This window comes from Burkholderia sp. BCC1988 (assembly GCF_905339895.1).
Taxonomy (GTDB): domain Bacteria; phylum Pseudomonadota; class Gammaproteobacteria; order Burkholderiales; family Burkholderiaceae; genus Burkholderia.
Window position 1 is genome coordinate 1 of sequence record NZ_CAJPHA010000027.1, and the last position, 92,228, is coordinate 92,228.

Annotated in this window: 84 protein-coding genes and 1 pseudogene; 36 read left to right on the forward strand and 49 right to left on the reverse strand. The window is 66.8% G+C overall.

The annotated features are described in order from the left end of the window. The 5 genes from U4012_RS30350 to U4012_RS30370 form a co-directional block, all read right to left on the reverse strand. On the reverse strand, positions 1-1,013 hold a 1,013-nt coding region (locus U4012_RS30350), incomplete at its 3' end, for a methyl-accepting chemotaxis protein (protein ID WP_321803173.1). Between the two features lie 122 nt (positions 1,014-1,135). Further along, the gene (locus tag U4012_RS30355) at positions 1,136-2,269 is read right to left on the reverse strand and encodes a hybrid sensor histidine kinase/response regulator (protein WP_044847544.1); all 1,134 of its coding nucleotides are present in this window, start codon (positions 2,267-2,269) and stop codon (positions 1,136-1,138) included. A 505-nt stretch (positions 2,270-2,774) separates the two neighbouring features. Beyond that, positions 2,775-4,358: a Na+/H+ antiporter gene (locus tag U4012_RS30360; RefSeq protein WP_321803075.1), complete on the reverse strand. Its 1,584-nt coding sequence runs from the start codon at positions 4,356-4,358 to the stop codon at positions 2,775-2,777. A gap of 245 nt (positions 4,359-4,603) precedes the next feature. Next, positions 4,604-6,037, reverse strand: a complete 1,434-nt coding sequence (locus U4012_RS30365) for an aldehyde dehydrogenase family protein (RefSeq protein ID WP_044847546.1) — start codon at positions 6,035-6,037, stop codon at positions 4,604-4,606. 28 nt (positions 6,038-6,065) lie between these two features. Further along, positions 6,066-7,706, reverse strand: a complete 1,641-nt coding sequence (locus U4012_RS30370; protein ID WP_044847547.1) for an acetolactate synthase large subunit — start codon at positions 7,704-7,706, stop codon at positions 6,066-6,068. A gap of 395 nt (positions 7,707-8,101) precedes the next feature. Here U4012_RS30370 and U4012_RS30375 point away from each other — a divergent pair, with 395 nt between their 5' ends. Together U4012_RS30375 and U4012_RS30380 are read left to right on the forward strand one after the other, a co-directional pair. Continuing rightward, positions 8,102-8,419 (forward strand): type II toxin-antitoxin system RelE/ParE family toxin, encoded by a 318-nt coding sequence (locus tag U4012_RS30375; protein WP_121858857.1) that lies wholly within the window; start codon positions 8,102-8,104, stop codon positions 8,417-8,419. A gap of 3 nt (positions 8,420-8,422) precedes the next feature. Next, positions 8,423-8,722 carry an addiction module antidote protein gene (locus U4012_RS30380; RefSeq protein WP_006750245.1) on the forward strand — a complete coding sequence of 100 codons (300 nt, stop codon included), beginning with the start codon at positions 8,423-8,425 and terminating at the stop codon, positions 8,720-8,722. Between the two features lie 48 nt (positions 8,723-8,770). On the opposite strand, the gene U4012_RS30385 is transcribed toward U4012_RS30380, so the two are convergent. From U4012_RS30385 to andAc, 5 genes are all read right to left on the reverse strand, one after another. Beyond that, positions 8,771-10,057 (reverse strand): DUF445 domain-containing protein, encoded by a 1,287-nt coding sequence (locus U4012_RS30385; protein ID WP_321803077.1) that lies wholly within the window; start codon positions 10,055-10,057, stop codon positions 8,771-8,773. 164 nt (positions 10,058-10,221) lie between these two features. After that, positions 10,222-11,442, reverse strand: a complete 1,221-nt coding sequence (andAa, locus tag U4012_RS30390; RefSeq protein WP_321803079.1) for an anthranilate 1,2-dioxygenase system ferredoxin--NAD(+) reductase — start codon at positions 11,440-11,442, stop codon at positions 10,222-10,224. Then, positions 11,432-11,758, reverse strand: a complete 327-nt coding sequence (gene andAb / locus U4012_RS30395) for an anthranilate 1,2-dioxygenase ferredoxin subunit AndAb (protein WP_044847551.1) — start codon at positions 11,756-11,758, stop codon at positions 11,432-11,434. The genes andAa and andAb overlap by 11 nt, the downstream gene beginning before the upstream one ends. A 25-nt stretch (positions 11,759-11,783) precedes the next feature. Then, a complete protein-coding gene (gene andAd / locus U4012_RS30400) occupies positions 11,784-12,269 on the reverse strand; it encodes an anthranilate 1,2-dioxygenase small subunit AndAd (RefSeq protein WP_044847552.1) in 486 nt (161 codons plus the stop codon). A 17-nt stretch (positions 12,270-12,286) separates the two neighbouring features. Beyond that, on the reverse strand, positions 12,287-13,558 hold the full coding sequence (gene andAc / locus U4012_RS30405) for an anthranilate 1,2-dioxygenase large subunit AndAc (RefSeq protein WP_044847583.1): 1,272 nt from the start codon (positions 13,556-13,558) through the stop codon (positions 12,287-12,289). 210 nt (positions 13,559-13,768) lie between these two features. Here andAc and andR point away from each other — a divergent pair, with 210 nt between their 5' ends. Then, on the forward strand, positions 13,769-14,725 hold the full coding sequence (andR, locus tag U4012_RS30410) for an anthranilate 1,2-dioxygenase regulatory protein AndR (protein ID WP_321803082.1): 957 nt from the start codon (positions 13,769-13,771) through the stop codon (positions 14,723-14,725). A 263-nt stretch (positions 14,726-14,988) separates the two neighbouring features. Here andR and U4012_RS30415 read toward each other — a convergent pair whose 3' ends face one another. After that, positions 14,989-15,879: a LysR family transcriptional regulator gene (locus U4012_RS30415; protein ID WP_044847554.1), complete on the reverse strand. Its 891-nt coding sequence runs from the start codon at positions 15,877-15,879 to the stop codon at positions 14,989-14,991. Positions 15,880-15,970: 91 nt separating this feature from the next. Here U4012_RS30415 and U4012_RS30420 point away from each other — a divergent pair, with 91 nt between their 5' ends. Genes U4012_RS30420 through catC form a run of 3 tightly spaced genes read left to right on the forward strand, consistent with a single transcriptional unit; the run spans position 15,971 to position 18,377 of the window. Then, positions 15,971-17,104 (forward strand): muconate/chloromuconate family cycloisomerase, encoded by a 1,134-nt coding sequence (locus U4012_RS30420; protein WP_044847555.1) that lies wholly within the window; start codon positions 15,971-15,973, stop codon positions 17,102-17,104. A gap of 36 nt (positions 17,105-17,140) precedes the next feature. After that, a complete protein-coding gene (gene catA / locus U4012_RS30425; protein ID WP_321803084.1) occupies positions 17,141-18,043 on the forward strand; it encodes a catechol 1,2-dioxygenase in 903 nt (300 codons plus the stop codon). Positions 18,044-18,086: 43 nt separating this feature from the next. Next, positions 18,087-18,377 (forward strand): muconolactone Delta-isomerase, encoded by a 291-nt coding sequence (gene catC / locus U4012_RS30430; protein ID WP_044847557.1) that lies wholly within the window; start codon positions 18,087-18,089, stop codon positions 18,375-18,377. Positions 18,378-18,521: 144 nt separating this feature from the next. On the opposite strand, the gene U4012_RS30435 is transcribed toward catC, so the two are convergent. Then, positions 18,522-19,307: an NAD(P)H-dependent oxidoreductase gene (locus U4012_RS30435; RefSeq protein WP_321803086.1), complete on the reverse strand. Its 786-nt coding sequence runs from the start codon at positions 19,305-19,307 to the stop codon at positions 18,522-18,524. Positions 19,308-19,393: 86 nt separating this feature from the next. Between U4012_RS30435 and U4012_RS30440 the strand changes: the two genes are divergently transcribed. Both U4012_RS30440 and U4012_RS30445 read left to right on the forward strand, forming a co-directional pair. Next, positions 19,394-20,287, forward strand: a complete 894-nt coding sequence (locus U4012_RS30440; protein WP_321803088.1) for a LysR family transcriptional regulator — start codon at positions 19,394-19,396, stop codon at positions 20,285-20,287. A 305-nt stretch (positions 20,288-20,592) separates the two neighbouring features. After that, on the forward strand, positions 20,593-21,003 hold the full coding sequence (locus U4012_RS30445) for a DUF2471 family protein (RefSeq protein WP_044847560.1): 411 nt from the start codon (positions 20,593-20,595) through the stop codon (positions 21,001-21,003). A 24-nt stretch (positions 21,004-21,027) separates the two neighbouring features. On the opposite strand, the gene U4012_RS30450 is transcribed toward U4012_RS30445, so the two are convergent. Continuing rightward, a complete protein-coding gene (locus tag U4012_RS30450; protein WP_124520324.1) occupies positions 21,028-23,061 on the reverse strand; it encodes an NADPH-dependent 2,4-dienoyl-CoA reductase in 2,034 nt (677 codons plus the stop codon). A gap of 76 nt (positions 23,062-23,137) precedes the next feature. Between U4012_RS30450 and U4012_RS30455 the strand changes: the two genes are divergently transcribed. After that, complete coding sequence (locus U4012_RS30455) at positions 23,138-24,220, forward strand: AraC family transcriptional regulator (RefSeq protein ID WP_321803092.1); 1,083 nt, start codon at positions 23,138-23,140, stop codon at positions 24,218-24,220. 223 nt (positions 24,221-24,443) lie between these two features. Here U4012_RS30455 and U4012_RS30460 read toward each other — a convergent pair whose 3' ends face one another. The 3 genes from U4012_RS30460 to U4012_RS30470 form a co-directional block, all read right to left on the reverse strand. Continuing rightward, positions 24,444-24,893, reverse strand: coding sequence for an aconitase X swivel domain-containing protein (locus tag U4012_RS30460; RefSeq protein ID WP_321803094.1), 450 nt, complete (start codon positions 24,891-24,893; stop codon positions 24,444-24,446). Further along, entirely contained in the window at positions 24,886-26,133 is a 1,248-nt protein-coding gene (locus tag U4012_RS30465) for an aconitase X (RefSeq protein ID WP_044847565.1), read from the reverse strand. Before U4012_RS30465 ends, U4012_RS30460 begins: the two co-directional genes overlap by 8 nt. A 64-nt stretch (positions 26,134-26,197) precedes the next feature. Beyond that, positions 26,198-26,626 (reverse strand): MarR family winged helix-turn-helix transcriptional regulator, encoded by a 429-nt coding sequence (locus U4012_RS30470; protein WP_124488779.1) that lies wholly within the window; start codon positions 26,624-26,626, stop codon positions 26,198-26,200. 112 nt (positions 26,627-26,738) lie between these two features. On the opposite strand from U4012_RS30470, the gene U4012_RS30475 reads away from it, so the two are divergent. From U4012_RS30475 to U4012_RS30495, 5 genes are all read left to right on the forward strand, one after another. Then, entirely contained in the window at positions 26,739-27,659 is a 921-nt protein-coding gene (locus U4012_RS30475) for a LysR family transcriptional regulator (RefSeq protein ID WP_044847567.1), read from the forward strand. A gap of 107 nt (positions 27,660-27,766) precedes the next feature. Beyond that, positions 27,767-28,198: a MarR family winged helix-turn-helix transcriptional regulator gene (locus U4012_RS30480; RefSeq protein WP_321803098.1), complete on the forward strand. Its 432-nt coding sequence runs from the start codon at positions 27,767-27,769 to the stop codon at positions 28,196-28,198. Positions 28,199-28,259: 61 nt separating this feature from the next. Beyond that, positions 28,260-29,348 carry an HlyD family secretion protein gene (locus U4012_RS30485; RefSeq protein WP_124520327.1) on the forward strand — a complete coding sequence of 363 codons (1,089 nt, stop codon included), beginning with the start codon at positions 28,260-28,262 and terminating at the stop codon, positions 29,346-29,348. Positions 29,349-29,361: 13 nt separating this feature from the next. Beyond that, the gene (locus U4012_RS30490) at positions 29,362-30,936 is read left to right on the forward strand and encodes a DHA2 family efflux MFS transporter permease subunit (RefSeq protein WP_044847570.1); all 1,575 of its coding nucleotides are present in this window, start codon (positions 29,362-29,364) and stop codon (positions 30,934-30,936) included. A gap of 16 nt (positions 30,937-30,952) precedes the next feature. Further along, complete coding sequence (locus tag U4012_RS30495) at positions 30,953-32,389, forward strand: efflux transporter outer membrane subunit (protein ID WP_321803103.1); 1,437 nt, start codon at positions 30,953-30,955, stop codon at positions 32,387-32,389. A 142-nt stretch (positions 32,390-32,531) separates the two neighbouring features. Here U4012_RS30495 and U4012_RS30500 read toward each other — a convergent pair whose 3' ends face one another. From U4012_RS30500 to glmS, 4 genes are all read right to left on the reverse strand, one after another. Then, a complete protein-coding gene (locus tag U4012_RS30500) occupies positions 32,532-32,942 on the reverse strand; it encodes a TIGR02594 family protein (protein WP_044847572.1) in 411 nt (136 codons plus the stop codon). Positions 32,943-33,271: 329 nt separating this feature from the next. Continuing rightward, positions 33,272-33,496, reverse strand: coding sequence for a hypothetical protein (locus tag U4012_RS30505; RefSeq protein ID WP_044847573.1), 225 nt, complete (start codon positions 33,494-33,496; stop codon positions 33,272-33,274). A gap of 280 nt (positions 33,497-33,776) precedes the next feature. Continuing rightward, the gene (locus tag U4012_RS30510; RefSeq protein ID WP_321803106.1) at positions 33,777-33,980 is read right to left on the reverse strand and encodes a cold-shock protein; all 204 of its coding nucleotides are present in this window, start codon (positions 33,978-33,980) and stop codon (positions 33,777-33,779) included. A 544-nt stretch (positions 33,981-34,524) separates the two neighbouring features. Continuing rightward, complete coding sequence (gene glmS, locus U4012_RS30515; protein WP_044847574.1) at positions 34,525-36,342, reverse strand: glutamine--fructose-6-phosphate transaminase (isomerizing); 1,818 nt, start codon at positions 36,340-36,342, stop codon at positions 34,525-34,527. 1,272 nt (positions 36,343-37,614) lie between these two features. Here glmS and wecB point away from each other — a divergent pair. Beyond that, a complete protein-coding gene (gene wecB, locus U4012_RS30520) occupies positions 37,615-38,832 on the forward strand; it encodes a non-hydrolyzing UDP-N-acetylglucosamine 2-epimerase (protein ID WP_044847575.1) in 1,218 nt (405 codons plus the stop codon). A gap of 144 nt (positions 38,833-38,976) precedes the next feature. Here wecB and U4012_RS30525 read toward each other — a convergent pair whose 3' ends face one another. From U4012_RS30525 to U4012_RS30545, 5 genes are all read right to left on the reverse strand, one after another. After that, entirely contained in the window at positions 38,977-39,765 is a 789-nt protein-coding gene (locus U4012_RS30525) for a hypothetical protein (RefSeq protein ID WP_321803174.1), read from the reverse strand. A gap of 102 nt (positions 39,766-39,867) precedes the next feature. Further along, positions 39,868-41,730 carry a methyl-accepting chemotaxis protein gene (locus U4012_RS30530; protein WP_321803110.1) on the reverse strand — a complete coding sequence of 621 codons (1,863 nt, stop codon included), beginning with the start codon at positions 41,728-41,730 and terminating at the stop codon, positions 39,868-39,870. Between the two features lie 147 nt (positions 41,731-41,877). Next, complete coding sequence (locus U4012_RS30535; protein ID WP_321803112.1) at positions 41,878-42,555, reverse strand: flagellar motor protein MotB; 678 nt, start codon at positions 42,553-42,555, stop codon at positions 41,878-41,880. An 18-nt stretch (positions 42,556-42,573) separates the two neighbouring features. Continuing rightward, on the reverse strand, positions 42,574-43,338 hold the full coding sequence (locus U4012_RS30540) for a flagellar motor protein (RefSeq protein WP_044847579.1): 765 nt from the start codon (positions 43,336-43,338) through the stop codon (positions 42,574-42,576). Positions 43,339-43,360: 22 nt separating this feature from the next. After that, positions 43,361-44,596: a cyclic nucleotide-binding domain-containing protein gene (locus tag U4012_RS30545; RefSeq protein ID WP_321803114.1), complete on the reverse strand. Its 1,236-nt coding sequence runs from the start codon at positions 44,594-44,596 to the stop codon at positions 43,361-43,363. 767 nt (positions 44,597-45,363) lie between these two features. Here U4012_RS30545 and U4012_RS30550 point away from each other — a divergent pair. Continuing rightward, positions 45,364-46,266 (forward strand): hypothetical protein, encoded by a 903-nt coding sequence (locus U4012_RS30550; RefSeq protein WP_321803116.1) that lies wholly within the window; start codon positions 45,364-45,366, stop codon positions 46,264-46,266. 41 nt (positions 46,267-46,307) lie between these two features. Here the strand turns inward: U4012_RS30550 and U4012_RS30555 are convergent, their stop codons facing one another. Then, a complete protein-coding gene (locus tag U4012_RS30555; RefSeq protein ID WP_321803118.1) occupies positions 46,308-48,002 on the reverse strand; it encodes an NfrA family protein in 1,695 nt (564 codons plus the stop codon). Next, on the reverse strand, positions 47,999-49,957 hold the full coding sequence (locus U4012_RS30560; RefSeq protein ID WP_321803120.1) for a glycosyl transferase family protein: 1,959 nt from the start codon (positions 49,955-49,957) through the stop codon (positions 47,999-48,001). Before U4012_RS30560 ends, U4012_RS30555 begins: the two co-directional genes overlap by 4 nt. Before the next feature lie 956 nt (positions 49,958-50,913). Here U4012_RS30560 and U4012_RS30565 point away from each other — a divergent pair. From U4012_RS30565 to U4012_RS30575, 3 genes are all read left to right on the forward strand, one after another. Further along, positions 50,914-51,219 (forward strand): hypothetical protein, encoded by a 306-nt coding sequence (locus tag U4012_RS30565; protein WP_321803122.1) that lies wholly within the window; start codon positions 50,914-50,916, stop codon positions 51,217-51,219. 12 nt (positions 51,220-51,231) lie between these two features. Continuing rightward, entirely contained in the window at positions 51,232-52,875 is a 1,644-nt protein-coding gene (locus U4012_RS30570) for a DUF2334 domain-containing protein (protein ID WP_044849235.1), read from the forward strand. Positions 52,876-52,980: 105 nt separating this feature from the next. Beyond that, the gene (locus U4012_RS30575) at positions 52,981-53,949 is read left to right on the forward strand and encodes a hypothetical protein (protein ID WP_321803125.1); all 969 of its coding nucleotides are present in this window, start codon (positions 52,981-52,983) and stop codon (positions 53,947-53,949) included. 204 nt (positions 53,950-54,153) lie between these two features. On the opposite strand, the gene U4012_RS30580 is transcribed toward U4012_RS30575, so the two are convergent. Then, complete coding sequence (locus U4012_RS30580; protein ID WP_044848071.1) at positions 54,154-54,816, reverse strand: glutathione S-transferase family protein; 663 nt, start codon at positions 54,814-54,816, stop codon at positions 54,154-54,156. A 333-nt stretch (positions 54,817-55,149) separates the two neighbouring features. Here U4012_RS30580 and U4012_RS30585 point away from each other — a divergent pair, with 333 nt between their 5' ends. Beyond that, positions 55,150-56,508, forward strand: a complete 1,359-nt coding sequence (locus U4012_RS30585; RefSeq protein WP_321803128.1) for a polyhydroxyalkanoate depolymerase — start codon at positions 55,150-55,152, stop codon at positions 56,506-56,508. A gap of 123 nt (positions 56,509-56,631) precedes the next feature. On the opposite strand, the gene U4012_RS30590 is transcribed toward U4012_RS30585, so the two are convergent. The 7 genes from U4012_RS30590 to U4012_RS30620 form a co-directional block, all read right to left on the reverse strand. Further along, positions 56,632-57,099 carry a hypothetical protein gene (locus U4012_RS30590; RefSeq protein WP_321803130.1) on the reverse strand — a complete coding sequence of 156 codons (468 nt, stop codon included), beginning with the start codon at positions 57,097-57,099 and terminating at the stop codon, positions 56,632-56,634. A gap of 68 nt (positions 57,100-57,167) precedes the next feature. Then, positions 57,168-57,305, reverse strand: a complete 138-nt coding sequence (locus tag U4012_RS30595) for an HHHH-motif protein (protein ID WP_185500349.1) — start codon at positions 57,303-57,305, stop codon at positions 57,168-57,170. A gap of 294 nt (positions 57,306-57,599) precedes the next feature. Then, the gene (locus U4012_RS30600; protein WP_124488795.1) at positions 57,600-58,034 is read right to left on the reverse strand and encodes a cupin domain-containing protein; all 435 of its coding nucleotides are present in this window, start codon (positions 58,032-58,034) and stop codon (positions 57,600-57,602) included. A 70-nt stretch (positions 58,035-58,104) separates the two neighbouring features. Beyond that, positions 58,105-58,872, reverse strand: coding sequence for an ABC transporter ATP-binding protein (locus U4012_RS30605; protein ID WP_044848075.1), 768 nt, complete (start codon positions 58,870-58,872; stop codon positions 58,105-58,107). A gap of 24 nt (positions 58,873-58,896) precedes the next feature. Next, entirely contained in the window at positions 58,897-59,610 is a 714-nt protein-coding gene (locus U4012_RS30610) for an ABC transporter permease (RefSeq protein WP_044848076.1), read from the reverse strand. Next, the gene (locus U4012_RS30615) at positions 59,607-60,296 is read right to left on the reverse strand and encodes an ABC transporter permease (RefSeq protein WP_044848077.1); all 690 of its coding nucleotides are present in this window, start codon (positions 60,294-60,296) and stop codon (positions 59,607-59,609) included. The genes U4012_RS30610 and U4012_RS30615 overlap by 4 nt, the downstream gene beginning before the upstream one ends. A gap of 155 nt (positions 60,297-60,451) precedes the next feature. Then, positions 60,452-61,225 carry an ABC transporter substrate-binding protein gene (locus U4012_RS30620; RefSeq protein ID WP_044848078.1) on the reverse strand — a complete coding sequence of 258 codons (774 nt, stop codon included), beginning with the start codon at positions 61,223-61,225 and terminating at the stop codon, positions 60,452-60,454. Positions 61,226-61,718: 493 nt separating this feature from the next. Between U4012_RS30620 and hutC the strand changes: the two genes are divergently transcribed. After that, positions 61,719-62,414, forward strand: a complete 696-nt coding sequence (hutC, locus tag U4012_RS30625) for a histidine utilization repressor (RefSeq protein ID WP_044848079.1) — start codon at positions 61,719-61,721, stop codon at positions 62,412-62,414. A gap of 16 nt (positions 62,415-62,430) precedes the next feature. On the opposite strand, the pseudogene U4012_RS30630 reads toward hutC, so the two are convergent. Next, positions 62,431-63,665 (reverse strand): annotated as a pseudogene (locus U4012_RS30630) (glycosyltransferase). A gap of 95 nt (positions 63,666-63,760) precedes the next feature. On the opposite strand from U4012_RS30630, the gene U4012_RS30635 reads away from it, so the two are divergent. From U4012_RS30635 to U4012_RS30645, 3 genes are all read left to right on the forward strand, one after another. After that, positions 63,761-64,381: a TetR/AcrR family transcriptional regulator gene (locus tag U4012_RS30635; protein ID WP_321803136.1), complete on the forward strand. Its 621-nt coding sequence runs from the start codon at positions 63,761-63,763 to the stop codon at positions 64,379-64,381. A gap of 35 nt (positions 64,382-64,416) precedes the next feature. After that, the gene (locus tag U4012_RS30640; protein ID WP_321803138.1) at positions 64,417-64,578 is read left to right on the forward strand and encodes a hypothetical protein; all 162 of its coding nucleotides are present in this window, start codon (positions 64,417-64,419) and stop codon (positions 64,576-64,578) included. Between the two features lie 180 nt (positions 64,579-64,758). Further along, positions 64,759-65,112 (forward strand): hypothetical protein, encoded by a 354-nt coding sequence (locus U4012_RS30645; protein WP_044848115.1) that lies wholly within the window; start codon positions 64,759-64,761, stop codon positions 65,110-65,112. Between the two features lie 51 nt (positions 65,113-65,163). Here U4012_RS30645 and U4012_RS30650 read toward each other — a convergent pair whose 3' ends face one another. From U4012_RS30650 to U4012_RS30665, 4 genes are all read right to left on the reverse strand, one after another. Then, on the reverse strand, positions 65,164-66,021 hold the full coding sequence (locus U4012_RS30650) for an alpha/beta hydrolase (protein WP_321803140.1): 858 nt from the start codon (positions 66,019-66,021) through the stop codon (positions 65,164-65,166). 123 nt (positions 66,022-66,144) lie between these two features. After that, positions 66,145-67,062 (reverse strand): LysR family transcriptional regulator, encoded by a 918-nt coding sequence (locus tag U4012_RS30655; RefSeq protein ID WP_044848082.1) that lies wholly within the window; start codon positions 67,060-67,062, stop codon positions 66,145-66,147. 250 nt (positions 67,063-67,312) lie between these two features. Then, a complete protein-coding gene (locus U4012_RS30660; protein WP_044848083.1) occupies positions 67,313-67,558 on the reverse strand; it encodes a DUF3717 domain-containing protein in 246 nt (81 codons plus the stop codon). A gap of 362 nt (positions 67,559-67,920) precedes the next feature. Then, on the reverse strand, positions 67,921-69,456 hold the full coding sequence (locus U4012_RS30665; protein ID WP_321803144.1) for an amino acid permease: 1,536 nt from the start codon (positions 69,454-69,456) through the stop codon (positions 67,921-67,923). Positions 69,457-69,975: 519 nt separating this feature from the next. Between U4012_RS30665 and U4012_RS30670 the strand changes: the two genes are divergently transcribed. From U4012_RS30670 to U4012_RS30685, 4 genes are all read left to right on the forward strand, one after another. Continuing rightward, complete coding sequence (locus U4012_RS30670; protein ID WP_409362709.1) at positions 69,976-71,508, forward strand: diguanylate cyclase; 1,533 nt, start codon at positions 69,976-69,978, stop codon at positions 71,506-71,508. A gap of 144 nt (positions 71,509-71,652) precedes the next feature. Continuing rightward, the gene (locus U4012_RS30675) at positions 71,653-72,723 is read left to right on the forward strand and encodes an FUSC family protein (RefSeq protein ID WP_044848085.1); all 1,071 of its coding nucleotides are present in this window, start codon (positions 71,653-71,655) and stop codon (positions 72,721-72,723) included. Between the two features lie 339 nt (positions 72,724-73,062). Beyond that, complete coding sequence (gene argG / locus U4012_RS30680) at positions 73,063-74,397, forward strand: argininosuccinate synthase (protein ID WP_044848086.1); 1,335 nt, start codon at positions 73,063-73,065, stop codon at positions 74,395-74,397. Between the two features lie 195 nt (positions 74,398-74,592). Beyond that, complete coding sequence (locus U4012_RS30685) at positions 74,593-75,090, forward strand: shikimate kinase (RefSeq protein ID WP_321803147.1); 498 nt, start codon at positions 74,593-74,595, stop codon at positions 75,088-75,090. A gap of 127 nt (positions 75,091-75,217) precedes the next feature. Here U4012_RS30685 and U4012_RS30690 read toward each other — a convergent pair whose 3' ends face one another. Then, on the reverse strand, positions 75,218-76,528 hold the full coding sequence (locus U4012_RS30690) for an MFS transporter (protein WP_321803149.1): 1,311 nt from the start codon (positions 76,526-76,528) through the stop codon (positions 75,218-75,220). Between the two features lie 202 nt (positions 76,529-76,730). After that, the gene (locus U4012_RS30695) at positions 76,731-77,813 is read right to left on the reverse strand and encodes a tartrate dehydrogenase (RefSeq protein WP_321803151.1); all 1,083 of its coding nucleotides are present in this window, start codon (positions 77,811-77,813) and stop codon (positions 76,731-76,733) included. 108 nt (positions 77,814-77,921) lie between these two features. Here U4012_RS30695 and U4012_RS30700 point away from each other — a divergent pair, with 108 nt between their 5' ends. The 3 genes from U4012_RS30700 (at position 77,922) to U4012_RS30710 (ending at position 80,774) form a co-directional block, all read left to right on the forward strand. Beyond that, complete coding sequence (locus tag U4012_RS30700) at positions 77,922-78,830, forward strand: LysR substrate-binding domain-containing protein (protein WP_321803153.1); 909 nt, start codon at positions 77,922-77,924, stop codon at positions 78,828-78,830. Between the two features lie 163 nt (positions 78,831-78,993). After that, positions 78,994-79,506 carry a helix-turn-helix transcriptional regulator gene (locus U4012_RS30705; RefSeq protein WP_321803155.1) on the forward strand — a complete coding sequence of 171 codons (513 nt, stop codon included), beginning with the start codon at positions 78,994-78,996 and terminating at the stop codon, positions 79,504-79,506. Next, complete coding sequence (locus U4012_RS30710; RefSeq protein ID WP_321803157.1) at positions 79,503-80,774, forward strand: HipA domain-containing protein; 1,272 nt, start codon at positions 79,503-79,505, stop codon at positions 80,772-80,774. The genes U4012_RS30705 and U4012_RS30710 overlap by 4 nt, the downstream gene beginning before the upstream one ends. A 30-nt stretch (positions 80,775-80,804) precedes the next feature. Here U4012_RS30710 and U4012_RS30715 read toward each other — a convergent pair whose 3' ends face one another. From U4012_RS30715 to U4012_RS30725, 3 genes are all read right to left on the reverse strand, one after another. Next, entirely contained in the window at positions 80,805-81,806 is a 1,002-nt protein-coding gene (locus U4012_RS30715; protein ID WP_321803159.1) for a LysR family transcriptional regulator, read from the reverse strand. A gap of 99 nt (positions 81,807-81,905) precedes the next feature. Then, positions 81,906-82,325, reverse strand: a complete 420-nt coding sequence (locus U4012_RS30720; protein WP_321803160.1) for an ATP--cob(I)alamin adenosyltransferase — start codon at positions 82,323-82,325, stop codon at positions 81,906-81,908. A gap of 140 nt (positions 82,326-82,465) precedes the next feature. Further along, a complete protein-coding gene (locus tag U4012_RS30725) occupies positions 82,466-83,266 on the reverse strand; it encodes an AraC family transcriptional regulator (protein ID WP_124528898.1) in 801 nt (266 codons plus the stop codon). A 171-nt stretch (positions 83,267-83,437) separates the two neighbouring features. On the opposite strand from U4012_RS30725, the gene U4012_RS30730 reads away from it, so the two are divergent. The 3 genes from U4012_RS30730 (at position 83,438) to U4012_RS30740 (ending at position 86,259) form a co-directional block, all read left to right on the forward strand. Further along, positions 83,438-84,064, forward strand: a complete 627-nt coding sequence (locus U4012_RS30730; RefSeq protein WP_044848096.1) for a LysE family translocator — start codon at positions 83,438-83,440, stop codon at positions 84,062-84,064. A gap of 12 nt (positions 84,065-84,076) precedes the next feature. Further along, entirely contained in the window at positions 84,077-84,838 is a 762-nt protein-coding gene (locus tag U4012_RS30735; RefSeq protein WP_321803162.1) for a class I SAM-dependent methyltransferase, read from the forward strand. 197 nt (positions 84,839-85,035) lie between these two features. Further along, entirely contained in the window at positions 85,036-86,259 is a 1,224-nt protein-coding gene (locus U4012_RS30740; RefSeq protein WP_321803163.1) for an RtcB family protein, read from the forward strand. Between the two features lie 110 nt (positions 86,260-86,369). On the opposite strand, the gene U4012_RS30745 is transcribed toward U4012_RS30740, so the two are convergent. Beyond that, a complete protein-coding gene (locus U4012_RS30745; RefSeq protein WP_044848099.1) occupies positions 86,370-87,038 on the reverse strand; it encodes an O-methyltransferase in 669 nt (222 codons plus the stop codon). Positions 87,039-87,171: 133 nt separating this feature from the next. Here U4012_RS30745 and U4012_RS30750 point away from each other — a divergent pair, with 133 nt between their 5' ends. After that, positions 87,172-88,467, forward strand: coding sequence for an O-acetylhomoserine aminocarboxypropyltransferase/cysteine synthase family protein (locus U4012_RS30750; protein WP_044848100.1), 1,296 nt, complete (start codon positions 87,172-87,174; stop codon positions 88,465-88,467). Between the two features lie 461 nt (positions 88,468-88,928). Here the strand turns inward: U4012_RS30750 and U4012_RS30755 are convergent, their stop codons facing one another. Beyond that, complete coding sequence (locus U4012_RS30755; protein WP_321803166.1) at positions 88,929-89,357, reverse strand: VOC family protein; 429 nt, start codon at positions 89,355-89,357, stop codon at positions 88,929-88,931. Between the two features lie 472 nt (positions 89,358-89,829). Here U4012_RS30755 and U4012_RS30760 point away from each other — a divergent pair, with 472 nt between their 5' ends. Continuing rightward, a complete protein-coding gene (locus tag U4012_RS30760) occupies positions 89,830-90,120 on the forward strand; it encodes a DUF4148 domain-containing protein (protein ID WP_321803168.1) in 291 nt (96 codons plus the stop codon). Positions 90,121-90,284: 164 nt separating this feature from the next. On the opposite strand, the gene U4012_RS30765 is transcribed toward U4012_RS30760, so the two are convergent. Together U4012_RS30765 and pnuC are read right to left on the reverse strand one after the other, a co-directional pair. Further along, a complete protein-coding gene (locus U4012_RS30765) occupies positions 90,285-91,493 on the reverse strand; it encodes a phosphotransferase enzyme family protein (protein WP_321803169.1) in 1,209 nt (402 codons plus the stop codon). Positions 91,494-91,517: 24 nt separating this feature from the next. Next, positions 91,518-92,129 (reverse strand): nicotinamide riboside transporter PnuC, encoded by a 612-nt coding sequence (gene pnuC, locus U4012_RS30770; protein WP_321803171.1) that lies wholly within the window; start codon positions 92,127-92,129, stop codon positions 91,518-91,520. Positions 92,130-92,228: the final 99 nt, after the last annotated feature.

Genomic DNA, 92,228 nt, shown 5'->3' on the forward strand with positions numbered 1-92,228 from the left:
GCCACCTCGTTCATCGTGCGCAGCAGGTCGCGCGACGTCGCGAAAATTTCGCGCGACGTCGCGCCGATCTCGGTCGTCGTCGCCGCGGTTTCGTTCGCGGTCGCCTGCTGCTCGCGCGACGTCGCCGCGATTTCGGCGACCGACGTCGTCACCTGCAGCGACGACTGCTGCGCGCGCGCGACCAGTTCGGTCAGCTCGTCGGCCATCCGGTTGAAGCCCGTCTCGAGCGTGCCGAATTCATCGCGGCGGCGCAGGTCGAGGCGGCGCGTCAGGTTGCCGGTACGCATCACGTCGTGCACCTCGACGAGCCGCGTCATCGGCACGGTGACGGAACGGTACAGCCCGTAGCCCAGCCCCAGCGCGGACAGCAGCACGATCGCCAGCGCGGTCGCGAGCACGACCTCGGTGTCCTGCACGGATTCGCGGATCAGCTTCGCGGACTGGTCGGCGAACTTGCGGTTCTCCTGCACCAGGATATTCGCGTTGCGCACGACCTCGGCCCATGAAGGCTGCACCTTCGCATAGGCGGCGACGGCCTCTTCGCGCGACACGCGGCTCTTCTGCACCGCGTCGTTCAGCAGCGGCAGGTAGCGGTCGAAGGCGCCTCGAAACGTCGCGAAGCGCTGGCGGTCGTCATCGCGGAACGTCGTGTTCTGGTAGTCGACCGACAACGACTCGACCTCCTTGAGCGCCTCGCCGATCTTCGCGAAATCGCGCTGCACGAGTTCGGGATCGGTGTCGACGAACGTCGCTTGCTGCAGCGCCGTGAACGATTCGTTGACCGCGCCGCGCAGCGACGCCGCGAGATAGACGCCGGGCAGCGAATCGCGTTCGATGCTGACGGCTTCGCTGTTGATCGCGCGCAGGCGCTCGTAGGACACGCCGGCCATCACCAGCATCAGCACGAACAGCACGCCGAAGCTGATCAGGATACGGTTGCCGAGCGTCAGCCGGGCGGCGCCGCTCGTCGTGTGCAGGCTTTCATTGGTCGCGCGGGGCGTCACGGTGGCCATGTTCGTTATGGGCTTTCTAGAATCAGCGTTGAAAAATCCGCGCCCGCCTGCGCGCCGGACGGCGCGCCGCGAGCGCATCGGGGTCTGCGGGCAACGCGGCACCGGCGGGCCGCGCCGCGAAATCATCGCTCCGCTTGTGCCGGCAGCCGAAGCGCGACCATGAAGCCGCGCGCCGTATTGCGCATCAGGATCTGGCCGCGATGCCGCGCGGCCGTCGCGCGGACGAACGCAAGCCCGAGGCCGAAGCCGCCGCGCGCCGCGCCATGCGCGGATTCGAGCCGCACGAACGACTCGGTCGCGGCCGTGCGCTGCTCGGGCGCGATGCCGGAGCCGGCGTCCTCGACGCCGATCAGCCAGGCACCGTCGTCGTCGCTCAGCGTGCAATGCACGTCCGTACCGGCCGGGCCGTACTTCAGCGCGTTGTCGATCAGGTTCGCGACCGCGCGCGTGAGCATCATGCGGTCGCCCATCGTCACGCACTCGGTGCCGGGCACGTGGGCAACGACCCGGCTGCCGAATCCGGCCGCCTTCTCCCACAGCTGGTCGACCGCGTCGAGCACGATCTCGTTGAGGCTCAGGACCTCGTGCGCGCGGCGTTCCGACTGCGCGCGGGTCAGGTGGATGAAGCCGTCGGCGAGCGCGAGCGCGCGCCGGGCGTGGCCGGCAATGCGCTCCATGATCGCCGGCATGTCGCCGTGCTCGGTCCGGTAGACCTCGAGCAGCGCGAGAATCGAGGTCTGCGGTGAGCGCATGTCGTGCGACAGGAAATCCAGCGCTTCGTCGCGCTGCCGCGACATCAGGTACGAATTCGAGTGATAGCGGATGCGCGCGGTCAGCTCCATCGCGTCCGGGAGCTTCACGAGATAGTCGTTCGCGCCGGCGATGAATGCCTCGCGCTTGACGATCGGCTCTTCCTTCGCCGACAGCACGATGATCGGCACGCGTGCGGTGTCGGCGTTCGCGCGCCACGCGCGAACGAGGTCGAGGCCGTCGATGTCCGGCATCACGAGATCCTGCAGGATGACCGTCGGCTTCACGTCGCGCGCGACCGCCATCGCCCGGTGTGCGTCGGTGCACACATGCAGGTCGATATCGTGCTCGCTGCGCAGCGCGCGACGGATCACCTCGCCGACGAACGGCTGATCGTCGACGAGCAGAACCGATAGCCCCGATTCGAGACAATCCGGCGCATTTTCACCGCTGGATTCTTTCATAAATACCGTTTCAAACGCCAAATCTCCAATTGATTCTTTCATAGGAGTTGTTTATCCGACTTGGACGCCATCTTAAAACATGGCGGCAGAGAAATCCGCCTGTGTTGCCGATCTGGCCTGTCGGCATTGCCTCGCGGGGATCCGAACGCCGAATTCACCCCGACGACGGTCGCATTACCTCCGCGCGCTTTCTCTCAATAAAGATAACCGGCTGATTCTAAATGAAATTAGAACACAGCATCTATCTCCTTCCGGTTTAGTTTTGCCAAATATGGTGAGAGAGCGGAATTCAGATAAATCAGATCATTTCCTGGCGCGAAAGACGACAACGTTTGCGAAGCCGCCGCCATGAGGTTTGCATGCGCTGCAAGGCCGCCCGTCGAACGTATCGGGACTGGATTTCGATGCGACGGAATGGGGAAGGTGGAGAGGAGAAAAGCACGCGCCGCAACCGGATCGGCCGCGACGCGGCACGCATCGAACGCCGCCGGCCGGCGCCGGTGGCGCAGCAAGGCGGCCGTGCGCTCACGCCCGGCCGCGCGGCCGGTTACCCGCGCGCGTGCTGCGCGGACACTTCCTGCAGGTCGAGATCGCGCTCGACCATGTGCAGCATCTCGTCGTGAATGCGGCCCGAACGATGCAGGCGCAGCAGCTCCGCGCGCCCGGCCTTGATCGCGGCCAGCACGACGTCGTAGTGCGCGACGCGGACCTCCGCCGGATATTCGGGCTCGTTCTTCGCCCGCTCGGTCAGCTCCGCACGATACGTGTATTGCTCCAGCAGGCGCGGATGAATCACGTTGCCGCTGTCGTCGCGCACCAGCGGCTGGATCGCCGCGAGCTGCGCTGCCTCGATATGCGCCCACGTCTGCGGCTCGGTCAGGTGATGCGCGGCGCGCTCTTCGCGTTGCGGCAGGCGCAGCAGCCGGATCAGCGGGCCGATGGTCGTGCCCTGCAGCAGCACGGTGACGAGGATCACCGCGAACGACGCGACCAGGATCACGTCGCGGCCCGGCAGCGCCTCCGGCAACGACAGCGCGATCGCCAGCGTCACGACCCCGCGCATGCCGGCCCAGCTCATGATCGTCGCGGCCTTCCAGTCGGGCGCGCCGCCGCGCCGCACGATCCCGCGCACCGGCCACTTCAGCGCCTCGACGGCATAGATCCACACGAAGCGCGATACGATCACGGCAGCCAGCACCGCGAGCACGGCCGGCATCATCGTGGCGAGCACCTGCTCGAAGCCGCCGAGCCGGTGGATCGCGCCGCGCAGCGACAGCCCGATCAGCACGAACACCAGCGCTTCGAGCAGGAACACGATGACCTGCCAGAACGCGGAGCCGCGCGTGCGCACGGCCGCCGAGAACACCTCGTGCTGATGCCAGCCGACGATCATGCCGGTCGTGACCGTCGCGATCACGCCCGACACCTCGGCCATCTCGCCCGCGATGTATGCGATCCAGCCGGCGATCACCGCGACGGTGACCACCAGGTAGTCGTCGTCGAGCAGCTTCAGGAACCACACGACGAGCTTGCCGACCAGGAAGCCGACCACGACGCCGCCGAGCCCGAGTTCCGCGAAACGCACGACCGCGTGTTCGAGGCTGAACGCGCCCGTCAGCGCGGCGGCGACCGCGAAGCGGAACAGCACCAGGCCCGCCGCGTCGTTCAGCAGGCTCTCCCCTTCGAGCAGCACCATCAGACGGCGCGGCAGCGCGACGCGTTCGAGCACCGCCTTCGCGGCCACCGCATCGGGCGGCGACACGATCGCGCCGAGCGCAAAGCACGCGGCCCACGGCAGCGACGGCACGACCCAGTGCACGGCGAAGCCGACCGCGAACGTCGTGAACACCACGGCGCCGATCGCGAGCAGCAGGATGCCGCCCACATTGCGCTTGAACTCTTCCCACACGGTGAAATACGCGCCGTCCATCAGCAGCGGCGGCAGGAACACGAGCAGCACGAGCTCCGGATCGAGGTTGATCGGCGGCAGGCCGGGAATGAACGCGATGCCGATGCCGCCGATCAGCAGCGCGGCCGCTGGCGGCAACCGCAACCGCTTGGCGATGTATTCGAGCGCAACGATCGCGAGGAATGACAACAGAACCAGCTTGAATGCCGAGACGGGGGACATGAATCGACCTCGTGAGGAATGAATGCGCACGCCAGCCGGTGTCGCACCCCGGCTGGCCATTTCGCGCGATTACATCACGATGCGATGCGTGCAGTCGAGCGCGTTCGGCCGGCGCGGCACGCGCTGCCGCGACGATGGCGCACGGCTGACATCGCCGCGATCCGTCGGTGTGCGCCGAAACGAAAACGGCACGCGGGCCGGCGCGATGCGCCCGCCCGCGTGCCGTCATGCGGCGCCCGTCGCGGCTAGCGGCGCCGCACGACCATCAGGCGCGGCTCGGTCATGTCCTCGATCGCGTAGCGGATTCCTTCGCGGCCGAGCCCCGAATCCTTCACGCCGCCATACGGCATGTTGTCGACGCGGAACGACGGCACGTCGTTGATCACGACGCCGCCCACCTCCAGCTCGTCCCATGCGCGCTGCGCATGCGCGAGCGAATCGGTGAACACGCCCGCCTGCAGGCCGAAGTCGCTGTCGTTGACGCGCGCGAGCGCATCGTCGAAGCGCTCGAACTTCTCGAGGATCGCGACCGGACCGAATGCCTCCTTGCGGTAGAGGTCCTGTTCGCGGCCGACGTTTTCCAGCAGCGTCGCCTCGAACATCGCGCCGTCGACCTTGCCGCCCGCGACGATCTTCGCGCCCGCCGCGACGGCCGCATCCATCCAGCCCGACAGGCGGCGCGATTCGGATTCCGAGATCATCGGGCCGACGAACGTCGACGGATCCTTAGGATCGCCCATCTTCAGCGAACGCGTCTTCGCGACCAGCTTGTCGCGCAGCGCGTCGTACAGGTCCGCATGCACGAGGATCCGCTGCACACCGATACAGCTCTGGCCCGACTGGTAATACGCGCCGAACGCGAGACGCTCGACCACGTAGTCGAGCTGGTCGCGCTGGTCCGCGTCGACGATCGCCGCCGCGTTGCCGCCGAGCTCCAGCACGACTTTCTTCTTGCCGGCCTTCTCCTTCAGCGCCCAGCCGACGGCGGGCGAGCCCGTAAACGACAGCAGCCTGAAGCGCTCGTCGGTCGTGAACAGGTCCGCGCCGTCGCGATGCGCGGGCAACACCGAGAATGCGCCCTTCGGCAGGTCGGTTTCGGCGAGCACCTCGCCGATGATCAGCGCGCCGATCGGCGTGCGGCTCGCGGGTTTCAGCACGAACGGACAGCCAGCGGCCAGCGCCGGTGCGACCTTGTGCGCGGCGAGGTTCAGCGGGAAGTTGAACGGCGAGATGAACGAGCACGGGCCGATCGGCACACGCCGCGTATAGCCGGTGTAGCCTTGCGCGCGGGCCGAGATCTCGAGGTTGATCACTTCGCCGTCGATGCGCACCGACTCCTCGGACGCGACGCGGAACGTATCGATCAGCCGCGTCACTTCGCCCTTCGAATCGTTGATCGGCTTGCCGGCCTCGATGCACAACGCCTCGGCCAGCTCGTCGAAGCGCTCGCGAAAACGCGCGACACAGTGGTCGAGCACCGCCTGCCGCCTGTAGGCCGGCAACTCGCGCATCGGCTTCGCGGCGTCGACCGCCGCGCCGATGGCCGCATCGATCGCCTTCGCGTCGGCCAGCGCGACGCGTGTCGCGACCTTGCCGCTGAACTTGTCGGTGACTTCGAGATCGGTGTTCGCGTAGACGGCCTCGTTGGCCAGATAGTACGGATAGGTATCCTTCAGCATGGAACGCTCCTTCCGGTGAACGGCGGATTCAGAGTTGCGCCGACAGGCGCTTGATTTCGCGGTTGAGCACGCGCTCGTTGTCCGAATAGTCGATCGGCACGTCGATCACGTGCACGCCCGGCGTCGCGAAGCAGTCGCGCAGCAGCGGCCCGAGATCGTCGGCCGCTTCGACGCGATGCCCGTGCGCGCCGTAGCTCTGCGCATACGACACGAAATCGGGGTTCTTCAGCGTCATCGCGAAATCGGGGAAGTTCATGTTTTCCTGCTTCCAGCGGATCATCCCGAACGCATCGTCGCGCAGGATCATCACGACGATGTCGAGCTTCAGCCGCACGGCCGTTTCGAGTTCCTGCGAATTCATCATGAAGCCGCCGTCGCCGCAGACGGCGATCACCTTGCGCTGCGGATGCACGATCTTCGTCGCGATCGCCGACGGCAGGCCGGCGCCCATCGACGCGAGCGCGTTGTCGAGCAGCAGCGAGTTCGGTTCGTGCGCGCGCCAGTAGCGCGCGAACCAGATCTTGTACATCCCGTTGTCGAGACAGACGATCCCGTCGACCGGCAGCGCGTTGTACAGGTCGTTCACGATCCGCACCGGGTACATCGGGAAGCGCGGATCGTGCTGGCCCTTCTCGAGGTGCGCGTCGAAATGCGCCTTGATCATCTTGAAGCGCTCGAAATCCCAGTGCGATTGCGGCGTCACCGCTTCCTTCATCTGCCACACCGCGTTCGCGATGTCGCCGACCACTTCGATCTGCGGGAAGTAGACGGGATCGACCTGCGCGCCGAGGAAGTTCACGTGGATCACGGTCTTGTCGTCCGTGCGCATGAAGAACGGCGGCTTCTCGATCACGTCGTGGCCGACGTTGATGATGCAGTCCGCATGCTCGATCGCGCGATGCACGAAGTCGCCGTCGGACAGCGTCGCGTTGCCGAGCCACAGCGGATGCGTTTCGTCGATCACGCCCTTGCCCATCTGCGTCGTGAAGAACGGGATGCCCGTCTTGTCGACGAATTCGAGCAGCATCTTGCAGGTCGTCTTGCGATTGCCGCCCGCGCCGATCATCAGCAGCGGGTGACGCGCGGCCTGGATCGCGTCGACCGCGTGCGCGACCGCCTTCTCCTCCGCCACCGGCCGCCGGCTGTAGCTGCGCGGAATCGGCTTGCCGTCGCCCTCCTCGTGCGCGATGTCTTCCGGCAGTTCGAGGTGCGCGGCGCCCGGACGCTCCTCCTCCGCGCGGCGGAACGCCTCGCGCACCGCCGACGGAATGTTGCCGATCGACACGATCTGCCGCGTGAACTTCGTGAGCGGCTGCATCATGTCGACGACGTCGACGATCTGGAAGTGGCCCTGCTTGCTGGACTTGATCGGCTTCTGCCCGGTGATCATCAGCATCGGCATGCCGCCGAGCTGCGCATACGCGGCGGCCGTCACGAAGTTGGTCGCGCCCGGCCCGAGCGTCGCGAGACACACGCCGGTGCGGCCCGTCAGGCGGCCGTAGGTGGCGGCCATGAACCCGGCCGCCTGCTCGTGCCGGGTCAGCACGAGCTTGATCTTCGAGCGCCGCAGCGATTCGAGCAGATCGAGGTTTTCCTCGCCGGGAATGCCGAACACGTATTCGACGCCTTCGGCTTCCAGCGCCTTCACGAACAGATCCGATGCTTTCATGGGGGACTCTCGGTTGATGCCGCCTGCCCGGCTTACGGGCGCGCGACGTTCAGAACGCGCGCCGGCCTACGGCACGCGGACGCTTTACCTACTGGACACAAACCACGGCACTGCCCGCCGTGCGGAGCAACGTGTGCAACGCACGACGGCGCCTCCCTGGGCGGGAGGACAAACGGATTCACCCGCGCGCGGCAAGCACGCGCGGGCGGCAAGGACGTTTTTGATTGTAGACGGATTCGCGGAATTCCGACTTCGGCCGAATGGCCGGGTCCGGCCGCGCGAAAGGGTCGGCCTGATGGCCAATTCGACCTCAAGCGGCGCGCGCGGCCCTATCGTTGGGGGCAAGCCAATTTCATTCATCGAACCTGTGAACCATGGTTGACATACCGAGATCCATGCCCTACAGTGCCCCTACGTTCAGTATCCGGACCACCGATGTCTTCGACGCGTGGTTTGCCGGCCTGCAGGATCGCGTCGCCAGGCGGCGCATCCAGGCCCGCATCGACCGCCTGTCGATGGGCAATCCGGGCGACTGGAAATCCGCCGGCTCGCCCGTCGTCGAAATGCGTATCGACCACGGCCCCGGTTATCGCGTCTACTACGTCAGGCGCGGAACGATATGGGTGATCCTGCTCTGCGGCGGCGACAAGTCGACGCAACAGGCGGACATCCGCGCCGCCCATGCGATGCTCGAGCGGCTCGATCTGGAGTAACCGATGGACAAGATCAAGACCCGGCCGTGGGATTCGGCCGAACACCTGAAGACCGACGACGACATGGCCGACTACTTCGAGGCCTGCCTGCAGGAAGCCGGCGACGACCCGGCCTTCATCGCGCATGCGCTCGGCGTGATCGCCCGCGCGCGCGGCATGTCGCAGGTCGCGCGCGACGCGGGCCTGTCGCGCGAAGGGCTGTACAAGGCGCTGTCGCACGACGGCAATCCGAGCTTCGGCACGATCCTGAAGGTGATCAAGGCGCTCGGCCTGCAACTGCACGGCGCGAAAGCGCACGCGTGATGCGGCGGCACACGATGCCGCGCCACATGCTCGACGCTCGGGGCCGCATCAATGCAGCCACCCCGCCGCCCAGCGCGGCACCAGCGACACCAGATACAGCCCGAGCCCGATCAGCCCGCCGACCAGCGTACCGTTGATGCGGATGTACTGCAGGTCCTTACCGATGTTCAGCTCGATCTGCCGCGACATCTCGCGCGCATCCCAGTTGCGCACCGTGTCGCGGATGTGACGCATCAGGAAATCCGCGAAATCCGGCGCCATCTCGTGCACGGCCTTCTCGATGTGCTCGTTCAGCGACGCGCGCAGCGCCGGGCTCTCCGCGAGCCGCGCGCCGAGCCAGCCGCCGAGCGTCGCGGCCTGCCGGTGCAGCGTCGAATCGGGCCGTGCGAGATCGGCCTTCAGCCATGCGCGCAACTGGTCCCACAGATCGCGCACGTAGTCGTTGAACGCGTCACCGTCGCGGATGTAGCGCTTGATCTCGTCGCCCTTCGCGATGAACGCCGGGTCGTGCTTCAGCCGCTCGGTCAGCCGCACGACCGTGCGGTCGAAGCGCTGCCGCAGCTCGTGTTCGGGATCGGCCGCCACGCCCTCGAGCACGCGGCTCACCGCGCTCGCCAGCATGCGCGCGCCGTTCTCGCCGAACCACTGCGTCGGCATGATCTTCTCGATCTTCGGGTATTGCGTCTTCAGCCATTCGACGATGAAACCCGCGATCACCTCGCGGTTCTCCTCCTTGTCGAGCACGTCGACCACCTGTTCGATCGCGTCGTCGAGCAGCGCCTGGTGGCGGCCGTCCTTCGTCAGTGTGTCGAGGATCGCGCCGGCCGATTGCGACAGGTCGATCCGGTCGATCACCGCACGGAACGCGTCGTGGACGAACGACTGGATCCGCGCGTCGTCGGTCATGTCGAGCGCGAAGCTCATCAGCTTCGTCACGTAGCCGCCGAGCGCGTCGGTGTTCGCGGGCTCGCCGAGCCATGCGCCGAGCTTCTGCGCGGGATCGTGCTGGCGGATCTGCGCGGCGAGCGCGTCGGGGCCGAGGAATTTCTCGCGCACGAACACCGCGAGGTTGTCGGCGATCTTGTCCTTGTTCTTCGGGATGATTTCGGTGTGGCGCGACACGAACGGGATCGGCACGCGGCGGAACAGCGCGACGACCGCGAACCAGTCGGCGAGCGCGCCGACCATCGCAGCCTCGGCCACCGCCTTGAAGCCGTCGACCCACGGGCCGCGCGGCAGCAGGATCGTCGTGACGAATACCGCGACGGCGGCCAGCAGCAGCCATAGCGCGCGGCACTTGCTGCGTTTCAGTTCGAGGGCTTTGTCTGTCGTCATGGGCGACCGGTGCAACGGCAATGCCGCTAATATGCACCGATCGCCGGCCCGCGACAAACCCGTGCGCATCGCGCGCGCCGGGAATGTTGTCCCGAACGGGTTTCCTGCTGCGTTCAAGCGATCCGACGCGAACACGGCCGCCCCGGCCACGTTCGCGCGTTGCCTCAGAGAAACGTCTTCAGGTTCACCGCCGGATCGGCTAGCTTCGTCGGATCGGGCACCGCGCCCGCCGCAATCAACCGACGCGACGCGCCGATGTCGCGCCCCAGGTTCGCCGCGGCCACCGCGACGATCTTCCCGTCGTCGCCCAGCCCGAACACCGTGAACGGCCCGCTCGCGGGATCGCCGCGCACGACGGTCGTCCGTTCGCTGCCGAACAGCCCGAGCATCTGCAGGTTGCAGTCGTACTGATCGGACCACAGCCACGGCAGCTCGGCATAGGTTTCGTCCGCGCCGAGCAGGTTCGCGGCCGCGACGGCCGGCTGGTTTTCCGCGACCTGCCACGACTCGATCCGTACGTGACGACCGAGCAGCGGATTGAAGTGCATCGTCACCTCGCCGGCGGCGAAGATCGCGCGATCGGCCGTCCGGCATCCCGCATCGACACGGATCCCGTTGTCGACCTCGAGGCCGGCCGCCTGCGCGAGTTCGACATTGGGCACGACGCCGATCCCGACTACCACGATATCGGCCGGCACGTCGCCGCGATCGGTCTCGACGATCGCGGCGCCGCCCGGGGCGCGGCGAATCGCGCGCGGCAGCGTCGCCATCTGGAAAAGCACGCCGCGCGCGTCATGCAGTTGCCGCGCATACGCGCCGACGACTTCCGGCAACGCACGCTGCAGCAGGCGCGCAGCCGGGTCGATCACCGTCACGTCGCAACCGAGCTGGCGCGCCGCGGCCGCCACTTCGAGGCCGATGAAGCCGCCGCCGAGCACCGCCACGCGACGCCCCGGCGCGAGCTGCGCACGCAACGCACGCGCGTCGGCCACGGTGCGCACGTAATGCGGGACGACGCCTTCGTCGACCGGCCCGCCGAACGCACGCACGCGCGAACCGGTCGCGAGCACGAGCCGCGTGTACGGCACCGTCGCGTCGTCGTCGAGCCGTACACGCTGCGCGGCGCGGTCGATCGCGTCGACGCGCGAGCCGAGCCGCAACTCGATGCGCTGCGCGTCGTACCACGCGGCGTCGCGGATGAACGCGCGCTGCTCGCCGCCGTCCGTCAGCAGCGCGTCCTTCGACAGCGCGGGCCGATCGTACGGCAGCTCGCGCTCCGCGCCGATCATCACGATGCGTGCGTCGGCGTCGCGCGCGCGCAGCGCCTCGGCCGTGCGCCGCGCGGCGTGGCCGGCGCCGACGATCACGAACGGGTCAGCCGACATTGACTTCCACCTGCCCGTCGACGATCCGGATCGGATAGGTCCGCACCGGCTCGGTGATCGGCGCGCATTTCGGCGCACCCGTGCGAATGTCGATCAGCCCCTGGTGCAGCGGGCATTCGACGCAGCCGTCTTCCACATAGCCTTCGGACAAGCGCGCGTGACCATGCGAACAGAGGTCATGCATCGCGAACAGTTCGTCGCCGATCCGGAACACCGCGATCGGCTTCTGGCCGGCGACGCGCGCCGCCGGTTCGTCTTCGGAGAATTCGTCGAATGTGCCCAGCGGGTGCCATTCGGCGAGCGTTGCTTCGGTCATGTCGTTTCCTTGGCTGTCGGATCGGTCAGATCGGGGTGGCGAGCAGCGTCTGCACGCGCGACGTGTCGTAGATCACGCGCTTGGTCTTGTAGCGCAGCCCGTCGGGCGTGCGCACGACCGTGTCGTAGTACTTGCCGGCCTGGTACACGTTCGATTCGCCGTTGCTGCGCGTCTGCACGACCACGTAGTTGCTCTCGGTGTCGATCTCGCCGTCGCGTTCGGCGACGATCGTGAGGCCCGACGTCATGTGCCTGTACGTGTGCTCTTCGAAGATGTTCGCGTGCCGCAGCGACACCACGCGGTCGCGCAGCATCCGCTGGTTCGTGCAGTGGACGATCCCGACCGGCAGCCCGAGATCGGCGTTCTCCTTCGGCACGATCTCGTACGTGCAGTCCTCGGTGAACATCTCCGGCCAGCGTTCGAGCCGGTCGTTGTCGAGGTGGCCGATGTAGCGGTTCTGGAGCATGTAAATCTCGAACCACGTCTTCATGTCTTCCGTCAGGTTTTCCATCGTTCCGCGCTCCCGCTTCAATAGCCCATCAGCTTCTGATAACCGACCCAGAACTTGCGGATCAGGCTTTCGGTGATCACCGTGTCCTGCTGGTCCGGATTGCCGCGCGACATCTCGATCACCGACGTCGCATCGGCGTCGCGCACCGTGCCGCGCTGCACGAGTTCGGTCGCCTCCGTGTCCTCCATCGAGATGTAGCCGGCCGGCCCGACGAGGTTCGCCTGCTTGATGCGCAGCGCGCGCAGCTCGGGCGTGTCGTCCGCGTAGCCGAAGAAGTGGAAGATCAGCTCGAAGTTGTCCGGCCCCTTCGGCAGGATCTGGCGCGCGACCAGCGTGTTGTGGATCTGCTGGATCACGAGCTGCGGGAAGATCGGCTGGATGTGGTTCGTGCAGTCCTCGTCGTATTCCGACACGAGATCGAGGATCGACTCGTCTTCGAGATGGAAACCCTCGTCGAACGAGCGGATGTTCTGCTGCTTGTATGCGGCCGACGTATCGTCGCCCGTCTTCGTCACCGTGATGATGCTGTGCAGCCCGTGGTTCGCATCGGGAATCGAGCGCGCCTTCATCCCGACGCGGAAGATGTTGAAGGTCGTATGGAACAGATGCAGCATGCTCGCGTGATACGGATCCTTCACGTTCTCCATGTACAGCTTCCAGTTCGACTTCGAATACTGGCGCGTGCAGCCGAGATACTCGATCGGCTTGTGGAAGATCCGGTCGATCCACGGACGCATCTGCTCGCCCAGGTATTCGGGCAGCGGCGCCACGTCATCGCTGAAGGTCGCGAACACGAGCCCGCGATAGCTGTCGACGCGCAGCTTGCGCAGCCCGTGCTGCTTCGGGTCGAAGTCGGCAGGCATCCCGGTCATCCCCTTCTGGCCCCGCCGGAACGGCACGCCGAGCAGGTTGCCCTGGTTGTCGAAGCTCCACTGGTGGTAGACGCACGTGTGCGAGCTCGCGTTGCCGCGCGACTTGCGGCAGACCTGCGCGCCGCGGTGCGCGCAGCGGTTCACCCACGCGGACAGCGTGCCGTCCTCGGTGCGCGTGACGACGACCGGCGTATCGCCGACGAACGTGCTCTTGAAGTCGCCGGCGTTCGGGATTTCCGCTTCCAGCGCGACGAAATTCCAGGTCGGCCCGCGGAAGATGCGTTCCTGCTCGCGATCGTAGACCGCGCGCGAGCTGAACACCTTGTACGGCACGCGTGAGCCGTCTTCGTGCGGAAAGCGCACATCGGACGCGTCGTCACGCGTGGCGAATACGACGGGCGATTCTGTCTGCTCCATGTCGGACTCCTTGTGGTTCCGGTTCGTTGATTCCATGGAGCCGATTTTTGAAAAGCTAATATTCGGCGTCTATCCGGAAAGTGCGATTGCGGCGGCGCAATATCCACTTTCGGCGGATTTCTGCGCTAGCATGGCGACACACGCGACCCGGCGCACGATCGCGACCCATTCGTCGGATCGAAGCGCGCGTCCACACCAAGGCCGATGCCCATGTCCCCAACGTCGTTCGAGCCGCTTGCGCTGCGCGCGCACCGGCTGTTCGAATCCCGCGATCTCGACGAGACCCGCGAGCGGATCTCGCGCGTGATGCAGCCGCACGCGCTGCTGCCGAGCGGGCGCGTGCAAGGCGCATCGCATATGGATTTCGTCCGGCTCGGCGGGCTCGGGATCGGCACCATCGCGTTCGGCGATGCGATGCGCGTGCAGGTCGACGCCGTCGACGGCTATTACCTGCTGATGTTCTGCCTGTCCGGGCAGGCGGAAGTCCAAGCGATGGGCCGCCGGCTCGGCGTCGACGGGCAGACGGGCGTGCTGTGCGCGCCCGGCGAGCGCTTCGACGCGGTGCTCTCCGCCGACTGCGAGCAGTTCGTGCTGCGCATCGATGCCGCGACCGTTGGCTCGCTGACCGGCGATCCGCGCGCGATGCTCGACCCCGTGCTGCACATCAGCGATGCCGCGCTCGCCGCATGGCGCCAGCAGCTGATGCTCGTCGCCCGCTCGCCCGAACTGCTCGAACGCGCGAATGCCAACCCGCGCGTCGCGTCGCAGCTCGAACACCTGCTGATCGATCTGCTGATCGAAGGCCACCCGCCGTCGGTACCGAGCGCGCGCCTCGATCCCGCGCCGGGCTTCGTGCGGCGCGCGCAGGAGTTCGTGAACGCGCACTACGCGCAGCCGCTGCAGCTCGCCGATATCGTCCAGGCCGCCAACGTGCCGGAGCGGACGCTGCGCGACGCCTTCCTGCAGTTCCGCGGGATGAGCCCGATGCAATACCTGCGCGCGACGCGGCTCGAGCATGCGCGGGAGTTGCTGCGCGGATCGGCGTCCGAGCGACGGATCGCCGATATCGCACTCGATTGCGGATTCACGCACCTCGGGCGGTTCGCGATCGCGTACCGGGAGAAGTTCGGCGAATCGCCGTCGGAGACGCTCGACGGGAAGCGGTAGGCGGGTGCGGGGCTTGTCGGGGTCGGTTGCCTTGCTGCTTGCGCCTTACCGCCTTGCCGCCTCGCCGCCTCGCCGCCTCGCCGCCTCGCCGCCTCGCCGCCTTGCCGCCTTGCCGCCTTCCCGCCTGCCGGCCTTCCGACCTGATCGCCTCGCTGCGCGCCTGCATCTACGGCAAATGACATCGCATCGCGATGCGCTCTCCGAATTCGGCGTAGCGTGGCGAAATTGACCGTTAGTTGCAATCGATACGGAAACGACCGGCCCTACGCCGCCGGCGCGATCATCGCCCGCGCGATCGCGCAGAACGCGGTCGTCGCGGCGCTTTCGCCGTGCAGCCGGCGGCTCATGATGATCGGCGACGTCGCCGTGGGTTCCGGCAGCCGCCGGTAGACGACGCCCTTCACGCGCACGCCTTCCACGCTTTCCGGCACCAGCGACACGCCCACCTGCGCGGCGACGAGGCCAAGCGCCGTCTGCAGTTCGCGCACCTCGTGCACGGCCGCGGGCACGAGCGCGCCGTCGCGCAGCGCGGACAACTGCTGGTCCGCGAAGCTCGGCCGCGGCGTGCTCGGATAGACGATCAGCGTCTCGTTCGCGATGTCCGCGAGCGTCAGCGGCCGGTCCGGATCGGCGAGCGGATGCCCGACCGGCAGCGCCGCGATCAGCTTTTCCTCAATCAGCGCCTCGCGCACGAGCTGGTCGTCGTCGAAGCGCAGGCGGCCGAACCCGACGTCGATCCGCCCGCCTTTCAGCGCGCCGAGTTGCTCGAGCGTGAACATTTCGATCAACGACAGCTCGACGTCCGGCTGCGCCTCGCGAAACGCGCGGATCACGTCCGGCAGCGCGCCATAGAGCGTCGACGGCACGAAGCCGATCACGATCCGCTCCGACAATTGCGCGAGCCGCCGCGTCAGCGGGCCGAGCTCGTCGGCCTGTTCGACGACCCGCGTCGCCTGCGCATAGAACACGCGGCCCGCGTCGGTCAGTTTCAGCGGCCGCGCGCCGCGCTCGAACAGCGGCAGCCCGACCTCGTCCTCGATCGCCTGGAGCTGGCGGCTCAGCGGCGGCTGCGTCATGTGCAGCCGCTCCGCGGCCCGCGTGATGTTCATTTCCTCCGCGACGGCGATGAAGTAGCGGAGCTGGCGCAATTCCATTTCATGCCTCAAAGGTATGGAAGTAGTCGGAAAGAGTGTTGGACGACGCCGGGCGGGAATTCCTACCATGTGCACCAACAGGAGGAATCGCATGATAGCAACTGCCGCCACCATCGAACGCATCGACACGCTGCTCGTCGACGTGCCGACGATTCGACCCCACAAACTGTCGGTCGCCACGATGAATTGCCAGACCCTCGTGCTGGTTCGCGTTCGATGCACGGACGGTATCGAAGGCGTCGGCGAGGCGACCACGATCGGCGGGCTCGCGTATGGCGAGGAGAGCCCCGAGAGCATCAAGGTCAACATCGACACCTACTTCGCGCCGCTGCTGCAAGGCATGGACGCGACGCGTCCGGGCGCTGCGATGGCGCGTGCGCGCAAGCTGTTCCAGGGCAACCGGTTCGCGAAGTGCGCGCTCGAAACCGCGCTGTTCGATGCGCAGGCGCGCCGCCTCGGCGTGCCGCTGTCCGAGTTGTTCGGCGGCCGCACGACCGACGCGGTCGACGTCGCGTGGACGCTCGCGAGCGGCGACACGCAGCGCGACATCGCGGAAGCCGAGGCGATGCTCGACGCACGCCGCCATCGCGCATTCAAGCTGAAGATCGGCTCGAACGCGGTCGACGACGACGTCGCGCACGTGATCGCGATCAAGCGCGCGCTCGGCGAGCGCGGCGACGTGCGCGTCGACGTGAACCAGGCCTGGACCGAAACCGACGCGATCCGCGCCGGCGCGCGACTCGCGGACGCCGGCGTGAGCCTCGTCGAGCAGCCGATCGCCGCAACCAATCGCGCGGGGCTGAAACGCCTCACGCAGCTCGCGCACATTCCGATCATGGCCGACGAGGCGCTGCACGGTCCCGTCGATGCGTTCGCGCTCGCGCAGGACCGCGCGGCCGACGTGTTCGCGGTGAAGATCGCGCAGTCGGGCGGCCTGCTCGGCGCGGCGAGCGTCGCATCGATCGCGTCGGCGGCCGGCATCGACCTGTACGGCGGCACGATGCTCGAAGGCGCGGCCGGCACGATGGCGTCCGCGCAGCTGTTCAGCACGTTCGGCTCGCTGAAGTGGGGCACCGAGCTGTTCGGCCCGCTGCTGCTCACCGAGGAAATCCTCGTCGAGCCGCTGCGCTACCAGGATTTCAAGCTGCACCTGCCGGCCGCGCCCGGCCTCGGCATCACCTTCGACTGGGCCCGCATCGAACGGATGCGACGCGACGCCCGCTGATCCCGCACGACACGACAACCGAAACCGGAGACACAGATGAACAAGCAAGCCATCGACGCCCTGCTGAAGACCTTCGACGACGCCGCGGAAAAGCCCGGCAATCCGCGCGTGCGCGCGATCGTCAACCGGATCGTGAAGGACCTCTGCTACACGATCGAGGATTTCGACGTGCAGCCGAGCGAGTTCTGGACCGCGCTCAACTACCTGAACGAAGCCGGCCGTGAATTCGGGCTGATCGCCGCGGGCCTCGGCCTCGAGCGCTTCCTCGACGTGCGGATGGACGAGGCCGAGGAGAAGGCCGGCTTCCACGGCGGCACGCCGCGCACGATCGAAGGGCCGCTGTATGTCGCGGGCGCACCGGAATCGGTCGGCCATGCGCGTCTCGACGACGGCACCGATCCGGGCCAGACGCTGATCATGCGCGGCCAGGTGCTCGGTCAGGACGGCACGCCGATCGCGAATGCGCTCGTCGAGGTATGGCACGCGAACCATCTGGGCAACTACTCGTACTTCGATCAGTCGCAGCCGGCGTTCAACCTGCGCCGCTCGATCCGCACCGATGCCGAGGGCCGCTACAGCTTCCGCAGCGTGCTGCCGGTCGGCTACAGCGTGCCGCCGGGCAGCAAGACCGAGCAACTGCTCGACCAGCTCGGCCGCCACGGCCATCGTCCGGCGCACATCCACTTCTTCGTTTCCGCGGACGGATATCGTAAGCTGACGACGCAGATCAACATCGAAGGCGATCCGCATATCTGGGACGACTTCGCATTCGCGACCCGCGAAGGGCTGATCCCGAAGATCAGGCAGGCCGAGGGCACGGAAGGCAAGCCGTATGGCGTCGACGGGCAGTTCGCGCTGATCGACTTCGATTTCTCGCTGCTCAAGGACAAGCAGGACGTGCCGGCGAGCGAAGTCGAACGGGTGCGGGCGCAGGCCTGAGCGGCCGTCCCGTTCGGCGAATCGACAACGCAAGGAGCGCAGGATGCTGTTTCATGTGGAAATGACCGTCCGCCTGCCGGCGGACATGGATCCGGTCAAGGCGGCCACGCTGAAGGCCGAAGAGAAGGCGATGTGCCAGCGGCTGATGAACGAAGGCGTCTGGCGGCATCTGTGGCGGATCGCGGGGAAGTATGCGAACGTCAGTATTTTCGACGTCGAGAGCGTGCAGCAGCTGCACGACCTGTTGAGTCAGCTGCCGTTGTTTCCGTATATGGAGATGGAAGTGCGGGCGCTGTGCCGGCATCCTTCTTCGGTGCGGGAGGATGATCGGTAAGCAGTGAATGTGAAGCGCGGCGTTATCGAACGGCCGCGCGAAGCACGCCCCGGGCGGCCGGCGATTTTCTCGCCGGCCGCCCGTGACGTTTTGCACAGCCGCCGGGTTCAGGTGGCGCCCCGCGTCACGACGATGCAGTGACGATCACCGCTCGCTCGCCAGATGCGCCGCGAACCCGACCGTCCCCGGCGCGATTTCCGCCTTCAGCGTCAGCGCCGGAATGTCGTAGTCGCCCGCGTTCTGTCGCCGGAACGGAATCGGCTGCGCACTCCACAGTTCGTCGAGACGCTTGCCGAGCGCCGCACGCGTTTCGTCGAAGCGCCCGTCGTCCATCCGGTGCGTCTGGTAAATCACGAACGGCGGCAGCACGTCGAACCCCGGGTAATACAGAATCCCGTGCTGGATCGGGAACAGCACGTCGTCGATCGGCCCGTTGATGCCGCGCGCGCTGTAATGCGACTCCCAGCCGCCCGTCGTGACGATCACCATCGCCCGTTTGCCGGCCAGCGAACCTTCGCCGTAACGGTCGCCCCAGTGCAGGTCGGAATGCTCGCCGACGCCGTACGCGAAGCCGTACGCATACACGCGCTCGACCCAGCCCTTCATGATCGCCGGCATCGAGAACCACCACAGCGGAAACTGCAGGATCACCGCGTCGGCCCACTTCAGCTTGTCCTGCTCGCGCGCGATGTCGTCGCGCTGCGTGCCCGTCTCGAACGCGCGCTTCGAATCGCGTGCGGGATCGAAGCGCGCATCGGGCGCACGGTCGGTCACGTCATCCGCGTCGAACACGGCCTTCCAGTTCATCGCATACAGATCGGTCACCTGCACGGCATGGCCTGCCGCTTCGAGATGCTCGACCGCGAAATCCCGCAACGCACCGTTCAGCGAGCGCGGTTCGGGATGGGCGTAGACGATCAGCACGTTCATGTTCACTGCTCCGTTGATGGAATGACTGCAGGATGCTGCCGCCATCGGTATATTGGAAATGAATTCCCGATATTCCAGGTATAGCCGTGAACAATCTCAGACGACTGGATCTGAACCTGCTGGTCACGCTCGACGTGCTGCTCGCCGAGCACAACGTCACGCGGGCGGCCGAGAAACTGAACATGTCGCAGCCGTCGGTCAGCGTGCAGCTGCAGAAACTGCGCGACCTGTTCGGCGATCCGCTGTTGCTGCCGGGGCCGCGCGGGATGCGGCCGACCGCGCGCGCGGAAACGCTGCGCGAGCCGCTGCGAGATGCGCTCGAAGCAGTCGAACGCGCGGTGCTGACGGCCACGCCGTTCGATCCGGCAACCGCGACGAACACGTGGCGCGTGGCCGCAACCGACTACGGCGAATCGACGATCGTGCTACCCGCGCTGAACACGCTGCGCTCGGCCGCGCCCGCGACGCGCCTCGCCGTCGTCGAACTCGTGCCGCCGCGCATCGAGCAGGACGCCGAGCGAAACGGTATCGACCTGGCCTTCCATACGACCGAAGGTTCGCCGGAAGGGATGCGTCGCCTGCCGCTGTTCGTCGAGCGTTACGTGCTGGTCGGCCGCGCCGGTCATCCGAAACTGAAGCGCCGCCCGACGCTCGCGCAGTTCGGCGCGCTGGAACACGTGATCGTGTCGCCCGACGGCGGCGGCTTCTTCGGCGTGACCGACGAAGCGCTCGCCAAAGCCGGCGCCACGCGGCGCGTGGTGCTGTCGGTGCCGCATTTCCTGTTCGTGATGACGGCCGTCGCCGGCACGGACCTCGTCGCGATGCTGCCCGAGCGGCTGGTGCGCAATACGCCCGCATTGCGCGTCGTGGAGGCGCCGGTCGAGGTGCCCGGCTACGAGATGTCGATGCTGTGGCACGAACGCGTGCATCGCGATCCGGCGCATCGATGGCTGCGGGAGACGATTGCCGCGTCGGTGTAGCTCGCCAGACGGGCGGTCGGCGCAGTGAGGCCACCGCGAGGTTCCGAGACACGACGTGCGCAGCGCGATGCAGCGAAGAGCACGGAGCAGAAGCGGGCTTCTTACTAATGCGGCTTCATGCGTCGGCCGCCTTCGCCGACCGCCCTCGCCGCTCGCCCGAATCCGCCCGCCCGAAGCCGGTCGCCGCACGAACACAATCATTCAGCACTTGAAACCGCCTCGAACACTGTATATATTTACAGTGCTTTTGTACCATTTGACCCGAATTCCGTCACCCATGACGGACGGACTTTTGTGAGGCGACCATGTTCCAGTCATCCGCATTCGATCCCGAGCAACCCGGCTTCAACCCCGTCCACTTCGAGCGTGCCGCGCGGCAAGCGGTCGTCGATCTTCAGCGTGTCGTCGGCGGCCCCGCACAGCGGGCGCTCGGCTTGCGGCGCCGCAGCCATCCGGCCGCCGTCCGCACGATGAGCTGGCAGGCACTGCTGAATGTCGAGGAGCTGGCGTTCTCGAACACCGGCTTCCTGAACCGTAACGATCCGATGGTCGTCGACGCCTTCATCCGGCTGCGCGACAGCCGGATGGTCGCCGCGGACGTCGAGGAAGCCGTCGACTGGAAGCGCGACGACGACGATCTGCCCGCCGTCTATCTGATCGTCAAGGCGATGCTGGAAGCGGAAGAGCGCGAGACACAACGCGTCGAGATGGAGTGACGGCGGCGCCTCGCGGCCGTACCGTCACAGCCGCGCCGCGAGCCGCGCGCCCTGATCGATCGCACGCTTCGCATCGAGCTCGGCCGCCAGTTCCGCGCCGCCGATCAGATGCACGGAGCGTCCGGCCGCCTGCAGCGGCGCGAACAGCGCGCGCTGCGGCTCCTGCCCCGTGCACAACACGATCGTGTCGGCTTCGATCAGTTCGTGATCGGTGCGCTGCTCGCCGTACGACACGTGCAGCCCGCGCGCATCGATCAGTTCGTAGTTCACGCCGCCGATCATCTTCACCTGCTTCATCTTCAGCGTCGCGCGGTGAATCCAGCCGGTCGTCTTGCCGAGCCCCTTGCCGAGCGGCGCGGCCTTGCGCTGCAGCAGCGTCACTTCGCGAGCGGGCGCCGCGACCTGCGCGCGCGTCACGCCGCCGCGCGTCGCGGCCGGATCGGTCACGCCCCACTCCGCTTTCCACTCTTCCAGATCGAGCGTCGGCGACTCGCCGTCCTGCACCAGATATTCGGCGACATCGAAGCCGATGCCGCCCGCGCCGACCACCGCGACACGCCGGCCGACGGGCTGCCTGCCGGCGAGCACGTCGATATAGCTGAGCACGTTCGGCCCGTCCTGGCCGGGAATCTTCGGGTCGCGCGGCGCCACGCCGGTCGCGAGCACGATCTCGTCGTAGCCGCCCGCGATCAGTTCGCTCGCATCGACGCGGCGGTTCAGGTGCAGGTTCACGCCGGTCAGCTCGACCTGCCGGCCGAAATAACGCAGCGCTTCGTCGAACTCCTCCTTGCCCGGAATCCGCTTCGCCATGTTGAACTGGCCGCCGATCTCCGGCGCCGCGTCGAACAGGTCGACGTGGTGGCCGCGCTGCGCGAGCACGGTCGAGCATGCAAGCCCGGCCGGCCCGGCGCCCACCACCGCGATGCGCTTCGGCTGCTGCACGCGCGTATAGATCAGCTCGGTCTCGTGGCAGGCGCGCGGGTTCAGCAGGCACGACGCGATCTTGTTCCTGAACGCGTGGTCGAGACACGCCTGGTTGCAGCCGATGCAGGTATTGATCTCGTCGGCGCGGCCCTGCGCGGCCTTGACGACGAACTCGGCATCCGCGAGCAGCGGGCGCGCCATCGACACCATGTCCGCGCACCCGTCCGCGAGAATCTGCTCGGCCACTTCCGGCCGGTTGATCCGGTTGGTCGTCACGAGCGGAATGCCGACCTCGCCCTTCATCTTCTTCGTCACCCACGCGAACGCGCCGCGCGGCACCGACGTCGCGATCGTCGGCACGCGTGCCTCGTGCCAGCCGATCCCGGTGTTGATGATGGTCGCGCCCGCGCGCTCGACGGCCTTCGCGAGCTGCACGGTCTCGCTCCAGTCGCTGCCGTCGGGAATCAGGTCGAGCATCGACAGCCGGTAGATCAGGATGAAGTCGCGCCCGACCGCTTCGCGCGTGCGCTCGATGATCTCGATCGGCAGGCGGATCCGGTTCTCGTACGAACCGCCCCACTGGTCGGTGCGCTTGTTCGTATGCATCGAGATGAACTGGTTGATCAGGTAGCCCTCGGAGCCCATGATCTCGACGCCGTCGTAACCGGCCTCGCGCGCGAGCTGCGCGCAGCGGACGAATGCTCGAATCTGCCGCTCCACGCCGCTTGCGCTGAGTTCGCGCGGCGCGAACGGCGAAATCGGCGACTTGATCTTCGACGGCGCGACCGCGAACGGGTGGTAGCCGTAGCGGCCGGTATGCAGGATCTGCAGCGCGATCTTGCCGTCGTCCGCATGCACGGCGTCGGTGATCACGCGATGGCGCCGCGCGCCGGCCGACGTCATCAGCGTGCCGCCGAACGGCTTGGTCCAGCCGGCCACGTTCGGCGCGAAGCCGCCGGTCACGATCAGGCCGACGCCGCCGCGCGCGCGTTCGGCGAAATAGTCGGCGAGCCGCGGCAGCGTCTTGCGGCTGTCCTCGAGGCCCGTATGCATCGACCCCATCAGCACGCGATTCTTCAGCGTGGTGAAGCCGAGGTCGAGCGGCGCGAGCAGATGGGGAAACGAAGTCGTCATGATGATCCTGCCGGTAAGCGATGCGTGTCATCGTAGGCCGCGCGCCGCCTTGAACGTGAGGGGGCAAACAGCCATAATGCTTGTCATTTCCGGCCAAATCGACATGACCTCCCCGTCTCGCAAGGATCACCTCGGGCTACGCCGGCCGACGATTCCGGTCGCCTATACGCGCCTGCTGCTGCAGGCGCTGGCCGCACGCGGCGTCGACCTGGCCGCGGTGCGCGCGGGCACCGGGCTGCGCGATGCAGTGTTGGCCGAACCGGACGCGCGCGTCGCGCCGTCGCAATGGGGCCGGCTCGTGCTCAACGCGATCGAGATCGGCGGCGATCCGGGCATCGGGCTCGCGTTCGGGCTGCTGCTGAAGCCGACCGTGCACGGCTTCCTCGGCTATGCGACGTTGACCGCGCGGGACATCCGGGAAGCGCTGGTCGTCACGCAGCGCTACTTCCGGATGCGCAACCGCCAATATCGGCTGACCTACGCGGAGGACGCGCACGGCGCGACGCTCGAACTGCACGGCGTGCAGGCGAGCCCCGTGCTGCAGCATCACGTGATGTTCGAGTTCGTGCTGACGGGGCTCGCGCAGAACATCTCGCAGTGGTCCGGACGCGTGTCGCCGCCGATCGTGCTGCGCTTCACGTGGCCCGAGCCCGGTTATTTCGCGCGTTATCGCGACCAGTTGCCGCCGGTCGAATTCGGCTGCGCGGCGAACGCGCTGTGGATCGCGCACGACGTGCTCGACTGGCCGCTGCCGCTCGCCGACGAAGTCGCGCACCGGCAGGCGCTGGTGCAGGTCGAGCGCGAGTATGCGCAGGTACGCCAGGAGGAAGGCGATCTCGTCGAGCGCGTGCGCGCGGAACTGGCGCGAACGGCCGGCGACTATTCGAGCCCGGAGGCGCTCGCCGACGCGCTGCTGGTATCGACGCGCACGTTGCGGCGCCGGCTCGAGGACGCCGGGTCGAGCTATCGGCAACTGCTCGACGAAGCGCGGTTTCGCGATGCGAAGCAATTGCTCTGCGCGTCGGACCTCGACCTGAAGACGATCGCCGAGCGGCTGCAGTTCACCGACCCGGCGAATTTCACGCGCGCATTCCGGCGCTGGGCCGGGCAGACGCCGAGTGCGTATCGGGAAGCGGCCGGCGACCCGGCGAGCGAGTAAGCCGGAAAGCGCGCGCCGGCGCCGGGCAGACGCAACGTCCCGGTCGCGGGGTTGGCACGCGCGCATGCACCGGCACCCGAAGGTCACCGCGCACGCGTATCGTCCAAGTCAATGGAACGGCGCTCGACGCATCGGTTGCGGTCGCAAAAGCAAGCACGCGCTCACGCTCCGTCGCCCGTATCGCCCCGCATCGCCGACGTGAAACGGAACTAGGCGCTGCCCGTCAACCGTCGACGAAGATCCACGCACCGCCGTCGCCCTCACCCGCCTCGATCCGCACCTCGCCGTTCGCGGCGACGATCGCGTCGTACACGTCGTCCGTCACGCACACCACCGGCACCGCGATCGCATACAGCTCGGCGGCGACGATCGCGCCGATCGAGATGATCAGGTCGCGCTCCTTCAGCACGATCCCGACCGGCCCCGTGCCGTTGCGCACCGCTTCCGCGAGCACGCTGCTGCTCGAACTCGAGCCTTTCGCGTGCGGCATCACCATGATCCGGCCGGCGAGGCTCGCGCCCGCCTGCGGATGCCCGCGATCGACGATCCGCCCCGCCCCCGAGTCGTAGCCGCCCCAGAAGCTGAGCGGCTTGTCGAGCACGATCGTCTTCGCGCATGCGCTGCCCGGCACGAGCGTGTCGCCCGTCAGTTTCCCGCTCGTTGCATCAGTCATCGAATCGCACCTTTCCTTCGAACGCGGAACGCACGCATTCGCGCATGCTGCCGTACGCCACCGTGACGCCGATGTTCGCGGGCGCATACGACGCCCACTTCCCCGAGTTGGTCATCACCAGACCCGACAGCTGTTTCATGACCGGCGTGATGTACGTGCAGGTATCGACGACGATCTGGATGCCGCGCGCGTCGAACTTGCCGGCGAGCCCGAGCTCGCCCAGCTCCCACAGGATGAAGCGGCTCGTGTTCACGTAGAAATCGCACTTCGGCCGGCCGTCGAACTGATCGAGCAGCGCGTCGAGCGTGCGGAACTCGGCCAGCGAGAAGTGCGGCGTGCCGAGCGCGACCGCGACGAGCGCATCGCCGGCCGCGCCGTGGTTCAGCGTGCGGCGGATCTCGTCGAGATCGGCCATCGCGACATCGACCGTGCGCTGCGCCGCCCGCCCGTGCAACGCGGCGTCGAGCGTCGGCGCCTCGGGCGTGACGCCCACCGCATGGAACAGCGCAACCGCCCCGCTGGATGCGGCAGCCGCGCCGAGCGCCTTGAGTTCGTCTTCGGTGGTGTCCGCGGGCAGCCCGACGATCGCCGGCACGGTCGCGCCGGCGATCCGGCCGATCAGAAGCCCAAGCGCCGCGAAATAGATGTCGCGCGAGGGCCGCTTGCCGAAGTCCGGCGCGTTGAACACGATCCGCGCCGCGCGATTCGCTTCGACGTGCAGCCCCGCATACGGCGCGCGCCCGGTGATCGCGGCGGCCAGGTCGAGAAAGTCGCCGTAGCGGCTGGTGCGCGCACCGAGCACCGAATTGGCGAACACGATCGCATTGGATTCCGCCCACGCGATCTGCTCGCCCAGGCGCGGACGATTCTTCAGCTGATACGGCGCACACGTGAAGCTCGATTCGCAGCCGAGCTGCAGATGCGCATCCATCAGGCGCTGCGCGTCGCGCTGGATCGCGCGGTCGCCGTGATACAGCTCGGGATGGATCAGGTCGAGCGACCCGACGTTCAAAGTGGTCGGCACCGCGACCCGCGCGCCGGTGTCGACGAAATACTCGACGAAGTCGAGGCTGGTCCGGCCGTGGTAAAGACAGCCGTCGATATGCGCGGACGTGATGTCGATCAGGTGCGGCGCCGACATGACCTCGGCCGTGCGCGCGACGATCCGCATCGCGCGCGCGACGCCGTCGCCGAATGCGCCGCGCAACATCGCGTCGTCGCGTTCGCTCAACTGCAACATGGGGGCTCCTCGTGTCTCGTCCGGTGGATCCGGATCGCTTTTGTCATACTACCGCGCGTCGCGCCTAGCGCTGTGCCGTCAGGCTGAACAACTCGTCGCGCAACGCCTGGGCGCGGCCCTGGCCGAATTGCGTCTCGAACTCGTCCTGCGCGGCTTGCCACGCGACCTTCGCCTGCGCGTAGGTGCGCTCGCCGAGCTTCGTCAGGCTGAGCGCATGCGCGCGGGCGTCGTGCTCGGCCGCGGCCGCGGCGACGAAGCCGTCGCGCTGCAGCGGCTTCAGCGCACGCAACAGCGTCGTGCGGTCCATCACCAGCCGATCGGCGAGTTCGCTCATCAACAGGCCGGGCCGGCGCGACAGGTTCGCCATGATCGAGAACTGCGCGGCCGTGACGCCGACCGGGGCCAGATGCCGCTCGTAGAGTTGCGTGACGAAGCGCGCCGCCTGACGCAGCGCGAGGCAATTGCAGGCCTGGGCCATCTGGATGTCGTTCATGACCGGCAATTTAAATGTGCATATGCATAAAGTCAATGTACACTCGGCCGTAACAAGGGCCGGCGCCGGCCGCGCGCATCCGGCGCCGCGCCATCGCTTCGAGGAGACGGACATGGACTACATCGACAAGCTGCGGATCTTCCGGTCGGTGGTCGAAATGCGCAGCTTCACGCGCGCGGCCGACATGCACGGCCTCGCGCGGCCGGTCGTGTCGCGGGCGGTCGCGGATCTGGAAGCGCGCTTCGGCAGCCGCCTGCTGCACCGGACCACGCGCCAGGTCTCGCTGACCGAAACCGCCGAGCGCATCTACGAGCGATGCGCGGCGGTGCTCGACGAGCTCGACTCGCTGGAAGCGCAGGCGCAGTCGTACACGCGCGAGCCCGAGGGACTGCTGCGGCTCGTCGCGCACACGACGGCCGCGCTGAACCGGCTCGTGCCGCTGATCGCCGGTTTCAAGGCCGCGCATCCGAAGGTGCGGCTCGACGTCACGCTGACCGAGCGCCCGGTCGACCTCGTCGGCGAAGGCTATGACATCGGCATCGTCGTGCCGTACATGCTGACGAGCGAGACGACCGTCGTGCGGCTGATCGAACGCATTCCGGTGGTGATCGTCGCGACGCCCGCCTACCTGCGCGCGCATCCGCGTCCCGAAACGCCGGCCGAGCTCGCCGGCCACATGTTCGTGCCGATGTCGCCGTCGCTGCGCCGGCCCGCGCTGTCGTTCCGCGTCGACGGCGACACGCTGACCGTGCCGTTGAGCTTCGACGTCTCGTCGAACAGCCCCGTCTTCAACCGCGAAATGGTGATGCACGACTTCGGCATCGGCGTGGTGCCGAGAGCGCTCGTCGAAGCCGAACTCGCGTCGGGCGCGCTCGTGCAGTTGCTCGAAGGCGCCGATCTCGTCGACGCGTTCGTGGAAATCAAGCTCGCCTACGCGAACCGCGCGCTGCTGCCCGCGAAGGTCAAGGCGTTCATCGACTACACGGCCGCGTACTACGACCGCGAAGGCTCGATTGTTCCGGCCGCGGCCTGATCCGGCGCGCAAACGCACCTTTCCACCGCCGATTGGTACAGCCACGGCACCAATCTGATCCTGTCTCGCCGCTCGCTTCGCATCGCGTGGGCACCTAATATGTGCACATGCACAAGTCCACGCTTATCGATGACGATTGTTTCGCGGTCCGGCAAGCCGCCCGGCGAATCTCGCAGTTCTACGAGCGCTACCTGTCGCGGGCGGGCGTCACGCCGTCGCAGTACAGCATTCTCGCGCTGCTGCGGGAGCGTCCGGGCCTGACGATGGCGACGCTGTCGGCCGTGCTGGTGATCGAGCGCACCGCGCTGTTGCGCGCGCTGAAGCCGCTGGTCGGCGCGGCGCTGGTCACGGGCCGGCTCGAGCCGCGTTGCCGGCGCCAGACGTTCGTGCTGACCGCGCACGGCGAAACGAAGATCGCCGACGCGCATGTGCACTGGCTCGCCGCGCAGGAAGCGTTCGAGCAGCGGTTCGGACCGGCGCAGGCGGCCCGCCTCAGAGACGAATTGTTCCGGATCACGCACAACCTGCCGGAACGCTAACTTCCCCGATCGGCGACGCGTCGTCGGTCGTTTCAATAAGTGCATATACATAGGTGAATCGATGGAAACGACCCAAGCCGCTGCCTCCCGCGAGGCAGCCACAACCGACCGGCCGGCAAAGCAGCGCCGCGTGCCGTGGATGCGGATCGCGGTGGCCGCCGTCGTCGTCGCGGTCGCGGCCGCGGCGCTCGACTGGCTGTTCGTGCTGCGTTTCCAGGAGAGCACCGACGATGCGTATGTCGGCGGCGACGTGACGGTGCTCGCACCGAAGGTGAACGGTTTCGTCGACAAGATCCTCGTGACCGACAACCAGCGCGTGAAGGCCGGCGACGTGCTCGTGCAGCTCGATGCGCGCGACTACGATGCGAAGCTCGCGCAGGCGAGCGCGGAAGTCGACAGCGCGCGCTCCGCGGTGGCCGAACTCGAAGCGAAGCAGCAACTTCAATACGCGGTGATCGGCCAGCATGCGGCGGACCGGAATGCGTCGTCGGCCGAGCTCACGCGCGCGTCGTCCGATCGCGTGCGCTACCGCGAGCTCGTGAAATCCGATGCGGTATCGAACCAGATCGTCGAGCGCGCGGACGCCGATTACTCGAAGGCGGATGCGGCCGTCGCACGCAGCGACGCCGCGCTGCTCGCGTCGAAGCGGCAGCTCGACGTGCTCGGCGCGCAGCTCGCCGATGCGCGGGCCCGCGTGAACACGGCGCTCGCCGCGCAACGCGTCGCGGCGCTGAACGTCGAGTACACGACGATCCGCTCGCCGGTCGACGGTTACGTCGGCAACCGCACGGGCCGCGTCGGGATGCTCGCGAACGTCGGCGTGCCGCTGCTGACGGTCGTGCCCGCGGCCGGGCTGTGGATCGACGCGAACTTCAAGGAAGACCAGCTGCGCAAGATGCACTCAGGCGATCGCGTCGACGTCACGCTCGATGCGTCGAGCACGCGCCTCCACGGCCGCGTCGACAGCCTGGCGCCCGCGACCGGCGCGACCTTCAGCGTGCTGCCGCCCGAGAACGCGACCGGCAACTTCACGAAGATCGTCCAGCGCGTGCCGGTGCGCGTGCATCTCGATCCGCAGCCGGGCATCGAGCACGTGCTGCGCCCCGGTCTCTCCGCGGTCGTGACCGTGCATACCGACCACGCGAACTGAACGGGAGCCTGCGATGACCACCGCGATTTCCGGCGACCCCGCGTCGCAACCGACCAGGCAGCGCGTCTTCGCGTTCGCGCTGATGTGCGTCGGCTTCTTCATGGCGACGCTCGACATCCAGATCGTCGCGTCGTCGCTGCGCGACATCGGCGGCGGGCTCTCCGCGAGCCAGGACGAGCTGTCGTGGGTGCAGACGGCCTACCTGATCGCCGAGATCATCGTGATCCCGATGTCGGGCTGGCTGTCGAAGGTGATGTCGACGCGCTGGCTGTTCACCGCGTCGGCGGTCGGCTTCACGATCACGAGCATGCTGTGCGGGCTCGCGTGGGACATCAACTCGATGATCCTGTTCCGCGGGATGCAGGGTGCGCTCGGCGCCGCGATGATCCCGACCGTGTTCACGACCGCGTTCGTGCTGTTCCCGGGCAAGCAGCGGCTGATCGCGTCGACGACGATCGGCGCGCTCGCATCGCTCGCGCCGGCGATCGGGCCGGTGATCGGCGGCTGGATCACCGATCAATGGTCGTGGCACTGGCTGTTCTACCTGAACCTCGTGCCGGGCATCGCGGTGGCCGCGCTCGTGCCGCGCTACGTGCACATCGACGCACCGGACCTGAGCCTCGTCAAGCGCGGCGACTATCTCGGCATCGTGCTGATGTCGGGCTTCCTCGGCTGCCTCGAATACGTGCTCGAGGAAGGCCCGCGCAAGAACTGGTTCGGCGATCACGTGATCGTGTTCTGCGCGTGGATCTCCGCCATCTGCGGCTTCCTGTTCATCGTGCACGCCCTGACCGCGGAAGACCCGATCGTCGACCTGCGCGCGCTCGCCGTGCGCAACTTCGGGATCGGCAGCCTGCTGTCGTTCGTGACCGGTATCGGGATCTTCGTCACCGTGTTCCTGACGCCGCTGTTTCTCGCGCAGGTGCGGGCGTTCAGTTCGCTGCAGATCGGCATCGCGCTGCTGTCGGTCGGCGCGTTCCAGCTGCTCGCGCTCTGCGCGTATGCATTCGCCGCGCGCTACTTCAGCATGCGCGCGCTGCTCGTGTTCGGGCTGATCTGCTTCGGCCTCGGCTGCTACCTGTACACGCCGATCACGCACGACTGGGGCTGGCGGGAACTGCTGCTGCCGCAGGCGCTGCGCGGCATCGGCCAGCAGTTCAGCGTGCCGCCGATCGTGACGATGGCGTTGGGCTCGCTGCCGCAGTCGCGACTGAAATCGGCGAGCGGCCTGTTCAACCTGATGCGCAACCTCGGCGGTGCGATCGGCATCGCGGTGAGCGCGACGATGCTCAACGACCGGCTGAACTTCCACTACCTGCGCCTGAACGAGCATGTGAGCGCCGGCGAGCCGCAAGTCGCGTCGCTGCTCGACCGCCAGGCCGCGTACTGGACCTCGGTGGCCGGCAACACGCTGGATACCGCGCAGGCCGGCCTCGCGAACCTGCACCGCCTGATCTATCGGGAAGCGCTGACGCTCACCTACGCGGATGCGTACTACGCGCTGTCGCTGTGCTTCGTGGTCGCGCTGGTCGCCGTCGCGTTTTCCCGTCCCATCACCCTGAACGCGCCGCCGCCGGACGCGCACTGAAGCCAAGGTCGTCATCATGAAAAAGCTACTCGTCGCGCTGGCCGTCAGCGCCTTCGCCGCAGGGTGTGCGGTGCAGCCCGCGCAGCATCCCGCGCTGCACGATTCCGTCCAGTCGCTTGCGCCGGCCGCGTGGGACACCGACGTGCCGCGCGCCGACATCGACGCCGCCGCGTGGTGGGCGCGGTTCAACGACCCCGTGCTCGACCGGCTGATCGCGACCGTGCTCGACGGCAACCTCGATCTGCAGGCCGCCGCCGAACGCGTGAAGCAGGCGCAGGCGCTGACCGTGCAGAAGCGCGCGGTGCTGCTGCCGGAACTCGACGCGACCGCGCATGCGTCCGACGCGCGCCAGAACACTCCGCCGCCGCTCGGCTACGTGCGGCAGGCCGGTGCGGGGCTCGCGCTGAGCTGGTCGCCGGACGTGTTCGGCGGCGAACGGCTCGACCTGCTGGCCGCGCAGGCCGAGCTGGTCGGGCAAAAGCATGCGGAAGACGCGATGCGGCTCGCGCTCGCGGCCGATGCGGCATCCGCCTATGTCGACCTGCGCTGGGCGCAGCAGGAACTGAAGATCCTGCAGGACAACGCGGCAATCCGCCGGCATGCGCTCGAACTCACGCGCAAGCGGCAGGCGTTCGGGCTGTCGACGGAACTCGACGTCACGCGCGCGCAGAACCAGCTCGATGCGCTGGAGGCGCGGATTCCGCCGACGCAGGCGCAGATCGCGCATCAGCTCAACCTGATCGCCGTGTATTCGGGCCGCACGCCCGAATCGGTCGACCGGCTCGTGCTCGCGCAGGCCGGCGCGATTCCGGCGCCGCCGGCCGGGTCGCCCGCCACGCTGCCGTCGCAGGCGCTGCTGCGCCGGCCCGACGTGCTGACCGCTTACGCACAGGTCGAGCGGCGCGCGGCACAGGTCGGTGTCGCGAAGGCCGAGCGGTATCCGAAGTTCTCGCTGAACCTGACGGACGGGATTCTGGCCGCGTCGTATCTCGGCTTGCCGACGCTGACCGACAACCTGTTCAGCGCGGCGCTGAGCGCGACGAGCCCGATCTTCAACGCGGGACGGATTACCGCCGATATCTCGCAGAGCGAAAGCCGGATGCGCGAGTCTGAACTCGGGTTGCGGCAGACGATGCTGCAGGCGTTGCGCGAGGTCGAGGATGCGCGCGCGAACCTCGTCAGCAGCGATGAAGCGACGCAGCGGCTCGGCAGCGCGCTCGCGGCTTCGGACAAGGCGCTCGGGCTGGCGAACCAGCTCTACAAGGGCGGCGCGACGGATTTTCTGGACGTGCTGTCGGCGCAGGAGGTGTATCTGCGGGATTCGGACGCGCTCAACCAGCTCAGGCGCGAGCATGCGCTGGCGGCGGTCGCGTTGTATCGCTCGCTCGGGGGCGGGTGGAGCAGGAATGATGCGGCCGGTGGGCCCGAGGTGGAAGCCGTGGCGAAGAACTAGGCGCGATCACGATACGGCGCCGGCCTCGACACGTGCCGGGGCCCCGCTCTTCAGCCGCACGATCCCGGGCATTCGACCGACAACGCGATCAAGCAAGCCGCCAACCGCGCGATTGCGAATTCGCGTATGCCGGAGGACGAGGTCATCCCGCATCGGGCCAACGGTAACCGATCACTTCGTTCAGCGGGTACGCAAGCTCGCGTACCTCTTCAAGCTGATTGCCGCCGAACAGATGAACGTGCTCGTCGTCATGGCTCAAGTAGAACCCGACATGCCCTTTCCAGCTCGCGGGATCGTCGCGCGTCAGGATCGCGATGCAGCCGTAGACCGGGCTGTCCAGCGGGCGGCCCCATTCGAGCCACGAACGCGCGAGCGCCGACCCGGTGCCGCGAATGCCCGCGTGCGTCATGCACCAGTTGACGAACGAAGAGCACCAGGAAATCTTGTCGTCGTAGCCGACCAGATTCGTCCGGTTGTTGTACTCGACGATGCGCGGGTTCACGCTGCCGGGCGGATGGCGGCGGATGCCGAGTTCGGCCAGGGCGACGGCCATCCACGGCGGATCGGCGGCGTCCGGGTTGCGCTCAGGATTTGCTCGGGTCACGTCGTTCTCGGGCGAGTGTGATGTGCGTGCAATCTTCGCACGGATGCGGAGGTCGGCACCACCGTTCGGTCAGGCCAGGCCTCTCAAGTACGCCACCCGCTTCGACGCCGGGATGGCGTCATGCGCCGCCGGCGTCGAAAGGAAAATCCGGTAACCCGAATCGAGCGCGCGGCTCCAGTCGGGAGGTACAGAATTGATCGCACGCGAGGTTCGGGCGCGCATTGTTGCGCGCCCGGGCGACTCACATGCGTCGGGTATCCGGTCCCACGGCGCTGCCTTTAACCGCGCGTATCGACCCAGTTGCGTGCCCAGCGTTCCGAGTGCCGCAATGCCTGCGCTTCACTCGCGAAGTAATCGAGCGAATAGAACCGGTAGCGGCCTTCGACAGACGCGCTATCGATGCGCTCGAGCAGCAGGTTGGCTGAAAAACTGCCATCGGGCAAACGATGCGCCGAGGGCCGGACGGCATAGCCGTTGTATTGATGATTTTGTGTGTTTTGCATTTTTAATTTTAATAATGTTCGACTGCGCGCGTGCCGTGCGAAATGTGCACGGATGCGCCGATCCAACGCCATTGCGAGCTGAACCCGAAGCAGTCGGAAAGCGAAAATACGGCGCTGCGGCCGGAGGGGGAGCGAAGTGCAGCGAGGTGTATGGCGCCTGGTCGGCGGCTCAATGAGCAGACGCAGCCGGGAACGAGCGCGCCAACTTTACGAGACCAAGCTCCGTGCGGATGTCGCTGCGGCCCGGCGCCCATCGTGGGATGGCCGGGCCCTTCAGACTTTACAGCGGCTTGACGTTGGCCGCTTGCAGACCCTTCGGGCCTTGCTTCGTCTCGAAGCTCACTTTCTGGTTTTCAGCCAGCGTCTTGAAGCCGTCGGCACGAATTTCCGAGAAATGAGCGAACAGGTCGTCGCCGCCGTTGTCCGGCGTGATGAAGCCAAAGCCTTTGCTGTCGTTGAACCACTTGACGATACCGGTATCCATGAAGATTCCTTGAGAAAAAATGAAGATTTGCCCTGCTGGAGAGCGCGTGAAGCATCAAGGAGGGAGAGGACAACGAATACCGCTGAGGAGAGCGAGCAATTGATGAACAGCAATCGGACTTCTTGGACTTCGACGCACACACTAACCGCCGGGCAGATGCGCGTCAACGGCTAACTTGTAACTGTTTTACCTCGCGACCCGCTGTTCGGGCGAAGCGATGCGGCCCTGACTGACGGCGCGCGTGGCCTGGCCGGGCGCGCGTTGCACATGATCTCCGCACGAACGGGCCGATCGGCAACGATTTTCCCGCCTTCCGGTTTCCGTTCGATCCGCCCGTATCGTGTCGACAGCCTCCTCCGATTTCCTGCGCCCACGACGTCGTCGTGCTCGCCGGAAATCCGCTCGACGATATCGGCCTCGTCGCGGGAGAAGGCGAACGTGTCGCGTACGTGCTGCAGCGGGGCAAGATCGTGAAGGCCCGGGCGGCGGCCTTGCGCTGACCGTCCGCGCGGGCCGGCCGGCAATCGTCGGCCGGCCCCGCCCGTCACTCGACCGTCACCGATTTCGCCAGGTTCCTCGGCTTGTCGATATCCGCGCCGCGCAGGCACGCGGCGTGATACGCGAGCAGTTGCAGCGGCACGACGTGCAGGATCGGCGACAGCAGCCCGTAGTAATCCGGCATCCTCATCACCGACACGCCTTCGCTGTCGTCGATCCGCGTATCGGCATCGGCGAACACGTACAGCTGACCGCCCCGCGCCCGCACTTCCTGCATGTTCGACTTGAGCTTCTCGAGCAGCGCGTCGTTCGGCGCGATCGTCGCGACCGGCATCGCGTGCGTCACCAGCGCGAGCGGGCCGTGCTTCAGCTCGCCGGCCGGATACGCTTCCGCATGGATATACGAAATCTCCTTCAGCTTCAGCGCCCCTTCGAGCGCGATCGGGTAATGCAGCCCGCGCCCGAGAAACAGCGCATTCTCGTGCCGCGAGAATTCCGCGGCCCAGCGCTCGATCTGCGGCTCCAGCGCGAGCACGTCGTCGAGCGCGCCCGGCAGCCGCCGCAGCTGCGTCGCATAGCGCGCGAGCTGCGCATCGTCGACGTAGCCGCGCAACCGGCCGAGCGTCACCGCGAGAATGAACAACGCGACGAGCTGGGTGGTAAACGCCTTGGTCGACGCGACGCCGATTTCCGGGCCGGCGCGCGTCAGGAACCGCAGGCTCGTCTGCCGCATCATCGCGCTGGTCGGCACGTTGCAGATCGCGAGCGTATCGATATGCCCGAGCGCCTGCGCATACTTGAGCGCGGCGAGCGTGTCGGCGGTCTCGCCGGATTGCGACACGCTGACCACGAGCGTATTCGGCAACGCGAGCGCGTCGCTGTAACGGTATTCGCTCGCGATCTCGACCTGCGCGGGCAGGCGCGCGATCGTCTCGAGCCAGCGGCGCGCGGTCAGGCCGGAATAGTGACTCGTGCCGCACGCGAGGATCAGCACGTTGTCGATCTGCTCGAACGCGCGCGCGGCATCCGGGCCGAACGCCGCCGGATCGAACAGCCCCGCATCGGGGATGGTCGCGGCCACGGCCCGTGGCTGCTCGAAGATCTCCTTCTGCATGAAATGCCGGTACGGCCCGAGCTCGACCGCGCCTTGCGTCGACGAGACGGTCTGGATCGGACGATCGACCGGCGTGCCGCCGCGTTCGAGAATGCGCACGCCGCCCGGCGTCAACTCGACGATGTCGCCTTCCTCGAGAAAGATGAAGCGGTCGGTGATGCCGGCGAGCGCGAGCGCGTCGGACGCGAGGAAACATTCGTCGTCCTTCAGGCCGACGACGAGCGGCGAGCCGACCCGCGCGCCGATCAGCCGCTGCGGCTCGTGCTTGCTGAACACCGCGATCGCGTATGCGCCGTGCAGCTGCGACGTCGCATCGCGCACGGCGGCGAGCAGGTCGCCGTGATACTTGCTGTGGATCAGGTGCGCGACGACCTCGGTGTCGGTCTGGCCGTCGAACTGGTAATGCTCGTCGGACAGTTGCCTGCGCAACGTCTCGTGATTCTCGATGATGCCGTTGTGCACGAGCGCGATTTCGTCGCGCGAGAAGATCGGATGCGCGTTGCAGGTGGCGGGCGCGCCGTGCGTTGCCCACCGGGTGTGCGCGATGCCGGTGCTGCCGGACAGCCCGGCGCTGCGCACGTGCGCGTCGAGATCGGCGACGCGCGACACACTGCGTTCGCGGCGCGCCTGGCCGTCGACGACGGTCGCCACGCCGCATGAATCGTAGCCGCGATACTCGAGGCGGCGCAAACCTTCGATCAGAACCGGAACGATGTTCCGTTGCGCGACCGCGCCGACGATGCCACACATGACACGTCTCCTTCCCCTGTTTCCGTTGATCGACCGTGCGCTGCTGTATCAACGCGATCCGGTCACCGTTGTCTTCGCCATCGTGAACCCGCATGGGCGGGAGCGAGCGGGTCGGCATCGGCGTAATGGCCGGCACACTCCATCGCGTCGGCAACCGGCCGTGATGCGTGGTCAAGCGCGGCCTGCACGCCGCCCGCCCGGCACGTGTCGTCGCGCCTGGCGGGTTCGTCGTATCGGTATCCCCGCCCTTCCGTCGTCGCTCGAACTCGGACGGGCACGCCTGTCCTCCTGAAACAAGCAAGCGGTGAGCCATGGATCGCCCTGCCCCGTGATGCAATGGCCTGCGGGTACCCGATCGACGGGCTCGCGGCACGGATCGCGTGTTTTTGATTCACCGGTGAATCAGGGTTCACCTCCCCCCTAGCGGGATCTTCCGCCTTCAGTGAACCGAAACGTCGCGCGCCACCCTTTCTCGAAGTCGACCGCTGCAGGCTGTCGTTGCAGGGCTCTTGTCCGGCAACGCCCCGTGCGCGGCGCGGCACACATCGACCAACCGCCTTGCGGATATGGCCGGCCGGCTCCGGACGGTCGTTACAGATACGCAACGTTTCGCATCGTCTGGTGCGGACGATGCACGCGCCGCGATGCGTGAGGGCCATCCTTCGCACGGAGGCAATTCGTGGCAGCCGACGACGTTCCCCACGTTGCCCGGACAAAACTCGCATGTCGAAACGCTCCGAGGCGCGTGACACGGCGCACGCGGTTCGATCGGCAGCCAGCGCGTGACGCAAGTCGCCATCCGTCGCATGACGTGACCGGCTCGATCGCGCGAACGGTCGGATTTTCACCCCCATCGCGGCAGGGCGCCGCAATCGCGCTCGTAGCAATTGTGAAACGTTCCCTGGCATTCCACCGGTGCGGCGCGAAGCGGGGCCGGCCACAGGGCCACTGGTTTGAATATTGCTCTATCGGAAGGAGGAACGGGTACGGGCGCGCAGCGACGTGGAAACGTACGCGGCCTGACCGACAGACATGGCGATCGACACAGCGAGAAATGCTCATGACGTGATTGACGAGGTGCAACGGGACGGCCGTAGTTCGACGATTGCGTGGCGCAGACCACGCGGACAAAAACGGCGCGCTCGCCCCGCAATACCGCTGCATGTCGCGCGACTGGCGCCGATACATGCGGAGACGGGACGGGTGGCCTGCAACCATGCCTGGCGCCAGGCGCCGGATCTTCCGGCGCGAAGATGCTCAACGAGGACATCGATGAAAAAGATCTTGCTTGTGTTCGGGACTCGACCGGAAGCCATCAAGATGGCGCCGCTCGTGCGCGCGCTGAAGGCGCGCAAGGATGTCGATGCCCGCGTATGCGTGACCGCCCAGCATCGGGAAATGCTGGATCAGGTGCTCACGTTGTTCGACATCAAGCCCGACTACGATCTCAATCTGATGCGTCAGAGCCAGACGCTGACCGACGTGACGACCGGCATTCTTCAGGCGATCGGGACCGTCTTCGACGACTTGCGTCCGGACGTCGTGCTGGTGCACGGCGACACGACGACGACGCTGGCCGTCAGTATCGCGGCGTTCTACCGCTATCTGCCGGTCGGGCACGTGGAAGCGGGCCTGCGCAGCGGCGACATCTGGTCGCCGTGGCCGGAGGAATTGAATCGCCGCGTGACCGATGCGGTGTCGTCATGGCACTTCGCGCCGACCGGCCAGGCGCGCGACAACCTGTTCAGCGAAGGCGTGCCGGTGGGTGCGGTCGTGATGACGGGCAACACCGTGATCGATGCGCTGCACGACGTCAAGCGCATGCTCGACCACGATAGCGCGCTTAACGACAAGGTCGCCGCACACTTTCCGTTTCTCGAAGCGTCGCGCCGCGTCGTGCTGATCACCGGCCATCGCCGCGAGAGTTTCGGCGAACCGTTCCGGCATTTCTGCGAGGCGCTCTGCACGCTCGCGAAGCGCTATCCCGATGCGCAGTTCGTCTATCCGCTGCACTTGAATCCGAACGTGCGCGAGCCGGCGCGCGCGCTGCTCGGCAGCGTACCGAACATCTACCTGATCGAACCCCAGGAATATCTTTCGTTCGTATTCCTGATGTCACGCTCGCACTTCATCATCACCGATTCGGGCGGCATCCAGGAGGAAGGGCCGGCACTCGGCAAGCCGGTGCTCGTCACGCGCGAGACGACCGAGCGGCCCGAAGCGATCCACGCCGGTACCGCGCGGCTCGTCGGCACGGACCAGGAGCGGATCGTCTGGGAGGCGTCGCGGCTATTCGACAGCGACAGCGCGTATGAGGAAATGGCGCGCGCGAGCAATCCGTACGGTGACGGCCATGCGAGCGAGCGGATCGTTCATGCGCTGATGCACGCGCCCGGGGCGACCGCCAAGGCGACGAGCTTTTCGATGGGCGCCGCGGAGATGCCGTTCAACCCGCTCACCCTGGGGTTGCAGGCGTTGCGCTCGCGTTGAAGTCGCTCGCCGGACGGCATGCCGACGGTCGGCGACGCGCGACGTTGCCGACCGTCAATCGTCGCACGCGAACCTCCGTCCAGCGCCGTCGAATCGCGCCGTGCGATCGACGGCTGCGACCCGTCTCTGCCGCCCGCTATCCCGCTATCGGACCACGGCATCGGCCATCGATTGCGCCTGCGCGACCAGCCGCGGATAAATCCGCTGGGTCCCCACCTGCCTGGCGAAACACGCCTGCCGCGCGTTCTCGGGCACGCGCGCCGCGCCGCACGCCGCGACCGGGCGCAGCGTCACGCCCCGCCACAGGATATAAACGCGTTGGCCCTGCCGGACCGACACGGCCAGCGTGTTCGGCCCGTCCGGCACGCCGTCCTGGCTTTCGCCCAGCAGCCACGCCTTCACCACGCCGTCGGCCGGCTGCCGCTTGACGGGCAACTCGGCGAAGCGAAACGCGGCGGCGTCGTCGCTGAATACGTGCGTGTAAAGCGTTTCGTTGCCGAACATCGCGGCGACGTCGTCGGTCGGCTTGATGCCGGCGTCCGCCGTGCTCGCCCAGGCCTTCAGCAGCGGAACGGTCGTCACGACGAGATGCGTCTTGCCGTCGTCCGACTTGAAGGACAACCCGTCCGGCCCCGGCGGCATCCCGTCGACGGGGCCGACGCTCTGCACCGTGCCCTCGGCCTGCGCGACGAACCCTCGCGCCCTGACCGTGCCAATTAGTTTGGCGAGCCGCGCGTTCACGTCGGCCGTGTACTGCCGGTCGAGGCCCGCCCGATCCTCCATCCGGGCCGCCGCCACGGCCGCCGCGGCCTGCTTCCGATAGGCAAGATACGCATCCGCCGGCGATGCGATCACCTTCGCCCCGACCGCGGCGAACACCGCCGCGACCACCACCGCCCCCACCCCGATCTTCAGTCTTGAAATGCGCTTCATTTTTATGACGTCACCGATTCCCGCGCCGACAGCGAAAACGGCTACCGTATCCCCACGGCAGCCGTCCCCCAGAAACGCGTTCATTCTAACGTCGCGCGGACGCTATTCATCTACCTTGAACGCCGATACCAGGCGCGTCAGATCCGCCGCCTGCTGCTTCAGGCTCTCCGCGGCCGCCGCGCTCTCCTCGACCAGCGCCGCGTTCTGCTGCGTCATCTGATCGAGCGACTGCACCGCGTCGCCGATCTGGTCGATGCCCGCGCTCTGCTCCAGGCTCGCCTCGGCGATCTCGCTCATCATCGCGCTGACGCCCTGCACCTGCGACACGACATCGCGCATCACCTTGCCGGCCTCGCCGACGAGCCGCGACCCGGTGCTCACCGTCCCCGCACTGTGCTCGATCAGCGCCTTGATCTCCTTCGCCGCCTGCGCGCTGCGCTGCGCGAGGTTCCGCACTTCCGCCGCAACGACCGCGAACCCGCGCCCCTGCTCGCCGGCGCGGGCGGCCTCGACCGCCGCATTCAGCGCGAGGATGTTGGTCTGGAACGAGATGCCGTCGATCATCACGATGATCTCGGCGATCCGCCGCGACGCATCGCTGATCTGCTCCATCGTCGTCACGACTTCGCCGACGACCTGCCCGCCGCGCGTCGCCGTGTCGGCGGCGCCGGTGATCAGCTGCGCGGCCGTCGTCGCGGTTTCGGTGTTGTTGCGCACGACCGCCGTGATCTCCTCCATCGACGAAGCCGTCCGCTCGAGGTTGCCCGACTGCCCTTCGGTGCGTTCGCTGAGGTCGGCATTGCCCGACGCGATCTGCGCGGACCCGGTCGCAATCGACGCGGACGCCGCGCGGATCCGGTGGACGAGCGTCGACAACGACGATACGAAACGGTTGAACGCGTCCGACAGCTGGCCGATCTCGTCCTGGCTTTCGACCGTCATCCGGCGCGTCAGGTCGCCCTGGCCGCTCGCGATGTCCGACAGCAGCGTCGCCGCGCGGCGGATCGGCGCGGCGATCGCACGCCCGACCAGCCAGATCACGACCAGCGCGACGCCGAGGCCCGCGATCGCGGCGACGAGCGCGGCACTGCGAATCGCACGCGTGGCCGGCCCGAGCAGTTCGGCTTGCGGCACTTCGACGACTACGTACGCATTCAGCTCCGGAACGAACGACGTCGCGATGAAGCGCGCGCCGCCGTCGCCGTCGTAGCTCAACGTCGCATACGGCTTGCCGGCCAGCAGCGTCGACGATGCATCGCCAGGCAGGCCCGGTTCGTCCTTCAGGAAGTGCTTGCCGTCGATCAGCGACGCATCGCGATGCATCATGATCGCGCCGTCCGGCCGCACGAGGTACGCAAACCCGGTGTCGCCGATCCGGTATGCGGCGATTCCCTTCGCGAGCGCGTCGACGGACAGGCTCATGCCGGTCGCGCCGATCGGCGCGCCGTCGAGTTCCACCCGGCTGTTGATGAACATCATGTAGCCGCCGGCCGTGACCTCGCGGTCCATGTTCACCTCGTAGGCCTTGCCCGACGCGATGAAATCCGTCAGCCACCGATCCTTGTCGGTGACCTTCCGCTGCAGGCCGGCTTCGTTGTAGTAGTTGCCGCTCTTCACCGACACCCACTGCACGGACGCCGCCTTCTGCTCGTCCTTCACGTTCTTCGCGAGCTGAATCCAGCTGCGCGTGCCGGCATCGGGCTCGCCGTCGGCCTCCCATTGCAGTAGGAACGCATCGCGCGCAAGGAGGCGCGACGCGGCAATCGGCCCGGCCATCTGCCGCTGCACGTCGGCGCGGATGCCGCTCACGGCCGTCGGCAGCTCCTCGCGGACGACGCGATCGCGCACGGCGTTGCCGATCAGACGGACGCTCAACCCGCTCGAAATCGCGACGAACACGAGCAGGCAACTCGTCATGCTGAGAATCAGCTTGTTCTGAATGGACAGCTTGCGCCAGAAATGCATGGGGAACCCTCGATAACCGCTCGGTCTGAGCCAGCCTGGGTTATCGGCAGGCACGCGCGGAATCGCATCGCCGGGTTCACATGTTCGTCATCCGAGATCCGATATGTCGTCGACGGGCGGCAGGCGTGCCCGTCGAGGTTCGCGCGCTCAATACGCGACGAAGATCGTCACCCGCCTGTTGCGCGCCCGCGCGGCCGCATCGTCGCCCGCGACGAGCGGCTGCGTATCGGCCCGCCCGATCGCGGCGAGCCGGTGCGGCGCGACGCCGCGATCGGCCAGATAGCGCACGACGCTGCCCGCCCGCGCGGACGACAGCTCCCAGTTCGACTCGTATTTCGCGTTCGCGATCGGCACGCTGTCGGTATGCCCTTCGACGAGGATGTCGCCGCTCGCATGCGCGCTCAGCGCCTGCGCGATCTGGCTCAGCACCGGTGTCGCGTCCGGCAGCAAGCGCGCATCGCCGACGTTGAACAGGATCTTCGCGTCGATGCCGATCTCGATGCCGTGCGGCGCGCGCACGAGCGAGATGCGGCCGGCCGTCTTCAGCGCGTCGAGCGATGCGAGCCACGCGGGCATGCGCCCGGTCGCTGCGTCGGGCGCGCTTGCCGTCCCGCCGTCATGCCGAGCTAGCGTCTGATAACGCGCATCGAGCGCGTTGTATTTCGCGAGCTGCAGCACGTACAGCGCGAGAAACAGCACCATCAGCGTCGTGACGAGATCCGCGTAGGAAATCAGCCAGCGCCCGGACTGCGTGCCTTCGGCCTCATCGTCGTCGCGCCCGGCCGTGGCCGAGCCCGCACGCGCGCCGTCAGTTCGAGCGGTCATGTCGAAGCTCCCGGTGCGTCATGCGAGCGACTCCGCCGCGCGGCCGCGCACGTCGCCGGTCAGCCGCGTTTCGATCGTGTGAGGCGACTCCTTGCGCGAGATCGCGAGCAAGCCGTCGAGATACAGCTTGCGGAACCGCAGCTCGCTGTCGATCTGCGCGCGCAGCTTGCCGTAGAGCGGCAGAAACACGAGGTTCGCGAACGCGAGGCCGTAGAGCGTCGCGATGAACGCGACCGCGATGCCCGGCCCGAGCTGCGCCGGTTCGAGAATATGGCTCGTCACCTGCACCAGCCCGAGCACCGAGCCGAGAATGCCGAACGTCGGCGCATAGCCGCCGGCCTGGTGCCAGACGCGCGCGGCCGCGAGGCGGCTGCGCTCGTAGGCGTCGAGCTCGCGCTGCAGCGCGTCCTCGAGCACCGCGGTCGACACGCCGTTCGCGAGCAGTTCGAGCCCGCGCCGCGCGAACGGATGGATGCCGCTCACGTCCATCGATTCGAAGGCGAGCAGCCCGTCGAGCTTCGCGCGATCGCCCCACTCCAGCAGGTCGGTCAGGTGCTTGCGGTCGACTTCCTGCGCGCGCACGAACGCGAGCCGCAGCTGCTTCACCGCATCAAAGAAGCGCGCCCACGTATTCTGGATCATCACCGCGCCGAGCGTGCCGCCGAGCACGATCACGAGCGCTTCGAACTGGAACAGCATTGAAAAATGTCCGCCTTCCAGCGCGAAGCCGAACACGATCGCCACGCCGCCGAGCAGCACGCCGGCCAGGGTCAACAGGTCCATGAATGTCTCCGTCGGGTGGGCGTCACGCGGCGGATGAAGCCGGCGGCGCGGAGGCCGCCGGCGCCTTGGCCGCGCGCACGGCATCGAGCACGCGCCGCTCGATCTCCTCGATCTCGATCGGGTCGAGCTTGAGCTCGCGGCGCATCACCCACGACACCTCGTTGCGCCGCGCTTCCGTCATCACCGAGAACAGCTTGTCGGCCACCGCGCGATCGTCGAGGCTCGCGATCAGCTTCGCGAGATCGTACGTATCGAATGCGCTGATCACGTCGAACAGCGTGCGCTGGTCGACCCCCACGAGATCCTCGAGCGCGCGCACGTCGCCGCCGGCGCGCGGGCTGCGCCGCGAGAAATACGCGACGCCTTTCTGCCCGACGTAACCGAGCACCTTCGACTTGCGGAACGCGAACACCTCGTCGGCGATCTCGCCGTGCGACAGCTTGTTGAGCAGCAGCTTCCGGTCGACGCCGATCAGCGCTTCGAGATCGGCGAGCTCGATCAGCTCCAGCTCGCTGTTGATCGACACGTCGAGATCGTGATCGGCAACCTGCTGCGCGCGATCGACCACGCGCGCCGCATCGAACGTGACGGTCTGGCGCGCATCCGACGACGCCGGGTAATCGGCCGCGCCGCCGGCGTGGTCGCCCTGCGCGGCTTCGATCGTGACGAGATTGAGCTTCTCCATGCGGCGCAGCATCGCAAGCACGTGCGGGCGCGAATGGCCGGCAATCGCGCGGCACCGGCGGATCACCTCCGCGAGCGGCACCGACACCTCCGCATGTGCCTGCATCGGCCGCCGCGACCACGCGTCGTCGGAGCCGCGCGCGTCGGCGCCCGCCATCAGCGACAGCACGTGCGCATACGACAGCACGCCCGGCATGAAGTCGGCATGCGTATAGGTCGCGAGCTGGTCGTCCTTGCGCTTCACGCGCCGGATCATCGTGCGCACGATGTGGCGAAGCAGCGCCGACACGTGCTCGATTTCCTCGTCGATCGTCGCGGCCGGCACGACCGTGAGCTGGCAGAACGACAGTGCCTTCGCGGTATGCGCGCGCGGCTCGGCGGCGAGCAGCGCCGATTCGCCGAAGAACTCGCCGCGCCCGAGCGTCGCGACGACGACGCGCTTGTCGTCGCAGCGCGTCGACAGCTCGACCTTGCCGTCGGCGATCAGAAAGATGACGGGCTCGCCGGCGAAGCCCTCCGAGTAGATGATCTCGCCGGGCGCGGCCGTACGCGTCCACGATTGCTGACGATTCATGTTGGTTCCCCTGCAGCGCTGGTTGTTGCGGACTGCGCGTCGCATGTCACATGCATGCGATCGGCAGTCATCCCCGTGCCCGTTTAACGTCATCGGCACCGGCATCCTTTAGCGAAATCCTGCGCGTTACCGACGAAAATCAACGTGAAACGTTTGCGGATTGCGGGCATCGTCAGCAGATTCTTCGATGCGTGCGCTTGCGTGCGGCACCGGCCGTGAGCGGATCACCGCCTGGCCATCGCGAACGATGCGGCTGATCGTGAGCACGGCAGTGTTGACGATGGCAAGTCGATGTCGATATCGAAGCCGAAGTCGAAGCCGATGTCGATGTCGAAGCCGATGTCGAAGTCGAAGTCGAAGTCGATGCCGACGCCGAAGCCGAAGCCGAAGCCAAAGCGGAAGTCGAAGCCGATGTCGAAGCCGACCGCGAAGCCGAAGCCGAAGCCGAAGCCGAAGCCGAATCGCAGCGCGTATACCCGAATGCGCCACCACGCCCGGTCGTCAGGAGATTCCCCGTTCCGCCGGCCGTCCCGATGCCCGCTTGCAAACGTTTCGGGATGCTGCGTTTTTGATCACCAGCCAGCCGCGCAGCAATTTCCATTCCGCGGCATCCGCCCCCTTATTGCTCATATCGTCCGATAATTACCTTTTATTTTCGTCTAAAATCGCGCTTCTTCTTACCTTAGGACGGAACCGAAGTTTTGATTAAACTGACGAAAACCATCTCACGCACGGCCATTGCCGCATGCGTTGCTTATGCCGGGCTGATGCCCTTGTCCCAAACCGCCAACGCCCAGGTCGAACCGCTGAAGAATCCGGTCTACGGCGTCACGCTCGATGACCTGACGAAACTGGATGCGATCATCGCGTCGCTGCAGAACCTGCCGTACCGACCGACGGTGCGCGTCGTGTTCGATCCGGGCACGTCGGCCGCCGACTACTACGCACCGCTGCTGCGCCTGCACTCGGTCGCATACGTGATGGGCGAAGTCTACGATTCGTACTATTTCCCGACGGATATCACGACGTACAAGGCGCGCACGCAGGAACTGGTGTCGCAGCTGAAGAACACGGTCGACGTGTGGGAAATCGCCAACGAAATCAACGGCGAATGGCTGCGCAACGATCCGAGCGGCACGAACACCGTGGTCAATTCGGAAGAGCAGCAGATCGGCCAGATGGTCGCCGCGGCCAACACGATCGTCAAATCGAACGGCGGCAAGACCGCGATCACGCTGTACTACAACGACGACAGCAAGGGCAACAACTGCTGGGAGAAGCCGCAGGATTACTGGAAGACGTGGCCGACCGCGTTCCTGCCGGCGACGGTTCGCCAGCAGGCCGACTACGCGCTGTTCAGCTACTACCCGTACCAGGATTGCCCGGGGCTGAATCCGTCGTGGAAAAACGACTTCGCGGCGCTGGAAAGCATCTTCCCGAACGCGAAGGTCGGCTTCGGCGAAATCGGCACGTCGGATATCGCGGCGCCGGCGTCGGTGCAGCAGAACCTGATCAAGACCTACTACCCGATGGTCAACAGCATGACCGATCCGCGTTTCATCGGCGGATTCTTCTGGTGGAACTACGCCGAGCAGATGGTCCCGTATTCGACTAGCTCCTACTTCCAGCTGCTGCGTCAAACGATCATCACGCTCAAGTCGCCCAGCTGATCGGCCTCACCATCGAGTCGCCTGATCGTCAGCGCAGTTGCTCAGAACCACAATGTCGCGCGTACCACGAGACCACGTGCGCGTGCCGCTGACGTCAACCCGAACCGGTATTGCACCGTCACGTCGAGATAGCTCGCCGGCGCGGTATACCTGCCTTCGCGAAACCAGTACCTGAACTGGACCCCTGGCCCCGCACCGATTGCCGTCTTGTCAGGCTGACGGTTGTCGTGATCGCCCGCCACCGCGGCGTGCGGGTAGACGGTCAGCCGGTCGCTGATCATCGGCAAGCGCCACGTGTGCCCGTAACGCAACTCCGAATAGATGATGTAACGCCCGGCATTGATGAAGTACGCACCTTCTACATAGGCCTGCCAGCTGCGCCAGCTCGGTTCGGTGACCCGCAGGTCGGTGCCCGCCTCCGACGAGTAACCCAGGCGCATCAGCCAGTCCGTCATCGACAGGCTGCCGATATGGAACAACCGCTCGGCGGTCACCATCACGTTCTGATCGGGTATCGGCTTGTAGCGCACGCCCACCGACCCCTGCACGGTCGGCATGCCGGTCACGTTGCCCGTGCCGTCGTAGGCCGTGCCGTATCCACGCACGAAGAACTGGAGAATGCGGCCGTTCCGATAGCCGATCTTCGGCGGCTGCCAATACGCCTCGATACCCGGCTGGAGCACGCTGATCGTGCCTTGCGGGCCGAATGCGGCCGACTGGTATGGCGCGCTCAGCACGAAACCCCAGGTGCGCTCGAGTTGTTCGACCTCGCGCCGATAGCCGAACTTGCGCTGCGCGTCGAACGCATGTTCGTTTTCGTCGGCGTCGAGACTCTGCTCGAACATCTGGACGGACTGCTCGTTCAAGCCGATCCGCTTGGCCGCATAGCCGGCGTCCGCGTAGTTCATCGCGTTGCCGGCGCCACCGGCGAAACCTTCCTGAAATGCGTCGAGCGCCTCGCGATCCTTGTGCTCGCGCAGGAGATCATAGGCGTGCTGCAAGGTCCGTTGCGCGGTATCGTCCACCGGCACCTCGGGCGGCTGGTCGGCTTGCCGCGCCTGTGCCGCGATCGACGCAGCCATGTTCCGCTCGGCATCGGTCGACGCGTTGCCGGCCGCCAGCTCGGCCACGCGCAGCGCGCTGTCGTGGTCGCCCGCCTGCAAGCTCATCTGCGCGATACGCAACTGAATCACGGCCGATTTTTCATCGGCCAGCGGCGCCAGCGCGACGCCGGCCTCGTGCGGACGCTTCGCCGCGAGCGCACTGTCCGACCACGCGAGGCGCAAGTTGCGCTGCTGCTCCTTGCTCCAGTTTCCAGTCGCGACGGCCGCCGCGAAATCGCTGCACGCGACGTCGTAGCGCATCTGCCGCTGCGCCAGATAGCCATGCTGCGCCAGTACCGCCGCGCTTTTCGGAAAACGAACGCTCAGCGATTCCAGCAGCGCGTCCGCTTCGTCGACTTTCCCTTCGCGCCGGTACACATCCACGAGCAACAGCCCGAGTTGTTCGCTTCCCGGCTGAATCCTGAGGGCGCGCAACGCATACGCTTCCGCGCGGGGCAGGTCGCCTGCGTTGATTGCCTTGTAGGCGCCATCGGCGAGCCGATAGGCTTTGGGGTTGAGCTGCTGGGCGGCGGATGCCGGCGCCTGCCAGGCGAGCGACAGGGCAATGGCCAGCGCGCTCAAGCGTGCGCAGCGCTTGAGGCCGGCCGCGATCGGACGTGTCGAGCGCTTCATGCCTGTTCTCCCGACGGCTTTTTCACCGGCACTGCCTGCTGCGTCGCGCCGTCGCCGTCGCGCAGCCGCGCGATTTCGACGAAGCGCGAGTGCCGGCCGAGTTCGGCGGCGATCTCCGCATCGCAGGCAATGAAATACGCAACGTTCGTTCGGGCGCCGCGCCGCACGACGTCCTGTTCGTCGTGCGTGAGCGGCCGCCCGACCGCGACGTTCAGCGTTCCGTCGGCGGCGGTCGAAAACGGGACGACACGATACGCGTACTGCAGCTCGAATGCCAGCGAGTCCGCGAAGTGGCCCACCGCCACGTTGCCGAGGCTTACCCGCGGCAGATCGGCCTGCTCGGCGATCGCATCCGCCAGCGATTCGGTGGACAACGCACTGGCTTCGAGCAACAGTTCGCCCAGCCGCTTGCCGCATGTCAGTTGCCGCTCGAGGCCGTCCTCCAGTTGCGCCGGGGAAACCACGCCCCAGCCGACCAGGATCTCGCCGATCTTGTGACGCACTTTCCCGAGTTCTTCGTTGGACAGGTATGTGTGACTGGTCTTGTCCCATGCGATCGGCTTGCCGCTCACCAGGTGGCCGACATAGATGCGCCACGCGCGACTCACCGCGCAGAAATTGATCAGGTTGTTGACGAACATCCTCGGGATCGAGAGCAGCCCCTGGAGCGGGCCGTTCAGCTTGCTGACGAAGTAGAAGCGCTGTCCGGCACGGGCGAACAGCATGAGGGTGTTGACCCACAGCAGCGGCGTGACCCAGGCACCGGCCGTCACGAGGTGAGCGCTGGCGGGAATGACGTGACCGGCATTCTGAAGAACGGAAAGCAACACGAAGTTGAGCAGCACGCCATAGGCAATTACCGAAAACAGCGACGTCACGATGCCCTTTCGATCGTGGAAGAACATGTAGCGGGTGAGGAAGTCGCCCTTCCAGCCGAGTTGCTCCCAGCCTTGAAACGCGATGCCGAGAATCCAGCGCGCGCGCTGCCGGTAGGCGGTGCGGAATGTCTTGGGAAAATACTCGCGCGTGGCCAGCAGGTTTCGACCGGCGGCACCGTCCTTGGCGCGCTCGCCGCCGGCATCGCGCACGATGTCCGAAAGCGGCGTGCGGGCGAAGGTTTCCTTCATGCCGAGGTCTCTCAAGCGAAAGCTGAAGTCATAGTCCTCGGTCAGCGAACTCGTGTTGAACGGGCAACCGTTGCGCTCCTTCATCGCCGCTTCGATCGAACGCCGGCTGTAGCACGATGCAACACCCGCGCCCGGCACGACCCCGGTCAAGCGTGCCCGCACCGGCACGTCCTTCTGGTGCGTTTCGCTGAAATCGTCGAGATAGCAGCCGGCGACGAACTCGTTCCATTTCCGGGGCAATGACAGCACCGGAAGCTGGACCAGATCGCTCTCCGCCACCGCATGGTTGAGGTACTTGAGTTCGACCGGGTGAATGACATCTTCGCAGTCGTGCATGACGACGCCCGCGAACTGAATATGATGGACCGCTTCGTAACGCAGGATCGCTTCGAGAATCCAGTTGAGGCAGTCCGCCTTGCAGGTCGGCCCGTCGTTCATGACCGTGGCTCGCGTCACCCTGCCCGGATACCGGCGGACCATCCGTTCGACTTCCGCCGTGGTTTCTGCGTCGTTGTGATAGGTGCCGACGAAGATGACATACCGCTCGTACTCGATGGTCGCCAGCGTGTTTTCGATCATCTTGGCGATCACGTCGTACTCTTTCCACGCCGGCACCATGAGTGCCAGATGGCGCTCTTCCTGCGCGCGCAGCATGCCGATGTCGACGGTCTGCGATTTCTCGCGACGCAGGATGCGCCCGATTTCGAATGACCAGTAACAGCCATCCAGCGTCAGGTCATCCAGCGTGCTGACCAGGATGACGAGGGCGGTCACAATAGCGACAAGGTTGAGTGCATATAAATACGCACTCCATATCATATTATCCATTACCTTTCCGCGATTTTCGTCCGTCTGTATTTCTTCCTTCGTACGAACGGAAGACGAAACCGCCCCGTCCCCGTCGACCCCGTCACGTCCACTCCTGCGGCTAACGCCGCATCCGTTCTCGTCGTTCTCAAAAGACTCGAGGCTGCCTGGAGCGCTATTGATACGACCACGCAACATCACCAAAAATGCAACGTGTTCAGTGGATGACTTTTGACAGCCGGTTTCCCCGCTTGCTTGCGTTCGTCCCTGCGTGCGCCGGCGCTTGCAGCGGCCCCCGATCCAGCGCTACGCAGTGCGCCCCATACACCGTCTCTTTTCGATACACAGCGCTTCAAGCAAGTCGTGCGCCATCGTCCACCACTCTTGCGCCTTCCGGGTACCGGGCGTGTGCCGCGCACGATCGGCGAATCGAAACCAAGCCAAATGTTTCAGTGCTGAAACATGCGGACCGGCGTTCCGAATATGAGACGTTTGGCAGGTTCTCACCCCGCGCCCCCGATCATCGCGACCGGAGCGCGTCACGCGATTCCATCGATCCTGGACGGACGGATCGACGATGAAACCGAAAATCCGGTGCTCCGGTCGCCGTTGGACGGATGCGCCGCCGGCTCGGTTGCCGCGTTGCCGTGGGCGGAACGAAGCACGTAACCGGTTTCACCTGGATCGCTCAAACAGACGTTACGCGTTCGTCGGACCCAATTTCCGAAACCAGTCGCGTTGCATGCGTGAAACGTTTATCGAGACAATTTCGGACCGTCTCGACGCGCCGATTTTGGCGTCCCGGCCCGGTGTCCATTTGCGGCGGATGGTACAGAACTAGCTTGAAAGCCAACTGTCCGGTTTCGTTTCATTAACCGGGGTATTAAACGAAAAAAATAACGACATAACACCCGATTCTAAATCGGCAATGGGGCGTGCTCGTTTCGTTAACGAGAATCCAATTTGCATATCAAAGGATGAAAATCATGCCCTCGCATCGCAATCGATTTTTTCGAATCGGGTTGAGCACCGTTGGGCTACTCCTTGCATTGAGTCCCGCGCTCGTCATCACCAGCGCGGTTCAGCATGCGAGTGCGCAGCAGACGAACCAGTCGTCCGGCGGCAAGATCAAGGCCCCGCCATTGCCAAACGGTTCTGCCCAAGTCAACGTGAAACCCGGCATGTCCGATGAGGATTGGGACAAGGCATACAAGGAGACGGGGCGCCCGAAGTTCAGCAGAAATTCCGTCAAGAAGCACGGCGGCAACGTCGAACGCGACTAGGGAGATACGGCCATGAAAAAGATCTTGATCGTCATAGCTCTCCTTGCCGGACTCGCGCAAATGACATTGCCGGGCACGGCGCACGCGCAGACCACGACCGCACATACGCTCGTGTTATACGACAACCCGGCCAACGACCCGTTTTCGAAGCTCGGCCTGATGTACAGCATCATGTTGAGGAACCTGCTCGGCCACTTCAATACGACCGTCGACCTGGTACCGATACAGAACTACACGTCCGGCATGATCGGGAGCCACGACGCCACGTTCTATATCGGCGACTATTACAACAACCCGATTCCGACGGCGTTCATGAGCGACGTGATGACCGCCACGAAAACCGTGGTCTGGTTCAAGTACAACCTGTGGCAGCTCGCGTGGAACACGGCCTATACGTTCAACCAGACCTTCGGGTTCAGCTTCCTGGGCCTTGCCGGGATGAACGCGACGCCATCGTCCAGCAATCCGAATCCCGGCTTCTACGACACCGTCACGTACAAGAACCTGGCGATGGTCAAGTACTACGCGTTCGACGCGTCGACCGGCGCCATCAACGCAGACCCGGATGTCGGCCTGACCCAGGTTCTCGATGCCACCAAGGCGCAAGTGCTCGTCACCATCAAGAACAGCAAGAGCGGCGCAACGACGCCCTACGTCATGCGCTCCGGCAAGTTCTGGTACTTCGCGGACATGCCGTTCTCCTACATCGGCCCGACGGATCGCTACCTGGTGATATGCGACATCCTGCACGACATCCTGCAGACCAATGCACCGGTGAATCATCGTGCGCTGGTCCGCCTCGAGGATCTGGACGCATTCACGACGACGAGCTCGATGAGGCAGCTGTCGGACTATCTGTACTCGAAGAAGATCAAGTTCACGATGGCGACCATTCCGTTGTATACCGACCCGAACGGGTATTACAACGGCGGCGTGCCGGAGACGATTCACCTCGCGCAGGCAACGGGCCTCAAGAGCGGGTTGAACTACGCGCTCCTGCGCGGCGGCTCGATCGTGATGCACGGCTATACGCACCAGTATGACTCGACGCCGAATCTTCAGAATGCGGTGAGCGGCAGCGACTTCGAGTTCTGGTACGCAGTCCAGAATCGTCCGGTCGACGAGGACTCGGTGCAATGGGCGAAAGGCAGAATGGCCGACGGCCTGCTCGAGTTCACGCTCAACGGCTACAAGATCGTCGGCTGGGCTGCGCCGCAGTACCAGATGTCGCCGATGGCATCAACGGCCACGGCGCAGACGTTCCCGACCACGTTCCAGCGGGCCGTCTACTACACGTCGACCAATCCGCAGATCGGGACGGGCGCGCCCAACCAGGACTTTTCGGCCGGGCAATTCTTCCCGTACATCATCAACTCCGATTACTACGGGCAACGAATCATTCCGGAGAACCTGGGCAGCCTTCAATACAACATCTGCAGTAAAGACCCGTTCTCGTGCATCACGTACACGTGGCAGCAAATCGTCACCAACGCGCAATACGGTCTGGCGGTGCGGGACGGCTTCGCGTCGTTCTTCTTCCATCCGTACTGGCTCGAGCCCGATCTCGGACTGCCCGCCTTCCAGGACTTCCAGAGTATCGTGACGGGCATCACGAATCTCGGCTACACATGGGCGGACGGCACGACGGCCAAGTGACGCGAGCCGGTGGAAGCCTCGTGCGACCCGCAGCAGCAAGGCGGGTCGCACGTTTGCATGTGATCGGCTACGATGTCGCGCAGGAATGCTTCCGGGGAGGCCGCGATGCTCACGTACGCCATCCCGGCCTTGCGCGGGATTCGACTGCGTCTGGGCCGGTTCCGACACGCAGGCCGGCGACGCCGGCACGCGCGCGCGCCGGGTTCGTCCCGCGCGGCGATGCTCGCGGCCGTCGGTGCATCGCTCGCCGTGGCCGCGTGTAGCTGGACGCCGCATGACGTGCATGCCGACGGAATCGTCTGGCAGGTGGACAACGCGACGACGAATCCCGTCGGGAACTGGCAACAGCTCGGCGTGCACGATCTGTTGATCCAGTGGAGCGTCGTCGACGATACCGCGTACGTGCCCGACGCCGGCATCCGTCCCGCGGCACACCTTCCCGACTGGGGGCGCATCGGCCGCGAACCCTGGGCCAGAAACGTCATCCTGGGCCTCGCCGGTTACCAGGATGAAAAGCGAGCACGCACCCATCTGTCGACACTCGCGGACCAGTCCCTGGCGGTAGCGCGCACGCACGTTCCGCTGAATGTCACCGGCTACTACTTCCCGGTCGAAATCGACCCGACCTGGCAGGACGCGCCGAAGCTTGCCGATATCCTGAAGCGACTGCCGCGCCCGCTGTGGGTGAGCGTCTACGACCAGACCAATATCGGCGGGAAGGCGCTGGCGGACTGGCTCGTGTCGTGGCTGCCGTCGGACGTCGGGGTGTTCTTCCAGGACGGCTGCGGCGTCTATGCGCGCGAACCCTACGTCGCGCGCGCCTATGTCGACGAGCTGACCTCGCGCCTCGGAAAGCAACGTGTGCGGGTAATCGCGGAGGCCTTCCGGCCCGCCGAGCACGGGGGATTCCGGTCGGCCAGCGCCGACGAATTGAGCAGGCAGCTGACAACCTACCGGGGCTATCAAGTCTATCTGTTCGATGGCCCGCACTATGTGTCGGACAACCTCACACGCGAACTCCTCACGCGTCCGGCCAAGCCACCCGCGGCCGAGCCGGCCAAAACGAGTCCCTGATCCTGCTGCGCCGTGCTGCAATGCGGGGAGCGAGCCTCAGAGTGCCCGGCAACAGGTAAGCAACGCCCCGCCGAAACGGCGGGGCGCGATGCCCGACAGATGCTGCGCGGGCAATGCACGAGCAGGACACGCGCGGCCGCATCGACGATTCGTTTCGATGCACGTGCCGGTCATCCGGTTGAACGCGCGAAGGTGCGTTGCAGGTCAGAACTCCATGTCGAGTTCGTCGATGTCTTCGTGCTCCGCCTTCGCGGCATCGATCCACTCCGCCACGAACGGATGCGCGAGCATGCGCATGCAGTACTCGGCGATATCGGGTTCGAGTTTCACGTCGTACGTCAGGAATCGCGTGACGACCGGCGCGTACATCGCATCGGCGATGCCGATCTGCTCGCCGAACAGCCAGGGGCCGCCATACGCGGCCAGACACGCGCGCCAGATCGTCACGATGCGCTCGATGTCGTGCTGCGCACGCGACCAGATCCGGAAGCCGGGAAAATGCGCACGCAGGTTCATCGGCAGCGCGGAGCGCAGCGCACTGAAACCGGAATGCATCTCGCCGCAGATCGACCGGCAATGCGCGCGCGCATGCCGGTCGTCGGGCAGCAGCCGCGCCTGCGGCCGGATTTCGTTCAGGTATTCGGCGATCGCGAGCGTGTCCCATACCGTGCTGCCGTCGTGCGTCAGGCACGGCACGAGAATCGACGGCGACAGCAGCAGCAGTTCCGCGCGCGATGCCGCATCGATCGGCACGCTGATCGTCTCGAACGCGAGGCCGCTCAGCTTCGCGAGCAGCCAGCCGCGCATCGACCACGACGAGTAATTGCGGCTGCTGATGGTCAACGTCGTCTGTCCGGTAACGTCCATGTCGCTCCCCTGCTGATTGCCGTTCGTACCCCTGCACCGAAAGCACGCACCGCGCCGTGCGAAGCGCACCACGCCTGTGCGAAGCATTCGCCGAAGTGGCGCAGCGCGCTGCCCGGGGCAGCGACACCTCGAGTACGCCGAGCCTCGTTGGCAACGGCGGCGCATCGCATTCGGTCGTCGGGCCCCACGCGCCGCATGCATCGCCGCATGAGGCGCCGCGCGCGTCGCCACGCGTATCGCCGCATTCGCAAACCCCGTGCAACGCGCGTGCCAGCCGCACGCTGGCATACGGCTTGCCTCGCTCGACGTAACGCGACGCAACGAACGACGGCCATGAACCTGCTTGCCTATCCTTTCTACCAATGGTCTGCCGAATGCCTGCGTCCGGCGCGCGCATGGGCGGCCGCCACGCGCGCGACGATGTCGCTGTGGCCGCCCGCCACGTCGACCCCGACGGGCCGCATGGTCGACGCGCTGTGCGAACTGCTCGAATGCTGCGCGTTCTCGCACCGGCGTCCGGCGTTCGGCATCGCGTCGACCGTCGTCGACGGCGAAGTGGTGCCGATCGTCGAGGAAGCCGCGGCGGCCACGCCGTTCGGCACGCTGCTGCATTTCCGCAAGGCGCGGCCGGTGGCGCGCCAGCCGCGCGTGCTGATCGTCGCGCCGATGTCCGGGCATTTCGCGACGCTGCTGCGCGGCACGGTCAGCACGATGCTGGCCGATCACGACGTGTACATCACCGACTGGCACAACCCGCGCGACATCCCGCTCGCGGCGGGCCGCTTCGGCTTCGACGAATACGTCGGGCACGTGATCGATTTCATTCGCCAGATCGGCCCGGATGCGCACGTGCTCGCGATCTGCCAGCCGACCGTCGCCGCGCTTTCGGCGGTCGCGCTGATGGCCGCCGCCGGCGATCCCGCCCAACCCGCGAGCCTGACGTTGATGGCGGGGCCGATCGACTGCCGCGTGAATCCGACGAAGGTCAACGCGCTCGCCACGAGCCGGCCGATCGAATGGTTCGCGCGCAACCTGATCAGCGTGGTGCCGGCCGGCTTCGTCGGGGCGCAGCGCTGCGTGTATCCGGGCTTCGTGCAGGTCGGCGCGTTCATGTCGATGAATCCCGACCGCCATGCGGCGTCGTTTGCCGACCTGTACTACGAGCGCGCGAAAGGCGACCCCGCGAAGGCCGACACGCTGCGCCACTTCTACGACGAATACTTCGCGACGGCCGACCTCACCGCGGAGTTCTACCTGGAGACGGTCGAGAAGGTATTCCAGCAATACGCGCTCGCGCGCGGCGAGCTGACGGTCGGCGACCGGCTGGTGGAACCGGCCGCGATCCACCGCACCGCGCTGTTGACGATCGAGGGGGAGAAGGACGACATCTGCGCCGTGGGCCAGACGGTGGCCGCGCAGGAGCTGTGTTCGGGATTGCCGCCGTACCTGAAAACGCACCACGTGCAGACGGGCGCGGGCCATTATGGCGTGTTCAACGGCGGTCGCTGGGAAACGCAGATCTATCCGATCGTGCGCGCGACGATCCACGACAACGAGCCGTACGATCGCACCGCCGCCACGGACGGCAGCGCGAGCGGCGCGCACTACGTGACGCTGCGGGCGTTGCTCGACGCGCGCGCGGCCGGTCGCGACGCGACGGCGGCCGCGGCGCCATCCGATCACGTGCACTGAGCTCGCGCGGGATGGCAACGCTCGGTGCGGCACACCGGCGTTGCGCTCGAATCGCCCCGCCCTCACGGCGGGGCGCGGTGCCGGGCAGTGCGCGAGCGGCAACGCTCGCGCGTTCCGCCGGTGTTACGAACAGGCCTTGCCGTGCGACGCGTGGTAGCCCTTCGCCTTCGCATCGGCTTCCGACATGTAGCTGCCGTGCTTCGTCTTGCCGTAGTACTTGTCGGTCGAGCAATGGTAGACCTTCGTGCTGTCGTGGGCCCACACCTTGCCCGCGCCGCCGCCGGGCGCCGCCGCGGCGGTCGTCGCGGGCGCGCTCTTCGCCGGGGCGGCGCCGGATGCGGCGGAAGCGACAGCCGCGCTCGCGGGGGCCGCGGCCGGTGCGCTCGCCGCGGCTGCCGACGACGCGCCATACCACGTCTTCACGCCCTTGTGGCCGGCGCATGCGCCCTTCTTCGACGCGCCCGAGTAGAACGAGCCGTCCTTGCACAGCCCGGTCGTACCGGCCGGCGCGCTGGCCGGAACCTGTGCGAACGCACCGATCGACACACCCATGCCCGCGACGAGCGCGGCGATCAACATCGTCTTTTTCATAATCCTCTCCTGATTTGCCTGAACGGGAAAAGCGTCCCGACGCTTTGCCGGGAATAACGCGTCGCGGGTCAACGGACCCAGCGGCACACGCGGTGATGGTGGTGATCGAAATGGCACACGCGGTGCGAATGGGCTTCGGCCAGCGCCGGCACGAGGGTGGCACAGGCGACGGCCGTCACGGTCAGGATCTTCGCGATGCGGGTCATGGACATTCTCCTGGGTAGGCCAGCCGGTGGTCCGGCTGTTACGTCCTTAACGCCGGTCGCCGACGCGCCGTGCACCGCACCTGCATCGAATTGACGATCTTTGACACGATGTAACGAAACATCACGCGAAGCTGACAAATTGCCGCCTGTTTTTTCGATTTCCTTACGCGGCAAATGCTTCGGATATCGAATGACCCGGTCAGAACCCGAAGCCCGGACAGGATCCATAAAAAAACCGCCCGAAGGCGGTCTTTCTTGGTCACGCGGATGCCTCGCATCCGATGCGACGGAGGGCTACGCGCCCGCGTCGCCCCACGGCGTCGGCGCCGGCACCGCGCATGGCCCTTCGACGTCGATCGACTTGAAATCGGCCGGCCCGACGATCTCCAGGTACTCCATGTCGGGCGAGTAGTCGAACAGGTAGTGCACGATTCCCGGCGCCTGATGCACGCAGTCGCCGGCGCTCACCAGCGTCTCGCGGTCGCCGTACATGAAGCGCGCCCAGCCCTTCAGCATCATCACGATGTGGAACTCGGCCTCGTGACGGTGCCAGCCGGTGCCCGCCGCCGGTGCATGATTCGCCCTGACGAGTTGCGCGACGACCTTGCCGTTCGTCGCGGCGGCGATGCCGAGATCGCGATACAGGAAGAAGTCGCGCAGGCCTTCGCCTTGATATGCGGTGTCCTGCGGCTTCACGTGGGAAAACGCGGTAGGGGTCGGCGTGCTCATCGCGGCGCTCCTCGATCGAAAGAGTCGTCCGAAACAAGCATTTAGCGTTCCAGGCTGCGCCGGCCCCCGCTTACTTGAGCCGCCCCGACAGGAACTGCCCGAGCCGCTCGCTCTTCGGGTTCACGAGAATCTCCCGCGGATCGCCCTCTTCCTCGATCTTCCCCTGGTGCAGGAAGATCACGTGGTTCGACACGTTGCGCGCGAAACCCATCTCGTGCGTGACGACGACCATCGTGCGGCCTTCCTCGGCGAGCTTCTGCATCACTTTCAGCACTTCGCCCACCAGTTCCGGATCGAGCGCCGACGTCGGCTCGTCGAACAGCATCACCTCGGGCTCCATCGCGAGCGCACGCGCGATCGCGACACGCTGCTGCTGGCCGCCCGACAGGTGCGACGGATACATGCCTTCGACGCGCGGCGCGAGCCCGACCTTCTCCAGATACTTGCGTGCCCGCGCAACGGCCTCTTCCTTGCCGATCCCCAGCACGGCCATCGGTGCCTCGATCACGTTCTCGAGCACCGTCATGTGCGACCACAGATTGAAGTGCTGGAACACCATCGACAGCTTCGTGCGCATCCGCTGCAGCTGCTTCTGGTCGGCCACGCGCAGCGCGCCGTTACGGTCGCGCGCGGTCTGGATCGGCTCGCTGCCGATCGTGATCTGCCCCGAGCACGGCTGCTCGAGGAAGTTGATGCAGCGCAGGAACGTGCTCTTGCCGGAGCCGCTCGAGCCGATGATGCTGATCACGTCGCCGGCCTTCGCCTTCATCGATACGCCCTTCAACACCTCGTTGTCGCCGAACTTCTTGTGCAGGTTGTCAACGGTGAGCTTGTACATGCTTGGTCCTTCCTTGCGAATGCATTAGTGGCTGCGCGGCGAGAGGTACGCGAGCCAGCGCGTCTCGAGCTTGCGGAACGCCCAGATGAGCGTGAACACGACGATGGCGTACAGCACGGCGGCGATGCCGTAGGCCTGGAACGACATGTACGTCGCGGAGTTGACGTCGCGCGTGACCTTCAGGATGTCGGGCACGGTCGCGGTGAACGCGAGGGTCGTCGCGTGCAGCATCAGGATCACTTCGTTGCTGTAGCTCGGCAGCGAGCGGCGCAGCGCGGACGGCAGGATGATGCGCGTATAGAGCTTGAAGCGCGACATCCCGTAGGCCATCCCGGCCTCGATCTCGCCGGCCGACGTGGCCTTGATCGCACCCGCGAAGATCTCGGTCGCATACGCGCATTCGTTCAGCACGAACGCGAGCAGCGTGCAGTTCATCGCGTTGCGGAAGAACGTGTCGAGCAGCACGTGGTTGTGCACGACCTGCAGGCTGTAGATGCCGGTGTAGCACATCAGCAGCTGTACGTAGAGCGGCGTGCCGCGGAACACGTACGTATAGAGCCACACGGGGCCCGAGATCCAGCGGTTCGACGACGCGCGCGCGATCGCGAGCGGCACGGCCAGCGCGAAGCCGAACGCGATCGACACGACCAGCAGCCACAGCGTGATCGCGAGGCCGCTGAAGCGGTAACCGTCGGTATAGAGATAGCTTTGCCAGTACTGGCTGACGAGTTCGATCACAGTGCAAGCCTCCGGACGCCGACGGAATAACGCTTCTCCAGGTGGTGCAGCACGACGTTCGACACCGTCGTGATCGCGAGGTAGATCGCGCCGGCCGCGAGCGTGAAGAAGAAGAAATCGAGCGTGCTCTTGCCGGCGTCCTGCGACGCCTTCACGACATCGGCGAGGCCGATGATCGACACCAGCGCGGTGGCCTTCACGAGCACCTGCCAGTTGTTGCCGATGCCCGGCAGCGCGAAGCGCATCATCTGCGGGAACAGGATGCGGTGGAACACGCGCCAGCCGCTCATCCCGTATGCGAAGCCCGCTTCGAGCTGGCCGCGCGGTACCGCGAGGAATGCGCCGCGGAACGTCTCGGTGAAGTACGCGCCGTAGATGAAGCCGAGCGTCACGACGCCGGCCACGAACGGGTCGATGTCGATCTGGTCCCAGCCGAGCAGGTCGGTCGCATCGTTCAGCAGGATCTGGATCCCGTAGAACAGCAGCAGCATCAGCACGAGATCGGGTACCGCGCGGATCAGCGTCGTGTAGAACGTGCCGACCGACTTGAGCACGCGGTTGGTCGAGAGTTTCGCTGCCGCGCCCGCGAGGCCCAGTATCAGCGACGCGGCAAGCGACAGCACCGCGAGCTTCACGGTCTCGACCGTGCCGGCCCACAACAGCGGGCCAAATCCTTGGAAGATCATATAAGGGATCCAGAACGATGTGGCTGGATTGTCAATAGCCATTAACCGCGCATCAAACGAGTTCTGCGCACTACCTGATGCCGTCTGCTCATCAAGCCAGAGGCATCACGCGAAGCGGGCGGCGCGCGCCACGGCCGGTGCGCGCCGCGAAGGCGTCAGCCGCCGTACACGTCGAATGCGAAGTACTTCTTCTCGAGCTTCTTGTAGGTGCCGTCCTTGATCATGTCGGCGATCGCATGGTCGATCTTCGCCTTCAGGTCGGCGTCGTCCTTGCGCAGGCCGATGCCGGCGCCGTTGCCGAGCGTCTTCGGATCGTCGATGTCCTTGCCGGCGAATTCGAAGCTCGCGCCGCGCGGTGTCTTCAGGAAGCCGATATCGGCCTGCACCGCATCCTGCAGCGCGGCGTCGAGGCGGCCGGACATCAGGTCCTGGTACACGCCGTCCTGGTTCTGGTAAGGCACGACCTGCACGCCCTTCGGCGCCCAGTAGGCCTTCGCGTAGGTTTCCTGGATCGTGCCCTGCTCGACGCCGACCGACTTGCCCTTCAGCGATTCGGCCGTCGGCTGCAGGTTCGCGCCCTTCTTCGCGACGAGGCGCGTCGGCGTGTTGAACAGCTTGTCGGAGAACGCGATCTGCTCGGCACGCGCCGGCGTCATCGACATCGACGACAGCACGCCGTCGAACTTCTTCGCCTTCAGCGCCGGGATCATCCCGTCGAAGTCGTTCTCGATCCACACGCACTTCGCCTTCAGGCGCGCGCAGATCTCGTTGCCGAGATCGACGTCGAAGCCGACGACCTTGCCGCTTGCATCCTTCGATTCGAACGGCGGATAGCTGGCGTCGACGCCGAACCGGATCGTCGACCAATCCTTGGCGTGGGCACCGACCGCGAGGCAGGCAAGGGCAATACTGAGCGCGAGTTTCTTCATGGCGTTCCTGTCATAGGCGAACTGGGCACGGGTCCCGTCGGGCGTCGCCGCCGCGAACCCTTCCAACCGGGAGGTCATCCGTCAGACGACTCTCCAAGTTGTACATACAACTTTGCCTTTTTCAGGTCACTGCCAGCAATCCGTGTTTATCTCTAATTGTCGGCGGATTGTTTACTTGAGCGAATTTTCCTTATATTTCAATTCGCTACACCTTACATGAAGCTGAACCCCTGGTTTCGGTGCGGATTCGGCACATCGTCGCCGCGCATGCATTTGTCTATACTTTTCGTTTGCCGTGCTCGCCGGCGCGGCGCCCGCGGTCCGTACGGCCCCGCGGGCCCTTGGCCGGCGCGCCGGATGCGGGCCGGAATAACCCGAATCCCGGGCTCACAGTCGGGCCCGCGCGGCGTCGAACCCGGTACACTCCGCCCGGACACCGCACGAAGGCCCGCGCGCGACGGCACGCGGCCGCCGTCTCTCGAACAGCAATGCAATGACCACACCGATCTATCAGGAAATCAAGGACTTCATCCTCGCGCGCATTCATGCGGGCGAGTGGGCGGAAGGCGACCAGGTGCCGTCGGAAAACGAGCTCGCGCGCGAATTCAATGTCGCGCGGATGACGGTCAACCGCGCGCTGCGCGAACTGACGGCCGAGCAGGTGCTCACGCGCACGCGCGGCTCGGGCACGTATGTCGCGTCGCCGAAATACGAATCGACGCTGGTGGCGATCCGCAGCATCTCGGACGAAGTCGCCGCGCGCGGCCATGGGTATCGCGCGCAGGTGCTGGAGGTCGGCGCGGCCATCGCCGACGCGAAGCTCGCCGACGAGCTGCGGCTCGACGCCGGCAGCCCGATCTTCCACTCACGCGTGCTGCACTTCGAAAACGACACGCCGGTGCAGCTCGAGGAACGCTGGGTCAATCCGGCCTGCGCGCCCGAATACGCACTGCAGGATTTCACGACGACGACGCCGAACCAGTACCTCACGCGCGTCGCGCCGCTGCAGCGGGTCGAATACCGGATCGAGGCCGCGATGCCCGATGCGCAAACGCGCCGCCACCTGACGATGGACGAGCGCGAACCCTGCCTGCTGCTGCATCGGCGCACGTGGTCGCAGGGGATGGTCGCGTCGGTAGCCAACCTGTGGCACCCGGGCAGCCGCTACCGATTCACCGGGCATTTCTGACGCGGCGCCGGCGCGTTCACCGCATGCCGGGCCGCCCCCAGCGCTCGATCGCGGCGACCGCACCCCGTCCTCCCGTGCGATCCGCGCACCGAGTCCGGCGGCGCGCGCCTGCGTGTCGGCACGCGCCGCGAACGCGATCGCGCGTGCGAGCGCGGCGGCGTCCACGCGCCGGCCCGCCACCGGCGCATCGGCCACACCGAGCCGATGCAGCCGGTTCGCCCAGAAGAACTGATCGCCCGCGAACGGCACGACGACCGACGGAATGCCCGCCCGCGCGGCCGAATGCGTGGTACCCGATCCGCCGTGGTGGATCGCCATCGATACATGCGGAAACAACCGGTCGTGCGGCGTCTCGCCGATCACGCACACGTGCGCCGGCAGCATCGACGCATCGATGCCGCTCCAGCCCGGATGGAACAGCGCGCGCCGGCCGTCGAGCGCCTGCAGCAGCGCGCCGACCATCGCGGCGCGATCGAACCCGGCCATGCTGCCGAAGCCGATGTACACGGGCGGATCGCCCGCGCCGAGAAAGGTCGCCAGCGCGGGCGGCGGCGTCCACGCCGGCGCGTCGGCGTGCCACTGACCGCAGGCCTGCACGTGTGACGGCCAGTCGGCCGGATCGGACAGCAGCACGGGCGACACGCCGTACAGCATCGGATGATCGGTCCAGACGTGCCGGCGCGCCGGCAGGCCGCACACGCTGGCGCGCGCTGCATTGGTCGCGTTCCTGAACGCGTGCCACAGCAGCGCGTTCACGAGCCGGTGGCTCGCGCGATTCAGCCAGCGCGGCACCTTGCCGGGCGGCAGGAACGGCGACGCGAATGCCGCGGTCGGCGTGATCGGAATCATCCCCGTGCCGATCGCCGGCACGCCGCGATACTCGGCGACCGACAGCCCGACGAACGACGCCAGCCCCGACACCAGGATCGCATCGCAACCGGCCGACACGGCCGCGACTTCGCGCATCCATGCCGCCGTGTTCGCATTCGCGATCGCCGCGAGCGCCTTCGACGTGTCGTTGAAGCCGCCGCGCCCGCGCACCGCGTCCGACAACGCGCCATCCGGCGCGATCGCCGCACGGATATCGCCGGACAACGGCGCGCACGGCACCCCGAGCGCGGCGGCCGAACCGAGCGTCGCGGCGTCGGCCAGCAACCGGACCTCGTGGCCCGCATCCAGCAGCGCATGGCCGAGCGCCGCGAGCGGACGCGTGTCGCCTTCGGTGCCGTAAGTGACGATGACGAGCTTCATGCGTGGACTCCCCCTGTACGATGCAGGCGAGTGGATTCATAAAAATGCACGTCGTATACTAATGCAATTCGTGCACTTTCATTCGATACCGAACCATGCCGACGACGACCGACGCTCCGGGCCGCCGCGCACGCAAGCGCATCCAGATGCTCGCGCATCTCGCCGACACCGGCGCCCGCCTGTTCGATGTGCATGGCTACGATGCCGTGACGATGGAGCAGATCGCCGCGCAGGCCGATGTCGCGAAACGAACGCTGTACAACCACTTTCCGACGAAGGAAGCCGTGCTCGCGCACTGGCTCGAAGGCGAACTCGCGCGCGACCTCGCGCACCTGCAGCGCGACGTCGCACGGCGGAAGACCTTCGCGTCGCGGATCGCCTGCGTGCTCGACGCGTCGGCCGCGTGGTGCGAGCAGCACCCGGTGTACCTGCTCGCCTACCTGCGGCATCGGTTCCTGAGCATCGGCGTGACGGAAGCGGAAAGCGGGAAGGACGACGGCAGCGACATCGCGCTCGTGTGGCAGCAGCTGATCGCGGCCGGACAGCAGGCGGGCGAACTGAGCCCGGCGCTGGCGGCCGACCAGCTCGCCACGTGGTTCCATCATCTGTATCTCGCGGCGATGCTGCGCTGGCTGACCGTGCCGGGGTTATCGCTGAAGCGGGAATTCCGGTCGGTCGCGAAGCTGTTCGTCGAAGGCGCGCAAGCGAAAGGCTGAGCGGCCGCCCAAGCGACGCTCGGGCAGGAAGGTGCGTGCGCATCGAACGTGCACGGCGCTCACGCAATTCACGCGCACGCCGGGCGCGCTGCGCGCTGGCCTGCGATCTGGAACACCATCCGGAATCGCTGCTGCCCGGCAACGCGGGCGACACGCAACCGGCCGACGCGTCGCGCTCCGCGAGCGAAGACCGCTGAACGCTTCGCGCGATGCGCCGGGATTTTTACAACGCATGCACGCACGGGATGCCAAATCTTCCGCGCAGCAGTATGCTGGTGTCGTACGGCCCCGCACGATGCCTCGGGCAATCCCTTAGTCCGCACGTCGTCGCGCCGCCGTCGCGACCGCAATCATGCGTTTGCAAGGAGGGCTTCGTGATGGCTACCATGCATCAGCACTTCCACCTCGAACTACGGCACGCCACGGCGCCGACGTATTTCATCAGCTACCTGTTTCCCGCCTTGCTGTTCGTCTACGAACTGCTGCGCGTCGGCCAATGGATCCGCGATCACGGGATGCAATTCGCCGCGTTCAAGCAGATGGGTTACGAGTACCTGCTGATGCTGCTGTTCGTCGGGCTGCAGATCGTCGTCGAGGCGATCTTCCTGCTCGGCGCCGCGATGCGCCGCGACAATCGCGACTTCGAACACCGGTTGCCGAACGTGGTCCTCGGCATCGGCTGCTCGATCGCGATTCTCGCGCTCGATCTCGCGATCCAGCTGTCGTTCTGAGCGCCGGCGGGCTCGGCCCGCCGGTCGCATCGCGCGCCTGCGCCCGGCCGTTCAGGCGAGCGCGCCGCGCAGGAACGTCGCCACGGCCGCGAGTACGTCGCCGCTCCGCTCGCGATGCGGCATGTGTCCGCATCCGTCGAGCAGCAGGAACGACGACGGCCCGGCGACGCGCGCGGCGATCCGCTTCGGATGCACGTCCGACCCGAATTCGTCCTGCTCGCCGTGAATCGCGAGCGTCGCGCAGCGCACGCGCGGCAGCGCGTCGTCGAGACTCCAGTCGCGAAACGCCGGCGACAGCCACGTGCCGACCCACGCACGCAGCACCCATTCGGCCTTGTCGCCGTGATAGCGCACGAGCCGCTCGAGCTGGCCGGGCGCGTCGAACTGCTGCCCCGCCTCGCGAATGCCGTCGAGCGTGCGATCCTCGACGAACGCCTGCGCGGCGACCGTCACGAGCGCGCGGCAACGCGCGGGATACGCGGCAGCGCAGCCGACCGCCATGCCGCCGCCGACGCTGTGCCCGAACGCCACGAACGCATCGATGCCGAACCGCTCGAGCAGCGCGCGGAAGCCCTGATCGGCCTCGTCGCGCACGAACGTCGTGCCGAGCTGTCCCGGATGGCGGCCGGACCGGCCGAAGCCCAGCCGGTCGTATGCAATCACGTCGCGTTGCGTGGCGCGCGCGAGTTGCGCGGGGAAGTCGCGCCAAAGTTCGACACAGCCGAGCGAATCGTGCAGCAGCACGATCGGCGCGGCCGGCATAGGTGCGGCCGGCATAGGTGCGGCCTGCATAGGCGCGGCCGGCCCGGTCGCGGCCGTCGCCTGCGCAGGCACACCGCGCCAGCGCTTCGCGAAGAGACGCCCTTGCGGCGTCTCGACCCAGGTCTCCTCGGTCACGATTTCAGTCATGTGCATGTCATCGTCTGCATGAAGGCTGCATGAAGGCGGCCGCACGCGGGCGGACCGCAGAATGCCGACGATGGTGGCCCGCCGACGCGCGCGGCGTCAAGCAAGCCCCCACCGCCCGCGCGCTCATTCGGGCTGCGGCGGCAGATACTCCATCTGCGACTCGTCGTACAGCCGGTAGATCAGCGCCTGCATCGCGCGGATGTCCTCCGATTCGTCGAGCATCCGCATGCTCATGATGATCGGCGACACGAGTTTCGGATCGTCGAGCGGCTTGTAGCTGATGTCGTCGCGCTTCAGCCCGTACACGCTGTGCGGCACGACCGACACGCCCTCGCCCATCGCGACGAGCCCGAGCGCGATCTGCAGTTCGCGCGTCTCGTAGATCTTGCGCGGCTGCAGCGCGCGATCATGGAATGCCGCGAGCACCTGGTCCGCATAGCTCGGCCGCGGCGCCTTCGGGAAGATGATCAGCGTGTCGTTCACGAGATCGTGCAGCGACAGCACGGGTTTCGCGCCGTCGAGCACGTGACCGACCGGCAGCGCGACGATCATCCGCTCCTCGCGCAGCACGACGCGCCGCACGCTCGGGTCCTCGTGACGGATGCGCCCGAAGCCCACGTCGATGCGCCCTTCCTTCAGCGCCTTGATCTGGTCCATCGTCGACATCTCGTGCAGGCTCAGCTCGACGGCCGGATACTCGCTGCGAAAGCGCCGGATGATCTTCGGCAGCATCCCGTACAGCGTCGAGCCGACGAACCCGACCGACATGCTGCGCTCGATCTTGCCGACCCGCTTCGTCATCGATTCGAGCTCGGTCGTCTGCGCGAGCAGCTGCACCGCGTGCGAATAGAAGAACCGCCCCGCGTCGGTCAGCTTCAGCGGCCGCGCGTTGCGCTCGAACAGCGGCACGCCGAGCGCGTCCTCGAGCTGCTGGATCTGCCGGCTGAGCGGCGGCTGCGCGATGTGCAGGCGCTCGGCCGCGCGCGTGAAATTCCGCTCCTCGGCAACCGCGACGAAGTAGCGGAGGTGTCTCAACTCCATGTTCGAACCCTCCCGGACAGGCCACGGACGTTCATTCGGCCCCGCGCACACACGTGCCGCGCCGGTCGTCCCGTGAGCGCCTGCTCCCGATGCCATGACGATACCTCAGCCCGCGCCGATACCGGCGCGAGCCGCGCCGCGCCCGCCCTCGCGGGCGGCGCACCGCGCAAAGCCGCAAAGCAAAACGGGAAGCCGTCAGGCTTCCCGTTGCTTCATCGACGCCGCGTCGCGGCAGCGTCCCGACTGCGCGTCATGCCTCGGTCGCGTACAGCGCATCGCGCTGCGCGTCGCTCAGCGAGTCGAGCGGCACGTCCGGCAGCCGATAGCAGATCATCGTGCCGTACAGCTCGGCCAGGCAGTTGCTGCCGGCGTCGAGCGCGTAGCCGTCCTCGCCGTCCGGCGCCGGCGGATACACTTCGCGCCACGCATTGATCGCGGCTTCGATTCGCACGATGGAAACGGGTCCGGCCTTCCGCTCGGCGGGTGATGCGCTCATGGATTCCTCTGGATTGCGCGCTCCGCGGGCCGGGCCGGCCGCGGCGGAACGATGGAAACGCCGGGCGCCGCCGGCCGCCGCAACAGGCGCGCGCCGGATGCCCGATCCGCGCCGCGCTCGTCGCGCCGGCCGGGCCGTGGCCCGGTAGGGTCGGGAAATATAACCGGCTTTGGCCCCGTGCAGCGCAAAGCCGACAAAAAAAGCGGGTTCGGCGGCGGCTGGAACGGTATCGGGAACGACGCACGCGTCGGCTACCGACGTCGGCGGCACACCGCGTCGCCCCGGACGCCCCAACGAAAAACGGGAAGCCCGCGGGCTTCCCGTTTTCATCGCGTACCACGCGGCCGGTGGCCGCACCGGCATCAGCCGACGGTTTCGCGGTTCTCCACGCGCTGCAGCTGCGCGCTGCGGTTCGCGGCCGCCCACGGCGCGATCTCCATGTCCTCGTAGCGCACGAAGCGGCTCTTGTTCAGGAGCCGGTAGCCGAGCCACACGACGAGGAACAGCGGAATGCCGACGTAGGTCGCGGCCACGCCCGCCCAGTCGATCCGGTTCGCGAGAAACGCCTGGTAGTCCTGGCCGAGCGCGATCACGAGACACAGCACGAACGCGAACAGCGGGCCGAACGGAAACCACTTCGACTGGTACGGCAGCTGGTCGACCGCGTAGCCCTGCGTCACGTAGCCCTTGCGGAACCGGTAGTGGCTGATCGCGATGCCGAGCCACGCGATGAAACCCGTCATCCCCGACGTGTTCAGCAGCCACAGGTACACCGTCTTGTCGCCGTACAGCGACGTGAAGAAGCACAGCGCGCCGACGGCGGTCGTCGCGTACAGCGCGTTGCGCGGCACGCCGCCCGGCGACAGCTTCGCGAACAGCCTCGGCGCACGGCCTTCCGTCGCGAGGTTGTAGAGCATCCGGGTCGACGCGTACATGCCCGAGTTGCCGGCCGACAGCACGGCCGTCAGGATCACCGCGTTCATCACGCCGGCCGCGAACGCGAGGCCCGCGTGGCGGAACACGAGCGTAAACGGGCTCACGCCGATGTCGGTCACGTCGCTCTTCAGCAGGTTCGGGTCGGTATACGGAATCAGCACGCCGATCACGAAGATCGCCAGCACGTAGAACAGCAGGATCCGCCAGAACACCTGGCGCACCGCGCGCGGGATCGTCGTGCGCGGATTCTCCGATTCGCCGGCCGCGACGCCGATCAGCTCGGTGCCCTGGAACGAGAAGCCCGCGATCATCGCGACGCCCATCAGCGCCGGCAGGCCGCCCGCGAACGGCGCATCGCCGATCGTCAGGTTGCCCCAGCCGTTGCCCGGCGCGCCCTTCAGAATGCCGAAGATCATCAGCAGGCCGACGCCGATGAACGCGACCACGGTGACGACCTTGATCAGCGCGAACCAGTATTCGGCCTCCCCGAAGCCGCGCACGGTCAGCGCGTTGAGCAGGAACATCACGCCGAGGAACGCGGCGCTCCACCAGACGCCCGGCACGTCCGGGAACCAGTAGTGCATCACGAGCTGCGCGGCGACCAGCTCGACCGCGATCGTCACGGCCCAGTTGTACCAGTAGTTCCAGCCGAGCGCGAAGCCGAAGCCTTCGTCGACGTATTTCGCGCCGTAGGTCGCGAACGAGCCCGACACCGGCATGAACGCGGCCATTTCGCCGAGGCTCGTCATCAGGAAGTAGACCATCAGGCCGATCAGCATGTACGCGACCATCGCGCCGCCGGGGCCGGCCTGCGAGATCGACGCGCCGGACGCGACGAACAGGCCCGTGCCGATCGAGCCGCCGATGGCGATCATCGTCAGATGGCGCGCCTTCAGCGCGCGATGAAGCTTGGGTGGGTTCGCGGACGAACCGGGTTGGTCGGAATTCGGAATTGCGGACATAAACGAGACGAACGTTGAGCGGGCCGGCATCCGGGGCCGGCGCATGCGGGGTCGGAGCGCGTCGCGCCGCCTGCTGCGATGCACTTCGATGCGGCCCCGATACGCATTGCGCGCCGGGCGCCAGCGGCGAAGCGCGGATTCTACCTGATTCGCCGTCGGGACCGCTCGGATCCGGACGCCCCGGCGCCGCATGCCGACGCGGGGTGAGCCGCGACGGTGCACCTCCCCGCCCGATACGCAATCGCGCCGGCGCAATAGCCCGATCCTGTATTAAAACGACAAAATCGATCGATATGCCCTAATAATCAGACAAAATACCGGCTACCCATAATCGCGATTCAAATCGAAACGAACGCCCGGATCACGGTAATGATGCGTAATCGTTCCGAATCGGATTGGCGCATGCATGTTTTGCATCGAGCGGCGAATTTCGGGAATTCGCGAGATAATGCCGACTAATGCGAATTAATCAGAGCGCGGAATCGTCGACGACGCACATATCCGCCGCCTGCCCCGAGGATGATGCCACCCACGCCGCTCGCTACGCTGCGCCGTCATACCGCGACGGCCGTGGCACGCATACTGTCGCCCCGCGGCGTGCTCGTCGCCGGCGTCGTGCTGCTGCTGTTCAGCTGGGGACTCTCGACGTCGCTTTTAATCGAGGCACGCCACGACGCGTATGACCATGCGGTCGAAAATGCGCGCAACCTGATGCTGCTGATCGAGCGCGATATTTCCCGCAATATCGAACTGTATGATCTTTCGCTGCAAAACGTCGTCGACGGGCTCGCCGATCCGGAACTGACGGCATTGCCGCCGCGCCAGCGTCACCGGCTGCTGTTCGACCGCGCCGCGACCGGCGCGTATCTCGGCGCCATTTTCGTGATGGATCCGCACGGCAATATCGTGATCGATTCGGCCGCATCGCCGCCGCGACAAGGCAATTTCGCCGACCGCGAGTATTTCACCGTGCATCGCGACCGGCTCGTGCAGGGCCTCTATATCAGCCGGCCCTATGCGTCCCGGCTGCGCGGCGGCGCGCTGACGATCGCGCTCAGCCGCCGGATCACGCTGGCCGACGGCCGCTTCGGCGGAATCGTCGTCGGCACGCTCAACATCGGCTACTTCCGCGCGCTGCTCGACGGGCTCGCGGTCGGCCAGCACGGCAGCGCGGCGATCGTCGAGGACAACGGCGCGCTCGTCTCGCGCCTGCCGTACGATCCGCGCGTGGTCGGCCTCGACCTCCACCACTCCCCGCTCTTCATCAAGGCGCAGCGCAGCAGCGAAGGCGTGCTGACGGGCGTGGGCGCGATCGACGACGTGCGGCGCATCTACGTCTACAAGCATCTCGCGCATCTGCCGCTGATCGTCGACGTCGCGCCCGCCGAGATCGACATCTACGCGCCGTGGCGCCATCGCGCGATCTGGACCGCCGTGCTGATGGGCCTGTTTACCGTGTTCATCCTGGGAGGCTCGCTCGCGCTGTCGCGCGAACTCGAGCGCCGGCAGGTCACCAAGTTGAATCTGTACCGGCTCGCGCATACCGATTCGCTGACCGGGCTCGACAACCGCGGCACGTTCGATGCCGTGCTCGCGAAGGAGGCGCAGCGCGCGTCGCGCAGCGGCCGGCCGCTGTCGGTGCTGTTCGTCGACGTCGATCATTTCAAGGCGTTCAACGACTACTACGGCCACCTCGCCGGCGACGACGTGCTGCGCCGCGTCGCGCAATCCGCGTCGCGCTGCCTGCGCCGCGACAGCGACCACGTCGCGCGCTACGGCGGCGAGGAATTCGTCGTCACGCTGCCCGATACCGACGCGCAGGGCGCGGCGACCGTCGCCGAAGCGATCCGCCGTGCGATCGCCGGGCTCGACATCGCGCACGTCCGCAGCCCGTACGGGCACGTCACGGCGAGCATCGGCGCGGCGACCAGCGCCGGCGGGCGCGTCAACGCCGCGACGCTGCTGCGGCAGGCCGACGCGGCGCTGTACCACGCGAAGTCCGGCGGCCGCAATCGCGTGTCGAACGCCGAGGCGAATACGGCCGACGCGTGACGCGGCGGCCGGCGGCACCCGCGCCGCGCTGCCGTGGACAGCCCGCGCGCGTTCGGCTAGCGTTACGTCAGCCGCACGTGCGGCGCCGGCCCGCCCGCGCCGCACGCGCATTCCGGCCATCCCGCCGGCCACCCCCGCTCCGTCATGACCGCCCAGCTCCCTGCCCGATTCCCGCCGCTCCTGCGCCACGCGCTCCGTCCCCTGCTGGACCCGTACCGCCGCTACCGGCACGCGAAGCTGATCCATGCGGCGCGCGTCGCGCTCGCGATCCTCGTGTCGATCGCCTTGTCCACCGGGCTGCGCGTGCCGCACGGCGAATGGTCGACGATCACCGTGCTGATCGTCGTCGGCGGGCTGCAGCACCACGGCAACATCCGCAAGAAGGCGGCCGAGCGCGCGCTCGGCACGTCGATCGGCGCGCTCGCGGGGCTCGGGCTGATCCTGCTCTACTCCGTCCTGCACGCGCCGCTCGCGATCTACCTGCTGATGGCGATCGCGTGCGGGCTCTGCGCGTATCACGCGATCGGCAAGGCCGGCTACATCGCGCTGCTGTCGGCGATCACGATGGTGATCGTGGCCGGCCACGGCGACAACGAGATCGTCGACGGCCTGTGGCGTGCGGTGAACGTGCTGACCGGCATCGCGATCGCGCTGGCGTTCTCGTTCGCGCTGCCGCTCTATGCGACCTACTCGTGGCGCTACAAGCTCGCCGACGCGCTGCGCGCGTGCGCGGCCGTGCATGCGCGGCTCGCGGGCGACCGCCACGTGAGCGACGACGCGCACCTGAAGGAAATGGCCGCGCTGAGCGCGCTGCTGGTGCAGCTGCGCTCGCTGATGCCGTCGGTGTCGAAGGAATGCGACATCCCGGTCACGCAGCTCGAGGCGATCCAGCGCGGCCTGCGCCTGTGCATCGGCTACCTGGAGATCCTGTCGAGCACGGTGCCGGCCCGCGACGACCTCGCCGCGCGCGAATACATGCGCATCGAGATGAAGGCGATGAACCGGCGCATCCGCGACACGCTCGTCGGCGCGAGCCGCGCGCTCAAGTTCGGCACGCCGAGCCGGCTCGCACCGCGCCGCCGGCCGGCCGAGCCGCCGCACGACGCCCCGCCGGCGCAGTTGTCGGGCTACGTGTCGATCACCGCCAAGCTGGCCGGCGAAGTGGATCAGTTGCGCGAGAAACTGCTCGATACCGCGCAGGCGTGGAATATCTGAACCTGGAGCTTTGACGATTCGCCGACGGGCGCCTCAGAACATCTTTCATTAGCCTTTCATAAAGGTGGCCCGGCATCCTGAGCGCGGATGCCGCACCGGCCGACCGATCTGGCCCCGCCGATCGGGCGCGCACGCCGGCGCGCCTTCGCCAGTTTCGACCGCCGTCCGAGGCCGTTTCGCGCCGGATTCTCCGGCCGGTTAACCGCCCGTCAGGCCCGTCGCGACAGGCCCGAAGACGTATTGGCGCGAAAATCAGGTCTTGCCCCAACTTCCCGGACAGCCGATACTCGCATATTCCGCGAAATACGATCCCACCGGCTTCAATCCACGGTAATTCCTATGAGCACGATTCTCGAAAGCCTCCCGACCGGCCAGAAGGTCGGTATCGCCTTCTCCGGCGGCCTGGACACCAGCGCCGCGCTGCACTGGATGAAACTGAAGGGCGCCGTCCCGTACGCATACACGGCGAACCTCGGCCAGCCCGACGAAGACGATTACGACGCGATCCCGAAACGCGCGATCGAATACGGCGCAGCCGGCGCCCGCCTGATCGACTGCCGCGCGCAGCTCGTCGCCGAAGGCATCGCCGCGCTGCAAAGCGGCGCGTTCCACATCACGACCGCGGGCGTCACGTACTTCAACACGACGCCGATCGGCCGCGCCGTGACGGGCACGATGCTCGTCGCCGCGATGAAGGAAGACGGCGTCAACATCTGGGGCGACGGCAGCACGTACAAGGGCAACGACATCGAGCGTTTCTACCGCTACGGCCTGCTCGTGAACCCGGACCTGAAGATCTACAAGCCGTGGCTCGACCAGACGTTCATCGACGAACTCGGCGGCCGCGCCGAAATGTCCGAATTCATGAACCAGGCCGGCTTCGCATACAAGATGTCGGCCGAGAAGGCGTATTCGACCGACTCGAACCTGCTCGGCGCGACGCACGAAGCGAAGGACCTCGAAAGCCTCGAAAGCGGCATCAAGATCGTGAACCCGATCATGGGCGTCGCGTTCTGGCGCGACGACGTGAAGATCGCCGCCGAGGAAGTGACGGTGCGCTTCGAAGCCGGCCAGCCGGTCGCGCTGAACGGCGTCGAGTTCAAGGACCAGGTCGAGCTGCTGCTGGAAGCGAACCGCATCGGCGGCCGCCACGGCCTCGGCATGAGCGACCAGATCGAGAACCGCATCATCGAGGCGAAGAGCCGCGGCATCTACGAAGCCCCGGGCCTCGCGCTGCTGTACATCGCATACGAGCGTCTCGTCACCGGCATCCACAACGAAGACACGATCGAGCAGTACCGCGAGAACGGCCGCCGTCTCGGCCGCCTGCTGTACCAGGGCCGCTGGTTCGACCCGCAAGCGATCATGCTGCGCGAAACGGCGCAGCGCTGGGTCGCGCGCGCGATCACCGGCGAAGTGAAGATCGAACTGCGCCGCGGCAACGACTACTCGATCCTGAGCACGAAGTCGCCGAACCTCACGTATCAGCCGGAACGCCTGTCGATGGAGAAGGTGGCGTCGACGTTCTCGCCGCGCGACCGGATCGGCCAGCTGACGATGCGCAACCTCGACATCACCGATACGCGCGACAAGCTGCGCGTGTATTCGCAAGTCGGCCTGCTGACGCCGGGTGAAGCGTCGGCGCTGCCGCAGATCAAGGGCGACGACAAGTAAGTCGCTTCGTTCGACGCCGGGGCGCGTAGCCGATACGCGCTCCGGCCGGGCAGGCCGCATGTGCATCGATGCATGCGCGGCCTGCTGCTTCTTTCTCTTCCTGCTCTACTCGCGCCACCGCGTCACGCGCAAACGGCGCTGCAAGGCTACGGCAATCGTGGCAAGCTGCCAGTCGTCCGATTTCCGGCCCGGCTCATGACTTCCCTCACCGTCATCCACCTGAACGGCCCGATCAACAGCGGCAAGACGACGATCGGTCGCGCACTCGCGCAGCGACTGCCCAATGCGCGCTTCATCGACGGCGACGATCACGACGCGCCCGACGACGCCCCGTTCGACGTGCAGTGGGCGATCGCGCTGGCGCGCCTCGTCAAAGAGATCGCGCAGGCACGCGAACGTCATCTGGTGATCGCCTATCCGATCGGCGACGCGGAATTCGACCGGCTGCGCGCAGCCTGCGACGCACGCGACGCGCGCCTGTTCGTCGTGACACTCGCGCCACCGGAAGCGATCGCGGCGTCGGATCGCGGCACGCGCGCGCTGACGGACTGGGAGCGGCAACGTATCGCCGAGATGTATCGAGAAGGGTATGCGGCGCGCGCGTTCAGCGATTGCTTCGTCGACACGTCGAAAGCGTCGGCCGATGCGTGTGCGCAGAAGATCGCACGAAGCGCGCAGTCGCCGAACGTGTAGCGGGGAAACCGGCGCGCGCGACGGGCGGAAGTCGCGTCACACCGCGTAGTGGGCAAAGGCCTCGCTCACGCGAGCGCCGGCACCCTCCACACAGTCGCCACGTCCGGCAACACGCGCTGCCTGCCATTCAATGATGATGCCGCACCCCCGCCACGACCTGCTCGCGCGCGCCCTTGCGGCTCAGCATCAGCGTGACGACCGCCGACACCGCGAGCGTGCCCGCCACCACGTACAGCCCGGCCGCGTAGCCGCCCGTCACGTTCTTCAGCCAGCCGATCGCGAACGGCCCGACGAAGCCGCCGAGGTTGCCGATCGAGTTGATCATCGCGATCCCCGCGGCCGCGCCGGCGCCTGACAGGAACGCGCTCGGCATCGCCCACAGCGGCGCCTTCGCGGCGCTGATCCCGATGTTGACGACGACCAGCGCGAGCACGGTCAGGAGCGCGGTGCTCGCCTGCCCCGCGAACACGAAGCCGATGCACGCGAGCACGCACGGAATCACGACATGCCACGTGCGTTCGCCGGTGCGATCCGAATGCCGTGCCCAGCCGATCATCGCGACGACCGCGGCGATGCTCGGGATGCCGGTCAGCAGGCCCGTCTGCCACGCGGTGAAGCCGAACTGCCTGACCATCAGAGGCGCCCAGAGGCCGAGCGTATAGAGCCCCGCCGACGTGCCGAAGTAGATCAGCGCGAGCGCCAGCACGCGCGGGTCGCGCAGCGCCTGCCACGCGCCGGCCGTGTGCCCGGCATGCGCGTGCCGCGCGTCGGCCTCGGACTTCAGCTTCGCGACCAGCCAGTCGCGCTCGTCCGGCCGCAGCCACGCGGCCTTCGACGGCGCATCGGTCAGGCACTTCAGCACGACGAAGCCGAGCAGCACTGCGGGCAGCGCCTCGACGATGTACAGCATCTGCCAGTCGGCGAGCCCGAACATCGGCGGCATCTGCATGATCGCGCCCGACAGCGGCGAGCCGATCGCGGTCGAGATCGGCGCGGCCGCCATGAACCACGCGGCCGCCACCGCGCGCTGCTTCGCGGGAAACCACAGGCTCAGGTACAGGATGATGCCGGGGAAGAAGCCGGCTTCCGCGATGCCGAGCAGGAAGCGCAGCACGTAGAAGCTCGTCGGCCCGGCTGCGAACGCGGACACCGCCGACACGATGCCCCACGTGATCATCACGCGCGCGATCCAGATGCGTGCGCCGACGCGATGGAGAATCAGGTTGCTCGGCACTTCGAACAGAAAGTAGCCGATGAAGAACAGGCCGCCGCCGAGTCCGAACGCGGTCGGCGACAGGCCGATCGCCTTGTTCATCGTCATCGCCGCGAAGCCGACGTTGACGCGATCGAGAAAGCTGACGAAGTAAAGCAGCATCACGAACGGAATGATGCGCCACATCAGTTTCCGCGCGACGCGGGTTTCCAGATCCGCTTGCATGTGTCTCCTCCTTCGAGGTCGAGCCGCGCGCTGTCCGCGCGGGCTCGGTGGGTACCGCCGGCATTACGACGAAGCGTGCGCGCCGGCACCCGGCTCGCGTCGAATGCGCGAGTCGCGGGCAAAAAAATCCGGGGGGCGGCGAATGGAAGGCGACCGGCTGCGCTTGCGGCCGTCGCCGTTCTCGTCGCCGTTCTCGTTACTGTCAGGCGGCGACCGCCGCGTGCGCGACGCGCTCGCAGACGGCGGCCGTCACCTGCGCGGTCGTCGCGCTGCCGCCGAGGTCGCGCGTATGCAGCGACGGATCGGCCGTCACGGCCTCGATCGCCTGCATCACGCGCGCGGCCGCTGCCGTCTCGCCGAGATGCTCGAGCAGCATCACGGCCGACCAGAACGTGCCGACCGGATTCGCGAGGCCCCGGCCCATGATGTCGAACGCGGAGCCGTGGATCGGCTCGAACATCGACGGATAGCGGCGCTCGGGATCGATGTTGCCGGTCGGCGCGATGCCGAGGCTGCCCGCCAGCGCGGCCGCGAGATCGCTGAGGATGTCCGCGTGCAGGTTGGTCGCGACGATCGTGTCGAGCGACGCCGGGCGGTTCACCATGCGCGCGGTCGCGGCGTCGACGAGTTCCTTGTCCCACGTGACGTCGGGGAATTCCTGCGCGACCTGCTTCGCGATCTCATCCCACATCACCATCGCGTGACGCTGCGCGTTGCTCTTCGTGATGACGGTCAGCAGCTTGCGCGGACGCGACTGCGCGAGCCGGAATGCGAAGCGCATGATGCGTTCGACGCCGGCACGCGTGAGGATCGACACGTCGGTCGCCGCCTCGATCGGATGCCCCTGGTGCACGCGGCCGCCGACGCCCGCGTATTCGCCCTCCGAGTTCTCGCGCACGATCACCCAGTTCAGGTCGGCCGGCCCGCAGCGCTTCAGCGGCGCGTCGATGCCGGGCAGGATGCGCGTCGGCCGCACGTTCGCGTACTGGTCGAAGCCCTGGCAGATCTTCAGGCGCAGGCCCCACAGCGTCACGTGGTCGGGCACGTCGGGGTCGCCCGCCGAGCCGAACAGGATCGCGTCCTTGCCGCGCAGCGCGTCGAGACCGTCGGCCGGCATCATCGCGCCGTGCAGGCGGTAGTAATCGGCGCCCCAGTCGAAATCCTCGAACTCGAACGCAAAGCGGTCGCTGCCGCGGGCCAGCGCTTCCAGCACCTGCTTGGCCGCCGGCACCACTTCCTTGCCGATGCCGTCGCCGGGAATGGTCGCGATACGGTAGGTCTTCATGCTGACATCCTCGATTGATCGTGAGCGTGAACGCACTTTACCGAACCGGAAGTGCGGAAACCGGGGCTATACTCAAAGCATCTTTAACTTCAATTCACGAATCACGTCATGGCGGATACCGTCCAGCCGGCCGATCTCGGCTTCTTCTCGACGCTGGCCGCGGCGGGCAGCCTGAGCGCGGCCGCGCGCGAGCTCGGGCTGACCGCGGCGGCCGTCAGCAAGCGGCTCACGCAGATGGAGCGGCGCGCGGGCGTGACGCTCGTCAACCGCACGACGCGGCGCATGATGCTGACGCCCGAGGGCGACGTGTATCTCGACTACGCGCGCCGGATCCTCGATCAGATGGACGAACTGGGCGAACTGCTCGGCAGCGCGCGGCAGCGGCCGAAGGGGCTGCTGCGCGTGAACGCGACGCTCGGTTTCGGGCGCAGCCACGTCGGCCCGGCGATCTCGCGCTTCGTCGCGCGTTTTCCGGAGGTGTCGGTGCAGTTGCAACTGTCGGTGATGCCGCCGCCGCTCACCGACGACGCGTTCGACGTGTGCATCCGCTTCGGCGAGCCGCCCGATACGCGCGTCGTCGCGCGACGGCTCGCGCCGAACCGCCGGCTGCTGTGCGCGGCGCCCGCGTATCTCGCGCGGCACGGCACGCCGGGCACGCCGCACGAACTGACGCGGCACAACTGCATCGGCATCCGGCAAGGCGACGAAGGCTACGGGATCTGGCGGCTGGCGAGCGGACGCGGCGCGGCGCGCAACACGGAAGCCGTGCGGATCAACGGCAACCTGACGACGAACGACGGCGAGATCGCGGTGAAATGGGCGCTCGACGGGCACGGCATCCTGATGCGCGCCGAGTGGGATATCCGCGACTTTCTGGCCGACGGGCGCCTCGTCGTCGTGCTGCCCGACTACGAAACGCCGAGCGCGGATATCTACGCGGTGTATGCGCAGCGGCATCAGATGTCCGCGCGGATACGGGCGTTCGTGGATTTTCTGGCGGGGGAGCTGGGTGGGTGACGGGAGGCGGGCGGATGCCAATATTTCGGCTATTTTTCATAAAAAACGCCAAAATATTTACACTTTCACCCATGAGACACTATCGGGATGCCGCTTACCTCAAGCCAAAGTGCTATTATTTTGGCGTTATTCCACAAAAAGCGCTGAAATATTAGCTCCGACCATGGCCAAGAAGACTGCCCCGCTCTTGCCGGCATCCAGTCGGCTGCTCGTCGACTTCGGCGAGCGGCTGAAGTTGGCGCGTCTGCGCCGAAAGCTGACGGCCAAGCAGGTCGCGGAACGCGCGGGCATGTCGCCGATGACGCTTCGCTCACTCGAGGCGGGCAGTTCGGGGGTAACGATGGGGGCCTATCTTTCCGTCATGCAGACGCTCGGGCTCCAGGGTGATCTGGAAAAGCTAGCCGCCGCGGACCCGCTCGGCCGCCAGCTTCAGGACGCCCGACTCGCCACGCCGCGGCGCTCGAAGCAAGTGGCTTCGACACCGGTCGCGGCAGCGCTGCACACGTCCGGCAAGCGCGCTAGCGCGAGCGTTTCTCCCACCGCCCAAGCCGACGGAACAGCGACGACGGCATTCGGTCGCGCAGTGCCTGACGAGAATCGCGGCACGACCGCCGCGGATCTGACCGCATTGCTGAAACCCGTGGGCAAGCGACACGGAGGGGCGACCAGGAAATGACGACCATCTCCGTCTATGCAGACTGGGACGGCCTGCCCGCTCCCCGAAAACTCGGTCTTCTGCACAGTCGACAGACACGTGCCAGCGAACGGTTCGAATTCCAGTACGACGCGGTTGCGCTGGATGCACCCGAGTTCGCCGGCGTGCAACTCGACCCCGGGATCGGCCTCTTCGAAGGACCGCAATATCCGGTGCCGCCGCGGCACGCGTTCGGCGCGTTCGCCGATTCGAGCCCCGATCGATGGGGCCGCATGCTGATGGATCGCCGGCTGGAGCGTGACGTTCGCGCAGGTCTCCGGCCGAAGGGCACGCGACTCCATGAGTCGGACTACCTGCTCGGCGTCCACGACCTCTATCGAGTCGGCGCATTGCGCTACAAGCTCGACGACACCGGAGAATTTCTCGATGACCGCATCGATCTCGCCGCGCCGCCGTTTGCGGAGATTCGCGAACTGGAGCAAGCCAGTCGGGCACTGGAGGAAGACGTCGACAATATCGCCCCGGACGGTCGCGACTGGCTATCGATGCTCATCGCACCCGGCGGCTCGCTCGGTGGCGCCAGACCAAAAGCCAGCGTGGCCGACGACCGCGGGCACCTGTATATCGCCAAGTTCCCGAGCGCACGGGACGACTACGACGTTGGCGGCTGGGAAATGGTCGTCAATGCACTGGCGGTCGGCTGCGGCCTGAACGTCGCCCACGCCGAAGCGCGAAAATTCGCCAGCGATTACCACTGCTTCCTGGTGCGACGCTTTGATCGGACCGCTAATGGACGTCGGCTGCATTTTGCCTCGGCCATGACGATGACCGGCCATGTCGACGGCGACGACGCATCGACCGGTGTCAGCTACCTGGAACTGGCGGAAGTTCTCATGCGACATGGCGCGCAACCGAACGCCGACCTGCGCGAACTGTGGGCCCGGATCGTCTTCAACCTTCTCGTCTCGAATACCGACGACCATCTTCGCAATCACGGGTTCATGCTCGAACCGGCTGCGGGCTGGCGACTCTCCGCGGCCTACGATATGAATCCCGTCGCCGTAGCCGATGGTCTGAAGCTCAACATCACGGAAGCGGATAACGCGCTGAACCTCGAACTCGCTCGCGAGGTATGTGAATATTTCCGGCTGAGCCTGAAGGATGCCGACGAGATCATCGATGATTTCCGCGGCGTCGTCGGCCAATGGCGCACGCTCGCGACACGACTCGCGCTTTCTGCCCGGGAACAGGAGCGCATGGCCGACGCGTTTCGCCTCGCAAGCACCTGAGCTCCCGTTCATTCGTTCGACGCCCCGCCGTCACGCCGCGGCCGCCAGCCTCCCGTCTGGCTCGCACGCGGCGATCGCCGGCGCCGCCATCTGCCGCAGCGCTGCCCCAGGCACGCTCACACCGGCCCGGTCCTGCGCGGCATCCTCGAAACGCTCCGCGACCCAGTCGACGAACGCGCGCACGCCCGGCGACACGTGCCGGCGCTTCGCATAGACGGCCGACACCGAAACCGCGCCCGGCCGCCACCGCGGCAGCACTTCCTGCAAATGTCCCGCGTCGATCAGCGGCTGCGCGACGACACGCGGCGGCTGGATCAACCCGAGGCCATGCACGCCGCAAGCCAGGTACGCCTGCTCGTCGTCGACGCTGACGATGCCGTCGAGCCGGATCTTGCGCACCGCGCCATCGATCGCGAATTCGAGTTCGGCCGTGCGCTGGGCCGACGCGAACGCGCCGCTGACCGCGCGATGCCCGGCAAGCGCATCGAGCGAACGCGGCACGCCGCAGCGCTCGAGATACGCGGGGCTCGCGCAGGTCACGCGCTCGAGTGCGCCGAGCGGGCGCGCAACCAGCGACGAATCGGGCAGCGCGCCCAGCCGGATGCTGCAGTCGACCGCATCGCCGATCAGGTCGGCCGCGCGTCCGGAAACGCCCAGCATCAGCACGAGTTCCGGATGGCGCGCATGGAACGCGCCAAGCGCCGGCAGCACGATCGCGTCCGCCACCGCTCCCGGCAACTCGACGCGCAGCGGCCCGCTCGGATGCCGCGCCGCGTTGCGCAGGCTCGCTTCGAGTTCGTCGACGTCCGCGGTGATGCGCTGGCACCGCCGGTAATACGCGTCGCCTTCCGGCGTCGCCCGCAGCGCGCGCGTCGTGCGCACCAGCAACGGCATGCCGAGCGCCGCCTCGAGTTCCTGCACGGTGCGCGTCGCGGTCGCGCGCGAAATGCCGAGCGAGTGCGCCGCGCGCGTAAAGCTGTTCATCTCGACGATGCGCGTGAAGATGCGCATCGCGCGAATCGGATTGTCCACCGGAAACTCCCGCGGAATACGGCATCACGCCTCGCGCGCGAACGCGACGCGGCGCATGCCTGTCAGTGAGCGAGCCGCGCCGCCGGCGCGGCGACCGGTTCAGTCGCGCGTGGCAGCGGCCGCGCGGGCCGGCTCGGCCAGCAGCTGCCGTGCCAGCGCGAGCGCCTCGTCACGATTCGCCGCCGCGTTCAACGGATAACCCCAGACCTTCTCGAACGCGGCCGAGAACGCATCGAGCGCCGCGCGCCGCTGCGCGTCGGGCTCGACCGCGATCATCGCGGGAATCCATTCGCGCGATTGCGCGCGATTCGCCTTGCTCCATTTCGCGAGCTGCTTGCGCATCTCGTGATCCTGCGCATCGCGATCGTCGCCGGACGGTGCATCGTCGGTCAGGAACACGAAACGTTCGCGGCGCGCGAGCAACGCGTCGAGCTCGGCCAGCAAGTGCGCGGGATCGCTCGACGGCGAACGCGCGTAACGCAACCACACCAACGGAAATTCAGTCGTGACGATCTGCATGTCGGCCTCCAAATGAGAATGATTCTCATGTTAGAGATCGACGCCCGTCCCGTCATTTCTCGTGCCGGCCAACCGCTTGTTCGATCCGGCCAAGCACGCGCGTGTGACGACCTGGCACGGCACGGCTCAGCACGGCACGGTCAGCGCTGCCGGTCGGTCAGGTATTGGGTCGGCGACTTGCCGGTCGCCTTGCGGAACATCGTCACGAAGCTGCTCGCGCTCTCGTAGCCGAGGTCGATCGCGATCTGGTGCACGCGGCGGCCCGCCGTCAGCATCCGCAGCGACAGCGCGACGTGCAGCCGCCGGCGCCAGTCGCCGAGGCTCATGCCGAGTTCCTTCGCGGCGAGCCGCGTGAGGCTGCGCTCGCTGACGCCGGCGCGGCGCGCGAGTTCGGGCAGCGGCGACTTGTCGGCCGGGTCGTCGAGCAGGTGATCGATCAGCCTGCGCAGCCGGCGGTCGGCCGGCATCGGCAGATACAGGTCCTCGACCGGCGCCGCGACGAGTTCGTCGAGCAGCGTCGCCATCAGCCGCCCCTGCGGACCGTCGACGTCGTACAGGCTCGGGAAGCTCGCGGCCTTCAGCAGCAGTTCGCGCAACAGCGGCGACATGCCCAGCGTGCAGCAGCGCGCCGGCAGGCCGGGCGCCGCATCGGGCTCGACCAGCACCGCGTAGAACGTCGCGCCGGCCGAACCGCGCGCCGAATGCGTGACGCCGCCCGGAATCCATACCGTGCATTGCGGCGGTGCGCTCCACACGCCGCCGTCGATCTCGCAATAGATGACGCCGCTCAGCGTGTACAGCAGTTGCGCCTGCGGATGGCTGTGCCGTTCGAGCCGCCATTCGGGCTCGACGACCGAGCCGCCGAACACGACGAGCGGACGCGGCACGTGATAGACGTCGGCGTCGGCAGCGGGGTCGGTAACGGGTGGCAGGTCGCGCATGGAGCGATGGTGTCGAAAGCGGCCGGACGGCGTGCCCGCGCGGCCTTTCGTGCTTATACCAGAAAGGCGCCGGCGCGGCTGCGCGGTTCCCGGCCGGCATCGGCAGACGCGCGCCGATCCGAATACAATGCGTCGATCCCCCGCCGCCTCGCCAACCTTGCCGGAGCCGCCATGTTCGACCTGACCACGCTGGCCACCTTCACCGCCGTCGTCCTGGGCCTGTTCCTGATCCCGGGCCCCGCCGTGCTGCTCGTGCTGAGCCGCACCGTGCAGGGCGGCCGCAAGACCGGCATCCTGACCGGCCTCGGCGTCGCGAGCGGCGACTTCGTGCATACGCTGTTTGCCGCCGTCGGGCTGTCGGCGCTGCTGATGACGTCGGCGCTCGCGTTCAACGTCGTGAAGCTGGTCGGCGCGGCTTACCTCATCTACCTCGGCGTGCGCGCGCTGCTCGACGGGCCGTCCGATCCGTCGCTGCCGAAGGTGCCGCCCGTCACGCCGCTGACGGCGTACCTGCAGGCGATTCCCGCCGAAGTGCTGAACCCGAAGACCGCGCTGTTCTTCCTCGCGTTCATGCCGCAGTTCGTGCATCCGGAACGCGGCTCGACGTTCGTGCAGTTCGCGGTGCTCGGGCTGATCTTCGTCGTGCTCAGCTCGCTCTATACGACGCTGATCGCATGCTCGATCCGCCCGCTCGGCCGCGTCGTGAAGCGGCTTGCGTGGCTCACGCGCTGGCAGGGAAAGATCATCGGCTCGATCTTCATCGCGCTCGGGCTGCGCGTCGCGGTGCAGCAGCGCTGACGCGGGTTTCGCGTGACGTCCGACGCGGCAACCGCCGGCGAAATCCTCTATGCCGATCCGCGTCTCGTCGCGGTCTACGACCGGTTCAACGCGGGGGACCGCGACTTCGCGTTCTACGCATCGCGCCTCGGCACCGCGCGGCAACGGATTCTCGATCTCGGCTGCGGCACCGGCACGTTCGCGCGCCGGCTTGCGGCGGCCGGACACGACGTCATCGCGATCGACCCCGCACCCGCGATGATCGACCATGCGCGACGCCAGCCGGGCGCCGGCGCGGTGCGCTGGCTCGCGTGCGATCTCGGCGGCCTGCCGCCCGGCGCGCCGTTCGATGCCGTCGTGATGACCGGGCACGCGTTCCAGTGCCTGCTGACCGACGCGGAGATCGATGCGACGCTGTGCGGCGCGCGGCGCGTGCTGGCCGACGGCGGGCGCTTCCTGTTCGAAACCCGCAATCCGCGTGTCGAGCCGTGGCTCGGCTGGACTCCGGCGGCGTCGGCCACCCGCATCGATTCACCCGAATTCGGCAGCGTCGAACTCCATCATGCGGTGACCGCGGTCGACGGTCCGATCGTGTCGTTCGACACGGTCTACCGGTTTCATCGCGACGATACGCAAGTGAAGAACGCGAGCCGGCTGCGCTTCATCGCGCAACCCGACCTGCAGGCGCGTGTCGCGGCCGCCGGCTTCTCGTCCGCCGACTGGTGCGGAGACTGGAACGGTGCGCCGTTCGACGACGCGGCCAGCGCGGAGATCATCGCGATCTGCCGCGCATGAATGGTGAAACATCGTTCACGCGCGGCTACCGCGCAGCGAGCATCCGCGAATCGAGCCTGACCCGGTCGCGTCGTACCCCGATTCGGCCAACGCACGTCGGCCGGCAGCCAGTGAAGAAAACGACAAGAATAGATGGAAGCATCACGCTTTGAAGAGCTTGCGCCGGACGACTGAAGGGGCGATCGAAGGTGAAGCAAATGAGTAACGATGATTTTCAGGTGATGGAACTGGCGAACGGCAAGCCGGTGAAGATGTGGACACAAGGCGTCGCGGTCGAGGACGACGCGCGCACGCAATTGCGCAACACCGCGCAGATGCCGTTCATCTTCAAGCACGTCGCGGTGATGCCGGACGTCCACCTCGGCAAGGGCTCGACGATCGGCAGCGTGATCCCGACGAAGGGCGCGATCATCCCGGCCGCGGTCGGCGTCGACATCGGCTGCGGGATGATGGCCGCGCGCACGACGCTCACGGCGGCGGACCTGCCGGACGCACTCGGCGCGCTGCGCAGCGCGATCGAACGCGCGGTGCCGCACGGCCGCGCGCCGGGGCGCCGCGATCCCGGCGCATGGGGCGATCGCACGCCGGCCGCCGTGACCGAGTCGTGGAAATCGCTGCTGCCGGGCTTTCAGCGGATCGTCGGCAAGTATCCGAAGCTGGAGAAGACGAACCACTACGCGCATCTGGGCACGCTCGGCACGGGCAACCACTTCATCGAGGTGTGCATCGACGAAGCGGATCGCGTGTGGTTCATGCTGCACAGCGGCTCGCGCGGCGTCGGCAACGCGATCGGCAGCCTGTTCATCGAACTCGCGCAGGCCGACATGCGGCAGCACATCGCGAACCTGCCGGATCGCAACCTCGCGTATTTCACCGAGGGCAGCCGGCACTTCGACGATTACGTCGAAGCGGTGGGCTGGGCGCAGGACTACGCGCGCCGCAACCGGCAGGCGATGATGGACGCGGTGATCGGCGCGGCGCGCGGCGTGATCGCGAAACCGTTCGCGGTCGACGAGCACGCGGTGAACTGCCACCACAACTACGTGCAGCGCGAACGCCACTTCGGCGAGGACGTGCTCGTCACGCGCAAGGGAGCCGTATCCGCGCAGAAGGGACAGCTCGGCATCATTCCGGGTTCGATGGGCGCGAAAAGCTTCATCGTGCGCGGGCTCGGCAATCCGGAGAGCTTCTGTTCGTGCAGCCACGGCGCCGGCCGCGCGATGAGCCGGACCGAAGCGAAGCGCCGCTTCACGGTCGACGACCAGGTCAAGGCGACGCGCGGCGTCGAATGCCGGAAGGACGCGGGTGTCGTCGACGAGATCCCGATGGCCTACAAGGACATCGATGCGGTGATGGCAGCGCAGCGCAGCCTTGTCGAAGTGGTGCACACGCTGCGTCAGGTGGTGTGCGTGAAAGGATAGCGCGGCGCGCGGCCGAAGGCCGGGCGGCCGCGCTCGATGAAAGATCCGTGGCCGCGACCGTATCGCACGTCCGGTGCGGCCGACGACCGCGGTGATGCGCCACCTTCAAGTCACGCGCCGACGATCGAGATCGAAAACCCGTCCCAGCCCTTCAGCCCGACCGTCTGCAAGGCGGTCGTCGTGAGGTTCGGCTCGGCGACGATCCGCGCGAACCCGTCGCGCACGCCGACGACGTCCGGCTCACGGTTGTCCGGATCGGCCACGCGCCCGCCCCGCACGACGTTGTCGACGACGATCACCGTGCCGGGCCGCGACAGTTTCAGCGCGGCGTCCAGATAAGCGGCGTTGTTGTCCTTGTCCGCGTCGATGAAGATGAAGTCGAACGGCGCCTCGCCCGCATCGACGAGCCGCGCGAGGCTGTCCTTCGCGCTGCCGACCACCACCGACACGACATCCGCGAACCCGGCGCGCGCGATGTTCCGCGTCGCGACCTTCGCGTGATCGGGGTTCAGTTCGAGCGTCACGAGCCGGCCGTCCGGCGGCAACGCGCGCGCGAGCCAGATCGTGCTGTAGCCGCCGAGCGTGCCGACTTCGAGGATGCGCCGTGCGCCGCGAATCGTCGCGAGCAGCTGCAGCAGCTTGCCCTGGTTCGGCGCGACGTTGATCGCGGGTAGCCCGGCCGCGTCGCTCGCCGCGAGCGCGGCGTCGAGCGCGTCGTCGGTCGGCACGAGCGTCGCGGAGAAATACGCATCCACCTTGTTCCACTGATCCTGGTCCATCGCGCACCCTTCATCCGAGGAAAAACCCATTCTATGCGCGGCGGCCCCATAAGCAACAAACCATTCGTTCTAAGGACGGCAGCACACCTGCTCCTATAATCGCTCGACCACGACAACAACAGATGGAGCACTCATGACCGATCAGGCCTCTTCGAACTGGCGCCTCGAAACCATCGCCGTGCACGGCGGCTATCGACCCGACCCGACCACGCGCGCGGTCGCGGTGCCGATCTACCAGACCGTTGCGTACGCATTCGACGACACGCAGCACGGCGCAGACCTGTTCGACCTGAAGGTCCAGGGCAACATCTACACGCGGATCATGAACCCGACGACCGACGTGCTCGAACAGCGGATCGCCGCGCTCGAAGGCGGCATCGGCGCGCTGGCGCTGGCGTCGGGCCAGGCGGCCGTCACGTACGCGATCCAGACGATCGCGGAAGCCGGCGACAACATCGTGTCCGCCAGTTCGCTGTACGGCGGCACCTACAACCTGTTCGCGCATACGCTGCCGCAATACGGCATCACGACGCGCTTCGCCGATCCGCGCGACCCCGCGTCGTTCGAGCCGCTGATCGACGCGCGCACGAAGGCGATCTTCGCGGAATCGGTCGGCAATCCGCTCGGCAACGTGACCGACATCGCCGCGCTCGCGGAAGTCGCGCATCGCCACGGTATCCCGCTGATCGTCGACAACACGGTGCCGTCGCCGTACCTGCTGCGTCCGTTCGAACACGGCGCGGACATCGTCGTGCACTCGCTGACGAAGTATCTCGGCGGCCACGGCACGAGCCTCGGCGGCGCGATCGTCGATTCGGGCAAGTTCCCGTGGGCGCAGCACGCGGACCGCTTCAAGCGGCTCAACGAGCCCGACGTCAGCTATCACGGTGTCGTCTACACCGAAGCGTTCGGGCCGGCCGCGTATATCGGCCGCGCGCGCGTCGTGCCGCTGCGCAACATGGGCGCGGCGATCTCGCCGTTCAACGCGTTCCAGATCCTGCAAGGCATCGAGACGCTCGCGCTGCGCATCGAGCGCATCAGCGACAACGCGCTGAAGATCGCGCAGCATCTCGCGCGCCATGAACACGTCGAATGGGTGAACTACGCCGGGCTGCCCGATCACCCGGATCATGCGCTCGTCGCGCGCTACCTGTCGGGCCGCGCGCCCGGCATCCTGACGTTCGGCGTGAAGGGCGGACGCGACGGCGGCGCGAAGTTCCAGGATGCGCTGAAGCTGTTCACGCGGCTCGTCAACATCGGCGACACGAAGTCGCTCGCGACGCATCCGGCCTCGACGACGCACCGCCAGCTGTCGCCGGCCGAGCTCGCGAAGGCCGGCGTGAAGGAGGAAACGGTACGGCTGTCGATCGGCATCGAGCACATCGACGACCTGCTCGCCGACCTCGACCAGGCGCTCGCGCAGCTGTGAGCCGATGCGGGCGTGCCGACACGCCCGCTTCAAGGTGTTCAATCCCCGGTCGATGCCGGGGGTCGCAGCACCCGCATCGGCGCCTACGGCTACGCGAGGGATCGTCAATCTCGGGCTGCGCCATTGCTTCTGATCGGAATATCGACCGCACACCGATACGCGCGTGACGAAAACTTCATCTTCCGATCAGGTTCGCGATGGATCGTGTCGCTACCATTGAATGCGTGACGGGTGATGCCCGTTGCGAACCACGCAAGCGTATCGCTGTCGCACGGCACGATCACGCGTTGGCCCGGACACTGCGAGTGCCGGGCCTTTTTTTTGCTTGTTTGCGGAATTCCGTGGACAGGGCTTGCCGATCCGGTTCGGCCAACCGCACGTTCACGAAGCAGCCATCTATCCGGTGCGGGATCGTTCAAAGCGATACGAACCGCGACGACCCCCGTGCATCCATCGGATTGCTATGAGCGTCGCTTGGGGTTCCACGCCTTGTGTACGAACTCGAGACGGTTGCCGTCGAGGTCGGCGACGTTGGCGGCGTAGTAGCCGGGGGCGAAGTAGGTACGATCCGCCGGTCTTCCCTCATCGATGCCGCCGGCCTTGATTGCGGCTGCGTAGGCAGCATCGACGAGTTCGTTCGTATCGCAGACGATCCCCAGGTAAAGCCCGGTCTCGCCTGGCTGACGTTTGCGTAGCCAGATGCTTGATCCAACCCCCTCTCCCTTGCCGTACACATCGTCGCCGATGCCGTAGAGATCAGGGACGCTCGCCGGGCCATTCGCGGAGTCGTAGTTGCCGAATACGCTCCAGCCGAGTGGCTTCAGGGCTTCGGAGTAGAAGATCAGCGACTTCTCGATGTCGGTGACAGAGATGTAAACGTCATCGATCATTTGCCCGCCTTCGACGTGGATCGGTGCTGTTCGTGCATAACTATAGTCGACAGCCGCGCATGTGGCGCGGGGATATGACTGCATCGAGGCGTGACGTTGCGCTTCGGGAACAGGCACGGATGCGTGTTCACGTAGAAGTTCGGATTGCCGCATCGATGCCCCGCATGGTCGATCTGTTCGCCGGGCATCAGGCCGGTGGGCACCGCATCGCGCACGGCCTTCGGCGCGGACGATCCGACGGTTCCGGCTTCGGCCGTCGGCAGGCGACATGCTCCGCTTCCCGCTCATCGCATGCATGACCCGAACATGACGATTGCATCATGTCGGCCGGGCCCGCACGTCACGCCCCGCCCCGCCCCGCCCCGCCCCGCAATCTGACGCATTTGTCATCTGCCGATCACGGTCACGCTCGGCGGCTTTCGCATACTGGGCTCATGGATCGCCACCCGGCGGCCTCATCAAGGAGAGCTCCATGAAAACGGCAAGACTCGCAGCCCTGTTCGTCACCGCCACGCTGTCGCTCGGCGTCGCCTCGCAAGCCGCCTTCGCGCAAACGCACACTCAAACGCAGGGCAAGACCCGCGCGGAAGTCATCGACGAACTCAAGCAGGCGCAGCACGACGGCGTGGTGCCGACGAGCAAGACGCAGTACCCGCCGACCAGCGAGATCATCGCGCGCAACAAGGAACTTCACGGGATCTCGGTGCATGCCGGCGCGAAGTCGCCCCAGGCCGACAATCACGACAGGCTCGCGACGCGCTGATGCGAGTCAGGCGTGGGTGCTGCCCGGCGATCGCAGGCGGCGTGCCGCGCGCCGCCGGATCGCGGCGAACGTGCGGCCGCGCCGTGCGGTGCGATCGCAGCACCGCAGGAAGGTGAAGTTCGGGCAGACGACACTGCCGGCTCGACAGTGTCCGCAACGCAACCTTACGAGTTGCCCCGCTTCGCACGCCGGCGTTGCACCAGCCAGTCGAGCAACTGCCGCCCGTCGCGTTCGCCGAACCATCGCGCATGCCCGATCAGATAACCGTCGTACGCAACATCGACGATATCCGGTGCATTGACGATGCAGCCGAAATACGCGACTTCCGACAGCGCGAATTCGGTATGCACGATCGGCAGCATCGCGACCAGCGCCGCATACGCGTCGTCGCTCAGCGGTTCGAGCGATTCGTAGCCGTCGAGCAGCGCGCCGATCTGTTCATGCTCGACGCGACGTGCATCGGCCGGCGCCAACCAGTCGATCGCATTGCGTTCGATCGCGAGCGCGAGATCCATGACGGCACACGTGCGATCCGACAGGCCGAAATCGAGCACGGTCCGCACCTGCGCGCCGGGCGCGGCGTCGGTCCACAGCAGATTCGACGCATGCCAGTCGCCGTGCGTCCACAGCGGCGCCAGCGCGGGCAGCAGCGGCACGAGGCGCGCGTGATACGGACCGATCGCGTCCGCGACATCGCCGCGCCAGTCGCGCGTGCCGAGCGCGCGCACCAGCAGCGGCTGCGCATCGACCCAGCGTTCGAGCGCACCGGGAAGATCGGCGGACGACAGCACCCGGAAACTCGACAGCAGCGTGCGCACGGGCCGCGCGGGCGCATCGTAGCCGGCCGACGCGCGATGCAGTTCGGCCAGCGCGCGGCCTGCCGCGTACGCATGCGAAGGATGCGTGAACGGCTGCCACGACATCACGCCGCGATACGCATCCACACCTGGCGCCACCACGTGCACTTCATAGGTCCAGTCGCCGGATGCGAACGCGGTCGCGCCGTCGCGACCGGCGAGCACGTCGGCGACCGGCACACCGCGATCGCGCAGATGCGCGATGAAGCGATGCTCCTCCTCGAGCCCGGCGACGTCGCGCAGGCTCGCGTGGTGACGCTTGACGAACAGCGCGCGCGCGTCGGTCGTGTGCACCAGCACCGCCGCCGAGAACGGTCGCGGGCTGTGCCACGTAAGCCGCGCCGGCGCGCCGACGCCATCGATCCGCGCAAGCACGCCCGCGACTTCGTCGTGCGTCATCAGCGGCCAGTCGCGTTCGGCCTGCTCGCCGTCGACACCGAATTGCGGCGGCGCGACGTCCCGCATGTCGGCGACGTCACGCGATGCAGGCGCGTCCGGCTCGAGTGGAAATGACATGAACGACGTCGCTCCGTAGTTGAATCAGCCCGCCGGGCTCGCCGTCGCGCGCAGCGCATTCGCCGTCCGGCTCCAGTCGCGCCAGCCGACGACGGCGAGCGCGATGAACAGCGCGTAGAGTCCGGCCGTCAGATACAGCGCCTTGAACACGAACATCCCGACGTACACGACGTTCACGACGATCCACAGCCCCCACGACGCGATGTAGCGCCGCGCGGTCCAGTATTGCGCGACGAGGCTGAACGCGGTCAGCGACGCATCGACGAACGGCAGCGCCGCATCGGTCCAGCGCGCCATCATCCCGCCGAGCAGCGCGCTGCCGACGACGGCCGCGATCAGGTCCGGCAGCATCTGCCGCGGCCGCACGCCGGTGACGGGCGCGACGTCGCCTTGCGGCGCAGCGCCGCCGCCCGCCTCGAGCGTACGCTGCGCGATCCAGCGGCGCCAGCCGTACACCTGCAGCACCGCGAACGCGCCCTGCAGCAGCATGTCGGAATACAGCTTCGCGTCGATGAAGATCCAGCCGTACAGCGCGACCGACGCGAGCCCGACCGGCCAGCACAGCATGCGCCGCTTCGCGGTCAGCCAGATCGCGAGCGCGCTGACGATCACGCCGGCGATTTCGAGTGGGGACATCGTCTGTGCTCTCCTGGTTGGCTGCCGGGGCCGCGCATCACGCGGCCGGGTCCGGACGATCAGAAATCATAGGTCAACGACACGCGCGCGGTGCGCGGT

Bases quoted from the DNA above. Each gene is read 5' to 3' on its own strand.
- U4012_RS30355 (WP_044847544.1), bottom strand. From the start codon at position 2,269: ATGAAAGAATCAATTGGAGATTTGGCGTTTGAAACGGTATTTATGAAA.
- U4012_RS30360 (WP_321803075.1), bottom strand. From the start codon at position 4,358: ATGTCCCCCGTCTCGGCATTCAAGCTGGTTCTGTTGTCATTCCTCGCG.
- U4012_RS30365 (WP_044847546.1), bottom strand. From the start codon at position 6,037: ATGCTGAAGGATACCTATCCGTACTATCTGGCCAACGAGGCCGTCTAC.
- U4012_RS30370 (WP_044847547.1), bottom strand. From the start codon at position 7,706: ATGAAAGCATCGGATCTGTTCGTGAAGGCGCTGGAAGCCGAAGGCGTC.
- U4012_RS30375 (WP_121858857.1), top strand. From the start codon at position 8,102: ATGCCCTACAGTGCCCCTACGTTCAGTATCCGGACCACCGATGTCTTC.
- U4012_RS30380 (WP_006750245.1), top strand. From the start codon at position 8,423: ATGGACAAGATCAAGACCCGGCCGTGGGATTCGGCCGAACACCTGAAG.
- U4012_RS30385 (WP_321803077.1), bottom strand. From the start codon at position 10,057: ATGACGACAGACAAAGCCCTCGAACTGAAACGCAGCAAGTGCCGCGCG.
- andAa (WP_321803079.1), bottom strand. From the start codon at position 11,442: ATGTCGGCTGACCCGTTCGTGATCGTCGGCGCCGGCCACGCCGCGCGG.
- andAb (WP_044847551.1), bottom strand. From the start codon at position 11,758: ATGACCGAAGCAACGCTCGCCGAATGGCACCCGCTGGGCACATTCGAC.
- andAd (WP_044847552.1), bottom strand. From the start codon at position 12,269: ATGGAAAACCTGACGGAAGACATGAAGACGTGGTTCGAGATTTACATG.
- andAc (WP_044847583.1), bottom strand. From the start codon at position 13,558: ATGGAGCAGACAGAATCGCCCGTCGTATTCGCCACGCGTGACGACGCG.
- andR (WP_321803082.1), top strand. From the start codon at position 13,769: ATGTCCCCAACGTCGTTCGAGCCGCTTGCGCTGCGCGCGCACCGGCTG.
- U4012_RS30415 (WP_044847554.1), bottom strand. From the start codon at position 15,879: ATGGAATTGCGCCAGCTCCGCTACTTCATCGCCGTCGCGGAGGAAATG.
- U4012_RS30420 (WP_044847555.1), top strand. From the start codon at position 15,971: ATGATAGCAACTGCCGCCACCATCGAACGCATCGACACGCTGCTCGTC.
- catA (WP_321803084.1), top strand. From the start codon at position 17,141: ATGAACAAGCAAGCCATCGACGCCCTGCTGAAGACCTTCGACGACGCC.
- catC (WP_044847557.1), top strand. From the start codon at position 18,087: ATGCTGTTTCATGTGGAAATGACCGTCCGCCTGCCGGCGGACATGGAT.
- U4012_RS30435 (WP_321803086.1), bottom strand. From the start codon at position 19,307: ATGAACGTGCTGATCGTCTACGCCCATCCCGAACCGCGCTCGCTGAAC.
- U4012_RS30445 (WP_044847560.1), top strand. From the start codon at position 20,593: ATGTTCCAGTCATCCGCATTCGATCCCGAGCAACCCGGCTTCAACCCC.
- U4012_RS30450 (WP_124520324.1), bottom strand. From the start codon at position 23,061: ATGACGACTTCGTTTCCCCATCTGCTCGCGCCGCTCGACCTCGGCTTC.
- U4012_RS30455 (WP_321803092.1), top strand. From the start codon at position 23,138: ATGCTTGTCATTTCCGGCCAAATCGACATGACCTCCCCGTCTCGCAAG.
- U4012_RS30460 (WP_321803094.1), bottom strand. From the start codon at position 24,893: ATGACTGATGCAACGAGCGGGAAACTGACGGGCGACACGCTCGTGCCG.
- U4012_RS30465 (WP_044847565.1), bottom strand. From the start codon at position 26,133: ATGTTGCAGTTGAGCGAACGCGACGACGCGATGTTGCGCGGCGCATTC.
- U4012_RS30470 (WP_124488779.1), bottom strand. From the start codon at position 26,626: ATGAACGACATCCAGATGGCCCAGGCCTGCAATTGCCTCGCGCTGCGT.
- U4012_RS30475 (WP_044847567.1), top strand. From the start codon at position 26,739: ATGGACTACATCGACAAGCTGCGGATCTTCCGGTCGGTGGTCGAAATG.
- U4012_RS30480 (WP_321803098.1), top strand. From the start codon at position 27,767: ATGCACAAGTCCACGCTTATCGATGACGATTGTTTCGCGGTCCGGCAA.
- U4012_RS30485 (WP_124520327.1), top strand. From the start codon at position 28,260: ATGGAAACGACCCAAGCCGCTGCCTCCCGCGAGGCAGCCACAACCGAC.
- U4012_RS30490 (WP_044847570.1), top strand. From the start codon at position 29,362: ATGACCACCGCGATTTCCGGCGACCCCGCGTCGCAACCGACCAGGCAG.
- U4012_RS30495 (WP_321803103.1), top strand. From the start codon at position 30,953: ATGAAAAAGCTACTCGTCGCGCTGGCCGTCAGCGCCTTCGCCGCAGGG.
- U4012_RS30500 (WP_044847572.1), bottom strand. From the start codon at position 32,942: ATGGCCGTCGCCCTGGCCGAACTCGGCATCCGCCGCCATCCGCCCGGC.
- U4012_RS30505 (WP_044847573.1), bottom strand. From the start codon at position 33,496: ATGCAAAACACACAAAATCATCAATACAACGGCTATGCCGTCCGGCCC.
- U4012_RS30510 (WP_321803106.1), bottom strand. From the start codon at position 33,980: ATGGATACCGGTATCGTCAAGTGGTTCAACGACAGCAAAGGCTTTGGC.
- glmS (WP_044847574.1), bottom strand. From the start codon at position 36,342: ATGTGTGGCATCGTCGGCGCGGTCGCGCAACGGAACATCGTTCCGGTT.
- wecB (WP_044847575.1), top strand. From the start codon at position 37,615: ATGAAAAAGATCTTGCTTGTGTTCGGGACTCGACCGGAAGCCATCAAG.
- U4012_RS30525 (WP_321803174.1), bottom strand. From the start codon at position 39,765: ATGAAGCGCATTTCAAGACTGAAGATCGGGGTGGGGGCGGTGGTGGTC.
- U4012_RS30530 (WP_321803110.1), bottom strand. From the start codon at position 41,730: ATGCATTTCTGGCGCAAGCTGTCCATTCAGAACAAGCTGATTCTCAGC.
- U4012_RS30535 (WP_321803112.1), bottom strand. From the start codon at position 42,555: ATGACCGCTCGAACTGACGGCGCGCGTGCGGGCTCGGCCACGGCCGGG.
- U4012_RS30540 (WP_044847579.1), bottom strand. From the start codon at position 43,338: ATGGACCTGTTGACCCTGGCCGGCGTGCTGCTCGGCGGCGTGGCGATC.
- U4012_RS30545 (WP_321803114.1), bottom strand. From the start codon at position 44,596: ATGAATCGTCAGCAATCGTGGACGCGTACGGCCGCGCCCGGCGAGATC.
- U4012_RS30550 (WP_321803116.1), top strand. From the start codon at position 45,364: ATGCCCTTGTCCCAAACCGCCAACGCCCAGGTCGAACCGCTGAAGAAT.
- U4012_RS30555 (WP_321803118.1), bottom strand. From the start codon at position 48,002: ATGAAGCGCTCGACACGTCCGATCGCGGCCGGCCTCAAGCGCTGCGCA.
- U4012_RS30560 (WP_321803120.1), bottom strand. From the start codon at position 49,957: ATGGATAATATGATATGGAGTGCGTATTTATATGCACTCAACCTTGTC.
- U4012_RS30565 (WP_321803122.1), top strand. From the start codon at position 50,914: ATGAAAATCATGCCCTCGCATCGCAATCGATTTTTTCGAATCGGGTTG.
- U4012_RS30570 (WP_044849235.1), top strand. From the start codon at position 51,232: ATGAAAAAGATCTTGATCGTCATAGCTCTCCTTGCCGGACTCGCGCAA.
- U4012_RS30575 (WP_321803125.1), top strand. From the start codon at position 52,981: ATGCTCACGTACGCCATCCCGGCCTTGCGCGGGATTCGACTGCGTCTG.
- U4012_RS30580 (WP_044848071.1), bottom strand. From the start codon at position 54,816: ATGGACGTTACCGGACAGACGACGTTGACCATCAGCAGCCGCAATTAC.
- U4012_RS30585 (WP_321803128.1), top strand. From the start codon at position 55,150: ATGAACCTGCTTGCCTATCCTTTCTACCAATGGTCTGCCGAATGCCTG.
- U4012_RS30590 (WP_321803130.1), bottom strand. From the start codon at position 57,099: ATGAAAAAGACGATGTTGATCGCCGCGCTCGTCGCGGGCATGGGTGTG.
- U4012_RS30595 (WP_185500349.1), bottom strand. From the start codon at position 57,305: ATGACCCGCATCGCGAAGATCCTGACCGTGACGGCCGTCGCCTGTGCC.
- U4012_RS30600 (WP_124488795.1), bottom strand. From the start codon at position 58,034: ATGAGCACGCCGACCCCTACCGCGTTTTCCCACGTGAAGCCGCAGGAC.
- U4012_RS30605 (WP_044848075.1), bottom strand. From the start codon at position 58,872: ATGTACAAGCTCACCGTTGACAACCTGCACAAGAAGTTCGGCGACAAC.
- U4012_RS30615 (WP_044848077.1), bottom strand. From the start codon at position 60,296: ATGATCTTCCAAGGATTTGGCCCGCTGTTGTGGGCCGGCACGGTCGAG.
- U4012_RS30620 (WP_044848078.1), bottom strand. From the start codon at position 61,225: ATGAAGAAACTCGCGCTCAGTATTGCCCTTGCCTGCCTCGCGGTCGGT.
- hutC (WP_044848079.1), top strand. From the start codon at position 61,719: ATGACCACACCGATCTATCAGGAAATCAAGGACTTCATCCTCGCGCGC.
- U4012_RS30635 (WP_321803136.1), top strand. From the start codon at position 63,761: ATGCCGACGACGACCGACGCTCCGGGCCGCCGCGCACGCAAGCGCATC.
- U4012_RS30645 (WP_044848115.1), top strand. From the start codon at position 64,759: ATGGCTACCATGCATCAGCACTTCCACCTCGAACTACGGCACGCCACG.
- U4012_RS30650 (WP_321803140.1), bottom strand. From the start codon at position 66,021: ATGACTGAAATCGTGACCGAGGAGACCTGGGTCGAGACGCCGCAAGGG.
- U4012_RS30655 (WP_044848082.1), bottom strand. From the start codon at position 67,062: ATGGAGTTGAGACACCTCCGCTACTTCGTCGCGGTTGCCGAGGAGCGG.
- U4012_RS30660 (WP_044848083.1), bottom strand. From the start codon at position 67,558: ATGAGCGCATCACCCGCCGAGCGGAAGGCCGGACCCGTTTCCATCGTG.
- U4012_RS30665 (WP_321803144.1), bottom strand. From the start codon at position 69,456: ATGTCCGCAATTCCGAATTCCGACCAACCCGGTTCGTCCGCGAACCCA.
- U4012_RS30670 (WP_409362709.1), top strand. From the start codon at position 69,976: ATGATGCCACCCACGCCGCTCGCTACGCTGCGCCGTCATACCGCGACG.
- U4012_RS30675 (WP_044848085.1), top strand. From the start codon at position 71,653: ATGACCGCCCAGCTCCCTGCCCGATTCCCGCCGCTCCTGCGCCACGCG.
- argG (WP_044848086.1), top strand. From the start codon at position 73,063: ATGAGCACGATTCTCGAAAGCCTCCCGACCGGCCAGAAGGTCGGTATC.
- U4012_RS30685 (WP_321803147.1), top strand. From the start codon at position 74,593: ATGACTTCCCTCACCGTCATCCACCTGAACGGCCCGATCAACAGCGGC.
- U4012_RS30690 (WP_321803149.1), bottom strand. From the start codon at position 76,528: ATGCAAGCGGATCTGGAAACCCGCGTCGCGCGGAAACTGATGTGGCGC.
- U4012_RS30695 (WP_321803151.1), bottom strand. From the start codon at position 77,813: ATGAAGACCTACCGTATCGCGACCATTCCCGGCGACGGCATCGGCAAG.
- U4012_RS30700 (WP_321803153.1), top strand. From the start codon at position 77,922: ATGGCGGATACCGTCCAGCCGGCCGATCTCGGCTTCTTCTCGACGCTG.
- U4012_RS30705 (WP_321803155.1), top strand. From the start codon at position 78,994: ATGGCCAAGAAGACTGCCCCGCTCTTGCCGGCATCCAGTCGGCTGCTC.
- U4012_RS30710 (WP_321803157.1), top strand. From the start codon at position 79,503: ATGACGACCATCTCCGTCTATGCAGACTGGGACGGCCTGCCCGCTCCC.
- U4012_RS30720 (WP_321803160.1), bottom strand. From the start codon at position 82,325: ATGCAGATCGTCACGACTGAATTTCCGTTGGTGTGGTTGCGTTACGCG.
- U4012_RS30725 (WP_124528898.1), bottom strand. From the start codon at position 83,266: ATGCGCGACCTGCCACCCGTTACCGACCCCGCTGCCGACGCCGACGTC.
- U4012_RS30730 (WP_044848096.1), top strand. From the start codon at position 83,438: ATGTTCGACCTGACCACGCTGGCCACCTTCACCGCCGTCGTCCTGGGC.
- U4012_RS30740 (WP_321803163.1), top strand. From the start codon at position 85,036: ATGAGTAACGATGATTTTCAGGTGATGGAACTGGCGAACGGCAAGCCG.
- U4012_RS30745 (WP_044848099.1), bottom strand. From the start codon at position 87,038: ATGGACCAGGATCAGTGGAACAAGGTGGATGCGTATTTCTCCGCGACG.
- U4012_RS30750 (WP_044848100.1), top strand. From the start codon at position 87,172: ATGACCGATCAGGCCTCTTCGAACTGGCGCCTCGAAACCATCGCCGTG.
- U4012_RS30755 (WP_321803166.1), bottom strand. From the start codon at position 89,357: ATGATCGATGACGTTTACATCTCTGTCACCGACATCGAGAAGTCGCTG.
- U4012_RS30760 (WP_321803168.1), top strand. From the start codon at position 89,830: ATGAAAACGGCAAGACTCGCAGCCCTGTTCGTCACCGCCACGCTGTCG.
- U4012_RS30765 (WP_321803169.1), bottom strand. From the start codon at position 91,493: ATGTCATTTCCACTCGAGCCGGACGCGCCTGCATCGCGTGACGTCGCC.
- pnuC (WP_321803171.1), bottom strand. From the start codon at position 92,129: ATGTCCCCACTCGAAATCGCCGGCGTGATCGTCAGCGCGCTCGCGATC.